General features: G+C 42.9%; 96 protein-coding genes and 3 pseudogenes. 68 read left to right on the top strand and 31 right to left on the bottom strand.

Annotated features, from left to right (window positions below; translation table 11 throughout):
* Nucleotides 1-11: 11 nt before the first annotated feature.
* The 3 genes from MHN79_RS12710 to nagA all read right to left on the bottom strand — a co-directional run bounded on the left by MHN79_RS12710 (nt 12) and on the right by nagA (nt 4,033).
* Nucleotides 12-1,598 (bottom strand): cation:proton antiporter family protein, encoded by a 1,587-nt coding sequence (locus MHN79_RS12710; RefSeq protein ID WP_239173186.1) that lies wholly within the window; start codon nt 1,596-1,598, stop codon nt 12-14.
* Between the two features lie 81 nt (nt 1,599-1,679).
* Nucleotides 1,680-2,894: an ROK family protein gene (locus MHN79_RS12705; protein WP_239173185.1), complete on the bottom strand. Its 1,215-nt coding sequence runs from the start codon at nt 2,892-2,894 to the stop codon at nt 1,680-1,682.
* Nucleotides 2,895-2,896: 2 nt separating this feature from the next.
* Nucleotides 2,897-4,033: an N-acetylglucosamine-6-phosphate deacetylase gene (gene nagA, locus MHN79_RS12700; protein WP_239173184.1), complete on the bottom strand. Its 1,137-nt coding sequence runs from the start codon at nt 4,031-4,033 to the stop codon at nt 2,897-2,899.
* A gap of 488 nt (nt 4,034-4,521) precedes the next feature.
* Here nagA and nagE point away from each other — a divergent pair, with 488 nt between their 5' ends.
* Complete coding sequence (nagE, locus tag MHN79_RS12695; protein WP_239173183.1) at nt 4,522-6,009, top strand: N-acetylglucosamine-specific PTS transporter subunit IIBC; 1,488 nt, start codon at nt 4,522-4,524, stop codon at nt 6,007-6,009.
* 255 nt (nt 6,010-6,264) lie between these two features.
* Entirely contained in the window at nt 6,265-7,935 is a 1,671-nt protein-coding gene (gene glnS, locus MHN79_RS12690; protein ID WP_239173182.1) for a glutamine--tRNA ligase, read from the top strand.
* A 92-nt stretch (nt 7,936-8,027) separates the two neighbouring features.
* Here glnS and fcrX read toward each other — a convergent pair whose 3' ends face one another.
* Entirely contained in the window at nt 8,028-8,474 is a 447-nt protein-coding gene (gene fcrX / locus MHN79_RS12685; protein WP_114786624.1) for a ferric iron uptake transcriptional regulator FcrX, read from the bottom strand.
* A 206-nt stretch (nt 8,475-8,680) separates the two neighbouring features.
* Between fcrX and MHN79_RS12680 the strand changes: the two genes are divergently transcribed.
* Nucleotides 8,681-9,187, top strand: coding sequence for a DUF4442 domain-containing protein (locus MHN79_RS12680; protein ID WP_239173181.1), 507 nt, complete (start codon nt 8,681-8,683; stop codon nt 9,185-9,187).
* A 38-nt stretch (nt 9,188-9,225) separates the two neighbouring features.
* On the opposite strand, the gene fldA is transcribed toward MHN79_RS12680, so the two are convergent.
* The 3 genes from fldA to MHN79_RS12665 form a co-directional block, all read right to left on the bottom strand.
* Complete coding sequence (fldA, locus tag MHN79_RS12675) at nt 9,226-9,759, bottom strand: flavodoxin FldA (protein WP_114786626.1); 534 nt, start codon at nt 9,757-9,759, stop codon at nt 9,226-9,228.
* 48 nt (nt 9,760-9,807) lie between these two features.
* Nucleotides 9,808-10,029 carry a DUF2788 domain-containing protein gene (locus MHN79_RS12670; RefSeq protein WP_114786627.1) on the bottom strand — a complete coding sequence of 74 codons (222 nt, stop codon included), beginning with the start codon at nt 10,027-10,029 and terminating at the stop codon, nt 9,808-9,810.
* 92 nt (nt 10,030-10,121) lie between these two features.
* Nucleotides 10,122-10,886: an alpha/beta fold hydrolase gene (locus MHN79_RS12665; protein WP_239173180.1), complete on the bottom strand. Its 765-nt coding sequence runs from the start codon at nt 10,884-10,886 to the stop codon at nt 10,122-10,124.
* Between the two features lie 141 nt (nt 10,887-11,027).
* Between MHN79_RS12665 and seqA the strand changes: the two genes are divergently transcribed.
* Together seqA and pgm are read left to right on the top strand one after the other, a co-directional pair.
* The gene (seqA, locus tag MHN79_RS12660) at nt 11,028-11,570 is read left to right on the top strand and encodes a replication initiation negative regulator SeqA (RefSeq protein WP_239173179.1); all 543 of its coding nucleotides are present in this window, start codon (nt 11,028-11,030) and stop codon (nt 11,568-11,570) included.
* A gap of 89 nt (nt 11,571-11,659) precedes the next feature.
* Entirely contained in the window at nt 11,660-13,306 is a 1,647-nt protein-coding gene (gene pgm / locus MHN79_RS12655) for a phosphoglucomutase (alpha-D-glucose-1,6-bisphosphate-dependent) (protein ID WP_239173178.1), read from the top strand.
* 59 nt (nt 13,307-13,365) lie between these two features.
* Here the strand turns inward: pgm and MHN79_RS12650 are convergent, their stop codons facing one another.
* Nucleotides 13,366-14,130 carry a DUF1853 family protein gene (locus MHN79_RS12650; protein ID WP_239173177.1) on the bottom strand — a complete coding sequence of 255 codons (765 nt, stop codon included), beginning with the start codon at nt 14,128-14,130 and terminating at the stop codon, nt 13,366-13,368.
* 123 nt (nt 14,131-14,253) lie between these two features.
* Between MHN79_RS12650 and MHN79_RS12645 the strand changes: the two genes are divergently transcribed.
* The gene (locus tag MHN79_RS12645) at nt 14,254-15,012 is read left to right on the top strand and encodes a Nif3-like dinuclear metal center hexameric protein (RefSeq protein ID WP_239173176.1); all 759 of its coding nucleotides are present in this window, start codon (nt 14,254-14,256) and stop codon (nt 15,010-15,012) included.
* Nucleotides 15,013-15,091: 79 nt separating this feature from the next.
* On the opposite strand, the gene MHN79_RS12640 is transcribed toward MHN79_RS12645, so the two are convergent.
* Nucleotides 15,092-16,381, bottom strand: a complete 1,290-nt coding sequence (locus tag MHN79_RS12640) for a citrate synthase (protein WP_152431010.1) — start codon at nt 16,379-16,381, stop codon at nt 15,092-15,094.
* Between the two features lie 395 nt (nt 16,382-16,776).
* Here MHN79_RS12640 and sdhC point away from each other — a divergent pair, with 395 nt between their 5' ends.
* The 8 genes from sdhC (at nt 16,777) to sucD (ending at nt 26,395) form a co-directional block, all read left to right on the top strand.
* On the top strand, nt 16,777-17,169 hold the full coding sequence (gene sdhC / locus MHN79_RS12635; RefSeq protein WP_152431009.1) for a succinate dehydrogenase cytochrome b556 subunit: 393 nt from the start codon (nt 16,777-16,779) through the stop codon (nt 17,167-17,169).
* Nucleotides 17,163-17,507 carry a succinate dehydrogenase, hydrophobic membrane anchor protein gene (gene sdhD, locus MHN79_RS12630; protein WP_114786635.1) on the top strand — a complete coding sequence of 115 codons (345 nt, stop codon included), beginning with the start codon at nt 17,163-17,165 and terminating at the stop codon, nt 17,505-17,507. The genes sdhC and sdhD overlap by 7 nt, the downstream gene beginning before the upstream one ends.
* On the top strand, nt 17,508-19,274 hold the full coding sequence (gene sdhA, locus MHN79_RS12625) for a succinate dehydrogenase flavoprotein subunit (RefSeq protein ID WP_114786636.1): 1,767 nt from the start codon (nt 17,508-17,510) through the stop codon (nt 19,272-19,274).
* 14 nt (nt 19,275-19,288) lie between these two features.
* Entirely contained in the window at nt 19,289-19,999 is a 711-nt protein-coding gene (locus MHN79_RS12620) for a succinate dehydrogenase iron-sulfur subunit (protein WP_160929717.1), read from the top strand.
* A 93-nt stretch (nt 20,000-20,092) separates the two neighbouring features.
* Nucleotides 20,093-22,918, top strand: coding sequence for a 2-oxoglutarate dehydrogenase E1 component (gene sucA / locus MHN79_RS12615; RefSeq protein WP_239173175.1), 2,826 nt, complete (start codon nt 20,093-20,095; stop codon nt 22,916-22,918).
* Between the two features lie 28 nt (nt 22,919-22,946).
* Nucleotides 22,947-24,155, top strand: a complete 1,209-nt coding sequence (gene odhB, locus MHN79_RS12610; protein WP_160929721.1) for a 2-oxoglutarate dehydrogenase complex dihydrolipoyllysine-residue succinyltransferase — start codon at nt 22,947-22,949, stop codon at nt 24,153-24,155.
* A gap of 201 nt (nt 24,156-24,356) precedes the next feature.
* The gene (gene sucC / locus MHN79_RS12605) at nt 24,357-25,523 is read left to right on the top strand and encodes an ADP-forming succinate--CoA ligase subunit beta (protein WP_114786640.1); all 1,167 of its coding nucleotides are present in this window, start codon (nt 24,357-24,359) and stop codon (nt 25,521-25,523) included.
* A complete protein-coding gene (gene sucD, locus MHN79_RS12600; protein ID WP_239173174.1) occupies nt 25,523-26,395 on the top strand; it encodes a succinate--CoA ligase subunit alpha in 873 nt (290 codons plus the stop codon). Before sucC ends, sucD begins: the two co-directional genes overlap by 1 nt.
* A 74-nt stretch (nt 26,396-26,469) precedes the next feature.
* Here sucD and MHN79_RS12595 read toward each other — a convergent pair whose 3' ends face one another.
* The gene (locus MHN79_RS12595) at nt 26,470-26,757 is read right to left on the bottom strand and encodes a hypothetical protein (RefSeq protein ID WP_239173173.1); all 288 of its coding nucleotides are present in this window, start codon (nt 26,755-26,757) and stop codon (nt 26,470-26,472) included.
* A gap of 532 nt (nt 26,758-27,289) precedes the next feature.
* On the opposite strand from MHN79_RS12595, the gene MHN79_RS12590 reads away from it, so the two are divergent.
* On the top strand, nt 27,290-27,793 hold the full coding sequence (locus MHN79_RS12590; protein ID WP_239173172.1) for a GNAT family N-acetyltransferase: 504 nt from the start codon (nt 27,290-27,292) through the stop codon (nt 27,791-27,793).
* On the opposite strand, the gene MHN79_RS12585 is transcribed toward MHN79_RS12590, so the two are convergent.
* Nucleotides 27,753-28,052 (bottom strand): DUF3301 domain-containing protein, encoded by a 300-nt coding sequence (locus MHN79_RS12585; protein WP_239173171.1) that lies wholly within the window; start codon nt 28,050-28,052, stop codon nt 27,753-27,755. The genes MHN79_RS12590 and MHN79_RS12585 overlap by 41 nt on opposite strands.
* Nucleotides 28,053-28,055: 3 nt before the next feature.
* Entirely contained in the window at nt 28,056-29,093 is a 1,038-nt protein-coding gene (locus tag MHN79_RS12580; protein WP_239173170.1) for a DUF3549 family protein, read from the bottom strand.
* 76 nt (nt 29,094-29,169) lie between these two features.
* Here MHN79_RS12580 and MHN79_RS12575 point away from each other — a divergent pair, with 76 nt between their 5' ends.
* Together MHN79_RS12575 and truC are read left to right on the top strand one after the other, a co-directional pair.
* Entirely contained in the window at nt 29,170-29,484 is a 315-nt protein-coding gene (locus MHN79_RS12575) for a YqcC family protein (protein WP_239173169.1), read from the top strand.
* A complete protein-coding gene (truC, locus tag MHN79_RS12570; RefSeq protein WP_239173168.1) occupies nt 29,484-30,200 on the top strand; it encodes a tRNA pseudouridine(65) synthase TruC in 717 nt (238 codons plus the stop codon). Before MHN79_RS12575 ends, truC begins: the two co-directional genes overlap by 1 nt.
* A gap of 50 nt (nt 30,201-30,250) precedes the next feature.
* Here the strand turns inward: truC and dxs are convergent, their stop codons facing one another.
* The 3 genes from dxs to xseB are packed head-to-tail and all read right to left on the bottom strand — an operon-like array spanning nt 30,251 to nt 33,287.
* Nucleotides 30,251-32,116, bottom strand: coding sequence for a 1-deoxy-D-xylulose-5-phosphate synthase (gene dxs / locus MHN79_RS12565; RefSeq protein WP_239173167.1), 1,866 nt, complete (start codon nt 32,114-32,116; stop codon nt 30,251-30,253).
* Nucleotides 32,117-32,133: 17 nt separating this feature from the next.
* Nucleotides 32,134-33,018, bottom strand: a complete 885-nt coding sequence (gene ispA / locus MHN79_RS12560; protein WP_239173166.1) for a (2E,6E)-farnesyl diphosphate synthase — start codon at nt 33,016-33,018, stop codon at nt 32,134-32,136.
* 23 nt (nt 33,019-33,041) lie between these two features.
* Nucleotides 33,042-33,287, bottom strand: a complete 246-nt coding sequence (gene xseB, locus MHN79_RS12555) for an exodeoxyribonuclease VII small subunit (RefSeq protein ID WP_114786650.1) — start codon at nt 33,285-33,287, stop codon at nt 33,042-33,044.
* A 266-nt stretch (nt 33,288-33,553) separates the two neighbouring features.
* Here xseB and pomA point away from each other — a divergent pair, with 266 nt between their 5' ends.
* From pomA to rlmM, 7 genes are all read left to right on the top strand, one after another.
* Nucleotides 33,554-34,318 carry a flagellar motor protein PomA gene (gene pomA / locus MHN79_RS12550; protein WP_152430997.1) on the top strand — a complete coding sequence of 255 codons (765 nt, stop codon included), beginning with the start codon at nt 33,554-33,556 and terminating at the stop codon, nt 34,316-34,318.
* Between the two features lie 10 nt (nt 34,319-34,328).
* The gene (locus tag MHN79_RS12545) at nt 34,329-35,282 is read left to right on the top strand and encodes a flagellar motor protein MotB (protein ID WP_114786653.1); all 954 of its coding nucleotides are present in this window, start codon (nt 34,329-34,331) and stop codon (nt 35,280-35,282) included.
* Between the two features lie 149 nt (nt 35,283-35,431).
* Entirely contained in the window at nt 35,432-36,880 is a 1,449-nt protein-coding gene (thiI, locus tag MHN79_RS12540; RefSeq protein ID WP_239173165.1) for a tRNA uracil 4-sulfurtransferase ThiI, read from the top strand.
* Between the two features lie 385 nt (nt 36,881-37,265).
* Nucleotides 37,266-38,174: a transcriptional regulator GcvA gene (locus MHN79_RS12535; protein ID WP_160929739.1), complete on the top strand. Its 909-nt coding sequence runs from the start codon at nt 37,266-37,268 to the stop codon at nt 38,172-38,174.
* Nucleotides 38,167-38,790 carry an alpha/beta fold hydrolase gene (locus MHN79_RS12530; RefSeq protein WP_239173164.1) on the top strand — a complete coding sequence of 208 codons (624 nt, stop codon included), beginning with the start codon at nt 38,167-38,169 and terminating at the stop codon, nt 38,788-38,790. Before MHN79_RS12535 ends, MHN79_RS12530 begins: the two co-directional genes overlap by 8 nt.
* Nucleotides 38,780-39,178, top strand: coding sequence for a DUF423 domain-containing protein (locus MHN79_RS12525; protein ID WP_239173163.1), 399 nt, complete (start codon nt 38,780-38,782; stop codon nt 39,176-39,178). The genes MHN79_RS12530 and MHN79_RS12525 overlap by 11 nt, the downstream gene beginning before the upstream one ends.
* Nucleotides 39,175-40,266 carry a 23S rRNA (cytidine(2498)-2'-O)-methyltransferase RlmM gene (gene rlmM, locus MHN79_RS12520; protein ID WP_239173162.1) on the top strand — a complete coding sequence of 364 codons (1,092 nt, stop codon included), beginning with the start codon at nt 39,175-39,177 and terminating at the stop codon, nt 40,264-40,266. The genes MHN79_RS12525 and rlmM overlap by 4 nt, the downstream gene beginning before the upstream one ends.
* A 41-nt stretch (nt 40,267-40,307) precedes the next feature.
* Here rlmM and xni read toward each other — a convergent pair whose 3' ends face one another.
* The 3 genes from xni to MHN79_RS12505 form a co-directional block, all read right to left on the bottom strand.
* On the bottom strand, nt 40,308-41,087 hold the full coding sequence (gene xni / locus MHN79_RS12515) for a flap endonuclease Xni (protein ID WP_239173161.1): 780 nt from the start codon (nt 41,085-41,087) through the stop codon (nt 40,308-40,310).
* 98 nt (nt 41,088-41,185) lie between these two features.
* Nucleotides 41,186-42,550, bottom strand: coding sequence for a nucleotide 5'-monophosphate nucleosidase PpnN (gene ppnN, locus MHN79_RS12510; RefSeq protein WP_239173160.1), 1,365 nt, complete (start codon nt 42,548-42,550; stop codon nt 41,186-41,188).
* 387 nt (nt 42,551-42,937) lie between these two features.
* Complete coding sequence (locus tag MHN79_RS12505; protein WP_239173159.1) at nt 42,938-45,208, bottom strand: tetratricopeptide repeat protein; 2,271 nt, start codon at nt 45,206-45,208, stop codon at nt 42,938-42,940.
* Between the two features lie 355 nt (nt 45,209-45,563).
* On the opposite strand from MHN79_RS12505, the gene syd reads away from it, so the two are divergent.
* Nucleotides 45,564-46,109: a SecY-interacting protein gene (syd, locus tag MHN79_RS12500; protein ID WP_239173158.1), complete on the top strand. Its 546-nt coding sequence runs from the start codon at nt 45,564-45,566 to the stop codon at nt 46,107-46,109.
* Between the two features lie 2 nt (nt 46,110-46,111).
* Nucleotides 46,112-46,888 (top strand): Zn-ribbon-containing protein, encoded by a 777-nt coding sequence (locus tag MHN79_RS12495; protein ID WP_239173157.1) that lies wholly within the window; start codon nt 46,112-46,114, stop codon nt 46,886-46,888.
* A gap of 9 nt (nt 46,889-46,897) precedes the next feature.
* On the opposite strand, the gene MHN79_RS12490 is transcribed toward MHN79_RS12495, so the two are convergent.
* From MHN79_RS12490 to MHN79_RS12475, 4 genes are read right to left on the bottom strand one after another with little or no spacing between them, the layout of a single operon-like run.
* Nucleotides 46,898-47,077, bottom strand: a complete 180-nt coding sequence (locus tag MHN79_RS12490) for a DUF2897 family protein (protein ID WP_152430987.1) — start codon at nt 47,075-47,077, stop codon at nt 46,898-46,900.
* On the bottom strand, nt 47,077-47,760 hold the full coding sequence (locus tag MHN79_RS12485) for a M15 family metallopeptidase (RefSeq protein ID WP_239173202.1): 684 nt from the start codon (nt 47,758-47,760) through the stop codon (nt 47,077-47,079). The genes MHN79_RS12490 and MHN79_RS12485 overlap by 1 nt, the downstream gene beginning before the upstream one ends.
* 2 nt (nt 47,761-47,762) lie before the next feature.
* Nucleotides 47,763-48,896, bottom strand: coding sequence for a succinyl-diaminopimelate desuccinylase (gene dapE, locus MHN79_RS12480; protein WP_239173156.1), 1,134 nt, complete (start codon nt 48,894-48,896; stop codon nt 47,763-47,765).
* A gap of 11 nt (nt 48,897-48,907) precedes the next feature.
* Entirely contained in the window at nt 48,908-49,261 is a 354-nt protein-coding gene (locus tag MHN79_RS12475) for an ArsC family reductase (RefSeq protein ID WP_160929759.1), read from the bottom strand.
* Between the two features lie 200 nt (nt 49,262-49,461).
* On the opposite strand from MHN79_RS12475, the gene MHN79_RS12470 reads away from it, so the two are divergent.
* Nucleotides 49,462-49,749: a helix-turn-helix domain-containing protein gene (locus MHN79_RS12470; protein WP_239173155.1), complete on the top strand. Its 288-nt coding sequence runs from the start codon at nt 49,462-49,464 to the stop codon at nt 49,747-49,749.
* A 37-nt stretch (nt 49,750-49,786) separates the two neighbouring features.
* Here MHN79_RS12470 and MHN79_RS12465 read toward each other — a convergent pair whose 3' ends face one another.
* From MHN79_RS12465 to MHN79_RS12455, 3 genes and pseudogenes are all read right to left on the bottom strand, one after another.
* Nucleotides 49,787-50,053 (bottom strand): DUF2956 family protein, encoded by a 267-nt coding sequence (locus MHN79_RS12465; protein WP_343283930.1) that lies wholly within the window; start codon nt 50,051-50,053, stop codon nt 49,787-49,789.
* A gap of 371 nt (nt 50,054-50,424) precedes the next feature.
* A complete protein-coding gene (locus MHN79_RS12460; RefSeq protein WP_239173154.1) occupies nt 50,425-50,739 on the bottom strand; it encodes a helix-turn-helix transcriptional regulator in 315 nt (104 codons plus the stop codon).
* Between the two features lie 84 nt (nt 50,740-50,823).
* A pseudogene (locus MHN79_RS12455) lies at nt 50,824-51,958 on the bottom strand (IS3 family transposase).
* A gap of 204 nt (nt 51,959-52,162) precedes the next feature.
* Between MHN79_RS12455 and MHN79_RS12450 the strand changes: the two are divergent.
* From MHN79_RS12450 to MHN79_RS12435, 4 genes are read left to right on the top strand one after another with little or no spacing between them, the layout of a single operon-like run.
* Nucleotides 52,163-63,232, top strand: coding sequence for a non-ribosomal peptide synthetase/type I polyketide synthase (locus tag MHN79_RS12450; RefSeq protein WP_239173153.1), 11,070 nt, complete (start codon nt 52,163-52,165; stop codon nt 63,230-63,232).
* A 33-nt stretch (nt 63,233-63,265) separates the two neighbouring features.
* Nucleotides 63,266-64,588: an MATE family efflux transporter gene (locus MHN79_RS12445; protein ID WP_239173152.1), complete on the top strand. Its 1,323-nt coding sequence runs from the start codon at nt 63,266-63,268 to the stop codon at nt 64,586-64,588.
* A gap of 23 nt (nt 64,589-64,611) precedes the next feature.
* Nucleotides 64,612-69,267: a non-ribosomal peptide synthetase gene (locus MHN79_RS12440; protein WP_239173151.1), complete on the top strand. Its 4,656-nt coding sequence runs from the start codon at nt 64,612-64,614 to the stop codon at nt 69,265-69,267.
* Between the two features lie 46 nt (nt 69,268-69,313).
* The gene (locus MHN79_RS12435; protein ID WP_239173150.1) at nt 69,314-70,681 is read left to right on the top strand and encodes a radical SAM protein; all 1,368 of its coding nucleotides are present in this window, start codon (nt 69,314-69,316) and stop codon (nt 70,679-70,681) included.
* 618 nt (nt 70,682-71,299) lie between these two features.
* On the opposite strand, the pseudogene MHN79_RS12430 reads toward MHN79_RS12435, so the two are convergent.
* Nucleotides 71,300-72,425 (bottom strand): annotated as a pseudogene (locus MHN79_RS12430) (IS3 family transposase).
* A gap of 181 nt (nt 72,426-72,606) precedes the next feature.
* Here MHN79_RS12430 and MHN79_RS12425 point away from each other — a divergent pair.
* The 28 genes from MHN79_RS12425 to flhB all read left to right on the top strand — a co-directional run bounded on the left by MHN79_RS12425 (nt 72,607) and on the right by flhB (nt 99,899).
* Nucleotides 72,607-73,083 (top strand): DUF2919 domain-containing protein, encoded by a 477-nt coding sequence (locus MHN79_RS12425; protein WP_239173200.1) that lies wholly within the window; start codon nt 72,607-72,609, stop codon nt 73,081-73,083.
* Between the two features lie 67 nt (nt 73,084-73,150).
* The gene (locus MHN79_RS12420; RefSeq protein ID WP_239173149.1) at nt 73,151-74,053 is read left to right on the top strand and encodes a Dyp-type peroxidase; all 903 of its coding nucleotides are present in this window, start codon (nt 73,151-73,153) and stop codon (nt 74,051-74,053) included.
* Nucleotides 74,054-74,206: 153 nt separating this feature from the next.
* Nucleotides 74,207-74,959 (top strand): SDR family oxidoreductase, encoded by a 753-nt coding sequence (locus MHN79_RS12415; protein ID WP_239173148.1) that lies wholly within the window; start codon nt 74,207-74,209, stop codon nt 74,957-74,959.
* 74 nt (nt 74,960-75,033) lie between these two features.
* The gene (locus tag MHN79_RS12410; RefSeq protein WP_239173147.1) at nt 75,034-76,167 is read left to right on the top strand and encodes a flagellin; all 1,134 of its coding nucleotides are present in this window, start codon (nt 75,034-75,036) and stop codon (nt 76,165-76,167) included.
* Nucleotides 76,168-76,405: 238 nt separating this feature from the next.
* The gene (locus MHN79_RS12405) at nt 76,406-77,539 is read left to right on the top strand and encodes a flagellin (protein WP_239173146.1); all 1,134 of its coding nucleotides are present in this window, start codon (nt 76,406-76,408) and stop codon (nt 77,537-77,539) included.
* A gap of 227 nt (nt 77,540-77,766) precedes the next feature.
* Nucleotides 77,767-78,900 (top strand): flagellin, encoded by a 1,134-nt coding sequence (locus MHN79_RS12400; RefSeq protein ID WP_160929773.1) that lies wholly within the window; start codon nt 77,767-77,769, stop codon nt 78,898-78,900.
* Nucleotides 78,901-78,970: 70 nt separating this feature from the next.
* On the top strand, nt 78,971-79,399 hold the full coding sequence (gene flaG, locus MHN79_RS12395) for a flagellar protein FlaG (RefSeq protein ID WP_152430976.1): 429 nt from the start codon (nt 78,971-78,973) through the stop codon (nt 79,397-79,399).
* A 20-nt stretch (nt 79,400-79,419) separates the two neighbouring features.
* Nucleotides 79,420-81,444, top strand: coding sequence for a flagellar filament capping protein FliD (fliD, locus tag MHN79_RS12390; RefSeq protein ID WP_239173145.1), 2,025 nt, complete (start codon nt 79,420-79,422; stop codon nt 81,442-81,444).
* Complete coding sequence (locus tag MHN79_RS12385; protein WP_239173144.1) at nt 81,428-81,751, top strand: flagellar protein FliT; 324 nt, start codon at nt 81,428-81,430, stop codon at nt 81,749-81,751. The genes fliD and MHN79_RS12385 overlap by 17 nt, the downstream gene beginning before the upstream one ends.
* 11 nt (nt 81,752-81,762) lie before the next feature.
* Complete coding sequence (gene fliS / locus MHN79_RS12380; protein ID WP_114786687.1) at nt 81,763-82,173, top strand: flagellar export chaperone FliS; 411 nt, start codon at nt 81,763-81,765, stop codon at nt 82,171-82,173.
* 256 nt (nt 82,174-82,429) lie between these two features.
* Nucleotides 82,430-83,896: a sigma-54 dependent transcriptional regulator gene (locus MHN79_RS12375; protein ID WP_239173143.1), complete on the top strand. Its 1,467-nt coding sequence runs from the start codon at nt 82,430-82,432 to the stop codon at nt 83,894-83,896.
* A gap of 124 nt (nt 83,897-84,020) precedes the next feature.
* The gene (locus tag MHN79_RS12370; RefSeq protein WP_239173142.1) at nt 84,021-85,085 is read left to right on the top strand and encodes an ATP-binding protein; all 1,065 of its coding nucleotides are present in this window, start codon (nt 84,021-84,023) and stop codon (nt 85,083-85,085) included.
* Nucleotides 85,082-86,482, top strand: a complete 1,401-nt coding sequence (locus MHN79_RS12365) for a sigma-54 dependent transcriptional regulator (protein ID WP_239173141.1) — start codon at nt 85,082-85,084, stop codon at nt 86,480-86,482. Before MHN79_RS12370 ends, MHN79_RS12365 begins: the two co-directional genes overlap by 4 nt.
* A 96-nt stretch (nt 86,483-86,578) precedes the next feature.
* On the top strand, nt 86,579-86,890 hold the full coding sequence (fliE, locus tag MHN79_RS12360; protein ID WP_114786691.1) for a flagellar hook-basal body complex protein FliE: 312 nt from the start codon (nt 86,579-86,581) through the stop codon (nt 86,888-86,890).
* A gap of 79 nt (nt 86,891-86,969) precedes the next feature.
* Nucleotides 86,970-88,655: a flagellar basal-body MS-ring/collar protein FliF gene (gene fliF / locus MHN79_RS12355; RefSeq protein ID WP_239173199.1), complete on the top strand. Its 1,686-nt coding sequence runs from the start codon at nt 86,970-86,972 to the stop codon at nt 88,653-88,655.
* Nucleotides 88,648-89,694: a flagellar motor switch protein FliG gene (gene fliG, locus MHN79_RS12350; RefSeq protein WP_114786692.1), complete on the top strand. Its 1,047-nt coding sequence runs from the start codon at nt 88,648-88,650 to the stop codon at nt 89,692-89,694. The genes fliF and fliG overlap by 8 nt, the downstream gene beginning before the upstream one ends.
* 24 nt (nt 89,695-89,718) lie before the next feature.
* Nucleotides 89,719-90,519, top strand: a complete 801-nt coding sequence (fliH, locus tag MHN79_RS12345) for a flagellar assembly protein FliH (RefSeq protein WP_160929789.1) — start codon at nt 89,719-89,721, stop codon at nt 90,517-90,519.
* Complete coding sequence (fliI, locus tag MHN79_RS12340; protein WP_239173140.1) at nt 90,519-91,850, top strand: flagellar protein export ATPase FliI; 1,332 nt, start codon at nt 90,519-90,521, stop codon at nt 91,848-91,850. Before fliH ends, fliI begins: the two co-directional genes overlap by 1 nt.
* Before the next feature lie 3 nt (nt 91,851-91,853).
* Nucleotides 91,854-92,294, top strand: coding sequence for a flagellar export protein FliJ (fliJ, locus tag MHN79_RS12335; RefSeq protein ID WP_239173139.1), 441 nt, complete (start codon nt 91,854-91,856; stop codon nt 92,292-92,294).
* Nucleotides 92,295-92,441: 147 nt separating this feature from the next.
* On the top strand, nt 92,442-94,382 hold the full coding sequence (locus MHN79_RS12330) for a flagellar hook-length control protein FliK (protein WP_239173138.1): 1,941 nt from the start codon (nt 92,442-92,444) through the stop codon (nt 94,380-94,382).
* Nucleotides 94,383-94,418: 36 nt separating this feature from the next.
* A complete protein-coding gene (gene fliL, locus MHN79_RS12325; RefSeq protein ID WP_160929797.1) occupies nt 94,419-94,919 on the top strand; it encodes a flagellar basal body-associated protein FliL in 501 nt (166 codons plus the stop codon).
* A gap of 7 nt (nt 94,920-94,926) precedes the next feature.
* A complete protein-coding gene (gene fliM / locus MHN79_RS12320; protein WP_160929799.1) occupies nt 94,927-95,973 on the top strand; it encodes a flagellar motor switch protein FliM in 1,047 nt (348 codons plus the stop codon).
* 17 nt (nt 95,974-95,990) lie between these two features.
* Nucleotides 95,991-96,395, top strand: coding sequence for a flagellar motor switch protein FliN (fliN, locus tag MHN79_RS12315; RefSeq protein WP_152430963.1), 405 nt, complete (start codon nt 95,991-95,993; stop codon nt 96,393-96,395).
* Between the two features lie 3 nt (nt 96,396-96,398).
* The gene (fliO, locus tag MHN79_RS12310) at nt 96,399-96,818 is read left to right on the top strand and encodes a flagellar biosynthetic protein FliO (protein WP_239173137.1); all 420 of its coding nucleotides are present in this window, start codon (nt 96,399-96,401) and stop codon (nt 96,816-96,818) included.
* Nucleotides 96,805-97,683: a flagellar type III secretion system pore protein FliP gene (gene fliP / locus MHN79_RS12305; protein WP_239173136.1), complete on the top strand. Its 879-nt coding sequence runs from the start codon at nt 96,805-96,807 to the stop codon at nt 97,681-97,683. The genes fliO and fliP overlap by 14 nt, the downstream gene beginning before the upstream one ends.
* A 12-nt stretch (nt 97,684-97,695) precedes the next feature.
* Nucleotides 97,696-97,965, top strand: a complete 270-nt coding sequence (fliQ, locus tag MHN79_RS12300; RefSeq protein WP_114786702.1) for a flagellar biosynthesis protein FliQ — start codon at nt 97,696-97,698, stop codon at nt 97,963-97,965.
* Nucleotides 97,966-97,976: 11 nt separating this feature from the next.
* Entirely contained in the window at nt 97,977-98,759 is a 783-nt protein-coding gene (gene fliR / locus MHN79_RS12295) for a flagellar biosynthetic protein FliR (RefSeq protein ID WP_152430960.1), read from the top strand.
* Between the two features lie 9 nt (nt 98,760-98,768).
* On the top strand, nt 98,769-99,899 hold the full coding sequence (gene flhB, locus MHN79_RS12290) for a flagellar biosynthesis protein FlhB (protein WP_152430959.1): 1,131 nt from the start codon (nt 98,769-98,771) through the stop codon (nt 99,897-99,899).
* 19 nt (nt 99,900-99,918) lie between these two features.
* Here flhB and smrB read toward each other — a convergent pair whose 3' ends face one another.
* Nucleotides 99,919-100,449 carry an endonuclease SmrB gene (gene smrB, locus MHN79_RS12285; RefSeq protein WP_160929809.1) on the bottom strand — a complete coding sequence of 177 codons (531 nt, stop codon included), beginning with the start codon at nt 100,447-100,449 and terminating at the stop codon, nt 99,919-99,921.
* A 62-nt stretch (nt 100,450-100,511) separates the two neighbouring features.
* Between smrB and prmB the strand changes: the two genes are divergently transcribed.
* A complete protein-coding gene (gene prmB / locus MHN79_RS12280) occupies nt 100,512-101,444 on the top strand; it encodes a 50S ribosomal protein L3 N(5)-glutamine methyltransferase (protein ID WP_160929811.1) in 933 nt (310 codons plus the stop codon).
* A gap of 174 nt (nt 101,445-101,618) precedes the next feature.
* Nucleotides 101,619-102,704 (top strand): chorismate synthase, encoded by a 1,086-nt coding sequence (gene aroC, locus MHN79_RS12275; protein ID WP_239173135.1) that lies wholly within the window; start codon nt 101,619-101,621, stop codon nt 102,702-102,704.
* 52 nt (nt 102,705-102,756) lie between these two features.
* Here the strand turns inward: aroC and MHN79_RS12270 are convergent, their stop codons facing one another.
* Nucleotides 102,757-103,380, bottom strand: a complete 624-nt coding sequence (locus MHN79_RS12270) for a trimeric intracellular cation channel family protein (RefSeq protein ID WP_160929813.1) — start codon at nt 103,378-103,380, stop codon at nt 102,757-102,759.
* Nucleotides 103,381-103,595: 215 nt separating this feature from the next.
* Between MHN79_RS12270 and MHN79_RS12265 the strand changes: the two genes are divergently transcribed.
* On the top strand, nt 103,596-104,126 hold the full coding sequence (locus MHN79_RS12265; protein WP_239173134.1) for an elongation factor P hydroxylase: 531 nt from the start codon (nt 103,596-103,598) through the stop codon (nt 104,124-104,126).
* 42 nt (nt 104,127-104,168) lie between these two features.
* Here MHN79_RS12265 and MHN79_RS12260 read toward each other — a convergent pair whose 3' ends face one another.
* Together MHN79_RS12260 and MHN79_RS12255 are read right to left on the bottom strand one after the other, a co-directional pair.
* Nucleotides 104,169-104,630, bottom strand: a complete 462-nt coding sequence (locus tag MHN79_RS12260; RefSeq protein ID WP_239173133.1) for a hypothetical protein — start codon at nt 104,628-104,630, stop codon at nt 104,169-104,171.
* Between the two features lie 136 nt (nt 104,631-104,766).
* A pseudogene (locus tag MHN79_RS12255) lies at nt 104,767-104,943 on the bottom strand (LruC domain-containing protein); the annotation flags it as partial.
* Between the two features lie 107 nt (nt 104,944-105,050).
* Here MHN79_RS12255 and MHN79_RS12250 point away from each other — a divergent pair.
* Nucleotides 105,051-105,314 carry a YfcL family protein gene (locus MHN79_RS12250; RefSeq protein ID WP_160929820.1) on the top strand — a complete coding sequence of 88 codons (264 nt, stop codon included), beginning with the start codon at nt 105,051-105,053 and terminating at the stop codon, nt 105,312-105,314.
* 131 nt (nt 105,315-105,445) lie between these two features.
* A complete protein-coding gene (locus MHN79_RS12245; protein WP_239173132.1) occupies nt 105,446-105,976 on the top strand; it encodes an NAD(P)H-dependent oxidoreductase in 531 nt (176 codons plus the stop codon).
* Between the two features lie 97 nt (nt 105,977-106,073).
* Here the strand turns inward: MHN79_RS12245 and mnmC are convergent, their stop codons facing one another.
* Nucleotides 106,074-108,092, bottom strand: coding sequence for a bifunctional tRNA (5-methylaminomethyl-2-thiouridine)(34)-methyltransferase MnmD/FAD-dependent 5-carboxymethylaminomethyl-2-thiouridine(34) oxidoreductase MnmC (gene mnmC / locus MHN79_RS12240; RefSeq protein WP_239173131.1), 2,019 nt, complete (start codon nt 108,090-108,092; stop codon nt 106,074-106,076).
* Between the two features lie 128 nt (nt 108,093-108,220).
* On the opposite strand from mnmC, the gene fabB reads away from it, so the two are divergent.
* From fabB to MHN79_RS12220, 4 genes are all read left to right on the top strand, one after another.
* Nucleotides 108,221-109,432 (top strand): beta-ketoacyl-ACP synthase I, encoded by a 1,212-nt coding sequence (gene fabB / locus MHN79_RS12235; protein WP_239173130.1) that lies wholly within the window; start codon nt 108,221-108,223, stop codon nt 109,430-109,432.
* Between the two features lie 163 nt (nt 109,433-109,595).
* Nucleotides 109,596-110,732: a 4-phosphoerythronate dehydrogenase gene (locus MHN79_RS12230; protein ID WP_239173129.1), complete on the top strand. Its 1,137-nt coding sequence runs from the start codon at nt 109,596-109,598 to the stop codon at nt 110,730-110,732.
* Nucleotides 110,729-111,742, top strand: a complete 1,014-nt coding sequence (locus MHN79_RS12225; protein WP_239173128.1) for an aspartate-semialdehyde dehydrogenase — start codon at nt 110,729-110,731, stop codon at nt 111,740-111,742. Before MHN79_RS12230 ends, MHN79_RS12225 begins: the two co-directional genes overlap by 4 nt.
* 226 nt (nt 111,743-111,968) lie before the next feature.
* The coding region (locus MHN79_RS12220; RefSeq protein WP_275436265.1) for a FimV/HubP family polar landmark protein at nt 111,969-115,343 on the top strand (3,375 nt) is incomplete at its 3' end.

The following is a 115,343-nucleotide window of genomic DNA, read 5'->3' as shown; positions in this document are numbered from 1 at the left end:
AATGAGGAAGGTTATTTTTCAGTTATCTGAGGGTTAAGCTGGTCACAAACATGGCGAGCAAAACCAGTACCCGCTTCTCTATATACATTGAAGGCTGCGTCTACTCCCTCTTCGAGTAGGCTCTCTATTTGATCTGAATAGGCGGCAATGGCTGCTGTTTGACCACTAAACCCTCTTTGTTTTAATTGCTCTAAGGCAATTTGATTTCCTTGGTGATGAGGCATAGCAAGTAGTACTAATTTAACGTTCGCTGTATCCAAAATTCGCTCCCAGAAATCAGGGTCTGTTGCGTCGCCGGCAATGACATTTCGCCCTTCTTGCTGATGCTCCTCTGCTGTATCTTCTCTTACTTCAATTCCGAGGCTTACTTTGCCATAACGGCTGACTATTTCGTCATATGCACCTGTACCAATTCGTCCCATACCGAGAATTAACACTTGTGCATTGCCAGGATTAATCAATTTATCTCGGTTGTTTAGGCTTTCTGCTGCATGTTCTTTTAGCCAGTGTCCTGAACGACGATAGAGTTCATGTCCTTTGCGGTTAAGTGGTGAGGCGATAATAAAAGAAATCGATACCGCAAGTGCTAATGCAACCAGCAGATCGCTGCTCAGCCAGCCGAGTTTAAATGCGAGCCCCCCAACAATAAGGCCAAACTCACTAAAGTTAAACAAGCTAAGTGAAGCGAGCAGAGAGGTTCTTACTCTGAATTTAAAGGCATTAAGCACAGCAAAGTACAGAACCCCTTTTATGGGTAAAAGGAGCAAAAATAGTAGCGCTAATGCTAACCCTGTCATGGTTGGTTGGACAGACAGACCGATATTGAGGAAAAAGCATACCAACAAGAGTTCTTTGAGGTTAAACAGGGCTTTGGATAACTCCGATGCTTTACTGTGGCCTGCGAGCAACATACCCAAAATTAGAGCACCAAGATCTGGCTTCATACCAACGAATTTGAATAGCCCAGCTCCCACAACCAAGGCAAAGAAAATACCAAATAGAACCAGCATTTCCCCGTGGCCCACCCAGTCGAGTATTTTGTAAAATAATGGGCGAAGAAGCGGTAGGGCAAACAAAATAATGGCGTACCAGTGGGGGATTTTTCCGGTTGATGCGGTCAGGAATATCACTGCGAAAATATCCTGCATGACAAGAATACCAATCGCAATGGTGCCATAGGTAGCGTTCATCTCCCCCTTTTCTTGCAGGGTTTTGACGGCAAAAACAGTACTTGAAAAAGATAGGGCAAAACTTAACAACAAAAGTTGCTCAGGTGACATACTGGCTAAGGAGCTTATTCCGAGAAACTTTAAGCCAAATAGCGCCGCGCAGAATAGTGCGGTAGAAAACAAGTTATGGAGAGTCGCACCTGCCCAAATCTCTTTGGATAAAAGTGTTTTTACATCTAACTTCAACCCTATGGAAAACAGCAGTATGGTTACCCCAAGATCGGCAAGTGTTACTATGGTCTCATTACTTTCAAAGCCGAACCCATGGAGAGCAAAGCCTGCTAGGAGGAAACCAACCAGTGGCGGTAAGTGACATTTAAGGCTAACAAAGCCAGCGAGAAAAGCAGCAGAGAGTAAGACGAGTTCCATATAAATTTGAGTCTTCTTATGAATTAAAAACGGGCTACCTATGTAACCCGTAAGTCTAACGTATGAAACAACATATCGCGCTCAATCTTCTAGTAATTTTTGCAGTAACTCACCATTGAGCATGGCACGTTTGATCATTGAAAATGCGCCTAATGTCGGCTTTTTATCAATTTCAGACGCCACTATGGGCAGATTATTGTGGAAAGTGGTCAATGATTGATTTTCCACATTACGCTGAATGGCAGGGAAGACAATATCTTTACATTGGGTGATATCACCCGCTATGACAATTTTCTGAGGATTGAAAAGGTTAATCGTGATAGCAATCGCTTTGCCAAGTTGGTTGCCTACTCGGATTAAGCTTTGTTTGGCAAGCTCATCGCCAATATTGGCATGCTCGCATACATCTTGGATAGTCAAACCTTCTTTACCGCTCAAGCTGGATTCATACCCTTGCTTGATTAGCTTTTTAATCCGCTCAAGAATCGCGGGGTTCGCTGCGACGGTTTCCAAGCAACCAAAGTTGCCGCACTGGCACTGTTCTCCTAATGGATCAATTTGAATGTGACCAATCTCGCCCACATTACGGTTGAATCCGAGAAAAACTTGCCCATTCACGATAATGCCAGCACCAGTCCCACGGTGAACGCTCACCAGTATAGAATCTTGACAATCCTGACTTGCTCCAAAATAGTGCTCGGCTAAAGCCATGCCCCTAACATCGTTGCCCACGAAACATTGTACGTGAAACTTATGCTCTATGATGTCTGCCAGTGCAAGGTTATCTACTGTGATGTTGGGCATATATTCAACAACACCATTCTCGGGGTTTACAAGCCCAGGTAATATAATACCTATCGCAATAAGTTGGTTTATGATGGTTTGGTGGGAGTCGATAAATTGCCTGAGGTAGGCGGTCAAACCGTCGACTAAGTCGTCCTGTGTTGTATAAAAGAACTCTTGGGACTCTGATAATAGCTCTTCACCACCGAGGTTGAAGAGGCTAAATTGTATGTAATCCCTTCCAAGGCGGATTGCGACTGAATGGAAAGGGGCTATCTCTGTGGTCAATGAAATCGCTCTCCTGCCACCTGTAGAAGCTTGCTGAGCGACCTCTTTTATTAATCCACGCTCGAGTAACTGACGGGTTATTTTGGTCACACTAGCAGGTGCTAGCTGACTTACATCGGCAACTTGGATTCTCGATATTGGGCCTTGTTGATCAATTAATCGATAAACGGCTGCGCTGTTTAGTTGTTTTACTAAGTCTACATTACCTATTTGTCCGCCATTCATTCTCAACTTTGCTCATATTGTCCGTTAACAACTGTCGCTTGAACATTGAAGTCACGATCAAAAATGGCGAGGTTTGCAATCATGCCTTGACGTATTAGGCCTAATTTATTGTCAACGCCTATTGCCCGTGCAGGATATAATGTTGCCATTCGTAGTGCTTCGTCCAAAGCGATACCGACATGCTCTACTGTATTTTGAACCGCTTCAATCATGGTCAGCGCAGAGCCGCCCAGTGTGCCATTTTCATCAACACACTTGCCATTGCGGTAATATACTTTCTTACCGACAAAAATAAAGTAATCCATGTTTGCACCTGCAGGAGCTGTGGCATCAGTCACTAATACAAGCTTTTCCCCCTTGATTTTGTGAGCAATTCTAATATTCGCATAATCAACATGGAGCCCATCAGCAATAATACCGGCATACACACTAGGTGTATCGTAAATAGCCCCGACGACACCAGGCTCGCGACCTTCCATTGGCGACATAGCATTGAATAAATGAGTGGCAAAGGTAATGCCTGATTCGAAGCCTTTACGAGCTTGAGGATAGGTCGCATTTGAATGGCCGATTGATACTGTAATGCCAGCTTGCTTAAGACGTTGAATATGCTCGGGTGCATTATGCTCAGGTGCAAGCGTCACTTTAGTAATGACATCTGAATTATCGCAAATTAACTGGATCATCTCATTATCGGACGGGCGAATATAGTCGATATTATGAATGCCGTTTTTTGCTTTATTTAGATAAGGCCCTTCGAGGTGTAACCCTAGAGACTGGTTCTGGTATTTAGCCTGATACTCTCTCGTTGCCTTGATTGCTTGGATCATATCTTGGTCAGATGACGTGATTAGCGTTGGTAAGTAGCTAGTACATCCTGATTTTAGATTTGCTCTATGCATGATTTCGAGTGTTTCAGAGTTTATCGCATCATTGAACATGACTCCGCCACAGCCATTGAGTTGCAGATCGATAAAACCAGGGCTTAGGTTCGCGCCATTTAAATCAATGATCTTGATATCATGAGCGAGTTCCGCTCTCGGGCATACAGCACTAATCAGCTGATCCTTAATCACGACGGCATGATCAATGAGAATATCGTTACTGGTGAAAATTTTACAATTAGTTAGCGCATACATGTTTAGCGAATCCTCATTAATTAAATTTATGCATCGGCCATTATTTTTGTGATCGTATATGCATAAGGTTTTTTTAACTTTATTTGTGAACTGCAATTAGAGGTAAATTATCCCAATCAATGAGTGGTAATCAATAGATTATGCAGGTCATATGCTTAAACAAACTTATCTAAGTCAATGTCATTGAAGACGTTATTGAGATCTATATTCATCCTTCGTTTTTATTTTTGCGCTTACGACAAGTAAACTTAAAACGTCACTCAAAACGGCTAAAATTACCATTTTTTGAATTGTAAAATAAGTTTTATGATCTTGCTAGCAAAAACCTCTTTCTAGCCTTAAATCTGGTGATAATAGTCACAATTGATAAGGTTTAAATTTGCAGGGCGAAATTAAAAGCATACACTGGAAGAACTAAATTGGGTGGCTAAAAAAAGTTACCGAATACCATAAAAGAAAAATATTAAATCCTATAGGGGGAACTGATAGTGAATGTTCTTGGGTATTTCCAAAAAGTAGGTAAGGCGTTGATGGTACCCGTCGCAACGCTTCCTGCTGCTGCAATATTGATGGGTATCGGGTACTGGATAGATCCAACCGGTTGGGGAGCAAACAGTGCGGTTGCAGCGTTCTGTATTACGGCCGGCAATGCGATTATTGGTAACATGTCCGTACTTTTCGCTGTAGGTGTTGCCTATGGTATGTCTAAAGATAAGGATGGTGCTGCTGCCTTATCTGGTTTTGTTGGTTTCCTCGTGGTTACCACTTTGCTGTCTCCCAGCGCGGTGTCACAAATCCAAGGCATTGATATTAGTGCAGTGCCTGCTGCATTTGGCAAGGTTAATAACCAATTTGTCGGTATTTTAGTGGGTATTGTCTCAGCTGAGATCTATAATCGCTTTTCACATGTTGAGCTTCACAAAGCGCTGGCATTTTTCTCCGGTAAACGTTTGATTCCGATTTTAACCTCGTTTGCAGGTATCTTTATCGCCTTTGTTTTGATGTATATTTGGCCTTCGGTTTACGGTGGGCTGGTGAGCTTTGGTGAGTCGATTCAAGGAATGGGTGAGCTAGGTGCTGGTATATATGCGTTTTTTAACAGACTTTTGATTCCAGTTGGTCTTCATCATGCACTCAATTCAGTTTTCTGGTTTGATGTTGCAGGCATAAACGATATACCTAATTTCCTTGGCGGAGCAAAATCTATTGCTGAGGGTACAGGTATTGTAGGTGTGACTGGTATGTATCAGGCAGGATTCTTCCCCATTATGATGTTTGGTTTACCAGGTGCTGCGCTGGCGATTTACCATACATCGAAATCTAAGAACAAAGAAAAAGTTGCATCTATCATGCTTGCTGCAGCCTTTGCCTCTTTCTTTACTGGCGTGACTGAACCGCTTGAGTTTTCGTTCATGTTCCTTGCACCTATGCTATATGGACTTCATGCCTTATTAACCGGTATATCAGTCTACATCGCAGCCTCAATGCAATGGATAGCAGGTTTTGGCTTCTCTGCTGGCCTTGTTGATATGGTTCTTTCTTCACGAAATCCACTTGCTGTAAATTGGTATATGTTGATAGCCCAAGGCTTAGTCTTCTTCTGTATCTACTATGCGGTTTTTCGCACCGTGATTGTGAAATTCAACCTTAAAACACCAGGTCGTGAAGAGGAAGACTCCTCTGAGCTTGTCGCTTCAGGTAGTTCATCGGAGCTTGCTAAGCAATACCTCAAGGCCCTTGGCGGACATGAAAATCTTACTGCAATTGATGCTTGTATCACGCGCTTGCGTTTAACGATTAAAGATACCAGTGTGATTAATGAATCGACCCTTAAGAACCTTGGAGCTATGGGGGTAGTGAAACTGGGCGCTAATAACGTTCAAGTTATTCTTGGTCCACTTGCTGAGATAGTGGCGGGTGAAATGAAGAAAATTCCTAAAGATGAAGACCTGTCCTCGGTTGTGATCCCAACTTAAGATAGATTACTCATTCTAGAGCCTCCTGCGGGAGGCTTTGTTGTTTTAGGCTCGGAGTAGAGTATGACGGTCGATCAATTAGGTTATTTTGCGCTTAATTGGTAAAAATGAATCAATATTTGCCAATTTACACTAGGTTGTAGTTGTGTAATGGCGAAGAATTGTGGATTATTAGGCATTAAATGCTTGGAGCATGTGTATTGCTTCTTGCTAACTACTTTTCTGAACAATACTACAACCATTGAGGTGATATAGATGAGTGAAGCTGAGGCTCGTCCATCGAACTTTATCCGCCAAATCATAGATAAGGATTTAGCGGATGGTAAACATGCTAGCGTACATACTCGTTTTCCGCCGGAACCGAATGGTTACCTGCATATAGGTCATGCTAAGTCAATTTGCTTAAATTTTGGTATTGCTCAGGACTACCAGGGTAAATGTAATCTTCGTTTTGATGATACTAACCCAGAAAAAGAAGACGCAGAGTACGTTGAGTCTATTAAGGATGATGTGAGCTGGTTGGGCTTTGAATGGGATGGTGAAGTTTGTTATTCATCTAACTACTTCGACAAGCTCTATGGGTTCGCAATTGAATTAATTGAAAAAGGCTTGGCATACGTTGAAGAGTTGAGCCCTGATGAAATTCGAGAGTACAGAGGTACCTTGACTCAGCCAGGTAAGCACAGCCCTTACCGTGATCGTAGTGTGGAAGAAAACCTAGCTCTGTTTGAGAAAATGCGTGCAGGTGAGTTTGAAGAGGGTTCTGCGTGTTTGCGCGCCAAAATTGATATGGCTTCATCATTTATGGTGATGAGAGATCCTGTTTTATATCGTGTTCGTTTCGCTGAGCATCACCAGACGGGTGATAAGTGGTGTATATACCCGATGTACGATTTTACACATTGTATTTCTGATGCTCTGGAAGGTATCACACACTCTTTGTGTACATTGGAATTTCAAGACAACCGCCGCTTGTATGATTGGGTTTTAGACAATATTACAATTGATTGTCAGCCGCATCAGTACGAATTTAGCCGCTTAAACTTAGAATATACGGTAATGTCTAAGCGTAAACTCAATCAGCTGGTCACTGAAAATCTAGTTGATGGGTGGAACGACCCACGGATGCCAACCATTTCAGGTTTGCGTCGTCGTGGTTTTACCCCTGGCTCTATCCGTGAGTTTTGTAAGCGCATCGGTGTCACCAAGCAAGACAACATGATCGAAATGGGATCGCTTGAGTCATGCATTCGAGACGATTTAAACGAAAATGCGCCGCGAGCGATGGCGGTACTCGACCCAGTCAAAGTTGTTATTGAGAACTTTGAACAAGGAAAGGTAGAGTCACTGACAGTCGTAAACCATCCCAATAAACCAGAGATGGGAGAACGTGAGGTTCCATTTTCTCGTGAACTGTGGATTGAACGCGAAGATTTTCGTGAAGAAGCGAATAAGAAGTACAAACGTCTCGTTTTAGGTAAAGAAGTTCGCCTACGTGGTTCTTATGTCATTAAAGCTGAACGTATTGAAAAAGACGAGCAAGGTAACATCACGACAATCTTTTGCTCATATGATGCTGACACATTAGGTAAGAACCCTGAAGATGGTCGTAAAGTTAAAGGTGTTATCCATTGGGTTTCAGCAGATAAGGCTGTGCCAGCTGAAATTCGCTTGTACGATCGCTTGTTTACTGTGCCTAACCCTGCTGCTGCAGATGATTTTACTCAGTCTGTTAATCCTGAGTCGCTTATTGTGATGAATGGGTTTGTCGAACCAAGTCTAGTTGATGCTGAAGCGGAAAAAGGGATTCAGTTTGAGCGAATGGGCTACTTCTGTGCCGATGCTGTCGATTCAAAACCCGAAGCTTTAGTGTTTAACCGCACTGTTGGGTTGAGAGATACTTGGGCTAAAATTGAGGCTAAGTAATTAATATCTAATGAATTATAAAAAAACCCACACTAAACAGGTGTGGGTTTTTTTATATTTCTTGTACGCGTTCTAACAGGAAATGGCGGTCATTATTTCTTGTTATGGGCATTAGGGTTATCTTTACAGTTACCTGTATTGCATTTGCCGTATAGATATAAGCTGTGGTTTGTAAGAGTGACATTATATTCGGCAGCGATTTGCTTCTGTCTTTCTTCGATAATGTCATCTGCAAACTCGATTACTTCACCACAGTCTAGACAAACTAGATGATCGTGATGGTGCTGAGTTGAAAGTTCAAATACCGACTTTCCACCTTCGAAATGGTGTCGAGTGACAATTCCTGCATCATCAAACTGGTTCAGAACACGATACACTGTTGCCAAGCCGATTTCTTCACCAAGATCTATCAGCTTTTTGTACAGGTCTTCTGCACTGATATGTTGGCACTCAGGTTGTTGTAGTACTTCCAAGATCTTTAACCTTGGTAAGGTAACTTTTAGACCAGCATCCTTTAGAGCTTGGTTGTTGTCCGACATAAATTTTCCCATCAATTAACCTCTGCAATGAGCAGAGTTCACTATTGCTACCATTATAGGGTAGTAGACGGTAACAATAAACCACGAACTTCAAAGGGTTACTATTATTAATCTCATAAACGAGTTTAACATCACTGTAGGATCTCATCAGACCAGTTACAATCCTTTAACATTGTGACTCAAGAGCGTAAGTTTGGAAGATAAGTATGGGTAAATTAGTCAGCAGTTTATACAGACCTAAGGTAGTTAAATTTGCTTTGAACATATGGCCACCCTTTTGGGGAGCAGGTATCAGAATTGTTTCAATTAGTGAGGATTTCCGTGAGGTAAAAGTAAGGCTTAAGTTGCGCTGGTGGAATAAAAATGCCAATCGTACTCAATATGGAGGCAGTATTTTCTCTTTAACTGACCCTATTTACTGTTTGATGTTGATGGGTATCTTAGGTGATGGATATTTTGTTTGGGATAAGCAGGCGAGCATTAATTTTATCAAGCCAGGACAAAGCGATCTTTGTGCTGAGTTTATTGTTACACAGGAAATGCTGGATAGTATATTGCAACAAACTGTCAATGGAGATAAATCATTTCCAGAGTTTGTGATTTTTGTAAAGGACAATGATGGGAATGTGGTTTCAGAAGTAAAGCGTCAGCTGTATGTACGTAAAAAGCCAGATTATAGAAATCAGACTGCCGAAGAGAAGCAAGCTGCATAATAAGGCCTTCCAACCTGAAGACCTTATTCACTTGAGGGTTAGCCCTCAAGTTCTGCTAAGCACATTTCTTCATGAATTTGCTTACACCAATTTGTCACACGTTCGTTAGTCAGTTCTGGCTGACGGTCTTCGTCAACACATAGACCTACAAACAAACTGTCATCACCTTCAACAAGACCTTTGGATGCTTCAAACTCGTAGCCTTCAGTTGATGTATGACCTAAGATTGTGCCGCCTTTAGATTCAACAATATCACGGACAGTGCCCATAGCATCGCAGAAGTACTCTGCATAATCTTCTTGATCACCGCAGCCAAAGATAGCAACGAGTTTGGTAGAGAAGTCAATTTGTTCAAGCTCAGGGAAAAAGTCATCCCAGTCGCATTGAGCTTCACCGTAGTACCATGTTGGAATGCCTAGCAGTAGTAAGTCGAAGTTATCTATGTCTTCCTTACTGCTTTTTGCGATGTCTTGAACATGAATCAGTTGCTTACCGAGTTGTTTTTGAATCATCTTTGCAATTGCTTCAGTGTTACCTGTATCGCTACCAAAGAAGATGCCTACACTTGCCATAAATTCGTTACCTTTACCAATATGTGTTGTGGCTTAAATCAGGGGAAATTAACCTAGCCCTGTGCCTTCCCAGCTTAATTGAATCAGGCCTTTAGCGATAAAGCCAGCACAGCCAAGGAAGAGCACGAGCCAAACAATACGACGACCGAACGGGGGTACATTCCCAGCTTTGAGAACATCTTTTATTGCCATACCGATTAAGAAAAAGATAGACGCAAAAAGCAAATCGAGCCCAATTGACTCTAAAATGTTCATATAGTCGTATAGCATGGAATCCCTTTATGCCAAATTACTTGCGCTGAACTATACCATTGTTAAAAGGTAAAGTTAACGGGTATGGGTAAACGAGACCCATTCTATCATTATTGAATAAACTTCCCGATTGCGCGTAATACTTCTTGAGGTTTCTCAGCATGAAGCCAATGGCCAGTGTTTGCGATTATGTGCGCCTTGGCATTGGAAAATTGTTGCTGTATGTCAGTTTGATACTCTGTGGCTAGGTAGTCGGAGTTTCCCCCTTTGACAAATAAAGTCGGCGTGCTGATGGTGTTAATATTCTCCCAGCCTAGGATTTCCCAGTAGTTCTGCCAAAGGCTAGGGACATTAAAGCGCCATTCAAAGTGTTGTCCGTTGTTATATAGTGATTTACCTAAAAATTGTCTCACCCCTGGCAATTCGATATGGTGCTCAAGAATTTGCATCGCTTGTTGGCGAGAGGTAGGTTTTTGTTCGAGTACAGCCTTGAGCCCATTAAATACGTTGTCATGGCGACTTATAGAATAGCTGACTGGCGCCATATCCAATACGATTAGTTTCTCAACCTCTAACTGGGCAAGCTCTGCAAGCTTCATTGCTACTTTTCCGCCCATGGAATGACCAATTAAGATGTAGTTTTTGACTCCTATATGATCGAGCGTAGTCATCACGTCTTGAGCCATAACTTGATAGTTATGCTCTAACGACTGAAAAGAAAGACCATGATTTCGCAGATCTAAACAGATAACTTGATAGTTTTGGCGTAGCTCTCGGCTAAGCAAACCAAGATTGTCAAGATTCCCAAATAGGCCATGGAGTAACACAATGGGCTGGCCTTCACCTTCTATTTTATAGTTAAGCAGTTGTGACATTTTTCTATATTCGTGACTGATTTAACGTAGTACCTCATTAGGCCATGAATCTGATCGGTATAACAGAACTGAAACTCGCATATTGAGGGTAGTTAGGTATATAATCCCACAGAGTTTAAACATAGAGATTGTGAAAAGCGAATGAAAACAATTGAGGTTGATGAGGATCTATACCGTTACATCGCAGGTCAAACCCAACACATTGGTGAAAGTGCTTCCGATATCTTACGACGCCTTTTGGATGTTAATGCAGAAGAGCAGCAAACGACACCAATGAAAGCAGCGATGCAGGCGAAAGGAATTGTGGTGAGCAGAGATGCTGCAAAAGATGAAAGAGTCGATAGCGTAAAAGCCATGCGTTCTTTACTTATTTCAGATGAATTTGCAGGTCTTAAAAAGGCAATTGATCGTTTTATGTTGGTGTTATCAACACTTAATCGTCTTGATCCTCAAGGCTTTTCTGAAGCAACTCTAGTCAAAGGGCGCAAGCGTGTTTATTTTGCCAACAACGAAAAAACCTTACTAGAAAATGGCAACACGACGAAACCTAAAGCAATCCCTGGCTCGCCTTTTTGGGTAATTACCAACAATAACACCAGTCGTAAACGTCAAATGGTTGACCAATTAATGGCAAGGATGCACTTTCCTGCTGACTTAATTGAAAAAGTAACCAATTCAATCTGATCATTCTTGGATTTAACCTCATAATACTCAGTACTCATTGAGTGTTGTGGGGTTTTTGATTTTTTAGATTTAAAGAGAGGAAGCCGATAATGGCGATACACCCTCGCGCAGGAACAAGAGCGCAACAACAAGATCTGCATAACCTACCTGAGCTTGTTTCCAACTATTACCTTTTTCAGCCCGATCCTTTAAATACTGATCACAAAGTTAAATTTGGTACTTCTGGTCACCGTGGTACTTCAAGTAAGTGCACCTTCAATGAAGCCCATATTTTGGCTATTGCACAAGCTATCGTGCAAGTTCGCACTGAGAAAGGTATTACAGGTCCTATGTTTATCGGCAAGGATACCCATGCGCTTTCTGAGCCTGCATTTTATAGTGTTCTCGAAGTTCTGATCGCGAATGATATTCAAGTGATAGTGCAGCAGGGTAATGGTTATGTACCTACCCCAGGAATTTCACATGCCATTTTGACTCATAACCTTTTAAGTACGTCGAAAGCTGATGGCATTGTTATAACTCCGTCTCATAACCCGCCCCAGGATGGAGGTATTAAGTACAATCCACCACACGGCGGGCCAGCAGAAGGTGAGTTAACCAAAACAATTGAAAACTACGCTAATGCATTAATTGCTGAGAAGCTTGTCGGTGTTAACAGAGCCCCCATTACAAATGCTAAGTCGTCTGAGCGTTTTGTTGAACGTGATTTAATTACCCCATATGTAGAAGATCTAAAGAATGTCATTAATATGGAGGCAATTCAAAACGCAAACCTCAAAATAGGTGTTGATCCTCTTGGAGGAAGCGGTATTGAATATTGGCGTCAAATTGCGACAAGCTATGAGTTAGATTTAACTCTAGTTAATGACGCGATTGATCCTTCTTTTCAGTTTATGTGCTTGGATAAAGATGGTGTGATTCGTATGGATTGCTCATCTCCTTATGCTATGGCTGGTTTACTGGCGCATAAAGATAATTTTGACTTAGCCTTCGGTAACGACCCTGATTATGATCGTCATGGAATTGTGACGCCAAGTGGGTTAATGAATCCTAATCATTTTCTCGCTGTATGTATTGATTATCTGTATCGTCACCGTCAAGGCTGGAGTGAATCAGTGGCTGTCGGTAAGACATTAGTATCAAGCGCATTGATCGATCGTGTAGTCAGTGATTTAGGGCGTGAGCTTTGTGAAGTGCCTGTTGGTTTTAAATGGTTTGTCGACGGTTTGTATCAAGGAAAACTTGGTTTTGGTGGTGAAGAGAGCGCTGGCGCTTCATTCCTGCGCATAGATGGTACACCTTGGTCTACAGATAAAGACGGGATTATTCTTTGCTTACTTGCAGCCGAAATTACAGCAGTAACGGGTATGAATCCTCAAGAGTATTATCAAAATCTTACTGCCAAGCATGGGGCTTCACACTATAGCCGTCTTCAGGCCACGGCAAACGGTCCTCAAAAGCAAGTGTTAGAAAAGCTTTCGGCTGACATGGTTACGGCAGAAAACCTTGCTGGAGAAAAGATCACTGCTCGTCTGACTCATGCCCCGGGCAATGGCGCTGCTATTGGTGGCCTTAAAGTCACCACTGAAAATGGCTGGTTTGCAGCTCGCCCTTCCGGTACTGAAGATATTTATAAAATATATTGTGAGAGCTTTAAGGGTAAGGAACACTTACAACAAATAGAGTTAGAAGCCCAAGATATCGTTAATCAGGTGTTCAAAAACGCAGGTTTATGATGGTTGATGGTTGTGATAACAAGGGTTGGCAGCAATAGCCAACCTTTTTATATTGAGGGCTATAAGGGTTTTTGTCTCCTCGGCCAATCGTCAGGGACGATAAACCAAAATACGTTCTGCTGAGTTTGTGCGTGAACAAAACGCCCATTTGGTTTTTCCAGTGGTTGTTCAAACTTTTCTATGCCAGTAGCCCAATACTGTTTATCTAGCTCGTAAAGTGGCTCAGCAATTTTTTCCCATTGCTTCTCGAAACACCAAAATCCTGAAATCTGAGAAGGGTTTATTTCATATCCTAAACAGTGGGTGGGAATCACTTCCGATGAAAAAGGGTTAACGTAGAGTCGGCCTTGTAAAAGCAGATGTTCAGATAAACTATTCATTTCAGGATGCTCGGCTAAAAATGCTGTGGAACTGCTCATTTTTAACTGATGTGACAGCATTCTATCTAATTTTTTATCTAATTGATCGTGCGAATTAGGTCCATACCAAATGCCTTGGTGAAGGAGATAAAACTTAATCGCGACTTCCCAGTGTTCTTGCATATTGGTTTGGTGATTTTTAAGGATGAGATCAATAGCACCTAATGTTTGACCATTAGTTTCATTGATTTGAAGCTCTTCTAATTCTACGGTGTAACGGCCACTACTTATTAGCAGTTGAGTCGATAAGTGTTGATAAATGAAACCCAGTCTGGGGTTACCTCGATAGTCAGTATTCAAAGGATGCTTAACAGGTAGTGACTGTAGAGATTCAAAAGGGGGAGTTAGCTTAAACAAAGGAGGTGTATTCGAAATCCAATGGTAAAAGCGCAACATGTCACTCATATCTAATACCTAGTATCTGTAAAATCAAAAGTCTATTAGCATTTTAACCAGATTAGATTGAAACTAGCATCCTAAATATTGTTGCAATACACTGTGTGCAAAGATTGATTTTTGGAAGCTAAGATGAAAAATACACAATTAGAGCAAATTATAAACGAAAAACTCTCTCCTCAATTGGTAAAAGATTATGCTCCCAATGGGCTTCAAGTAGAAGGGAAGCTGGAGGTTCAATCTATCGTAACAGGAGTGACCGCTTCTCAAGCTTTGATTGAAAAAGCGATAGAGAAGAAAGCGGATGCATTACTTGTTCATCATGGCTATTTCTGGAAAGGTGAGCCCGAGCCAATTCGGGGAATGAAAGGCAATCGAATTCGCGCTCTGATAAAAAATGATATCAATTTATTTGGATACCACTTGCCACTGGACATACACCCAGAATTAGGCAATAACGCCGAATTGGCACGACTTCTCGATATTCAAGTTGAAGGGGGGCTGGAAGGGCACCCTCAGTCGGTTGCTATGTTTGGCCAATTAAAACATCCTGTCACAGGGAAAGAGTTCGCCCAAAGAATTAATCAGGCCTTAAATCGTTCTCCACTACATATTGCACCCGAAAATAGTGAAAAGTTAATCGAAACAGTGGGCTGGTGTACAGGTGGTGGGCAGGACTATATTGAGCTTGCGGCTAAGCATGGCCTAGATGCATTTATTTCCGGTGAAATATCCGAGAGAACCACTTACTCCGCAAGGGAAATGAATATTCATTACTTTGCTGCAGGACATCATGCTACAGAGCGGTATGGAGTAAAAGCGTTAGGTGAATGGCTGGCAAAAGAGCATGGTTTAGACGTCGAGTTTGTCGACATAGACAACCCAGTGTAAATGCTTAATAGAGTTATCGAATTTAATAAAGGCCGACGTTATGTCGGCCTTTGTTTTCATATGAACTTATAGGTGTTAATTAGTCTCTGTCATGCAAAGGCTTGAAATTACGCTGCTTCTTACCTGTATAGAGCTGTCTTGGACGGCCAATGCGGTTAAGAGGATCGCTATGCATTTCGTTCCAATGTGCGATCCAACCTATTGTTCTTGATAACGCGAAGATTACGGTGAACATAGACACGGGGATACCGATGGCTTTAAGAATAATACCTGAGTAGAAGTCAACATTTGGATACAGTTTCTTCGAAACAAAGTATTCGTCAGATAAAGCAATACGCTCCAGCTCCATAGCAACATCAAGTAGCGGGTCACTAATGTTCAACTCTTCAAGAACATCATGACAGGTTTCACGCATAACCGTCGCTCGTGGATCGTAATTTTTGTAGACACGGTGACCAAAGCCCATTAGACGGAATGGGTCATCCTTGTCTTTCGCACGTTCGATGTACTCAGGGATCTTATCAACACTGCCTATCTCTTCAAGCATCTTGAGACATGCTTCATTCGCGCCGCCATGAGCAGGTCCCCACAATGATGCGATACCTGCGGCAATACATGCGAATGGGTTAGCACCAGAAGAACCAGCTAGACGAACAGTAGAAGTCGATGCGTTTTGCTCATGATCCGCATGCAAAGTGAATATCTTATCCATTGCTCTCGCGACAACGGGGTTGACTTCATAGTCCTCACAAGGGTTAGCAAACATCATATGCAGGAAGTTTTCAGCATAGGTCAAGTCATTACGTGGATAAATGAAAGGCTGACCAATCGAGTACTTGTAACACATTGCGGCAAGTGTCGGCATTTTCGACAACAAACGATATGCTGTGATTTCACGGTGAGTATCGTTGTTGATATCCATGGAGTCATGATAGAAGGCAGATAATGCTCCAACTACGCCGCACATAACGGCCATGGGGTGAGCGTCACGTCGGAATCCGTGAAAAAAGCTCGCGATCTGTTCATGTACCATAGTGTGTCGTGTAACTGTGAGCTTAAACTGCTCGTATTGTTCACGTGTGGGGGCTTCACCATAAAGAAGAATGTAACATACCTCTAAATAATCAGCGTTATTAGCAAGCTGATCAATAGGGTAACCACGGTGTAAAAGGATACCTTTTCCGCCGTCAATGTAGGTGATTTGAGATTCACAGGATGCAGTGGCAAGAAAACCTGGGTCAAACGTGAAATAGCCGTTTGCTCCAAGTGTTCGAACATCAATTACGGGAGTGCCAAGAGCACCTTCCATAATTGGCAGTTCGATAGGCGCTTTCCCTTCGACATGAAGGGTCGCTTTCTTATCCGCCATAACAGTCTCCTTTGTTTATTATTAAATCCGTCCAGGATGTTTGTGTAACATTTTTGTACGTGTGTTCGTTATCAAAGTCAATTATTCTGCTCCGACTTGTGCACTTGTTATGATTTTTTATACGTATAAGGTTAAAAATCTGTTCTATGTAGCAAAAATTGTTACATCAATTGTGCTAAAATATGGTCAGCCGTATATTGGCGCCGTAAATTTTGACTGAAACCTTATAAAATGAAGGTTTGGAGCATATGTGAGGTGATGTTTCAACCCTTGGTGTTAAAATTTTATGCAACTTCATTACGTTTTTTTGACGTGTTAGCTGTTGAATAAATGTTAACTTTTATAGGTTTGCTGTCAGATTTCGTTCATAACTATAAATGCTTCAGTGGAGCTGAGTGAGCAAGCCCGTGAAAGAAAGAAAGTCAAGACCTGTTAATTTAGATTTACAGACGATAAACTTTCCGATCACTGCAATCGCATCCATTTTACACCGAGTTTCGGGAGTAATTACGTTTGTCGCGATCGGGATACTTCTTTGGTTACTATCCATTTCCCTGTCTTCCCCAATAGGTTATGCACAAGCTGTCGATATTGTCGACGGTTTCATTGTGAAATTTATTTTATGGGGTATTTTGACAGCTTTGTCCTACCATATAGCAGGTGGTATTCGTCATTTGCTAATGGATTTAGGTCATTTTGAAGAGCTGGAATCTGGTGCGATGAGTGCAAAGGTTGCATTTGCAGCAACAGTCGTTCTGTCAGTACTGGCGGGGATTTTAGTATGGTAAAACACATTTCATCTTTTGGTCGCAACGGTGTGCATGACTTTTTGCTAATCCGTGCATCGGCGATCATTATGACCCTTTACACGATATATTTAGTAAGCTTCTGTGCTTTCGCGGATATTTCTTACGTATCATGGACACAGTTCTTTGGTGGCACTTTCACAAAAGTATTTACTATGCTTGCTTTGGTATCAGTGCTTATCCACGCATGGATAGGTCTATGGCAAGTTCTTACAGACTACATTAAGTGCACCAAATTACGCGGTTTCCTTCAGTTGGGTGTAATCGCAGTGTTGTTTGGCTACTTTTTTTCTGGTCTCTTTATTTTGTGGGGTGCGTAAGTGTCTATTCCAGTTCGTGAATTTGATGCCGTAGTAATCGGCGCTGGTGGTGCAGGCATGCGTGCAGCACTACAAATCTCAGAGCAAGGCCTAACCTGTGCTTTGCTGTCAAAAGTTTTTCCGACTCGTTCACATACTGTTTCTGCTCAAGGTGGTATCACAGTAGCCCTTGGTAACTCGCACAAGGACGATTGGCAGTGGCACATGTACGATACTGTCAAAGGTTCAGATTATATCGGCGACCAAGATGCTATCGAATACATGTGTAAAAATGGGCCTGATTCTGTTATTGAACTAGAAAAAATGGGTCTGCCATTTTCTCGCTTTGATAATGGAACCATTTATCAGCGTCCTTTTGGCGGCCAGTCGAAAGAATTCGGCGGAGAGCAAGCTGCTAGAACAGCAGCAGCTGCTGACCGAACAGGTCATGCTCTTCTCCATACCCTTTATCAGCAGAATGTTAAGTACAAAACCACCATATTTTCTGAGTGGTACGCGTTAGATTTGGTGAAAAACCAAGATGGCGCTGTAATGGGTTGTACTGCTATCTGTATGGAAAGCGGTGAAATATGCTACTTCAAGTCTAAAGCAACGGTATTAGCGACAGGTGGAGCGGGTCGAATTTATTCATCGACAACGAATGCTCACATCAACACTGGTGATGGTGTAGGCATGGCATTACGCGCTGGCGTTCCTATGCAAGACATGGAAATGTGGCAGTTCCACCCAACTGGTATAGCTGGAGCGGGCGTACTCGTGACAGAAGGCTGTCGTGGAGAAGGTGGTTATCTTCTAAACAAAGATGGCGAGCGATTCATGGAACGCTATGCTCCTAATGCTAAGGATCTTGCTGGTCGAGACGTTGTTGCTCGTTCAATGATGATAGAAATTCGCGAAGGTCGCGGATGCGATGGTCCTTGGGGACCGCATATCAAGCTTAAGCTTGACCATCTCGGTAAAGATGTCCTTGAGTCTCGTCTACCGGGTATTTGTGAACTTTCAAGAACTTTTGCTCACGTCGATCCAGTTAAAGAGCCAATTCCAGTAATCCCAACCTGTCACTACATGATGGGTGGCGTTCCAACTCAGGTTTCTGGACAGGCAATTAAACAAACCGCTGATGGCAGTGATGTTGAAGTTCAAGGCTTGTATGCTTGTGGTGAAATTGCCTCTGTTTCTGTGCACGGTGCTAACCGCTTAGGTGGTAACTCTCTGCTTGACTTAGTCGTATTTGGCCGAGCAACGGGCCTTCACTTAGGTGAGACTTTGGCTGCGCAGGCAGAAGCTCGTCCTGCTACTGAATCTGATATTGAAGCATCACTTGCTCGAACTATGCGATGGGAAAATAGCACCGGCGGGGAAGACCCTGTTCAGATTCGTAAAGATCTACAAACGTGTATGCAAAATAGCTTCTCAGTGTTCCGTGAAGGTGACGCAATGGCGACAGGTTTGGAAGAACTTAAAGTTATTCGTGAACGTCTCAAAGATGCCCATCTTGCCGACAAGTCATCAGAATTCAACACTCAACGTATTGAATGTTTGGAATTAGATAACTTGATGGAAACGGCATTTTCAACCGCGGTTGCTGCAAATTACCGCACTGAGAGTCGTGGAGCGCATGCGCGTTTCGACTATCCTGAGCGCGATGATGAAAACTGGTTGTGTCATTCAATTTACAATCCGGAAACGGAAGCAATGGCAAAACGCGATGTTAATATGACACCAGTTCATCGTGACGCATTTCCGCCTAAAGTTCGTACATACTAGGGGAGGATTGAATTATGAAACTGAACTTCTCTTTGTATCGCTACAATCCAGATGTAGACAAAAAGCCTTACATGAAGGATTACGTTCTTGAGGTCGATGAAGGCTCTGACATGATGGTGTTAGACGCGTTAATACTGCTGAAAGAGCAAGATCCGACTATCGCTTTTCGACGCTCATGTCGAGAAGGGGTTTGTGGCTCCGATGGTTTGAATATGAACGGCAAAAATGGTCTTGCATGTATCACCCCTTTGTCCGCTTTAAAAGGACGAAAATTAGTGATTCGTCCATTGCCTGGACTGCCTGTGGTACGTGACTTAATCGTTGATATGACCCAGTTCTATGATAATTACGCTAAGGTAAAACCTTTCTTGATTGACGATGATGCTCTGCCACCGTCTCGTGAAAACCTGCAGTCTCCGGACGACAGGGCTCATTTAGACGGCTTGTACGAGTGTATCATGTGTGCGTGCTGTACCACGTCATGCCCGTCATTCTGGTGGAACCCGGACAAATTCATTGGACCTGCTGGGCTATTAGCCGCTTACCGTTGGTTAATTGATAGCCGTGATACTGCAACTGATGAACGCTTGTCAAATCTTGACGATGCATTTAGCGTTTTCCGTTGTCATAGCATTATGAATTGTGTAAGTGTTTGTCCTAAAGGACTCAACCCGACGAAAGCCATTGGTCATATTAAGACCATGCTGGTAAACCGCTCGGTGTAAATTGATAAAAAATTGCCAGCTACTTTGGTAGCTGGCTTTCTATAGCTCGGCATAGACCGAAGCAAACGTGAAAACTACTGGTTAAGGGAAAATATGCACAACGGCGTGATGAAGGCATGGCTCGAGTCTTCACACTTGGCTGGCGCCAATGCAACTTATGTAGAAGATCTCTACGAACTGTATCTAAGTGATCCCGACCTGGTAAGTGAGGAGTGGAAACGTGTATTTGAAGGTTTGCCCAAGCCTTCAGAAGAGGTGAAAGAACAGCCTCATTCACGTATCCGTGATTACTTCCGGCGTCTCGCTCAAGAAACAAAGCATTACAATGTCCAAGTTAGTGACCCAGATGTCGACGCAAAACAAGTAAAAGTTCTCCAGCTGATTAATGCCTACCGCTTTCGCGGTCATGAAGCAGCGAAACTTGATCCTCTCGGTTTATGGCAACGCCCTACGGTGGTGGAGCTAGACCCCACATTCCACAATCTCACCGAAGAAGACTTTGAAGAGTCGTTCAATGTTGGCTCCTTTGCAATTGGTCAAGAAACTATGTTGCTTAAGGATATCCACTCAGCCTTGAACAAAATTTATTGTGGTTCTGTTGGTGCAGAATATATGCACATGACAAACACTGAGCAAAAGCGCTGGATTCAACAGCGACTCGAGTCAGTCGTTGGTCAACCGTCATTCTCGAAACAAGAGAAGCAGGAGTTCTTAGAAGAGCTGACTGCAGCGGAAGGACTGGAACGCTATCTGGGGGCCAAGTTCCCAGGAGCTAAACGCTTTTCTCTCGAAGGTGGTGACGCCCTCATCCCTATGATGAAGGAACTCATTAGGCATGCTGGTAAAAATGGCATGCGTGAGGTTGTCGTGGGGATGGCGCACCGTGGCCGATTGAATATGTTGGTCAATGTGCTCGGTAAAAAGCCTCAAGATCTGTTCGACGAGTTTGCTGGCAAGCATGATGAAACTTGGGGCACGGGTGACGTTAAATATCACCAAGGTTTTTCCGCTGATTTCTCAACGCCAGGTGGCGATGTTCACCTAGTACTAGCATTCAACCCTTCCCACTTAGAAATTGTTAACCCAGTGGTTATAGGGTCTGTTCGTGCGCGTCAGGATCGTTTAGGTGACACTGAGGGAAGCACAGTACTTCCGATTACTATTCATGGTGATTCGGCGATTGCGGGACAGGGTGTTGTTGCTGAGACTTTCAACATGTCTCAGTCTCGAGGTTACCGTGTTGGTGGTACTGTACGTATTGTTGTGAACAATCAAGTCGGCTTCACAACGTCCAATCCAAATGATACCCGTTCGACAATGTACTGTACGGATATCGCCAAGATGGTTCAGGCGCCGATTTTCCATGTTAATGCAGATGACCCCGAAGCGGTCGCGTTTGTCACACGTATTGCCTTAGATTATCGAAACGAGTTTAAACGAGATGTTGTAATTGATTTGGTATGTTATCGCCGACATGGTCACAATGAAGCCGATGAGCCAAATGCAACTCAGCCTTTGATGTACCAAAAGATCAAAAAGCACCCTACACCCCGTAAGTTGTATGCTGATGTTTTGATTGAACGCGGTGAGTTCGGTATTGATACTGCAACTCAGCTGGTTAATGAGTACCGTGATGCGCTTGACCGTGGTGAAGTCGTTGTAAAAGAATGGCGACCTATGGCACTGCATTCTGTCGATTGGTCCCCATATATTGGGCACGATTGGGATGTTGCGTGGGATAGTACCTACAGCAAGGAGCGTCTTGTTGAATTAGGGCAACGCATTTGCCAGTACCCAGATAGCCACAGGCTACAAAGCCGAGTCAATAAGCTCTACAACGACCGTATGTCAATGATGAGCGGCGAAAAAGCACTAGATTGGGGGATGGCAGAAACCTTAGCATATGCAACCTTGGTTGACGATGGTAAGCGTATCCGTATTTCTGGTCAGGACTCTGGGCGTGGTACCTTCTTCCACCGCCACTCAGTGCTCCACAATCAGACCGATGCAAGTACTTTCATACCTCTCGCAAATGTACATGATAAGCAAGGTCCGTTCGAAGTCTACGACTCTGTTTTATCAGAAGAAGCTGTTCTCGCATTTGAGTATGGTTACGCTACGGCAGAGCCGGGTGGTCTTACTATTTGGGAAGCTCAATTTGGTGACTTTGCTAATGGAGCCCAAGTCGTTATAGACCAATTCATTTCGTCAGGTGAGCAGAAGTGGGCACGTTTATGTGGCTTAACTATGTTGCTTCCTCATGGTTATGAAGGGCAAGGTCCTGAGCACTCATCAGCTCGCTTAGAACGTTACTTGCAGTTGTGCGCAGAACAAAACATGCAGGTTGTTGTTCCCTCAACGCCAGCTCAGGTTTATCACATGATTAGACGTCAAGTGGTAAGGCCAATGCGCAGACCTCTTATAGTTATGTCACCTAAATCACTGTTGAGACACCCTCTGTGTACATCGACTCTCGACGAGTTAGCCGAAGGCACTTTCCAACCCGCCATTGCTGAAATTGACAAGTTAGATCCTAGCAAAGTAGAGCGAGTGGTCTTTTGTTCAGGCAAAGTTTACTTTGACTTGCTAGAACAGCGTCGCAGCAATGAGCAGGAAGATGTTGCCATCGTGCGTATTGAGCAGCTTTACCCCTTCCCACTGGAAGAAGTCAAAGCGGCGATCGAACAGTACACAAATGTGAAAGATTACGTTTGGTGTCAGGAAGAGCCTCAAAACCAGGGCGCTTGGTATAGTAGTCAGCATAACTTCCGCATGGCAATTCCTGCCGGAGCGGATCTCAAGTACGCAGGTAGAGCAGCGTCTGCTTCGCCAGCAGTTGGCTACATGTCGGTACATTTAAAACAGCAGAAAGCGCTAGTTGAAGATGCGCTTACCGTTAATACAACAACTTCGAACTAAGAACTAGAAGTGAAAGGAAGAAACAGATATGACAATTGAAATTCTGGTTCCAGATTTACCTGAATCTGTTGCAGATGCGACAGTCGCAACATGGCACAAAAAACCAGGTGACGCAGTGGAGCGTGACGAAGTACTGGTTGATATTGAAACCGACAAAGTAGTCTTGGAAGTACCAGCACCTGAAGCAGGTGTTCTTGAAGCGATAATTGAAGAAGAGGGAGCGACGGTTCTTTCCAAGCAACTTATTGCTAAGCTCAACCCAGGTGCCGTTGCTGGCGAGCCAACACCAGATAAAACGGAGGCTGCTGAAGCCTCTCCTGATAAGCGTCACACTGCCTCCCTTACTGAAGAGACGAGCGACGCTCTAAGCCCAGCAGTGCGCCGTCTATTAGCTGAGCACAGCTTAGACGCAGGCCAAGTAAAGGGCACAGGTGTGGGTGGTCGTATTACTCGTGAAGACATTGAGGCTCATCTAGCCAATGCTAAATCTGCCCCTGCAACAGCTGCATCACCAAGTGTTGATGCTCCAGCGGCAGCTCGTAGTCAGAAGCGCGTGCCTATGACACGTTTGCGTAAGACAGTGGCTAATCGTCTGCTTGAAGCGAAAAACAGCACTGCTATGTTGACGACGTTTAATGAAGTCAACATGAAGCCGATTATGGATCTTCGTAAGCAATACAAAGATCAGTTCGAAGAGCGTCATGGTATTCGTCTCGGTTTCATGTCTTTCTATGTTAAAGCGGTTACTGAAGCCCTAAAACGTTTCCCAGAGGTTAATGCGTCGATAGATGGTGACGATATTGTTTATCATAACTATTTCGACATCAGCATGGCAGTTTCTACACCGCGCGGTTTGGTGACTCCTGTGCTTAAAGACTGTGACACGTTAGGTTTTGCTGAGATTGAAAAAGGCATAAAAGAGCTAGCTATCAAAGGTCGAGACGGAAAACTTACTGTTGATGAATTAATGGGCGGTAACTTCACAATCACGAACGGTGGTGTGTTTGGTTCATTAATGTCTACCCCTATCATCAATCCACCTCAGTCTGCAATTCTTGGTATGCACAAAATCCAAGATCGTCCTATGGCTGTGGATGGAAAGGTTGAAATCTTGCCTATGATGTACCTTGCCCTTTCTTACGATCACCGTCTAATTGATGGTCGAGAGTCAGTGGGTTTCTTGGTAACGATCAAAGAGCTCCTTGAAGATCCTGCACGTCTACTTCTTGACGTATAGTTAACTCTTACCGCTGATTGAATGTTTTAATTCAGTGGTAATGGTTTTTAAAAGGCGGAACAGGTTCAGCGTTCCGCCTTCATTTGAATCGTTACATTGTTAGCGGTTTACTTGATAAGACCCTACAGACGTTTGTGTCAACAGATGTAAACGTCATGGACATAATAAACCCCTCCAAGGGAAAACAAGCGGAATAACAAAATGAATTTGCATGAATATCAAGCCAAACAGCTGTTTGCAGAATTCGGTTTGCCTGTGCCTGAAGGCTATGCGTGTGACACTCCTCAGCAAGCTTTCGAAGCGGCGGGAAGAATAAACACAGAGAAGAAAGTCGTTAAATGTCAGGTACACGCAGGTGGACGTGGTAAAGCTGGTGGTGTTGAATTACATGACACAAAAGATGGCGTTAAGGAGTTTGCGCAGAAGTGGTTAGGCCAAAACTTAGTCACTTATCAAACAGATGCTAACGGTCAGCCAGTGACCAAGATACTTGTTGAAGAAGCGTCAAATATTGCTAATGAGCTGTACTTAGGCGCAGTTGTTGACCGTGCAACTCGTAAGATTGTATTTATGGCTTCAACGGAAGGTGGTGTCGAGATCGAAAAAGTAGCGGAAGAAACGCCAGAGCTTATTCATAAAGCAGCCATCGACCCACTTGTTGGCCCTCAGGCATACCAAGGCCGCGAACTAGCATTCAAACTAGGTCTATCAGGTGATCAGATCAAGCAGTTTGTTAAGATCTTTATGGGACTGGGCACTATGTTTGCACAGTACGATCTTGCTTTGCTTGAGATAAACCCTTTAGTTGTAACAGGCGAAGGTAACCTACTTTGTCTAGACGGCAAGATCAACATCGATTCTAATGCTCTTTACCGTCAGCCTAAATTGCGTGAAATGCACGATCCTTCACAAGAGGATGAGCGCGAAGCACACGCTGCTCAGTGGGAACTGAATTACGTAGCACTAGACGGTAATGTTGGTTGTATGGTGAATGGTGCTGGTCTTGCTATGGGTACCATGGATATTGTAAATCTACACGGCGGTAAACCAGCCAACTTCCTTGACGTAGGTGGCGGCGCAACCAAAGAGCGCGTAGCAGAAGCATTCAAGATCATCCTTTCTGATGACAATGTAAAAGCAGTACTAGTTAACATCTTTGGTGGCATCGTTCGTTGTGACATGATCGCTGAAGGTATTATCGGTGCAGTTAAAGAGGTAGGCGTAAGCGTACCTGTCGTTGTTCGTCTAGAAGGTACTAACGCTGACCTAGGTCGCGAAGTTCTTGCTAATTCTGATGTTGATATCATTGCAGCTGAGTCGCTAACTGACGCAGCTAAGAAAGTTGTTGCTGCTGCGGAGGGCAAATAATGTCTGTACTAATTAATAAAGACACCAAAGTAATCTGTCAGGGTTTCACTGGTGGCCAAGGTACTTTCCACTCTGAGCAAGCTATCGCATACGGTACACAGATGGTTGGTGGTGTTTCTCCGGGTAAAGGTGGTCAAACTCACCTAGGTCTCCCCGTATTCAACACAGTACGTGAAGCCGTAGAAGCGACTGGCGCAACAGCGACAGTTATCTACGTACCAGCACCTTTCTGTAAAGATGCAATCCTGGAAGCGATTGATGCGGGTATCGAGCTTATCGTAACCATCACCGAAGGTATCCCTACTACAGATATGATCGAGGTGAAAGTAAAGTTAGAAGAAACTGGCGTTCGCATGATCGGTCCTAACTGTCCAGGTCTAATCACTCCAGATGAATGTAAGATTGGTATTATGCCTGGTCATATCCATAAAAAAGGTAAAGTAGGTATCGTGTCTCGCTCTGGTACACTTACATACGAAGCCGTTAAGCAGACAACAGATGAAGGTTTCGGTCAGTCGACTTGTGTTGGTATTGGTGGAGACCCAATTCCAGGTTCAAACTTCATTGATATCCTTAAGCTGTTCCAAGAAGACCCTGAAACTGAAGCGATCGTAATGATTGGTGAAATTGGTGGTACTGCTGAGGAAGAAGCAGCTGCATTTATCAAAGAGAACGTCACTAAGCCAGTTGTTTCTTACATTGCTGGTGTTACGGCTCCTCCAGGTAAGCGCATGGGCCACGCTGGTGCGATCATCTCTGGTGGTAAAGGTACAGCGGAAGATAAGTTTGCAGCTCTAGAAGCAGCAGGCGTTAAGACGGTTAAGTCTCTAGCTGATATCGGTAAAGGTCTACGTGAAGTAACTGGCTGGTAATCTACTTTCTTAAAGTACCGTGTAAGGCTTGGCATATTGCTGAGCCTTTTTTATATCGATATTGAACCTAAAAGCTAACCTTGAGAAAGTTTCTTTTCTAGTTTATCGAGTCTCATCGTTAGGTCTGTGATTTGTTTTTCTAACTTAGCGATTTTTTCATCGCTGTTAACCTCTTTCGCTGAAACTTCCACCTTTGGGACATGCTTTGAATGCTTCCAGTCTTTTATCACTTTTATTAAAGCAGGGATAGGAACAGATGTATTCAAACGAGCTCTGACAAGTGCCACCGTCGGATCTTTTCCTTCTGACTGGATTTGCTGTATAACTTCAGTTAACTCATGGCTAACATCCTGAGTAAGCATAGGTTCTCCTCGCTCTTGGTGTGTCTTAATAATACTTAAACTCATCCCCTAATGCGAATAGAAAACACTTACCTCTCTTGTAAGAGATCTCTTATAGTCCTCGTGAGATAAAATTTAGTTTTATCAGTAGTAGGGGGTGTTGTTGTTTTTAAGTGTATGATTATTAGTGGTTTTTGTTTTTTATTTGCTGGGGGCTTTTCGTAGTAAAGTGATTTCTTACATTGTTTATATTACGGAATCTTATATAGTGTGTCTGTCGCTAGGGCACTGATACTAAAATAAAAAATGAAAGCTCACCAGCATTCAGCACAGTGTATCTTGGTGACTAGGCAGTAAAACTAGGCAAACAGCCAATTAGATGTAATGCATCAAGGATGTATTGGCTTAGTCATGATTTAAACTAACAACGTCAAAAAGTAATAACTTACAACAATAAATATCTTAGTTGGTATGACTTTCGGCCTTATTTCTCTTCTCGAGAAATTAAAGTGCCCCCTGCAATGCAGGGGGCACGCTGTCAATAGGTGGGGCCATGATTATTGCAACTCGTCGAACTTTACTTATTCCCTATACTGAATCTCTACAATCAGAGTTTTTAATGCTGAGTTACTGTGTCAGGCATTCTAATAAACGAGAAGCTTTACATACTGTATCTTCTGCTAAACGCCTATTCCAACGTATTCTTTATGACCCGAGTATATACTCCCTTGCTGTTCTTGATAACCACTCACGAGACTATATCGGTCATGTATTTATTCATGATTTAGATAGACAGCCAGAATTAGGCTTTATGTTTGATAAAGCCTATTGGGGAAAAGGGGTAGCAAGTGAAGTGATCGGAGCTTTCTTACCCAAAGCCTTAACGGATTTAAAACTGCCGCAAGTGAGCGCCAAAGTAGATAGTTGTCATATCCCCTCAATCCGAGTTTTGGAGAAGCTAGGCTTTGAACAACAAGGCAATATTTATTCTGACGTATTGCACTTCCGTTATGTATTCACATTCGATGAGGAGGAACTTTCACTTGTATCAAGCTAAAGCCACGCATTATCAATTGTCCTTGATAGCAGTCATCACCAAGTGAAGAAAATTCAAATTGATAAATAGAATGCCAATACCAGCGGCCATCAGGCATTCTAGCACTGTGTTTCTTTAGCGCGATATTCAGTAGCTGCAAATCAAGTTGCTTACATTTCTTAGCTGCAATTACTTTAGCTAATTCAGCTTGCCGCCTCTGTTGCCAGAAAACAAAAGCGATAACAAATAGGGCCAATATGGCAAATAGATTCCCTATCATTAACTAGCCTTTTGTTGCTTGTTGGAGCTGAGCTAGCGCATTTGCCAGCTCTGGAGATGGTGTTGAGTGCAGCAGGGGCAGTAATACCATTCTCAGCTCAGGTAACATAACTAGGTCAGCAAATAACTGATTAAATAATGCTTGATTACCCGTTTGTGCCAACCTGAGTAAAAATTGTTCCGCCAAGTCATGGCTTGTCAATATGTGCCAGCAACGTCCCGCGATTCCAATGAGCACTTCTTGGTGACTTAAACGCGCCGATGAAAGGACTTCCTGAACCACTGGGTATAAATACTGGTCATCTGCACCTGAGAGTGCACGGGTCAACGCACCAATCAGGAAAATGTCTGGGCACTGTTGATTGATTTTCTCGAAGGCAAATTCTTTTAGCCGATCTGCTAGTTTATTTGGTAGGTAGGAGTGCTCAAGAGCGCCAAGTAGAGCGTATAAAGGTTCGTTTGGTACTTGCTTGATTGCTTTGCGTACATGCACACCGTTCTGTTCTTCGCTTAGGCGCGCACAAATATCAGTGACACCTTGTAACCCAACAGTTTGCCACTTGTCCCATCCAAGTTCTCCTGAGAAGTAGCACTGTGCATGTTCATAATATTGACTGCAAGGCAAAGATAGCAAAGCTCGAATCTGGCTATGGAATACAGCCATTTTGTCTTCTGCAGGCTTGAAGGTATAGGGATTATTGGCCAACTTTTGCTGTTGTTCTTGCGTCATCTCTTTATTGATACGAGTACCCATGGCTTCGATGACGTATTTAAGAAAATTTCCCACATCTGCTTGCTTGAGGAGTCCTCGCTCATCTAATTCAAACTTTAAGAACCAGATCCATGGTTGTTTGCTTTCATTCCAGTAACAAATTGCGAGATGAGCTTTGCGTTGTAACGGGTAAGGGTAGGGCTGAAGGCCATGCTCGACATCTGAAAAAGTCTTATTATCAATGTGTTTTATACGACGCCCAAGGTCGTATACCTGATATTGGCAATCGCTTTGGATCAGAAGTTGGCTGAGTGTATGAATCGTGGCCATTGATTAATAATCCTAACTAAATTTCTTATATAGATGGTATTCTTGAGCTTAATTTCAAGGTTTACACATATGTTTTATGGCAAATAATCAGCAAATGAAGGTGTTTTTGGAGCAACTTACCGAACAAATGAGGGTCTTGCAGTTATGGCAGTCTATAAGACCGGATGAACACCTGTTAGAGAGCAATCAGCCATTTGCGGTCGATACGTTACAGCCACATGAATGGCTGCAGTGGATCTTTATACCCAAGATGGCCGATTTAATAGAAAGAGAAATGCCCTTACCTACAGGCTTTTGCTTAACACCCTATTTTGAAGAGAGCTGGAAGAGTAACCATGAGTACCATGAGTTAATTGATTTAATTAGAGCCATTGATGAGGAGTGTGCTTGATGTTAGAGGTTGTCTTTCACGATGAGTATTTTGTTGCAGTTAACAAGCCAGCGGGGATGCTTGTTCACCGTAGTTGGCTTGATAAGCATGAAACTCAGTTTGTTATGCAAACTTTGCGTGACCAAATCGGGCAGCATGTTTTTCCGCTCCATCGTCTCGACAGGCCAACATCAGGGGTATTAATTTTTGCATTATCGAGTGAGGTTGCCTCCCAAGTTATGCCTATGTTTGCTAACCATGAAATGAATAAAACTTATCATGCGATTGTTCGCGGTTGGATAGAAGAGTCTGGGCGTTTAGATTACGACTTGAAGGTTGAATTGGATAAGATAGCGGATAAACATGCTGAACAAGAAAAAGAACCCCAGCAAGCGATTACCGACTATCGACCTATTGAAAAAATAGAGATTCCTTTTTCTACAGGTAAGTTTCCAACCACTCGATACTGTTTGATGGAATTACACCCCCTAACAGGGAGAAAACATCAACTCAGAAGGCATATGGCCCATCTCCGTCACCCTATTGTGGGAGACACTACTCACGGGGATGGTAAACACAACAAACTATTTAGAGAGGTATACGACTCTCATCGATTGCTTCTTCATGCATCACAATTAGAATTCATTCACCCATATTCCAAGGAATACATTTCTATTCATGCAAAAGTCGATCAAACTTGGCTGAGAATATATGAAGAGTTTGGCTGGAAGATTTAAAAAGTAGGCTGAAAGCCCTCCTTCTTGAGGGCTTCAAGATTGTTCGAACCTTATTTGGCCAAATAGGCTTGTATTGATTCTTCAATGCCTTTTGCGTCTAACCCTAGCTCGGCATGTAGCTCCTGTTGAGTTCCCTGTGCTATAAACTTATCTGGCAAACCTAAATTCAGAACTGGTTTTATAAGCTTTTCTTGCATCATAAACTCGACAATACCAGCACCAGCGCCGCCTGCAATGGCATTTTCTTCTATTGTGACAATCACATCATGTTCATCAACCAGCTTTCTTACCAGAACGTCATCTAAAGGTTTAACGAAGCGCATATCAGCTAGCGTAGCGCCAAGGTTTTCAGCGGCATGTCGAGCGTTATCCAAGAAAGTACCGAAGTTGAGGATAGCAACTTTTTTACCCTCGTGAATTACGCGACCTTTACCTAGCGGTATAGCAGTGAATTCTTGATCAATTTCTGCTCCAACACCTGCTCCTCTAGGGTATCGCACAGCACTTGGGCCTTGGTGTTTATGCCCCGTATAGAGCATTTGGCGGCATTCATTTTCGTCACTTGGTGTCATGATGACCATGTTGGGGATACAGCGCATAAAGCTTAAATCGAAAGCCCCTTGGTGTGTTTGACCATCAGCACCGACTAAGCCAGCTCTATCAATAGCGAACATGACAGGTAGGTTCATAATAGCAACGTCATGTATGAGTTGATCATAGCCACGTTGTAAGAATGTTGAATATATCGCGACTATCGGATGGTTGCCACCAATCGCCATACCGGCGGCTAGAGTAACGGCATGCTGCTCTGCAATCGCAACATCAAAGTATTGCTCTGGAAACTCTTTTGAAAAACGCACCATCCCCGAACCTTCTCTCATCGCAGGGGTAATCGCCATTAATTTGGGATCTTGAGCTGCCATATCACACAAGAAGTCGCCGAAAATGTTTGAAAAAGTTGGCTGACTTCCTTTAGCCTTGGGCAGAGAAGTATGGTTTGGGTCAAACTTAGGGACAGCATGATATCCAATTGGATCTTTTTCAGCTTGCTCGTAGCCTTTTCCTTTCTTGGTCATGATATGCAAGAATTGTGGTCCTTTCAGCTCGCGCATATTGCTTAGTGTTTTGACCAACTCGCAGACATCATGTCCATCGACAGGACCAATGTAGTTAAAGCCGAGCTCTTCAAATAGAGTGCCAGGTACCACCATGCCTTTAAGATGCTCTTCCGTTCTTCGAACTAGCTCTTTGATAGGCGGGACACCCGAAAGGACTTTTTTTCCTCCTTCGCGTATGGAGGTGTATAAGCTACCAGATAATACTTGAGCCAAATGGTTATTGAGCGCACCAACATTTTCTGATATCGACATTTCATTATCGTTGAGAACGACCAGCATATCTGAATGTACGTCACCAGCATGATTCATGGCTTCAAAAGCCATGCCTGCTGTAATAGCACCATCACCAATCACACTGACAACCTTGCGGTTTTTATCCTCTTTTTCGGCGCAAATTGCCATGCCTAATGCGGCGCTAATCGAGGTAGAAGAGTGACCAACAGACAAGGTGTCGTATTCACTTTCTTCTCGCCAAGGGAAGGGGTGTAATCCTCCTTTTTGGCGAATGCTTGGCAGTTTATCTCTGCGGCCAGTGAGAATTTTATGTGGGTAGGCTTGATGCCCGACATCCCATACTAGTTGGTCAAATGGGGTATTATAGACATAATGCAGTGCTACGGTTAGCTCTACGGTTCCTAGACCAGATGCAAGGTGGCCGCTTGATTGGCTAACAGAATTTAGTAAGTAGGTACGCAATTCATCACATAGCTTAGGCAGCGCTTCTTTTGGAAGGCTACGTAATTCATCCGGTGTGTTGGCTAATGCCAGTGTTGGATATTTAGAAATATCAAGAGTCATATATAGGCGCTTATTGTTTAGTTCTTGCGCTCGATGACATATCGGGCGAACTCTTCGAGTAACCTAGTATTGTATGGTATTGTTTCCAATGCTTGAAGGGCTTCTTTTAAAAGAGTGTGAGCTTTGTTAACTGCACCATCTAAACCCAGAAGTGCAGGGTAGGTACTCTTTTCCAACGCTTGGTCAGAACCTTGAGGTTTGCCGAGCGTTTTGGTGTCACTGGTGATGTCTAAAATATCGTCTTGAACCTGAAAGGCAAGGCCAATGGAATTCGCGTATTTATCTAACTGAGGTAAAACCGCCTCGCCTTTAGAGCCAGCTGACAGAGCGCCCAAACGTACCGCACATTTTAATAGTGCACCCGTCTTATTGCGGTGAATGGTCTCCAGCTCTTCCAATGAAATATGGCGCCCTTCAGCAGCCAAATCCAGTGCTTGACCTAAACACATGCCATTTGCACCTGAAGCTTCGGCTAACGCTTTGATCATTTTGATGCGGTTTGGTTCTGCTTGTTCGCTTAAATGTCCATCGGCAAGAATGGTGAATGCCAAAGTTTGTAGAGCATCGCCCGTTAAAATTGCAGTCGATTCATCAAACTTGATGTGGCAGGTTGGTTGTCCTCGCCTCAGTTCGTCGTTATCCATAGCGGGTAAGTCATCATGGATCAGTGAATAGGCGTGTATGCATTCAACGGCACACGCAGGAGCATCGAGTTCATCAAGTTGGCATCCAAGCATTTGGCCAGTAATGTAAACCAAAAATGGCCGAGCACGTTTACCACCGAGCAGTAAACCATAATGCATGGCTTCTATCAGCGGTTGCCCTGAATGAGGACATTGACCAAGCCAATGTTCTAATTGTTGATTGTTTCTTTTTTGTAAAGAGGTTAACGCCTCATGCATAAGAGCAACTCTTCTTCTGGTGATTATTCTGACTGGGGTGATTTGAACTCCGTAAGAGGAGCACTATCATCATTATTTAGTAAAATACTCACTCTTTGTTCAGCGTCATTCAACTTGGCTTGCCCTTCACGAGCAAGAGTCACGCCGCGTTCAAACTTTTTCAGAGCATCTTCAAGGGCTAGGTCGCCTTTTTCAAGGTGTTCGACAATCAAATCTAACTCCTCAATTGCCGCTTCAAAGGACATGTTTTCTGGTTTCTTGCTCGCCATAGCATTATCTACATTTTGGAAGATGCACGAAAGTTACATTAGGAGGTGGTCATGGTCAAATTTAACCACGGAAAATTGATCGAAAAAGCGAATGTGGGTGTCTATTATTGTGGTTATAAGACTGCATCCTGAGAGATGTGCTGTTTACTATGCGGTGATAAGATCTATAGTTGTGTGAGAGCAGTACCAATAAAAGACTAAAGATCTGAAGGTGTTGCCGATATAATTTATCAGAGGCTTATAAAAGATAGCATGAGGAGTGCTTTGTGGATTTAGCAACACTGCTAGGACTCATTGGAGGCTTTGCCTTTGTCATCATGGCGATGATATTAGGTGGAAGCATCATGATGTTCGTTGATGTTACCTCGATTCTTATCGTAGTGGGTGGTTCGACATTCGTTGTGCTAATGAAATTTACTATGGGGCAGTTTTTTGGAGCAGGCAAAATTGCTGGTAAGGCTTTCATGTTCAAGGCCGATGAGCCTGAAGACCTAATCGCTAAAGTGGTCGAAATGGCTGATGCGGCGCGTAAAGGCGGTTTTCTGGCACTAGAAGAGATGGAAATTACCAACAACTTCATGCAAAAAGGAATAGACCTGCTAGTTGATGGCCATGACGCTGATGTGGTGCGCGCTGCCTTGCAAAAAGATATTGTCCTGACTGATGAGCGACATGAATTCGGTACCAGCGTATTTAGAGCCTTTGGAGACGTAGCTCCAGCGATGGGCATGATTGGTACTTTGGTTGGTTTGGTTGCCATGCTCTCAAACATGGATGATCCTAAAGCGATCGGTCCCGCAATGGCTGTAGCACTATTGACGACGCTCTATGGAGCGATACTCTCCAACATGGTCTTTTTCCCAATTGCCGATAAACTCTCACTGCGTAGGGAACAAGAAAAGCTTAACCGCCGCTTGATTATGGATGGCGTGCTAGCGATTCAAGATGGACAAAACCCTCGAGTTATTGATGGGTATCTAAAAAATTACCTGAACGAAGGTAAGCGTGTTCTCGATGTAGATTCAGAGTAAGGAAACCGCTATGGATGATGAAGAAGGTTGTAAATGTCCTCCTCCCGGATTGCCGCTTTGGATGGGAACGTTTGCTGACTTAATGTCACTTTTGATGTGTTTCTTTGTACTTCTGCTTTCGTTCTCAGAAATGGATGTGTTGAAGTTTAAACAGATCGCGGGCTCTATGAAGTTTGCTTTTGGTGTTCAAAACCGACTGGAAGTCAAAGATATTCCCAAAGGCACGAGTATCATTGCCCAAGAATTTCGCCCAGGGCGTCCTGAGCCCACGCCCATCGATGTCATCATGCAGCAGACAATAGACATAACCCAACAAACTTTGGAGTTTCAAGAAGGAGAGTCCGACAGAGCGGGTGGTACCCAAAAAGACGAGGGTAAGCAGACGGGGGGGAAATCGCCAGATACCTCGACTCAAGACAGTCAAAACGCTGAGTCTGAAAGTCAGCAACAGCAGTCAGCAGAAATGTCACAAGAGCTTGAAACATTGATGGAAAGCATCAAAAAAGCTTTGGAGCGTGAGATTGATGAAGGGGCGATTGAGATAGAAAATCTTGGCCAACAGATCGATATTCGTATTAGGGAAAAAGGCGCCTTTCCCCAAGGTTCGGCATTTCTTCAGCCTAAATTCAGACCACTAGTGCGCCAAATCGCAGATTTAGTTAAGGATGTTCCGGGTATTATTCGAGTGTCAGGCCATACGGATAATCAGCCTTTAGACTCTGAACTATATCGCTCTAATTGGGATCTCTCTTCGCAGAGAGCTGTGTCCGTTGCTCAAGAAATGGAAAAGGTGCGAGGCTTCTCACATCAACGTCTTCAAGTTCGAGGTATGGCAGATACTCAACCACTCGGGCCGAATGATACCGAAGCTCAGCGCTCGCGAAATCGGCGTGTAGAAATCAGTATTATGCAAGGAGAGGCGCTATTGAGTGATGAGGTTCCTACATTACCTAACTCCAACTAAATCACAAGGCGAGCTTAGTGCTCGCCTTTTTTATAGCCTATGGTTCATGTATAATCTTGCGCCTTTGGAGTATAGCTTCCGTAAACTACTATAAGAAGCTAGTAGTAAAGTCTCCAATTTGCCGTATCTGTTGAGTTGTGAAGTGAACTATGAAATTTATCGTTAAGCCCCATCCTGAAATTTTTGTTAAAAGTGAATCGGTGCGAAAGCGCTTCACAAAGATTCTTGAATGCAATATTCGCAATATCATCAAGAGTCGTACAGAATCTGTTGCAGTATTTAATCGTCGTGATCATATCGAAGTTACCTCTGAATCAGATCGTTATCACAAAGAAACCGTAGAGATCCTTACTCATACACCCGGCATCCATCATGTCCTAGAGGTAAAACAGTCAGACTTTACCGACTTGCATGACATCTTCGAGCAAGTATTAGAACTTAACCGGTCGAAAATAGAGGGTAAAACTTTTGTTGTCCGAGCTAAGCGTCGAGGAAAACATGATTTTACGTCTATTGAGTTAGAGCGTTACGTTGGTGGCGGTCTAAATCAAGCCGTTGAAAGTGCGAGTGTTAAACTTCACAAACCCGATGTCACGATAAAAGTTGAGGTTGCGGGGGATAAACTTAATCATGTCATTGCTCGCTATAAAGGCTTGGGTGGTTTTCCACTTGGAACTCAAGAAGATGTTTTGAGTTTGATTTCTGGTGGTTTTGACTCAGGTGTATCGAGCTACCTTCATATTAAACGTGGTTCTAAAGTACATTACTGTTTCTTTAATCTCGGTGGGCCAGCCCATGAGATAGGTGTTAAGCAGGTGTCTCATTTCCTTTGGAATAAGTACGGCTCTTCAGCCAAAGTGCGTTTTATTTCTGTAGATTTTGAACCCGTTGTGGCTGAAATCCTTGAGAAAGTAGATGATGGTCAAATGGGTGTGATCCTTAAACGTATGTTTATGCGAGCAGCAGGCATGATAGCCGATAAATTTGGTATCCAAGCTTTGGTTACTGGAGAAGCTATTGGTCAAGTATCGAGCCAAACGCTGACCAATCTTCGTCATATTGACACAGTCACCGATACTTTAATTTTACGTCCGTTAATTAACTGGGATAAAGAAGATATCATTGATTTAGCACGTGAAATTGGCAGTGAAGACTTTGCTAAGACGATGCCTGAATATTGTGGTGTGATTTCTAAGAAACCGACAGTTAAAGCGATCAAAGCGAAGTTAGAAGCGGAAGAAGAGAAATTTGATTTTGAAATCCTAGAGCAAGTCGTGAGAGATGCTCGTCAAATGGACATTCGTGATATAGCCAAAGAAGCCGAGGAGGCCGCGCCTGAAATCGAGTTGGTTCAAGCCGTGGAACAACACGCGACAGTTCTTGATATCCGTAGTCCTGAGGAAGAAGAGGATAGCCCGCTAGAGATAGATGGAGTAGAAGTAATACATCTACCTTTCTACAAATTAGGTACTCAATTTGGTGATTTGGACCAAAGTAAAATTTACCTGCTTTATTGCGATCGTGGTGTTATGAGTCGCTTACAAGCTCTGTACCTTCAAGACCAAGGTTTTACTAATATCAAAGTTTATCGTCCTTAATTTAGGATCCTTCCAAAGCGCTGCTATCCAAGCATGTCAGCGCTTTTTCTAACTGCTTGTACTTCCTTATTTTTTTGTTGTTTAGCAGATAAAAAAACACCGCCATAAGGCGGTGTTAAATAATTTGACAGACAGGTCAAAAAATAAATACAGGAAGTATCGCTTCGTCTCTGGTTAGAGATGAAACTCGGTAGAAATCTACCTAACTCGAAATACGAGTTTGCAAACACAACATCGCAACAATATGTCAATTCACTCCCAGAGGGAATAAAGCCGTTCTGACTCTTGCTGCAGGGGGAAATATAGAATTTCTCTGGCCGATAGGCAATGGACATTTTATAATGTTTCAGATAAGAAAAACTAATCCAACTTGGAGACAAATGCTATGTCGAGAAGATTGCCCCCTCTAAACTCCCTTAAAGTTTTTGAGGCCGCGGCTCGTCATTTGAGCTTTACTAGAGCAGCAGAGGAGTTATTTGTGACTCAGGCAGCGGTAAGCCATCAAATTAAGGCTTTGGAGGAGTTCTTAGGCCTAAAATTATTTAGGCGACGCAACCGTTCTTTGTTGCTTACCGAGGAAGGGCAAAGTTACTTTCTCGACATTAAAGATATTTTTACGCTACTCGCTGAGGCTACCGATAAAGTGCTCGAACGCAGTGAAAAAGGGGCTTTGACGATTAGTTTACCTCCTAGCTTCGCTATTCAATGGTTGGTTCCGCGTTTGGCTGACTTTAATCAGCAAGAACCAGACATAGATGTTCGTATTAAAGCTGTTGATATGGATGAAGGGTCCCTGACCGACGATGTCGACGTTGCAATTTATTATGGACGAGGAAATTGGCCCGGACTGCGTGCTGATAAACTTTATCAAGAGTTTCTGATCCCTCTTTGTTCACCTTCTCTATTAATGGGAAACAAAGCATTAGACAAGCTCACTGATCTTAAGCAGCACACCTTGTTACATGATACATCGCGTAAAGATTGGAAGCAGTTTGCAAAAGAACACGAGATAGAAGGTGTAAATGTCAATCATGGCCCAATTTTTAGTCATTCTACTATGGTGCTTCAAGCTGCTGCTCATGGGCAGGGCATCGCGTTAGGAAATAATGTTCTTGCACAACCAGAAATGGAAGCGGGTCGTTTGATTGCACCTTTTGATCAGGTGTTAGTTTCGAAGAATGCATTTTACGTTGTATGTCATGAAAAGCAGGCAGACATGGGAAGAATAGCCACGTTTAGAGATTGGATGCTAGCGAAAGCTCAGAGTGAGCAAGAGGAACTGTTGGATGAGTGATTTTTTGATAGATGGTAAAAGCGATCAGCCAATATTTGTTTTTGCTCATGGTGCAGGGGCCGGAATGGATCATGATTTTATGGATGCGATTGCAAAGGGTTTGTCGCAACGAGGAATCCAAGTAGTTCGTTTTAATTTTCCTTATATGATCAAGCGCTCTCTTGATGGTAAGCGGCGTCCTCCAGATCGTGCTCCTAAGCTATTAGAAGCATATAGAGAGGTGATAAACCAATTTGCCAAACAACCTATTGTGATTGGAGGAAAATCAATGGGCGGGAGAATGGCAAGTTTGCTCGCTGAAGAAAGTCTCGTCGCTGGGGTTGCTTGCTTGGGTTTTCCATTTCACCCACCGGGTAAGCCAGAAAACTACAAAGGTGGACACTTAGCCAAGCTTGATAAACCTTGTCTTATTCTACAAGGAGAGAGAGATGCATTTGGAAAACGCGATGAATTTGATGATTTTGAATTCTCAGATAGAGTTTGTATCGAGTTCATTCCTGATGGCGATCATAGTTTTAAGCCTCGTAAAAGCTCTGGATACAGTGAGTCAGAAAATATTGCGCTAGCGACACAGTATCTCGCTGATTTTATCTTAGGAACATACGATGAAGATTAGGTCCATATTGGGGTTCGGCGGTGTATTTGCTGGACTAGGCGTTATATTAGGTGCATTTGCTGCTCATGGGCTTAAAAATATGTTACCAGCCCAGATGCTCGATGTATTTTACACTGGCGTGCAATATCAGCTGATTCACGCACTTGCCATCATACTTTGTGGAGTATTACTGACTACCGGGTTTGCTGATAAATCACAAAAATATTTCGCCCTTGCTGCAAATTGCTTTATTATCGGCATCTTTTGCTTTAGTGGCAGTCTCTACGCCTTGGCGTTAAGCGGAGTGAAATGGTTTGGGCCAATCACGCCATTCGGCGGTCTCGCTTTTATTCTTGGGTGGGGACTGTTTGTGTTTGCGGCGCTACAAATTAAAGAGGTAAATCAGTGAAACACTTAATGCTCTACTGTCGCTCGGGTTTTGAGAAAGAGTGTGCTGGAGAAATTCAGGATCGTGCAACACAACTTGAAGTGTTTGGCTTCCCTCGTTTAAAAAATAATACAGGTTACGTCCTGTTTGAATGCTATCAGCAGGGTGATGCTGAGCGCTTAGTGAAGGAGCTTGACTTTAAAGCGTTGATTTTCGCTCGTCAGATTTTTGCTGTTGCGGCTGAAGTTCAAGAACTTCCTCGTGAAGACCGTATTTCTCCTATTTTAGCGAGCTTATCTGATATAACGGGTTTTCCCAAGTGCGGTGATATACGCATCGAAACCCCCGATACTAATGAAGCAAAAGAACTGCTAAAGTTTTGCCGAAAATTCACTGTGCCTATGCGCCAAGCAATGCGTGGTAAAGGGATTCTGTTGGCCAAAGACAACCCTAAAAAACCAGTGCTACACATCTGTTTTGTTGCTCCTGGTCATTGTTTTGTGGGTTATTCATTGCCGAGTAATAATTCGCCCTTTTTTATGGGGATCCCGCGACTTAAATTTCCTACGGATGCGCCGAGCCGATCAACCTTAAAACTTGAAGAAGCTTTTCATGTTTTCATTCCGCGAGAAGAGTGGGATGAAAGATTGGCTTCGGGGATGTGGGGCGTTGATCTAGGGGCTTGTCCTGGTGGCTGGACATATCAATTGGTTAAGCGATCCATGTTTGTTCACGCTGTTGATAACGGCATGATGGCTGATAGCCTGATGGAAACAGGTCAAGTAAAGCATCATCAAGAAGATGGATTCAAGTTTGAGCCTGCACGTAAAAACGTAACTTGGCTTATCTGTGATATGGTTGAGAAACCTTCTCGTGTGGCTCAGCTCATGGGAGAGTGGTTAATTTCTGGTTGGGCTAAAGAAGCCATTTTTAACCTAAAATTGCCGATGAAAGGTCGCTATGATGAAGTATTAGAGGATATTGAGAACCTCAAACTCTTTCTTATCGAGAATAAAGTTAAGTTTAAACTTCAAGCGAAGCATCTCTACCACGATCGAGAAGAAATCACTGTCCATATACAGTGTTTGTCAAACATATCTCCTCGCTAATAAGCGCTACTATTCATTGTCCTAAGGTTGATTGAAAATATTCAATCAGCCTTAGCGCCTTGATAGCGAACGTCTTGCAAATTAAATCCAAGATCGATATCGGTTTTTAGAGCTGACACTGTTTTACACCGTCGGGCAGTATCAATATGTTCGTTGAGCTTTTTCTTATATTTAGCTTCAAGCTCCTCAGAGGTGTAGGCGTGCTCTATATCACGGTATTTGGTTAGGATTTCCTTAGCTGCTTTTGGCCCAATTCCCGGTACCCCTGTGATTTGGCTTGAGCTTATCCCAGCTAAGCCCCAGTAATCAGGGAGCTGTGATGGTTGAACGCCAAACTCTTTTTCTATAAAAGGAGCATCGAGCCAGCGATGTTGGAAATAATCGCGTATTTGGAGTCTTGGCGATAATAGTTGGCAGTAGCCTTTGTCCGTTGAGATAATAGTGACAGTTTGATTCCTATTAGCGACTTTGACTGCAAGTGTTGCGATAAGATCGTCTGCTTCATCACCTGATGAAAGCAAAGAATCTACCCCAAGTTCCCACCAAGCCTCCTGTATGGCATCTAAGCCTGCATATAGCGCTTCGGGCATAGGTTTTCTGTTGCTTTTATAGTCACTCAGGATATCTGCTCGCCATCCTCTCTCCTGAAGATGATGATCAAAAACTGCAACAATATGAGTAGGATGAGACTCATCAATAATCTTATTTAGAGTTCGCGTGGTTGTGGTTATCGTTCTCGCTATATCATCAGAGTTGGGTTGTGCTGAGTGGACGCGTCGTATCAGATTAAGAGCATCGATGATAACAAGGTGGATAGACATAATAACCAGAAAAAGGGCTTAGAAAGCCCTTATTGTATAGCAAGATACACAGATTACTAGGACCTGTTTGTAATAGGCTCACCGCTGTGAGTTAGTAACTACTCAGAGGTTTTGATCTTATAACATGGCTCGTAGGCACTGCCCCCTGGAAGCTTCATACGATCTTGTTCGACAAAGTCTCTTAGCAGTTTGTCCATCTTCTTCATTAAGATCGCGTCACCATCTAAACTGAACGGGCCATGGAGTTCAATTTCACGTATCCCCTCGGCTTTGACGTTACCTGCTACTATGCCAGAAAAGGCTTGGCGTAGGGCGGCCGCAAGGTTCTCTGGTGGCTGGTTTAGGTGTAAATCTAAGCTTGCCATGTTGTCGTGAGTTGGATCAAAAGGTAACTGGAATTCAGGCTCGATTTTGAGTGACCAGTTGAAGCTATACGCATCGCCAATATCTTTGCGATGCTGACGGACGTCTACCATTTTACTTTTCATGATTTTTGCCACTCTTTCAGGGTCGTCGACCACAATTTCGTAGTGGCGCTGGGCATCTTTACCTAAAGTATCACCAATAAATTTATCGATTGATTGGAAGTAGGCTTCACTTTCTTTTGGTCCTGTGAGGACAATAGGAAGTGGCTGCTCAGAGTTATCGGGGTGCATCATTATACCCAGTATGTAGAGAAGCTCTTCTGCGGTTCCTGCACCGCCTGGGAAAATAACAATACCATGGGCCATACGAACGAATGCTTCTAGCCTTTTTTCAATGTCGGGCATAATCACCAGTTCATTGACAATGGGGTTCGGTGGCTCAGCCGCAATAATAGAGGGCTCGGTTAGTCCTAGATAACGTTGATCGTAATAACGCTGTTTGGCATGACCAATTGCTGCTCCTTTCATTGGCCCTTCCATAGCGCCTGGTCCACAGCCCGTACATATATTGAGCTCTCTAAGACCTAGTTCGTTGCCTACTTCTCGAGTGTATTGATATTCAGTTGCATTGATAGAGTGTCCCCCCCAACACACAATAAGGTTTGGTTCGATTCCCGGAGTCAGGGCGCCAGCATTGCGTAAAATACCAAATACTAGGTTAGTGATGTGACTGGCATTGGTTAAGTTCAACCTTTGATTATCTGCAAGATGCATATTGACGTAGACAATATCCCTTAGCACCGAGAATAGGTGTTCTTGTATTCCTTTTATTATGTTGCCATCCACAAAGGCATGCTCAGGTGCATTGCTTAGCTCCAGTTTGATACCACGTTCACGACGGACAACGTTGACGTCGAATGATTTGTACTTGTCGAGTAGCTCTTTTGAGTTATCTGTGTGGCTGCCTGAGTTAAGCACTGCGAGGGTGCAGTTTCGGTAGAGCTGGTACAGATCACTAGCGGCAGTTTTTTTAAGACGCTCAACCTCAAGTTGAGAAAGCAGATCCATACTACCCGCAGGACTAATATGAGTGATCATGGTGACCTCCTTGATAAGAGAAGTTTCCTTGTAATACTTCTTATTATGAGTTTGTCTCGTAATGAAAGCGGTTTAATCTCGTATATGAAATCCAAGAGACTGTACTAAGCTTAGCATGCTTTGGTGATAAATAAAGCTAACTGATTGATATATATACACCAATAATAGGTGACATGGATGGTTTAAGTCTTTGTTCATTGATGATTAATGCTCAGAGGCTGTATATCTGTATTTTTATCAGGTCCAGCCCAAACAAAGGTATATTGTAAAGAGGTTATTTTGTTGGTGATAATGTTAATATCTGATCATCTATAGTGTTGATTTAAAACACCTTTTGGATTTTAAATCAGTTTTTATCATCTTTTACACCTAAATCAACATGATAGTTTATTCTTCTTTTAAAAGCTTTTTGATGTTTTCTTCATTGGGATAAGAAGAATGTACTTTGATAAGGCCTTGGTTAATGGAATGCTTGCAGGCCTTGCGAATGTTGCCCGTCGCTAAGCTGGCAGCAGGCGCATTTTTTATTGCTTTTAGGTAAACCCACTGGCTCGTATTTTCCTCCATGCTCAAAGAACGAGCCGCATTTGTTGACATAAGCAGAATATCCAGTAGCTCTTTATCATTTATCGCGGTATATGCACGAGGTAAAAATGGGTAATCGGCCATTCCAATGCGCACTATGTTATTGAGTCCATATTTTTGCGTAAATTCGTTAACCCAAGCTTGGATTTTTTCGAAAACTTGTTCAGGTCTAGTGGTGTTGCCATTGTCAGGTTCAATATAGAGCAAATTGGCGTCGGAGAAATGATATACACGGGCTGGGTGTTCAATTTTTTCTTTGAGAAATAGACCAAAAGCCTTCTCAACTTTTAAGCCTTCAGTGTAGCCTTGCTGGAGGGAAAGGTTACGCAGAAAAGGTAAGTCTATCATAACAAAATGTAACCTATCGCTCAGTGGCTCATGGATAAGATCACCAGCGTGCCATTTTTCAAATTTGTGGCTACTTGCTTCCAATGAGGCTGGCAATTTTACACTCAGCATGCGAAGGTTTTTGAGGCCAGAACGTGAGTGAGCATAAAGCTCATCATTTAGCTCATCAATTTCTTCTTTTTGAACGCTGATAATATGCCCACGACGCAGTAAGAAGACAAAAAGCAAGGCGCAAGTGACAAACAAAGTTAAAGAGATCTTTTGAAATTTATGGTACTCATTTTGCGTTTTTTTTAGCTGCTCTTTTTGACCAACTAAGTGCAGTGTTTGCTCAACAACATCTTTCTGTTGTCTAAAATCATCTTCATTAATCAGGTTGAGTTCTTTCTGTTCGATAGCAGCCAATGCATTATATTGTTGCAGGTAGCGTAGTGCTTGTTTGTAGTTTCCAAGTAGCTCATTGCCGAGGTTAAGCATGTTATAGGCATTTTTTTCTAAACTGAGATCATTAAGTTCAAGGGCAATACCCAGTGCTTGGTTGGCTTTATCTAATACTTCTTTAGGCTGCCCTTGGTGTGACGCTAATCCTGCTTCTAGCAGTAAATATTTAGCTTGTAGTTTTGGTATCTCAATGTAGTTCAATAATTCTTTGGCTCGGGTTAAATATTGCTCCGCGAGTGGGAAATTGACTAATTTTAAATAGGTAGAAGCGAGTGCAAGTCGAATGTCGACGACATTTTCGATGTTGTTTTGCAGGCGCTCGTGGTCGATAGCATTGAAGTAGTGAACCAGCGCAAGATTATATTTACCTTGATGGTAATAAATATCTCCCATGCGTTTTAGAATAGGGGGAAGCATAGGTGAACTTTCATAATTATCATAAAAGTCAGCGGCTTGAGAAAAATGGTCGGCTGCTTTATCAAGAACTCGTCGTTCATAAAATAGCTGGCCAATTAAACGATTTGCTTCTGCTAATTGTAATCCAGACGTATTTTCAATCGCACTCCAGTAACTAATCAGCAACTCAGATAGCGCTTTGTTGTAGATTTTGTGATTTAAAAAATGTTTACCAAGTGCAATGTGGTAGTCGGTAATACTCTGTCTGTTTTTTGATTGCTCGATGAAAGGGATAGCTTGTTTATACAGTGTTTCTGCCAGTTTGATTCGATCTTGGCTTGAAGCTATATCGGCTTTTAACATCACAAGTTGGTAGGTGAGTCCTTTTGCTACCTGCTCTGGGTTGTGTATTGAGTTCAATTCTTGCTCTATCTCATCGAGCTTGGTTTCGATTGAAGTAGACATGCCATTAGCCTTCCAATAGAGGCGTAGTTCAAGCAAGCTCAGTTCCAAGCTAAGGTAGGGTAGGTTATATTTATCAGTGAGTGTCTTAGCTTGCTCAATGTAGCGCTGTGCTTCCTTAGGGTTACCAAGGTTAAACTCTGCGCGTGCTAATATTTTTAAGGCATCAATGGTACTGCTTGGTGTCCTAAATCGCGTGTCTGAATCATCACGAGACATAGTTGAAGGCCCTTTTTCCGACTGAGCCATAAGCTTTCTTTGCGTTAGATAATTAGAGGCCAATATTTTTGATTGTTTGGGAACAATATTGACTAAAGAGTCTGCTTCATTGAGCATGGCTGATGAATAAACAGTGGAAGCTGACACCAAAGCTGGTAGTAAAAAAATAAGTAGTGCCAGCAATCGATTCAAGCGAAAAACCTCCATAATATTATCTCAATCCTTATATATGCCCATGGGTTTAGCTATCTAAAGTGGTATCGACGAATGATATCAGTAAAATCATCTTCACCCCACTATTGATGTAATTGATTTTGTAGAATCAATTGCACAGGTTGCTTGTTGTTTGATACTGACCTCTAGTTTCATTAAACTTGAACTAAGTTGGAACTGTTTGAAATACAGAAAGCTTCAAAGCATAGTAAATTCAGATTGTGTAATAGCCAAGCAAGGGTTAGAACGCTTGAATACATGCTCATGCTAGCTATTTCTTTTAGATTAGAACAGCCAGATTAATAGACAATGTCGTATATAGAAAAGGCGACTCATATTGGAGAACTTCATGGCTGGACAAGCCCTTCCTGCATTAGTTTCATTCAGTGAAAAGTACCGCAACACATATTTTGAATGCCATGGTCACCAGCCAGTAAGTGATCAGTTATCCGATTTTATTTCTCCTTGTGTAACAGCTAAAAAAGGTGATTCGGTCGAATGGCAGGTTTGTTCTCGCGAGCAAGAAGTGGATTTCTCAAACCTAGAACATGGCATTGATTTAACCCTTCATCAAGATATTAAGGCGTTTTATGGTTGCCAGTATAGTGCTGATATGGACGCAGCTTGGAATGACAATGAGCTAACGTTACTTCAAGTATGGAATGATGAGGATTTCATTCGTCTGCAGGAAAATATATTGGGCCACTTAGTTACTCAGCGTCGTTTAAAGCTAAAGCCTACCGTCTTTATTGCCACAACGGATGCAGAACTTGATGTCATTTCTATCTGTAATCTTTCAGGGAATGTCATTCTAGAACGACTGGGAACTGATAAACGAGACGTGTTAGCCAAGAACATTTCTGAGTTTCTTCAGCAGCTAACCCCGGTGGTTTAGTTATGTATGTAATAGAGCTTCAATTTGAATGTTTTGATAACACCACAATCACCGCGGTCGATAAAGCGATAAACGGCTTGATGGATGCACTACGCTACAATGGCCAGATTTTGGGAAGAGAGTTTCCTATTGTTATGGGTGACGGAGAGTTCTTTGTTCGTGTCGTTTGCCCAGAGCAAGATAGTTTGCATCCCGATTATCATTCTGATTTTGTCAAAGTTTGCTTAGATAGATTATCAGAAGCCAGCCTGCTGACACCTAAAGCGCGTCTTCTTGGACGTGATCTTAACTCCGAACAAGCTGCGGAAGATACTATGCCGAGTTGGCAAGTGCTGTATACTACTTACGTGCATACCTGCTCGCCATTGAGAAGTGGTGATACTTTGCTGCCAATTCCGCTCTATCGTAATTCACCCACCTTGAATGGCGATCACAAGGCGCTAATTAAGTGGCAGACCGAGTGGCAAGCTTGTGACGAGATTCAAATGGCTGGCGCTTGTCGAGCTGAGCATGCAGCGCTGCATGAGATATGTGATGTGGATAGTGTGTTGTTTAAGCGCGGCTGGGACTTACGAGGTCGTATAGAGCATCTGACCAAAATACCAACATATTATTATCAATATCGTGTGGGTGGCAAAAACCTAGAGACTGAAAAACAGCGCAAATGCCCAAAATGCGGTGGGGATTGGTTACTTGCCGAGCCTGAGCTCGATATTTTCCACTTCAAATGCGATGAGTGCAGAATAGTCTCGAATATTTCATGGGATCATATTAAGTAAAAGAACCCGCTATTGAGGCGGGTCCTGTTCGTTATTTTCGGAGGGCTTGTTAGAGTCTTCTTGTGGCGATTCTTTTTTTTCCATCTGACCAAATTTCATTTTGGCTGTGTATTTAAGTGCTGCGATGTTTCCAATCACGACACTTAAAACAATAACAATGATAACCCAAGGATTAGTCAGTAAATCCATTAACTTGCCTCAGTGCTGATGTTGATAATGTATTGATTGTATATAGTATCTAACTCTGCGAGCACTGAGTCTACTCCCTTTAAACCGCAGTTTGAAACTTGGTCATTTAAAGTACCAAGTTCAAAAAGGGATAAACATAATGATGCCGTCGCCTTATGACTGATATGCCAGGGCTCGACAGCCACACCACCTCTATCCTCTGCATAAGGAAAGAAAAAGCCAAATTTCCTGAGATTGCTTTGCAGCCACTGATAAAACTGAGCCTGATGACCAGTGAGGTATTCCCAAGGCTCCAATTGCAAGTTAATGCCTTCAGGTAAGCTTGCTTTATCAAACACATCGAAGTCAGTTCCCCAGTGATGTCTACTTGCGCCCGGCAGCGCAGACCAGCGTAAGATGGCATAGATCTTTTCGCGCTCTGAAAGGTTACTGATATCAAGAGGCTGGCCATCTTGGTCCAGAGTTGGGAGTTGCCCTGTAATCTTGCGGTCCCAGATGGATTTCTGTCGTTCAAAATCGCGAAATCCGCTCGCTATATGGAAATCAAATCCGGCCTGAACAGCTGCGTCTCTCAGCGACTGAAGGTCGTCTGTGACCATGGTATGTACAAGTAAAGACTGCTCGCCAATGTGAGTGTTGATGAGATGTGTGTTTACTTTACCTACCAGCTGCTCAGGCGTCATTGTCATGCCAATAAATTCTCCAGTGTCTTTTGATACATATTGGTCAGTTTCTCAAGATCGTCAATTTTTACACACTCGTTAATTTTGTGAATAGTGGCATTAACGGGGCCCAGTTCAACAACTTGACCTCCCATACGAGCAATAAAACGACCGTCTGAGGTGCCACCTGTAGTCAGCAACTCAGGTTTAGTTTGATTGACGTCTCCAACAGCGTTAACAACAGCATCAAGTAAGTCGCCGGTATCGGTTAGGAATGGGTCTCCGTTGAAGGTCCAATCCAATTGATAATCTAGGTTGTGTTTACTTAGTGTGTCATTTACCCGCTTAACGATCATGTCGTTATTCAGTTCAGTACTATAGCGCAGGTTGAACTGAACCTTGAGTTCGCCTGGGATCACGTTGGAAGCGCCAGTGCCTGCCTGAATATTTGGTATTTGAAAGCTGGTGGGTGGAAAATAGTCGTTACCTTGATCCCACTCTGTTTCGGCTAATTCATTCAGAGCCATTAGAGACTGATGTACTGGATTTTTTGCAAGGTGAGGGTAAGCTACGTGTCCCTGAATACCTTTGACTGTTAAGTCGCCAGTGATAGAGCCTCTGCGACCATTTTTTACTACATCGCCAACGATTTCTGTACTAGAGGGCTCGCCAACGATACACATGTCAATGTTTTCACCACGTTCCATCAGAGCCTCTACGACTCGAACAGTACCATTGATAAATGGTCCTTCCTCATCGGAAGTAATGAGAAAGCCAATCGAGCCTTTGTGATTTGGGTTCTGGGCAATAAATTGCTCAACAGCAACAACCATTGAAGCGAGCGAACCCTTCATGTCTGCTGCACCGCGACCATAGAGGAACCCATCCTTAATGGTTGGCTCAAAAGGTGGTGTATCCCAGAGTTCTAGATTACCTGCTGGGACAACATCTGTATGTCCAGCAAAAGCAAACAGCGGAGCTTCAGTTCCACGACGTGCCCAGAAGTTAGTGGTATCTTCAAAAACCATCACTTCTATTTTGAACCCAAGTGCTTGTAAGCGTCCTATCATTACATTTTGACAACCTGCATCTACAGGGGTTACCGACTGGCGACTAATCAGGTCTTTTGCGAGTGCCAAAGTAGGTGTGTCAGTCATTCTCTAATTCCTTATACAGCAGAGAAGATAGCGGAGTATTGTTCGGCTTTAAAGCCAAGGTGGTAATGGTTATCTGTAACCAGAATAGGCCTTTTTATCATAGCTGGTTGTTCACTTAGCAGCGCTATTGCCAGTTCTTCATTTAGGCTATCCTTTTGCTCTTGGCTTAATTGGCGATAGGTTGTTCCACGCTTGTTAACGACATTTTCCCAACCAAGCTGCTGGCAAAATATTGCAATCATATCCTTGTTAATTCCTTGCTTTCTATAGTCGTGGAATTGAAATTCTATTCCTTCCTTTTCTAACCATTTCTTAGCTTTTTTGATGGTATCGCAATTGGGAATGCCATACATGGTGATTGTCATAACTCAACCTTTAAATAAACACTATTGACGCTTTGGGCATCCTAGCAGGAAGTATCAATATAGACAAAAGTGTGAGCAAACTATTTTGTCTACGCAAAACATGCATTCAATCTTTGGTGATGGAGTGGTTATTGATCGAACGCAACGCATGAGTCTTCAAAACAGAAATAATGATCTTGTTTATTTGTTAGGAGGTGTCAATGGAGTTGAGTCCTATTTTCGCAAGGCGCTTATATTTAGCATTATTGGTGCAAAATCTTGATAGGCCTAATGTCCCAAAACTTATTGAAAGTACGGGCTGGCCACGTCGCACGATTCAAGATGTTCTTAAAGCATTACCCGGAATTGGTATCGAGCTGAAATTTGTTCAAGATGGACGCCGCCACAATGACGGCTATTATCAACTTTCTAACTGGGGCCCTTTTGATTACCAGTGGGTGTCAGATAGACGAACAGATATAGAAACAAGCTTGGGGTTCAATGCGTAGTTTGCAAAAGGGTGATAAGCACATTGCCTTTTTAAGATTAGAGCTTTACTGCATAAAAAATGAAGCCTAGCCAGCTCACAACAAGTAGGGTCCAAGGGATAAAAGGAAACCTTGTGTGGTTAGTAGCCGAGAGAGGACTCTCGGGCCGCATATCGGGCTCTACTTCAAGTTGAGTTTGTTGGGCTTTCCTTGCTTTCTTTTTGGCTTTGTCTGCTTGGCGTGCTTTTTCTTTTTGTTGTTTTTTGTATTGAGCAATACCCTTCTCTATCCCTTGAGCTATTAACTTCGTTTGTTCTTTCGGTATTAAATACGGGAATTGAAGGGTAAGTGGTAAGTGTTTTTGTTAAATTTAAATATAAAACAGTATCTTATATTAATATTGTCGCACTTACGCTTTACAAAAAAGAACCAATTTGTAAGTAATATATAAAAAACGGTTATTTTTGATGATTGTTGTCGATAAATCCTTTACAAAAATGACGCTTTTCCTCGTTACGCTGCACCAACCACTAATCTAACGAAAAGATTCGTTAAGCTCAAAAAGCCTCATTAGTGTTTTGTTAATTGTCAGAAGAAAAATTCTACTCCAGACAGTATAGATTGCTCATCTTCTACTTGAAATGAACAGTGGTCAACTTACAACACTATGTCATGACTCTCATCTTAAAATTTTATCTATCCTTCTTTTGAAAGATTATGAATAAAATTAAGCACGTGATTTCTCTGTTCTTCGGATAGTTTTGAAATTGCCGTCGCTAACTCAGCAGATGCCTCATCTTCACAAAAAAAGTAATTCAACGGAACGCCAAGAGCATCAGCCATTTTTCTTAATGTGCTGATATCCGGTGTATGCCGCCCTTTTTCGTAATGGTTCATTCGGCCGCTTGCAGAGCTCTCATCCATACCGATCATTATCCCCAAGTTTTTCTGGGTAATTTTGGCATGTTTCCGAGCTTGTTTAAGCCGTATAGGTATCGGGTTGTCTTCCACAGACGATTCATTTCTCTTAAATCCTTCGATAACTTAGATTGTCTAAGTTTTACTTATTTTTGTATACTGTTCTGCGCAACTTTTTCAGGACACTTTTCTAAAGGACTTTTCATAGTCGATCGGTGACATATCGCCGTTAGTCGTATGTAACCTATCTAAATTGTAATATCGCATATAAGCTGAAACATCATTTTTCATGTTCTCTCGCGTTGGTTGCGGTACTTTTAACAACCAGTCATGCTTCAGACTACCAAAGAACCGTTCAACTACCGCATTGTCCCACACGCTCCAACATCACCCATGCTGGCTCTTATTCCATAGTTAGCCAGTAAACTGCGATATCGTTTACTGGTATATTGTGACCCTCGGTCTGAATGAAACACCAAGCCTTTACGTGGTTGGCGTAGGTTATAGGCTTTCATCATCGCTTTGCTCACCAAATCCGTGGTCATACGTTTATCAAGATGCCATCCCACAATGCGCCGTGAATATAAATCCATAACGATGGCTAGATACATCCAACCTTAAATACGTCACATCACCAGCCCAAACTTGGTTTGGTGCTACTGGATTAAAGTTTTGGTTAAGCAAATTATCGGCGACCGTATCACTATGCTTGCGTTTTGTGGTCACTTTGTACGTCATACGTTGTGTGACGACAAGGCCCAGTTGGTTCATCAGCTTTTGTGTGCCATAGTCACTGACTTTAAAGCCCTCATTGCACAACCGTTTTCGCAGCTCTCGATAACCTAAACTACGTCGACTTTCTTTGAATATCGCCTTTGCTCTATGATATAGATATAACTGCTCTTGTGTTATTCGCTGAGGTGGCCTTTTCAACCACGCATAATAGGCTGAGCGACTCACATTCAAGCTGTTACATAAACGAGTAACAGGATAATCAGAAGTCAGTTGTTTAATCGTCTCAAAGGCTACTTGGTTTCCTTTAGCAACAGGGCACTGGCTTTTTTAGGATGTCCTTTTCCATCCTTAACTCTTTGTTTTCCTTGCGTAGTCGTATTAACTCTGCTCGTTCGTCAGCAGAGAGCACTGAACCAGATTTTTCAGCTTCAAATTTCGCTTTCCAGTTGTAAAGAAGCTTGTCTGTTACACCCAAAGAGGCTGCTGCCTTTGAAACGTTGTAGCCTTGTTCAGTGATCAACGCCACCGCTTCTCGCCGAAATTCATCGGTATAACTTCTGTTTTTTCGTTTTGTCATAGTCACCTCAATAGTAGGATTATATTCCTTTATTAAAGTGTCCTGTTGGATTAAAGCAGATCAACCGTACCCGAATATCTTTGACCTAAATCAAGGGTAATATCTTGAAACTGTCAAGCCTATTGAAATACACCTTGGTTTGATGCATTTTAGTTCTACTTTCTAAGTTGCATATCGTGTTAGTGCGAATAGTTGGGTGGTTAAATGGAATTAATTGACTTTATAAATAAACAAGTAGAGATAAACCCAGAAAATATTGCGGTAATATGTAACGGAGAAAAACTGACCTACCGCGAGTTGGATAAATACAGTGCGAGCTTAGCCGCCAAAATCAACAAAAAGCATCAATCGAATAACAATCAACCAGTTCAAGGTGGAACTTTTGTTTCGCTGTTAATGGAAAGAAGTGTCGAAATGATCGTCGCTATGATTGGCGTATTAAGAGCAGGCTCTGCTTATGTGCCAATTGATAAATCTTTACCTAAAGATAGAGTGAAATATATTCTAGATAATACTGGTTCGGATTTGATTATTTGTAACATCAATGATGCAGATAGGATTAATAAATTATTAAATAAATATAATGTTATTGAATGTTCATTGGATGAACTCAGCAAACAAGATTATAAAAATGTTGAAGGTTGCGTCAATAACCACCTCGCCTATGTGATTTACACGTCAGGAACGACAGGAACCCCAAAAGGTGTGATGATTAACAGAGATGTATATAAAAATTTTTGTCAAAATTTTCATGCTTTTCTGTCTCCTGAAAGATCACCTATTTCTTTTTTGTCAATTACCCAATACTCATTCGATATGTTTTGTCCCGAGTATATGATCCCCCTTTTGACTGGCGGCACTATTGTATTATCTACGGTAGAAAACATTACAGATGATTTGCTGAACTATGGCGACATGATTGATTTCATTCAGCAAACGCCTTCAATGTGGAAAATGTTGCTTGATGGGAGGTATCTTAATGATAACTGCATGTCTGATATCACGACCATTGTCGGAGGTGAGAAAGGTACTGAGTCAACATTTGAGCGATTAATTCAAATTAGTAAGAAAGTAATACAGATGTACGGCCCAACAGAGACGTGTGTCTGGAGCACGGGAACTGAGTACCAGCCGGGTCACTCAACGTACATAGGTAAGCCGCTCTTAGGTGAACATTGCTACGTTCTAAACTCTGATGGTGAACAAGTCGGTATGGACGAAGTTGGAGAGCTATTTATTGGCGGTTACTCAATTTCTGATGGTTATATCAATAACCCGGAACTGACTCATGAGGTTTTTCTAGACGATCCATTTGTCAGTAAGAAAACTCAATCCAATGGAAGAATGTATAAAACTGGCGATATTGTTAAAAAACTCAAAGATGGTGGTCTTGAGTATATTAGTCGCAATGATAGTCAAGTGAAAATAAGAGGGTTTAGGGTTGAGCTGGAAGAAATAGAGAAACATCTTTACAAAATCCCAGAAATTCAATCCTGTGTCGTAACTGAGTATGAACACCTCGGTACAAAAAACCTAATTGCGTATGCAGTAGTATCGGGAAAACAAGAACTCTTGCTTGATGAGGTAAATAATTACTTAGCTCGTACTTTGCCTGACTATATGCTGTTATCTAGCTTTAATACAGTCGAGAATATACCTTTGAATCAAAATGGTAAACTTGATTATCGAGCATTACCAATGCCAAAGTTTTCTAAAAAGGAATATGTAGCGCCGAAAACTGTAGAAGAGTGCGCTTTAGTTGAGTTGTGGGAAGAACTATTAGAATTAGAAGGCATAGGTGTTAATGATGATTTCTTTAACTTGGGTGGAAACTCACTTATTGCTTCAATATTTATAAGAGAATATCATGCTCGGTTTAATTTTGAGATTAGTTTGCAAGAGATATTTAGTCGTCGAACTGTTCATGAAATAGCAAAGACGATTGATGTTCAAGAACACACTGTAATTGAAAAGAGTCACCTGGATGTCTATCCTACCGTACCGCAGCAAAATCAAATCCTTTTTCTTGATGAGTTTGATATAGCAAATGGTGCTTACAATATTTCTTTACTCGCTGAGATAAAGATTCCGCTTGACTTTGAGAACTTTGAGAAAGCTATTGAACTGTTAATTGAACGTCACATCGTTTTAGACTTCGTCTTTAAAAAGTCTAATTCTGGATGGACGCAATCAAGAAAAAATGAAGCTTTTTCACTGAAAACGAAGACACTAAATAGTCAGTCTGAGCTTCAACAATTTATTGATTGTGAGAATAAAAGACAGTTTGTTTTGGACTCCGAAGTACCATATCGAGCAATACACATTAAAGTGGGCAAGGTTGAGTACCTACATTTTTGTTTCCACCATGTCGCATTTGATGGTCGATCTATTGATATATTTATCAAAGACTTAACAGAGATCTACGTTAGCTTGGTCGAAGGCAAAAGCTGTGAACTGCCAATACAAGACATAAGTTATGGGGACTACGCTTGTTGGCTTAATCAGGTTGATGATAAGGAGCTAAGTAAGAGCTTTTGGCAGACTCAGTTTGAAAATTTCAAAACATCGGAGTTGCCCTCTGATTTTGCACGGCCTAGCGATTTTGACTATTGTGGCGCAAACATCAACTTTGAGCTGACGGAGAAACTGTCTAACCAACTTCGTGAGTTAGCGCGTACTAACTCTACTACTCTGCATACTGTACTCCTATCAGCATTTTACGTGATGATCTGGAGGTTGACTGATGAGTCTGATGTTTCTGTTGGCATACCTTCGGAGCAGAGAAACTCATACCAACTCCAACCACTCGTTGGACATTTCGTTAACTCGTTACCCCTGAGGGTAGCTATATGTCCTACATCGCAATTGTGTGATTTCTTCGATCAGGTTGAAAAAGCCGTTGTACAGGGAAAAACACACCAAGATCTCTCGTTCGACGAAATTGTAAAGTGTATTAATCCTCCGCGTGATAACTCTAAGCACCCTCTATTTCAGAATATGTTTAGCTTGCAGACTAATGGTATGAAAGAGAACAAAATGTTCTCTGGGTTCGATACAGCATTAGCAAGCGGTGGGGCTAAGTTCGATTTAACCGTATTTATGGATGATAGTAGCGAAGCCTTAGTCTGTACTTTTAATTATGCGACTTCAATCTTTAGCCAAGCTATGGTGGAGCATTGGTGCGAAACATTTCGTACCGTCCTTGATTCGTTCGTTTTGAGTTCTGATGTTACGCTTTCGGACGTCGCGGTGAATAGTGATGAGCGAAGAGCAACTCTCCTGTCTAATTGCAACAATGTTGACGTGTTATGCGTGGCAGATATTTCTTTTGTTGACGCATTTAAAGAGGCAGTAAACACCTTCTCCGATAGACCGGCGGTTTCTCTAAAGGGGACCGTTACGACGTACAAAGATCTCGATTCTTTATCGGATGAACTTGCCCAAATAATAGCAGACAAAATCGGTAGTCAGGATAGGAGTAGCCGTGCTGCAATTTTGCTAGATAGGAGCACAGATACACTGGTATCAATACTTGCAGTCATGAAGCTTGGGATGGCTTATGTACCTATTAATCCAGATTATGATGATAGCCGGATAGATTACATCCTGAAGGACTCAAGTAGTGCAATTTTGATTACTCAAAACAAGCATTTGGAAAAAGTTGAGGGGTCGTACTCCCTAAACAATGTGCTTCAATTGGATGATATTGCGCTCGGTTCGCGGGGTAATGAACATATTCAGCTTGCTGAGGTGAAGTCTTGCTCGCCTGCATATGTACTTTATACCTCTGGAACTTCTGGGCGTCCAAAGGGTGTTGTTGTTCAACACAAAGCACTACTTGATTATGCCAATAGCTGCAATCACCTCGCTGGCTCCAACGTTGAGAACGTCGACTTTTCAGGCAACTACTGCTTTGATTTATCCATCACAACCTTACTAGCCCCCCTTATTGCTGGAAAATGTGTTTTTGTTTACCCAGGGGATGTACTGGATATTCCCTCTTATCATAAGCATCTTGTTGATAACGATATTCACTTTGTCAAAACGACACCAAGCGTGGCTAGTGTCGTATTCTCTGACTTCGATGGTTATCTACCACTACTAATGCTTGGTGGAGAGAAGCTGACGGATGGAACATTGCGAAGTATTAGTTCAGGGGTGAAAAAAATCGTTGACGAATATGGCCCTACCGAGGCAGTTGTCGGTTCTATGTTTTCGACTGTAAGGCCGCCAGTCGATGTAGGGATAGGCAAACCTTATCCAAACGTAAAACTGTATGTCATTTCAGGAGATGGCCAATTGAGCCCAATTGGTGCAGTTGGAGAGCTATATATTTCTGGACCAGGTCTAGCTAGCGGTTACTTAAACCTGTCAGATGAAACAGACAGTAGGTTTATCGTCAACCCTTTTGCACAGCCTAATGACATTAAAGAAGGGTATGGTCGCCTATATAAGACCGGCGACCTAGTGAGGTGGCTGGCCGACGGAAACATGGAATATTTGGGTAGGCGAGATAAACAAGTCAAGATCCGAGGCTTCCGCGTTGAGTTAGGCGAGATAGAAGTTGTAATCAGAAACTTAGAGAATGTGGAAAAAGTGGTAGTGACGGTGGCAGGTCAGCTAAACGACTACCTGATTGCTTACATTGTATTAAAGGACGGCTATCAACACACCCTGGCTAAGTCGATAAGTGAGTTGCTTATTAACAAGCTCCCGGCTTACATGCTCCCTGCAAGAATTGAAATAGTAGAAGATATCCCGTTGACGTTGAACGGGAAGGTTGATTTTGAGGCCTTGCCAAAGCCAGTAAGATCTGAGGCTGAAGTGTGTTTACCTGAATCACGCACCGAACAGATACTAAGCCAAATATGGCATGATCTATTGGCAATTGACGATACATTATCAATCTCACTTTCTGATAGCTTTTTTGATCTGGGAGGGCATTCAATTGTTGCTGCCCAGATGGTTGGTCGAGTCCGAAACGAACTATCCGTAGAACTTCAATTGAGAGATATTTTTCAATTCAGTTCTCTTGGGGAGCTAGCTAACCATATCGACAAGCACTCCCAGCTTGGTGTGACGAAACTAAAACGAGTTAAGCATAGCGGTGACATTCGAAGGCCAACCAGTTCGCAGAAACGGTTGTGGTTTCATGATCACATTGAACCTGAAAATAAGCAGCTTTACACAGTCCCCTCTGCTTTTAAGGTTAGTGGTGTAGTAGACGCGGATTTGCTGAAAATCAGCATAGATTGGTTGATGCGTAAACATGAGAGCCTTCGTAGTGTCTTTTTCTATGAAGGTGGGGAATGCTGTTCACGAGTATTGGAGTTTACAGCTAAAGATGTCCTACGTGTACAAGACTGCTCTTCGAATAGTGATGAAACGTTTGTCGATCAGTTGATCTTTGAAAATACGGAGACGACATTTGATTTAACGAATGGGCCATTATGTATGTGGCGATTAATTAAGTTATCTGAAGACACGAGCCTGGTGATGTTTAACATTCACCATATCATCAGTGACGCACTATCTATTGATATCATTACTCAAGAACTTAGCTCTGCATATAATCGACTCAAAAAAGGCCGTGAGCTGCCTTCCGATACGATATCGATCACAATGAGTGACTATGCGCACTGGGAAAGTGAGTATCTGATAGGCGATCAGTTTGAGGAACAATTGAACTTTTGGAAAGAAGAGTTGAAAGATGCACCACAGCTGTTGAATTTGCCGATAAAGTCGGCTCGTTTACCGAAGCAAAGCTATAAAGGTGCACATTACATATCGGTTATCGAGTCATCGCAGCTAAATGCTCTGCAAACGATGAGTAACAGCCAGCGGGTCACTCTACATATGACTATGCTTAGCTGTTTCAACATCCTGCTATCACATTACTCAGGGGACAGAGACATCTGTGTTGGTGTGCCTGCTTCTTCGCGTCATTTTAGCGAGCTTGAAAACACTATTGGCTTCCTTACTAACACGCTAGTGATACGTTCTGTCGTAGATAAAGCGTCGTCTTTTGATTGTTACTTGGAAGACATTAAGCAGAAATGTCTGTCTGTATTTTCGAACCAAAACATTCCCTTCGAAGACATTGTAAATGAGTTGGGGTGCGAGCGTAACTTGAGTTACAACCCCCTATTTCAGGTGATGTTTAACTTTCATGGACAAGATGCGTCGCTACTAAGTTTTGAAGGGACATCTGTTGAACGCAGTAACTCTGACACGGGTGTTTCTAAGTTTGATTTAACGCTCAACCTCTCACTCCAAGAAGGAAACCTACTATGTGATTGGGAGTACGCGACGGATTTGTTTGATAGGTCGATGATCGAACAAATTGATGCCTCTTTCCAAAAGATGCTTTCGGCAGTAATCGCTAATGACAGTGTTTGTATTGGTGAGCTCGACATTCTGCCTGATAGCACTTTGCAGCTTATCGACAAGTGGAATGACACGAGCGCTAACTACAGTCATTTGAGCTGCATAATTGACCAGTTTGAAGAGAGTGTGTTAACCAGCCCAACTAGTACAGCATTAGTATTTGAAGGAGAAGAAATCTGCTACTCCGAGCTGAGTGATCGGGTCAACCGCTTGGCATATTTGCTATGTAGTGAAGGCAAAGTACGTAAAAGTCAACCAGTCACTATTATGGTTGACCGCTCTTTTGAGATGGTTGTGGGTTTGCTAGCGATAATGAAGGCCGGAGGTGCTTATGTGCCCGTCGACCCGGAATACCCATTAGATAGGATCCAATACATACTGTCTGACTGTGGCTCAGAATTGCTATTGACAACGACAGAGGTGAAGGAAAGGTTAGACCTTGATCTGGGGTGTGAAAAGATTTATCTCGATCAGATTAACTATGCTGAGCTACCACCCTTAACCACTGCTGAACTTGATAAGAATGACTTAGCGTATGTGATATACACTTCAGGCTCTACAGGAAATCCAAAAGGCGTCATGATCAATCATGGCAACCTCATCAATCGAATTGCTTGGATGCAGGAAGAGTTTGCTATGGAGCCGTATGATAGTGTTTTACAAAAAACACCATTTAGCTTCGATGTTTCTGTTTGGGAGTTTTTCTGGCCACTGACAGTAGGAGCACGACTAGTGCTCGCTAAACCGCAGGGGCACAAAGATCCTCAATATCTTTCTGATGTCATTCAATCGTTCTGCATTAGCCACATTCATTTTGTACCTTCTATGCTGAGTGAATTCTTGAAGTTCGCAAACTTAGGTAAATGTCGGGAACTAAAAACGGTTATCTGTAGTGGTGAGGAGTTGCCGTGCTCTCTAATCAATGACTTCAACGATAAGTTCAGCGCATTTTCTTCACAGGCTGTATTGCATAATTTGTATGGACCTACCGAAGCGACGGTGGATGTAACGCATTGGCCAACGCAGCGCATATCTACCTATAGTGAATCTCGTATTGGATGGCCTATTGCGAATACCAGAATGTACATTCTAAATACTGACGGTGGGCAGCAACCAATAGGTGTGCCAGGTGAGCTATGTATAGCTGGCGATGGCGTTGGTGTCGGTTATCTAAATAAGCCCGAACTTACAAAGAAAGCATTCACTGAACTTGAAGTTAATGATCAGGTTGAGAGAGTGTATCGTACCGGTGACATGGCCTGCTGGCACAACGACGGAACTATCGAATATTTGGGTCGGTTTGACAGTCAGATAAAGCTTCGAGGTTTCCGTATTGAATTAGGGGAAATTGAAGCTGTTCTCTCTCAGCATGATGAGGTCACTGATACTGTCGTTGTCCTAAAAAATAAAGGGAAAAAGAATGCTTACCTAGTAGCATTTGTTGTGGGGCAAGCTTCATCAACTGACAACCTAATTAGAGATCTCAAACAGTATTTGCAGCATAAGCTACCAGCTCACATGGTGCCAACGAGAATCTGTGCCTTGGATACACTTCCGTTGACTCCAAATGGGAAGGCAGACAGAAAAGCGTTGCTTGCATTAAACATAGATAAGCCCGAATCGATGAGGCCTTGTCTGACTGGTACAAATCAGGCGCTTGAGCAGCAGATCACTGAGGTCTGGAAAAAAGTACTCGATACCAAAATCGTCAACCTAACGACTAACTTCTTTGATCATGGTGGAAACTCACTTTTACTTGTGGCGCTACACCATGAGTTGCAAGAGCTTCTGGGTTTGTCATTTCCTATGACTAAGTTGTTTGAATTCACGACAATAGCTAGCCAGGCTAGTGAGTTCACCGTAAAAGACGAGTCTAACGAGTTGAAAAAGGTTCACAACGAAAGCAGTGATTGTGATGATATTGCAATTATTGGTTTGGCTGGCCGTTTTCCGGGGGCAGAGACACCAAATCAACTTTGGCAAAATGTTTATCAAAAACGCAGCAGCATTGCTTTCTACTCTGATGAAGAATTGCTGGCTAATGGTGTGAGCAAAAATCAACTGCTGGATCCAGACTATGTCAGAGCTAATGGTCATTTAAATGGTATTGAGATGTTCGATGCTGATTTCTTTGGGATGTCTGCTAGAGAAGCAGAGATCACAGATCCTCAACGCCGACTGCTCATGGAGAGTGCTTGGGCCGCCTTTGAAGATGCTGGCTACAATATAGATGACATAGGCTCAGAGGTTGGGGTATATGCAGGTACAGGTAAAAGCTCATACTTGTTCAATAACCTTAATCGCAATGAAACTGTACTAAATCAATTTGATAGTTTTCAGCTTGGGCTAGCCAATGATAAAGACTTCCTTACCACTCAGATATCGTATCGACTCAATCTAAGTGGCCCTAGTGTTAACGTGCAAAGCGCTTGCTCTACTTCACTTGTTGCTATCCATCACGGGTGCAGAGCGATACTTGCTAACGAATGTAATTATGCACTAGCTGGCGGTGTCCATATTAACGTCCCCCAGGTATGTGGTTATAAATACAGACCAAATATGATCAGCTCACCTGATGGACTATGTCGTGCGTTTGATGCGAATGCTGCTGGGACAGTGTCAGGAAATGGTGTAGGCGTTGTACTTCTAAAGCGTTTAGATAAAGCGATAGAAGACCGTGATCACATCTATGCGGTGATAAAAGGTTCAGCCATCAACAACGATGGTTCTAACAAAGTCAGCTTTACGGCTCCGAGTGTCAAAGGCCAAGCTCAAGCTATTGTATCTGCGATGGCATCTGTTGAACCGGAAACGATTGAATATATTGAAGCTCACGGCACAGGTACAACTTTAGGTGATCCGATTGAGGTTAGAGCCCTGTCAATGGCTTATCAGGAGAGAACAGACAAAAAGAACTATTGTGCAATCAGCTCATTAAAAACAAATGTGGGCCATTTAGATGTAGCGGCAGGTGTATCTGGCCTTATTAAAGCAAGCCTTGCTTTAAAACATAAAATCATCCCTGCTTCTTTGAACTTTAGCCGTCCCAACCCAGAGATCGAGTTTGAGAATTCTCAGTTCTATGTCAATACAGAAAACAAGGATTGGCTCAAGAAGGATCACCCAAGAAGAGCTGGAGTAAGCTCATTTGGTATGGGAGGAACCAATGCTCATGTTGTATTAGAAGAGGCACCGGAGTGGTTCTCATCTTCTTGTGATAACACGAGCATATTAACCCTATCTGCTGCCACGGAAGGGGCTGTAGATAGAATGTCGAGTGAGCTTGCTCAGTATTTGAGTCAATCATCCTCTGCTGCATTAGAAGATGTTGCATATACGCTCAATCAAGGAAGGAAAGCCTTTAATTGTCGACGAGGAATAGTGGCAAAAAATAAGCTTGATGCAATTGAGCAACTCACCGAACGCACTAAACAAGTAGAAGTGTCGAGGTCACCTCAGGTGGCCGTGTTTATGTTCCCTGGTCAAGGTTGCCAATTTGTCGGAATGGGACAGGAGCTGTATCACTCGAATACCCACTTTAGAGCTGAGTTCGACCAATGTGCAGACATTGTTGCTATGACGGCAGGCTTGAACATAAAGTCATTGATCTTCTCGGAAGGTAACCAAGCTCAACAGCAGATTCGCTTGAATGAAACAAGCATCACTCAAATCTCACTTTTTGTCGTCGAATATTGCTTGGCTAAAGTGCTTATTCGTCTTGGTATACAGCCCGGAGTAATGATTGGTCATAGCCTCGGTGAGTATGTCGCTGCTTGTATTTCTGGAGTATTTTCACTTGAAGATGCCATCAAGATTGTCATACAGCGAGGAAAGCTGATGAGCGAGGCTCCTGATGGGGCGATGCTTAGCCTTAAAATGGGTGAGGAAGAGCTAACTCCACTGTTGAGTGACGGTCTTACCATAGCGGCAGTCAATGCTGATAAAGCGATAGTCGTTTCGGGTGAAGAAAAACTGATTGAGTCCCTTATGGAAACGACAATCAGGTTAGGAATTCAGAGCAAGAAACTACCATCAAACAAAGCTTTTCACTCCGCTTCTATGACAGTTGTCGTTGAAGAGTTAGTTAAAACGCTTAATGAGGTGACTTTTAACGAGCCTAGGATCCCGTTTGTTTCAAACCTTACTGGAAAGCTCATTAATGGTGATGCTGCCACAGATCCTGACTATTGGTGTCAGCATGCTATTGATACAGTTAGCTTTAGTGCAGGCATAAAGTCTCTACTAGAAAGCAGTGATCCCCTTGTCTTTTTAGAGGTTGGCCCCGGAAGGACATTAACGAGCTTTATAAAACAGCATGGGCATAAGCAAGTGGTTAGTTTAATGATGCAATCCACTGACCATGAACTAGAAGTCCTATATCAAGGAGTCTCAGATGCGTGGCAACAAGGGCTTAAGATCAACTGGACTGAATTCTATAAAGGACAGGAGAAACGGAGAGTTCCACTGCCAACTTACTCATTTGAAAGAAAAAAACATTGGGTTTATCCAAATCAAAAGGAGCAAGCGAGTCGTCCCACCACGAAGCAGATCACAGCTGATGAAGTGTCGTGGAATGAGGGCACATATTTAAACGATTCAAATAATAAAGACGTAGTCCGTATATTAACCGATATATGGAGAAGTGTACTCGGTGTCGAAGAAATCATGCCAGAAGATGATTTCTTCGTACTCGGTGGCGACTCATTGCTTGGCATTATGGTTATTGAGCAACTGAAGTCTCAATTAGGCGTAAGTATCAACCTACAAGATATTTTTGACCATAGTACGTTGGATGCAATTACCAACTGTGTAATTGAGCATCTCACTTTATATGCAAGTAACAATGAACTTGATCAAGAAATTGTATTAGAAGAAGGAACTTTATAATGAAAAAGGTTTTAGTTATCGATGGTAGTAATAATGGATAGTGCAGCATTGTATAAAAAGGTATTAATCATTGCGCTTCCCGCATCTGCCAAGTTTTTCTTAGATGTTTTGATGGTACTTATTGACTTGGCCATGATAGGAAGCATTGGCGTGAATGAATTAGCCGCCGTTGGTATGGGGTTACTACTTATCTCAGCGCTACTGGGTACGGTCGACAACCTATTTGCTTCGGGAGGAATGATCATCATATCTCGCTTAAAAGGAGCAGGAAGAGAAGCAGAGGCAAACCAAGCCTTTTTTAATTTACTATTTATCGTTGTGCCTTTGTCGATCGCAATAATGTTAATAGCACCGTTTGTGGAGGAACTATACCTCATTCTTCAAGCGACACCTGAAGTTGCTGTGCTTGGTCAGGATTACTTTGGTGTGATTTTATATGGTTGTATCTTTATATTTTTAGATGCCATGTTTTTTACTTACTTTTCTTCAGTAGGAAATAGTAAGTTACCAATGAATATTAAAATACTCACCATAGTATTTAACGTAGTGTTCAACTATATATTCATATTCGGAAAGTTTGGGTTTCCAGCATTAGGTGTTACGGGTGCAGCATTTGGGACAATTTTGTCCACAGCTCTAGGTTGTTTGATTTATCTATATTATGTAGTAGTTAAGCAACAATATAGATTTAACTGTAAGCTGTCGACAAAGATGATTAAGGAAGTATTTACTCTAGGGATCCCATCAGTCTTTGAAAATGGTATCTTTCAGGCGACTTGGTTATTTATTATTTCCATGATCACGGCCTACTCTACGAGTGTTGCAGCGGGCTTTCATATTGGCTACCGAGTCGAGAGTATCGCTTTTCTTCCTGGACTTGGCGCTGCCGTTGCTTCTACCACATTAGTTAGCCAGTTCTTAGGCGCTCAAAACCATAACGATGCCAAGCAGGCCGCTTACATTACAGGCGTCGTCACTTCGGCATTTATGGGAAGCATAGGCTTGGGAATGGTCCTGTTTCCGGAACTATTTGCTCGTATTTTTACCAATAACCCTCAGGTTATTGAGGATGCAGCACTGTACATTCGAATTATAGGCCTGACTCAGATCCCACTAGGACTACAGTTTATTTACACAGCAGCTTTGCGAGGTGCAGGCGCAGTTAAAAGCACAGCTCTTATCAAGATAATGTTGTTATGGGTCAATATTACTTTACCAGCAATGTTGATTGTTCATATGGATTTAGGTGTTGTTTGGATATTTGTAGTTATTAGTTTTGCAAACATTATAGATGCAGCCGTTTTTATTTATCTGTTTAAAAGAGAAAAGTGGCGACACTTATCTCTTGCCATTTAGCTTGGAATAAAAAGGTACATTCAATGAAGTATAAAAATACTGACAAATATCTTTTATCGTTGGCAAAGAGAGGTATAAGCCTGAAGAAAGCAGGGGAGAGTATCAAATTCTCCTCTAGGCCAGGGGCTATGACTGAAACCATTAAAGCTGAGATTAAGCAAAGGAAGGAAGAGATACTTGCTTATTTTGTAAAAAACGAGGTGAAATCATCTAAGATAGAGCCTTGCTTATCTCCAAAAAATACAGTGACTTCCCATACCCAACAACGGTTTTATTTTCTCGATCGGCTGGATGAAACGCATTCTACTTACAATATCCATTCGGCATTGATGCTGGAAGGTGAATTATGCATAGCATCAGTTAAGAGGGCTGTAAGCTCACTAATTAAACAGCATCCAATACTAGAAACGGTTTACGAGTATAAAGATGACTCGATTCACGTAGGAAAATGCAATAGAACTGATTTCCATGAGCACACTTCTATAGCCCCAACAGCTGTTATTGATATTCCAACAGTCGTTGATGAGTGGGTAGAGAAAAAATCAAACATTAGGTTTGATTTAGCGTCTGGTCCTCTCTTTAAAGTTTATACACTAAGCCTGGGATCAGATAGAGCAGCAATCGTATTTTCAATGCATCACATAATTAGTGATGGCTGGTCTTTAGGGGTTATTACGCGAGACTTTTTTGATGCCTATAAGGGACTTAACCTTGCTAAACCTGAGATTAATTTTTTCGACTATGTAGAGTGGTATAATAATTGGTTGGATGGTGCTGTCTACAACTCTCAGCTGAAATTTTGGAAAAATTGCTATAGGGTTTTGCCAGAACCACTTCAGTTACCAACTGATTTTGCCAGATCTACCGCGAAATCGTTCGAAGGGGGAACCATTACTTCTCGCTTATCTTCGGAACTATCATTGAAGGTTAAACAGCGTTCATCGGATACGAGTGCTTCTCCATTTATGTTGTTCCTTGCAACATTCAAAACATTTTTGCATCGGTATACAGGTGCTCTTGACTTAGTAGTTGGCTCTCCAATCACCAATCGAAGTCATAATCAACTCAAAGATATGGTTGGTGTGTTTATCAATACATTAGCGATTCGTACACAGATAGAGAAAGAAGATACGTTCTCGAAGGTCTTAGACAAAGTGAAGGCTTCTTCACTTGAGTCTTTTGAGAATCAGGATGTGCCATTCCATCATGTGATAGGTGCTCTTAATCTACCGCGAACATTGAGCTATACCCCCTTGTTTCAGGTGATGTTCATCCATCAAAATTCGCCTGTGCCTGATATTTCTAATGATTCTCTTCGGGTCAGGCAGCTGCAATCTAGCCATAATACATCGCAGTTTGATTTAACATTGAGCATTTTTGAGGATGGTGAAGGCTTTTATTGTGAGTGGGAATACTCTACTGATCTGTTCAAAAGAGAAACTATTGAAGAGATGATAGCGAGTTATGAGCACCTTGTGTCTGCTTTGATGTCAGATGTTGAGACATCAATTAGTAGTGATGTACTACTGAAACCAGCAGATCGCTTAAAGCTTTCATGTTTCAATGATACATATGTGGACTTTCCCAAAAATCTAACAGTTTTAGATCTTATACATACCTATGTGATGACAACGCCAGACGCCAAAGCTGTTGTCATTGGGGAGCAATGCCTAACTTATAAGCAGCTTGATGAGAGAGCAAATCAACTTGCGCATAAAATAAAGGCTTTTCCGGAATTCGATGAGAATGAAAGGGCACCGATTGCAATCTCCGTTGAACGTTCACTAGAGATGGTTGTTGGTATCTTAGCAGTCTTAAAAGCTGGATGTGCTTATGTACCTATCGATCCCACATACCCAATAGATCGAATTGAATATTTAATTGCCGACTCCAACGCTAGTATTCTACTAACGAACCGCAAAGTCTTGGCGTCTACTTTTGAGGGGTTAGATCTTTCAAATGTAGATGTGAAGGTTTTTCTTGAAGATGATTGTTCTGAGTTTTCGTCAAAGGCAACTGTCTCAAGCCCGACCCCGGGTGACTTGGCTTACATTATTTACACCTCTGGCTCAACAGGTAAACCAAAGGGAGTAATGGTCACTCATAGCAACCTATATCACTCTACGGTAACAAGACATAAGTTCTATGGCCACCTTGGGTTCACTAGTTATCTGCTTCTTTCATCATTTAGCTTCGATAGTTCGGTTACTGGAATTTTCTGGCCGCTATCACTTGGTGCAGCGCTTGTGCTACCAAGTTCGAAACCTGATCTTGAAGAGATCATCGATTTGGTATATCGACATGAAGTCACCCACTTTGCGTGTGTACCTAGTCTCTATTCGGCATTGCTGTCTTCACCTAACGTAGACAAACTCACTAGTTTAAATCTGGTGATTGTGGCAGGAGAATCAAGTTCTAAAGAGTTACTGGGAAGGCATTTTGCTGTGTTAGGAGGCACGTCTCTTTATAACGAATATGGCCCGACAGAAAATAGTGTTTGGTCTACTGCAAAGCACTTTGACGCACCAACGGTCAACGTAAACTGCATTGGCAAACCGATACCCAATGTCCAGGTGCATGTCCTTGATGAAGATAACAAAGTAGTGTTCATCAATGCAGAAGGGGAACTCTGTGTTTCAGGCGATGGTATAGCTGCCGGGTACCTCAATCAGGACGCGCTAACGAGAAGCAGGTTTGTCGACATTGAGATTGATGGCTGTGTTAAACGGGTTTATAAAACTGGTGATCTTGCAAGATGGCTACCTGAAGGAGAACTTGAGTTTCTTGGAAGGGTTGATAGTCAAGTTAAGCTGCGAGGCTTCAGGATCGAGCTTGGTGAAATCGAGTCATTACTGCGAAGAAATGAGAGCGTAGATGATGCGGTGGTTTCTGTCAGTGGCTCAGGGGAATTAGCGCAGATTGTTGCTTATGTTGTGCTATGTGAAGGCCATCAGCTAGATGAAACAAAACTGATTAATACTGCCAGAAAATTTCTTCCAGAATACATGGTGCCAAGCTCAGTATTAGAGTTGCAAAAACTCCCAATATCACCGAATGGTAAAGTTGATAGAAGTAAACTCCCATCACCAACGAGCCCAATTAGCGTTGGCACTGCTGCGAGAACGGCAACCGAAGAAAAACTTTCTGTTATATGGTGTGATGTGCTGGCTGTTGAAGCTGTATATAGAGAGGGGAATTACTTTCAGTACGGTGGTAATTCAATCTCAGCAATGAAGTTGGCCAGTGAGATAAAAGCTGAGTTTGAGATTGAATGTCCGGTCTCAGCTGTATTCAATAATCCAACGCTTTCGATGTTAGCAGAATGGATTGACGTTCAGGCGATGAGTGAGAAAAAGGATCTTTCTGTAGAGCTGCACGATGAAGAGACGAAATTTCTTACACCTGCTCAGCGGCGCTTGTGGGTACAAACTCATATCCCTAGTCTAGAGCTGCTTTATAATACTTCATTTTCTCTATTCATTGAGGGCAAACTAAGTATTCCTTGTGTCAGGCAAGCGGTAGATACTCTTTGTTTAAAGCATCAGGGCCTTATGCTGTCTTTCCCAATAGAAAATGGGGAGATAGTTAAAAAGGTAGGTGATTATAAGGTAGATGATATATTGTCTATTAGAGTCATATCTGTTGATACAGATCTCCATGCTGAAGTAAAGAAAATACACAATGCTACTTTCGATCTATCGAGTGGCCCACTATTTAGGTTAAATATACTGAAGGCATCTGAACATAACTTTGTATTGGTGTTTAGTATGCATCATATTATTGGAGATTGTATTTCAGAAAAGATAATTGTACGTGACTTTATAAATATTTATGAGGGTATCCAATCTGGTGCTTTAAATAACAATTTAAACGAAATTAATTCCTATAGCTACTATGTTTCAAATTATAAACGATATATATTAAGTGAAAGGTATAAATCGGATTTAGAAAAGTTAATACCATCATATAAGTCTCTTCCTCACTATAATAAGCTTTTCTTTAAAAACCAAAGACCAAAGAAAATGTCATATCGTGGTGGGCGCTTTAGATATGAATTAGCGTTAGACATAGCTTACTCAGTTGAAGAATTTTCGTTAAGGAAAGGCACAACGCCATCTATTTTTTTGCTCGCAATATATCAAAAACTTATAGCTAGCTTGACTGAACAGGGAGATATTATAGTTGGCGTGTCTCTTACCCATCGCGATCAGTTCGATTTAGGAGATACTGTAGGAAGTTTTGTAAATATGATTCCTATTCGAGTACATATAGGAGAGCTTGATTCATTTGATACTGTTCTTATGAAGGCTAAAGAAGCGTCATTACATTCATTGGATCTCTCTTTAGTACCAATTGAGTATGTTGTCAAAGCTAATGGAGATTATCAGTCAGATAGATATCCAGATTTATTTCAAACGGTTTTCCAGTATGAGGCTATTTCTGATGAAACTTTTGAAGGAGATATTTCAGATAAGATTAAAATAATAAGTCAACAAAAGTATATAGATAGTTATATAAAATATGACCTAGTTCTTGATATAGATAAGCTGCCCAATGGAAAACTAATTTTAAATTGGATTTATAATAAGGACATATGTTGTCAGGAAAATATTTTTGAGATTAATAATCAATTCTTGAATTTATTGAGAAGTTCTGTTTGTGAACCTGCTCTAATTTAGAAGTATTAAAAACGAAAAACACTAAATTTCAACAATGGAGATGTTAATGGAAAATAATGAAGTAAACTTATTGCCAGAAGGTTATTTAAATGGAAAAACTGCTTTGAATTATGATTTTTATACTCAGGCAGAGGTTGTCACTAGTGGAAGTAATCCTCCGATTGAATATTCTGAATCGAGTCATAGAAAAGAGGTGGAAAAGTTTTATACTAACCAGCCAAACTCTACCATTTATATTCATACCCCATGGTGCGAAACAAAATGTACGTACTGTTACTACTATAAAACTAGAATGGATTCTGATGAAACGATAACTGCGTTGATTGATGCAGAGCAAAAGCACTCAGACATGTTAGATAGTGCTATTGGGTTAAAAGAGAAAAACATCAGATCAATCTATTTTGGTGGCGGTACACCGACGATTTTGACGGCGGAGCAGCTAGAGCAAAATCTTAGTTTCTATGTTGACAAGTACGGAAACAAAGATACCGAGGTAACCTGTGAAGCCTCAATGTCTACCTTGACACCAGAGAAAGTAGATATCGCAGCGAAATATGCAACACGTTTAAGTGTTGGGCTACAAACCTTCGATAAGGCATTGTTGAAAAAAATTGCTCGTGTAGTTCCTGATGATCAGGAAACTCAGTTAAAAACGATTCTTGATAAGATTGAGTATGTCAATCTGGATCTTATCTATGGTCTCCAATCTCAGTCTATGCAAGTGTGGTTGGATACCGTTAAAAAAGCGGTGGAACTCAAGGTACCTTCTTTAACTGTCTATCGGTTAGTTATTCGTGCGAATGTTCCAATGTCAGGAGCATACAAGAGAAACCCTCATGAGTTTCCAACAGAAGAACAATCGTTGCGAATGTACTACGCTGCAAAAGAGCTATTATTGGCTGCTGGGTATCGTGAAAATCTAGTTGGTTGGTTTTTATTGCCTCAGATTGATAATACTGTTGTATACGATGAAAGGTGGGCGAAACAGACCTCTTGCGTTGGGATTGGTCCAGGAGTTCATAATTATGGAGATAATCACTTTTATAATACTGTTGATGGTATAGATGAATATATTGACCAAGTTTCTCAAGGGAGTATGCCTATCGAAACTCTTTATCAATATGACGATTCGAGGAAAATACTTTGGTATATGTTCTCGCACTGGAAATCTAACAAAGCTGTAAGTAAAGCAGAATTATTTTCGCAATTTGGTGCTTCACGGTACAAATGGGTGAGACCAATGCTTGCTCAGTATATTAAACAAGGCCTCATTAGTGAAACAGAAAATCATATTAGAGTAGTAGAAAATGCTCTGCCAATTATAGAGTGGATAATTGCTGATATCTTAGACAGTGCATTTAATGCGAAAAATAAAATCGATAAAGAATTGGAAATTAATACGACCACTTGCTAATAGCAGGTCACAGATGTTGGCACAAGCATCTGTGACCTCCATGATTGACATCTGACTTGGTAAACGATGAACTTTATTAAGAGTAGCGAACAACTGTTTGTTTGGAAAGATGAAAATATAGTTACAATGCTATGTAATTATAATGTTGACTTGTATGATGATACCCTATTTTCTCAGGGCAAGATCATGAACGTTTTGCAATCAATTTTTGTCCAGGAAATAAGCCAAGAATGATGAAGAATCAATCAGAGACATCAATCTTGTTCTACTAATTGGTGGCTTATTTAATTAATCGCTCAAAAGTTAAACGTTCATGCGGACGCCCTGCCTATTTTCTTACTATGGGATAGCCTCCCCAGCTCAGATCTCCAACTCTGTAACAAAGCGTAAATCAGAGTTTCTGGCTGGCAGGTATGCTTGTAAACTATGCTTAAGTAAAATAGGTAGCCTAACTAATAGCGTTTCAGTCGGCTCAAATAGGGAACCAAAGTGGCCTACAGGCTATGTTGGTTCGATAACGCATAGCGACCAAGTTGCAGTTGCAGCGGTAGTTGAGAGTTCAGAAGTGGACCCCAATGGTTGGACACATAAGCTAATTTCTTAAGTGGTTGATCTAGCTTATGTAGCGTATCTTTGCCTGCCGAAGTAGGCTTCATCAGGAGTGAGGTCATTGAGTCCTTGATGGTTACGCTCTTCATTATAAAACACCATGTAGTTACCGATTTCAAGCTCGGCTTCACGCGGTGTCGTGTAAGCTTTTAAGTAAACCTCCTCATATTTCACAGGCTACGCCATAATCGTTCGATAAAAACGTTGTCGACCCAGCGACCTTTTCCATCCATGCTAATCCGTACACCATGATCAGTTAATTTCTGTGTGAACTCAGAGCTAGTAAACTGACTGCCTTGATCTGAGTTGAAGATATCTGGCGGTCCATAATGCTTAAGCGCTTCCTCAAGAGCTTCGATACAAAAACTCGTATCCATAGTGTTAGATAGCCGCCAGGACAATACTTTACGGCTATACCAGTCAATAATGGCAACTAAGTACAGGAACCCTTTAGCCATTGGGATGTAGGTGATATCAATCGCCCACGCTTGGTTCGGGTAAGTGACTTCAATATTACGCAACAGATAGGGGTAAACCTTGTGTGCTTTGTTTGCCAGTGTCGTTTTTGGTTTGGGGTAAATCGCTCCAATGCCCATATCGCGCATGAGCCGAATGACGCGTTTACGATTAACGTTATGCCCCTTTTTTGCCAACTCAGTTCGAACGCGTCTACTCCCCATGAAGGGATACTGAAGGTGAATTTCGTCGATGATACGGCGTAATTCAATTTCCTCAACGGAGAGTCCGATAGGCTGATAGTAAGCCGTTGAACGAGCAATATTGAGCAGTTCACATTGGCGTTTAATTGGCAATGGTGTGGATTTAACCAGCGAAAGTTTTCGCTGGGCTCGGTCTAACGACCGAGCACTCTGGCCAAAAAATCATTTTCCATGGTCAACTGACCGATCTTGGCATGAAGCTTGTCCACTTCTTCGATGTTATCTTTGCTCAACTGACTTTCAGAAGCAAAAATCATAGCTGCATTTTCTAGCAGCTCCTTTTTCCATGTAGAGATTTGGTTCGCGTGAAGGTTGTATTTTTGAGCCAACTCAGCGACCGTTTTATCACCTTTAGCAGCCGCTAATGCCACCTTAGCTTTAAATTCAGGAGAGTGGTTTCTACGTTTTCTAGTCATAATCTATTCCAATGTTTCTGGGTACTATCACGACAGATCAATCACTTAAAGTCATGTCCGAAAATTGGGGGGCCACTTCTCCTTAATAAGGGTATTCTAACACGGTTTAATTTTATCAAGAGATAGCAATATAGAATGAATAGTATAAAGTAGGATGATTATTAATAGTTATGAAGTTATCGTGCGCTACAGTTTAGAACAATATGATAAACATGGCTTTCTCAAAGCTCCCTTGTGGCTTTGGCTAGGTTGGCTATTTCTCGCTAAAGCTTGGGTGATCTTTATTCTGGCTGGTGCAAGCAGGGAAAATGGCGCTCAAATTCTTGATATTATTTACCCTGACCATGCTTTGTTTTATTTAGACCTTGGTATGGGGCTGCCAAGTTTAGCTTTGATGTGGGCAATTGGTTTACGAAGCCCAGATAGAGGGTGGGTGAGCAAAATCCTCAGCGTCGCTAAACCTATTACTCTTTTGATTATAGCCGGACAGTTTTCTCAAACTGTTTACCATGTCTATCTTGAACACGGTGTATTTCAGTGGTCCAGTGCGATTACCCTTGTCATCCTGTTATGGTTTATGCTTTATACCTACAACAGTCGTCACGTAAGAGAGAGCTTGAGGCATCAGCCCAAGATAACAGACCAAATAACCTATTGATAACCTAGTTATTAAAATTACAATAAGCATAATACACTGAGAAATTATTAAATGTGAGGACACAACCATGTCGACCCCTCAAAGTGCCATTCTTCCTGAAGCGAGTCCTTTTGCTCAGTACACTTTGTTGAAAGTGAAGCAAAATCAAGCAGAAGTTTTAAAACAGTTACAATCACTACCAGCTTTGGTTGAAGAGCTTAATAGCCAGCAAACCGGTGCTGATTTAGTGCTTTCGATTGCTTTTACCCGATCTTTTTGGAGCCAGCTTGATGCCCCTGTTCCAGAAGAGTTGATAGATTTTCCGCAGCTAGGAGAAGGGGATATGTTGGCACCTAGCACAGATGTTGATGTGTTAATACATTGCCATTCAAAGCGTCATGATTTACATGTTCATCTTCTATGTAAGTTATTTGAGAACCTAGCTGAATACGTTTCGGTTGTTGATGAAACTTATGGCTATCGCTATCTAGATGCTCGTGATATGACAGGATTTATTGATGGTACAGAAAACCCACATGGCGACCAGCGTCAAGAAGTCGCTATAATCCCGCAAGGTGAGTTTGCAGGGGGTAGCTATGTAATGTTGCAACGTTTTGTACATAACTTACCAGCTTGGAATCGCCTCAACATATCAGCTCAAGAAAAAGTGATTGGACGCACCAAAGCTGATTCTATTGAGTTAGACAATGTACCAGCCGCTTCTCATGTCGGACGAGTTGATATAAAAGAAGAAGGTAAAGGGCTTAAGATCGTTCGCCACAGCTTGCCTTATGGCAGTGTGTCAGGTGATCATGGCTTATTATTTATTGCTTATTGTCATACTCTGCACAATTTCAAGGCTATGCTAGAAAGCATGTATGCGGTCACAGATGGCAAATATGATCAGTTACTACGTTTTTCAAAAGCGGTGACAGGCGCTTACTTTTTTGCCCCGTCAGCCCAAATGCTAAAAACGCTGACCATAAAATAAGTTCAGCGACCAATTTAATAAAAAGCCGAACCTCAGTGTTCGGCTTTTTACCAACCTGTGTTGGCTATATCACATTCCCCTCAATGGTTTTGTAATTTAAGATTTTGTTATTTATAGTATTTTAAATTATTTTTAGCGTGTAGATACAAATTTATGAACCATTCTAAAGTCGTTATTGTTACCGGAGGTGGGCGCGGTATCGGAGCTGCAACCGCCAAGCTTTTTTCTCATCACGGTTATGCCGTGTGCATTAACTACAAGTCCAACTCGGCAGCGGCAACTGCGCTAGCAGAAGAGATTAACTCCAACGGTGGACATTGTATTGCTGTGCAAGCAGATGTGTCTCAAGAAGTCGAAGTTTGCCGTTTGTTTGATACGGTAGATACAGAGCTCGGCCAATTAACGGTTCTTGTTAATAATGCTGGGATTTTGCAAACACAGATGCGCTTAGATGAGATGAATGCCGAGCGTATCAATACTATTTTGACCAATAATGTGACGAGTTACTTTTTATGTTGCCGAGAGGCGGTTAAGCGAATGTCGACTTGTCATGGAGGTTTAGGAGGTGTAATCGTTAACGTATCGTCAACGGCGGCCAGAACAGGTTCCCCTAATGAATATATTGATTACGCTGCATCGAAAGGCGCAATCGATACCTTGACCAAGGGTTTGTCCCTTGAAGTGGCAAAAGAAGGAATAAGAGTTAACTGCGTTCGCCCAGGGTTGATTCATACCCAAATGCACGCCGATGGTGGAGAGCCCGCGCGCGTCGATAGACTAAAGAGTCACATTCCAATGCAGCGAGGCGGTTTGCCTGAGGAGGTTGCCGAAGCTATCTATTGGCTTGCCTGTGAAAAATCATCGTTTTCTACCGGCAACTACTTGGATTTAGCGGGCGGCTTATAGGCGATAAAAAGCTAAAGAAAATCTTTTTTTGCCGATATAAGTATTAGTCCTCATGAGTAATACAACTAAGCGTTATGGCCATCACTGTTAATACCAATGTCTCAGCAATGACGGCGCAAAGGTATTTAACCAATGCAACAGACATGTTGAACCAGTCTTTGGAAAGGTTATCTTCAGGCTATCGTATTAACAGTGCAAAAGATGATGCTGCTGGTTTACAAATTTCTAATCGTCTGGAATCGCAAATGAGAGGTTTGAGCGTTGCGATGCGTAACGCCAATGATGGAATATCCATTATGCAAACCGCCGAAGGAGCGATGAACGAGTCTACTAACATTTTGCAACGAATGCGCGACCTGTCTTTACAATCTGCAAATGGTTCAAATAGCCGCTCGGAGAGACTGGCATTACAAGAAGAAATGGCGGCTTTGAATGATGAATTGAATAGAATCGCTGAAACCACCTCTTTTGGTGGTCGAAAATTGCTCAATGGATCATTTTCTAGTTCTGCTTTCCAAATTGGTGCCAGTTCGGGAGAAGCGGTTCAAATATCGTTGAACAACATGCGTTCTGATACTTTAGGCATGGGTGGGTTTAGTTATATTGCTGCTGGTAAAGCGGATAAAAATTGGCAAGTGAAACAAAATTCTGACATCTTGATTATGGAGTATACCGATGCTTTTGGGCTGCAGGAGTCGATTCAGATTGAAGCTAAAGTTGGCGATGATATTGAAGAACTGGCTACTTATATTAATGGCCAAACGAGTAAGGTTTCAGCCTCGGTCAATCAAGATGGACAGTTGCAGATTTTTATGGCGGGCAAAGAAACATCGGGCACCATTTCTTTCTCAGGCAGCTTAGCTAGTGAACTTCAAATAGGATTATCTGGTTACGAAGCGGTTGATAACTTGGATATTTCTGACGTTGGAGGGGCACAGCGATCCGTCGCTATAATAGATACGGCTTTGCAGTACGTTGATAGCCATCGAGCTGAGTTGGGAGCGATGCAAAATCGCTTCGGGCACGCGATAAGCAACCTTGGCAATATTAACGAAAACTTGGCGGCATCAAAGAGTCGTATTAAAGATACGGACTATGCAAAAGAAACCACTCAAATGGTCAAGCAGCAAATTCTACAGCAAGTCAGTGCCTCTATTCTTGCACAGGCAAAACAACAGCCAAATCTAGCTCTAACTTTGCTTGGTTAAGCTCATCGCCCGTTCGACAATCTTCATTAAAGCTTTAGAAAAAAATTACATCTTTTTAATGTTTTTTCAGCCTTGATCGAATTTACCTCTCCCAGCATATTTTTTTCAAAAATAACGTAAAAAAATTCTCAAGGTTTTAGAAATAGAGCCGTTAATAAAAGTAACTTTGAGAGAACTACTTTTGATTTTCCGAGACGTCGGGAATCGCAACACAGGAAAATCAAACGGAGAAATCACCATGGCAGTGAATGTAAACACCAACGTAGCAGCAATGACAGCACAACGTTACCTAAACAGCGCTAACAACGCACAGCAAACATCAATGGAACGTTTATCTTCAGGTTTTAAGATTAACAGTGCAAAAGATGATGCAGCGGGTCTCCAAATCTCAAACAGATTAACATCTCAGAGTAGAGGTCTTCATGTAGCGGTACGTAATGCAAATGATGGTATTTCAATTGCTCAGACTGCAGAAGGTGCTATGAACGAAAGTACCAACATCTTACAACGTATCAGAGACTTGTCTCTTCAATCAGCGAACGGTTCGAACTCACGTTCAGAGCGAATTGCATTGCAAGAAGAAGTGACGGCTCTTAACGATGAACTTAACCGAATCGCGGAAACCACATCATTTGGTGGCAATAGATTGCTCAACGGTACTTATTCAACCCGCGCTTTCCAGATCGGTTCTAACGGCGGTGAAGCAGTGATGTTAACCCTCAATAACATGCGTTCTGACAATGTTGGCATGGGCGGTGGTATGTATCACGCAGCTAACGGTAAAGATAAAGACTGGGTTGTTGAAGCAGGTACTAATGATATCACGATGGACCTTGTTGATAATGAAGGCAACGCACAAACCATTACTATCAATACAAAAGTCGGTGATGATATTGAAGAAGTGGCTACTTACATTAATGGTCAAACAGAGTTAGTCAGTGCTTCAGTAGACGGTGAAGGTAAACTGCAAATCTTTGCTGGCACAGATAAAGTCCAGGGTGATGTGACCTTTAGTGGTGGTCTAGCGGGAGACTTAAGTATGGGACCAAGAGAGGCGGTCACTGTTGATACTATCGATGTTACAACAGTAGGTGGAGCTCAGCAATCAGTCGCGATTGTCGACTCAGCACTAAAATATGTCGACAGTCATCGCGCAGAACTTGGTGCTTTCCAAAACCGATTCACTCATGCAATTACTAACTTGGATAACATCAATGAGAATGTAAATGCATCTAAGAGCCGAATCAAAGATACCGATTTTGCCAAAGAGACAACTGCACTGACCAAGTCGCAGATTCTATCTCAAGCGTCCAGTTCAATCTTGGCCCAGGCAAAAGAAACACCCAATACGGCTCTAAACCTGCTTGGTTAAGTCTAAATAATAGAAAAAAATCCAGCTTAGGCTGGATTTTTTTTGCATTTTAATTATCTGATTTAAAATGACTTTGTTGCATATTTGCTCTATTTGAAAATTTTTTTCAAACTTTTCTCTAAAGGATATATTTGCTCAGCCGTTAACAAGACTGAGAGAAATGAGATGTGCTAAAGCGAGGTGAGAGACGCTAAGGTACATCACCCTTAATGCCTAAGGAGATCAGTATGGCAATTAACGTAAACACGAATGTGTCTGCGATGACTGCTCAGCGATACCTCAATGGGTCGGCTGACGGCATGCAGAGATCAATGGAGCGTTTATCATCGGGGTACAAGATTAATAGTTCCCGGGATGATGCAGCAGGGCTTCAAATATCCAACCGTTTAACATCGCAAAGTCGTGGTTTAGACATGGCGGTGAAAAACGCCAACGATGGTATCTCAATTGCACAAACCGCAGAAGGTGCAATGAACGAGACGACAAACATCCTTCAACGTATGCGGGATCTATCACTTCAATCGGCGAATGGTTCGAACTCACGTTCGGAACGTCTTGCGATTCAAGAAGAGGTCACTGCACTCAATAATGAGCTTAACCGTATTGCCGAGACAACTTCTTTCGGTGGTAACAAACTCTTGAACGGTACTTATGGTAGCCAATCCTTCCAGATAGGCGCTGGCTCAGGTGAGGCAGTCATGCTCACCATGGGTAATCTGCGCTCTGATAATGAAGGTATGGGAGGCAAAGCTTATGTTGCTCAGACAGGGCAAGCTACGGATTGGAGGGTTTCTCAAGGCTCAACCGACCTTACACTCGACTATACTGATGTATATGGTGAAGCGCAGACGCTAACCATTAATGCCAAAGAGGGCGATGATATTGAACAGCTCGCTACTTACATTAATGGTCAGAGTCCAGATATTAAGGCGTCTGTTGGCGAAGAAGGTAAATTGCAACTGTTTGCTGCCAATAACCGAGTCGCATCTGATGTCACTATTGGTGGTGCCTTGGGTGGCGAAATTGGTTTTGGAGCAGCAGAAGATAGGACGGTTGCTGATGTTGATGTCTCTACTGTTGCTGGCTCGCAAATGGCAGTCTCCATCATAGATGGCGCTTTAACGACTGTAGATAGTCAGCGTGCGGAGTTAGGGGCATTCCAGAACCGTTTTGGCCATGCGATCAGTAACTTGGATAACATAAACGAGAATGTTAACTCATCTCGTAGTCGTATTCGAGATACAGACTATGCAAAAGAAACGACTGAAATGACTAAGTCGCAGATTTTGCAGCAGGCGAGTACGTCTGTTTTGGCGCAGGCCAAACAGTCACCATCAGCAGCTCTTAGCTTATTAGGTTAACCGGTAGGTTCGAACGAGCTTATTGGTAGGTAACCAAGTTACCAACCTATAAGGTGGAAGGGAGATTGTTATGGAAATACCATCCAACACATCGAACATCCAGCCTTACGGCTCAGAAAGTGGCACTAAAGTTGCTTCAAAGTATGGTGGTGCACAACAAGTTTCCTCGCGGAAAGAACAGGTTTCTACGACCGAGGTGAGAGAGCAAGCTGCTCAAGCTGTTGAACAAGCAATTGAAGCGTCTCAACAACGTGAAAAGCTCAACAGGGCAGAGCGGCAACGTATGGTACAGCAAATGAATGATTTCATTTCGTCCATCAACACTGGCCTATCTTTCCGGGTCGATGAAGAGTCGGGAAGAGATGTAGTAACCATTTATGAAGCGGATACTGGTGATATTATTCGCCAGATACCCGATGAGGAAATGTTAGAAATACTGCGACGCCTAAGGGATCAGACAGCTCGATATTCGTCGGGACTTCTGAACCAAACGGTTTGATCGTATTTTGAGGTGATTGAATGAGCTTTGGCCCCGTAGGGATGAATTCTGGCATGGATATCAATGCCATGGTCAGCAAAGTTGTTGATTCGGAGCGTGTTCCTAAACAGCAACGAATTGACAGTGAGCGTGACAAAATTGATTCCAGTATCAGTGCTTACGGTCGGCTCAGAGAGTCGTTGGATACGATGAAAAACTTGATGGTGAGTTTTCGCCAAGAGAAAGCTTTTGCCGCAAGAAAGGTTGAATCGACAGATGAAACCGTCGTTTCTGCGACAGCAACCACTGAAGCTATCGCTGGTAGATACGCTATTGATGTGTTGCAGCTTGCCCAGAGTCATAAAATTGCATCTGATGTAATGCCGCAAGATGCAAAGTATGGCCCTGGCAAGCTGCAGATTTCTTTAGGTAATAAGGAATTTACAGTACAGGTAAAAAACAATTCAAAGCTTACTGATATTGTTCGCGGCATCAATGAAAGTAAAGCAAACCCAGGTGTTCGCGCCTCAGTTATTAATGATGTTGAAGGTCCGCGCCTTATTGTTGCTTCAAGTAACTCAGGTGAAAAGAATGCACTGAGCTTAAGTGCCGAAGCAGAGCCTGGTAATCTCCTTAAACAACTCGAATATAAAACATTAGAGCAGCGCGTCAAAGACCTAGAAGAAGCGCGAGCGACTGCGCAGGATTTAATAAAGCCATTGACTGACGAAGAGCAGGCTGTGGCGGACAGAATAGCAGAAAACAATATTAAAGCGGCAAAAGTTGTCGATCAAGAAATTGCCGATGCTTCCAAACAAGCGGCAATCGCTGCTGATCCAAATGCAGCTAAAGATGCAAGTGCGGGTAATGAATTATCAGATGCAGCTGCTGTTGCAGCCGCAACCGCTGGTACGCAAGCAAGTCAATACCTTAGACCTGAAGAGAGGATTCCAGGTTGGACAGATACGGCATCTGGGACTTTGTTGGACTCCTATTGGGAACCAGAGCCTCAACTTGACGAAAAAGCACTAGAAAAAGCGCCCGACGTCCCGGGCTGGAGCCCGTCTGCATCAGGGACTTTGACAGACTCTTATGTTACCCCCAAAGAAGCGCAAGAGGTTCTTGAAGCTAAGAAAGCCGCTCTTGAAGAGAAATTAGCGCAAGAGAAAGCCGCTCTCGATGCAAAAGTACTGTCTGGCGAATTGACACCAGAAGAAGCAAAGCAGATTGAACTTTCAAAACTACCTCAAGAAGAAAGAGAGTACCTAGAACGCATTGACAAAGCTCAAGCTGACTTACAATCGGCACAAGAGTCTTTTGATGCCTACCGAGGTATGACTCAGGTTCAGGCTGCTCAAGATTCGAAAGTGCTGCTTGATGGCGTGGCTCAACTTTCTAGCGATAATAATATTATTGAAGATGCGATTGAAGGCGTCGATTTGACGTTAAAGGGACGCTCGGACAGGAACAAAGCGCCCTCCGAGATTGACATAGAATATGACCGCTTGCGAGTTCGCGCTGATATTGAACAGTTTGTTGCTGCTTATAACCAGTTTTATCAAGTATCCAAAGAGCTAGCAGGCGTTGATCCAAGAACTGGTCAAGCCGGCCCGCTAGCTGGAGAAAGTGTTGTACGAAATGCAGACTCCAGACTGAAATCAGTCTTTTCAGCGCCAATTGAGCCTGCCTCTGATGACCTTAAAACACTGACAGAGTTTGGTATAGCAACGACTCGTCAAGGTACGTTAGAAATCAATTATGATATGTTAGATCGCCAAATTAATAATAACTTTAACAAGTTAGAGGACTTCTTTGGTGGTAATCAGGGTTTTGCAAAGAAAGTAGAAGAGGCTATTCAAGGAATAACTGGCGTTACTGGGACGCTTAGGACTCGCGAACAAACTATGATTGACCGAAACTACAGCCTTAATGATGATCAAGCCGTTTTGGATAGACGCATGGAAAGTCTTGAAAAACGCACACACGCCAAATTTTCGGCAATGCAGGATGCTACAAGCAATATGCAGTCTCAGTTAGCGAGTATGATGAATGCACTTGGCGGATGATTTTTTGAAAACCCTGTCACAACTTAGTGATGTAGATCGCAAAATCACCCTTAAACTTGCAGAGGTTGAGATTAATTCTGCAGAAATTCTTGATCAGGTCGATACAAGGGAACAGATATTGCTAACCTTGATTAGTATAATAAATGAGAATGATGAGTTAGCGCAGTTACCAGAATGGCATGATGCCATAAAGCGCACTCAGTTGACTGTTGAGTTAATGCAAAAGAAAACCGCAGAACTTGGCAGTGATTTAAAAAAGTATCGCTACGGCAATAAGTCGGTTCAGCAGTACAAAAAATTTTTATAAAGAGGGTTGTTATGCGTGGTTCATTACAGGCTTACAAGAAGGTATCAGTAGATAGCCAGCTCAGTGCTGCCTCCCCGCATAAGATTGTTCAAATGCTTATGGCAGGTGCTATTGAACGTTTGATTCAGGGTAAAGCGGCAATGGAACAAGGCAATATTCCGATAAAGGGAGAAAGGCTGGGCAAGGCGCTGGACATTATTATTAGTTTGCGTAGCTGTTTGTCGATGGATGACGGTGGTGATATTGCGCAAAACCTTGATCAACTCTATGAATTTATGATTTCTCAAATCACCGAAGCTAATCATAAAAATGATCCTCAGCCAATTGATGATGTTATTGATATAATCCGTGAAATTAAGTCTGCTTGGGAACAAATACCCGCTGAGTATCACAATTTAACTGCAAGCGATGCGGGAAATTAAATTGAAATGTTGATTTAATTTGTGTTTTAAACAGATATTTCACTCAAAGCTTTTGGTATAAGCATCACATCACCTAAATGCTTGGTTGCCTTTATTTTTTTATCAAATAGAATATAAGCCACTAACTCGTTTAGTGGCTAAGTCTGTGGCTTAATTTTATAAATTGTCTATCACTAATCCTGTTCTATAGTTAGATTAGTCGCCAGAACAAAATATCAGCCATAACGTTTGAAAATAAAGGCAATAAATCTCACCTATGCAAGGTTTAGCAAAGCTACTCGTAATTGAAGACGATGCGCAGGCGCGCGTCGGTTTGCGTAACATACTAGAGTTCGTTGGAGAACCGTGTGAGGCGATAAGCTCTGCACAGTTAAGCGACGTAGACTGGTCTAGTGTTTGGACTGGTTGTATTCTTGGTTCTATGAATAACCAAGGTTTTTCCACCCAATTAAATGGCCAACTACTGAAATCCAGTCACGTTCCGTTACTTATGTTGGGGCCTCATACTTATCCAGTTGAAGAGATGACCAATTATGTCGGTGAACTGGAGTACCCTTTAAATTATCCTCAATTAAGCGAAGCCCTGCGCCATTGTAAAGAGTTTCTCGGGCGCCAAGGGATAAACCATACTGCTTCTTCTCGTGATAACACCTTATTTCGCAGTTTGGTTGGTCAGAGCATTGGAATACAGGAAGTTAGGCACCTTATAGAGCAAGTCTCTTCGACAGAAGCTAATGTGCTTATACTGGGAGAGTCTGGAACAGGCAAAGAAGTTGTCGCTCGCAATATTCACTACCATTCTGCACGCAAGACTGGACCATTTGTGCCAATAAACTGTGGTGCTATCCCCCCTGACTTATTAGAAAGCGAGCTATTTGGCCATGAAAAAGGAGCTTTTACAGGAGCGATTACTTCGCGTAAAGGGCGTTTTGAATTAGCTGAAGGCGGTACTTTGTTTTTGGACGAGATTGGTGATATGCCAATGCCAATGCAAGTTAAACTCCTTAGAGTATTACAGGAAAGATGCTTTGAACGTGTTGGTGGTAATACAACCATAAGAGTTAATGTTAGGGTTATCGCTGCTACTCATCGAAACCTCGACAATATGATAAAAGAGGAGTCTTTTCGAGAAGACTTGTATTATCGGCTAAACGTTTTCCCTATTGAAATGCCTCCTTTACGTGATCGTATTAATGATGTGCCTCTTTTACTCCAAGAATTAATGGCTCGTATGGAGTCTGAAGGTACTCGGCCAATTTGTTTTACTCCAAGATCTATTAACTCACTCATGGAGCATAATTGGCCAGGTAACGTTAGGGAACTGGCCAATTTGGTCGAAAGGATGGTAATTCTTTATCCAAATAGCTTAGTTGATGTTAATCATTTGCCGACCAAGTATCGCTACAGTGATATTCCTGAATTTCACCCTGAGTATAATGCGCTTGCTTCCGTTGAGGAGCAAGAACGGGATGCCTTACAAGACATATTCTCTGAAGGCTTTAGTCTCGATAAGTCAGAGGGAATGCAAGAACATGTCCATGCTCCCCAAGAGCTTCCTCCTGAGGGGGTTAACCTCAAGGAAATGATTGCAGAGATAGAAGTGAATATGATTAACCAAGCTTTAGAGGCACAAGATGGCGTGGTTGCTCGTGCTGCAGATATGTTAGGTATGAGACGCACAACGTTGGTAGAGAAGATGAGAAAGTACAATGTCCAACGTTAGCTGTGTCAATTCTTAGTGTTGTCAAAATTCTGACTTTGATTTAAGTTGTTGAATATAAAGAATAATAGTCTGGCTTGCTTCTTGCATTTCAGACTGTTGTTGTTTTTAAAGGCAGAAATACGACATGCAAGCAGCTCAAGCTACTACGAATAAAACACCACTTGGTACTATTGAAGAGCAAGTTGAGAGATACAAACAAGTATTAGATGTCATGCCAGCAGGAGTGATCTTGTTAGACACACAGGGTGTTGTGCATGAAGCCAACCCAGAAGCTCAGCGACTACTGGAAATGCCGCTGGTTGGACAAAAGTGGTTTGAAGTTATCCAAGGGGCATTTGCTCCTAGAGAGGATGATGGGCATGAAGTCTCTTTACGAAATGGGCGTAAAGTGAGGCTTGCTATCTCTGCTTCACATACAGGACAACTAATACTTATCACTGATTTGACCGAAACACGGCTGTTACAGTCGCGCATCAGTGATCTTCAACGCTTGTCTTCGCTTGGACGAATGGTTGCCTCACTGGCACATCAAGTACGTACTCCCTTGTCCAGCGCTATGCTTTACGCGTCAAATTTAAGTGCGCCTAGCTTACCTTCTTCAACTAAACAACGTTTCCAAGCCAAGTTGATGGACCGTTTACACGATTTAGAAAAGCAAGTGAATGATATGTTGCTGTTTGCTAAAGGCGGTGACAACAAAGTGGTTAAATCTTTTACTGTGTCCGAATTAGTCTCTGAATTTTCTCCAATGGTTGAGACGGCTCTAAAAAACAATCAGATTGATTACCATCTAGAAGTTGAACAAGAAGAAGCTCAACTTCTAGGTAACGCTAACGCCATAGCATCGGCTCTAAGTAACTTGGTGCTGAACGCGATACAGATTTCTGGCAAGGACTCTCAAGTCGACGTTTTTTTTAGACCTGTGCGCAATGAGCTTAAAATTTCGGTTCAGGACAACGGCCCAGGTGTGCCGAAAGAGCTACAAGATCAAATTATGGAGCCGTTTTTTACAACTCGCTCTCAAGGAACAGGGCTTGGACTTGCTGTTGTACAGATGGTATGCCGTGCTCATGATGGGAGGCTCGAGCTTATTTCTGAGCAAGGAGAAGGAGCATGTTTTACTATCTGCATCCCTCTTGAAAGCAGCTCGCAGGATAATCCCGAGATAATCAAAGGAGAAGGACAATGACGCAAAGTAAAGTACTGATCGTGGAAGACGATGAAGGCTTGCGTGAAGCCTTGGTTGATACTCTTGCCCTTGCAGGATATGAATGGTTAGAAGCAGACAGCGCAGAAGATGCTCTGCTCAAGCTCAAATCACATTCTGTAGATATAGTGGTATCTGATGTGCAAATGGCAGGGATGGGAGGACTAGCCCTACTGCGCAACATTAAGCTGCATTGGCCAAACATTCCAGTTCTACTGATGACGGCATATGCGAATATTGAAGATGCTGTTTCTGCGATGAAAGACGGAGCCATCGATTATATGGCCAAGCCATTTGCGCCTGAAGTTTTGCTCAATATGGTCAGTCGATACGCTCCCAGTAAATCTGACGATAATGGTGATGCTGTCGTTGCGGACGATAAAAGTCTTAAGTTATTGGCCATGGCCGATAAAGTAGCCAAAACAGACGCGAATGTTATGGTGCTTGGCCCCAGTGGTTCGGGTAAAGAAGTCATGTCACGTTACATTCACAATGCATCAAATCGTAAAGATGGCCCTTTTGTCGCAATTAACTGTGCTGCTATTCCAGATAACATGTTAGAAGCGACTCTATTTGGTTATGAAAAAGGGGCGTTCACTGGTGCTGTACAAGCGTGTCCAGGGAAATTTGAACAAGCCCAAGGGGGAACAATTCTTCTCGATGAAATCAGCGAGATGGATTTGAATCTTCAAGCTAAGTTACTACGTGTTCTGCAAGAGCGAGAAGTTGAGCGTTTGGGAAGTCGCAAAAGCATTAGACTTGATGTGCGTGTTTTAGCAACGAGTAACCGAGACCTAAAACTTTATGTCCAAGAAGGAAATTTTCGAGAAGACTTATATTATCGGTTAAATGTATTTCCTCTTGCTTGGCCAGCTCTTTGCGAGCGTAAAAATGATATCGAGCCTCTTGCTAGGCATCTTGTTGAACGTCATTGCAAAAAATTAGGTCTTCCTGTTCCTAACTTAGCTGTTGATGCCTTAAACAAACTCCATGCTTATCATTGGCCCGGTAACGTTCGTGAGTTGGATAATGTGGTCCAGCGAGCGCTTATTTTAAGTGAAAATGAGCAGATTAACGCCGAACATATCCTTCTTGAAGGACTTGATTGGCAAGACGCGTGCAGCTTGCAGCACATAGTGGAAACCGGTCAGATTAGCGCGCCTAATATAAAGCCTTTGGCTGAAGTAGAAGGCGAGTTCCCAGTGTCCTCTGGTTTAGGAGGCGAATTACGAGAGCAGGAGTTTGCCATTATTCTTGACACGTTAGCAGAGTGTAATGGTCGGCGTAAAGACATGGCTGAGAAACTGGGTATTAGCCCTAGAACACTGCGCTACAAGCTTGCAAAAATGAGAGATGCAGGCATTGAAATCCCCAACTAAAGTGTGGGTGGTAATGCCAAATCTTTATGGCATGTAGATTGCAGATTATTCTAACAACAAGGATTATGGTCAAAGAGTTGACGGTTGAGGTGCTCAATGAAAGTGGATAGTTTTCAAGGCGAATTACAAGCCATGATGTTTGAGGCTGCCAATACAAAGCCTGCAGCAACGGGACAGAAAGTTGGTGCTGACTTTAAGGATATGCTCAACAGCGCAATTAATAATGTCAACGGATTAGCTAAGTCATCAAGCAACTTACAAATGCGTTTCGACAGAGGTGACGACGATATTTCGTTGTCTGACGTTATGATTGCGAGAAACAAGTCGAGCGTTGCGTTTGAAGCAACAATTCAGGTGCGCAATAAGCTTGTCGAAGCGTACAAAGAATTGATGAATATGCCAGTTTAAGCGATAGGTACTGTCTGTGTCAGAAGAAGAAACCCCATCAACAGAGCTAGCTGTAGCGGAAGATGCGCCGGATACAGGTATGGTAGCCGCATCCGATTTGGATACTGATATTCAAAATCCAGATTTGGACGAACAGAGCTCGAAGAAATTTGATATGGCTGTTGGAGATCTTGACCTTCTTCGTCAGGTTGTACTTGTCTTCTCTATCTCCATTTGTGTTGCCTTAATTGTGATGCTGTTTTTCTGGGTTCGAGAGCCTGAAATGCGTCCATTAGGGGCGTATGAGACGGAAGAACTGATCCCTGTACTCGACTACCTTGATCAAGAAAAAATAGATTATAACCTTGATGGTAATACGATTTTTGTGCCTGCCAGCGAGTATAACTCAATTAAGCTGAATATGGTTCGTGCTGGCTTGAATAGCGAAAAGCAAGCCGGAAATGACATATTAATGCAGGATATGGGTTTTGGCGTTTCGCAGCGTTTGGAGCAAGAACGCTTAAAACTCAGTCGAGAGCTTCAACTTGCTAAAGCGATCGAGGAAATGAAACATGTACGTAAAGCTCGTGTCCTACTTGCTTTACCAAAGAGAAGCGTGTTTGTTCGGCATAATCAGGAAGCGTCTGCTTCTGTATTCCTCACCCTTCGTATGGGAGCTTCTCTAAAACAAGAAGAGGTCGATTCGATCGTTGATATAGTTGCAAGTGCGGTCCCCGGTATGAAGCCAAACCGCATCACTGTTACAGATCAACATGGTCGTCTTTTGAGTTCTGGTTCTCAAGACCCTGCTTCAGCAGCTCGGCGCAAAGAGCATGAGCTCGAGAGAAAACAAGAAGAAGCATTGCGTGAGAAAATTGACTCTGTGCTTATTCCTATTCTAGGTTTTGGTAACTACACCGCACAGGTCGATATCCAGTTAGATTTCAGCGCAGTGGAGCAAACCCGAAAGCGCTTTGACCCCAACACACCTTCTACTCGAAGCGAGTACACCTTGGAAGACTATAATAATGGTAATGTCGTCGCTGGTGTTCCGGGTGCCCTTAGTAACCAACCTCCTGCAGATGCGTCAATACCGCAAGACGTTGCTCAAATGAAGGACGGGTCTTTGCTTGGGCAAGGCTCTGTGCATAAGGAAGCCACGCGTAACTTTGAACTGGATACTACGATCAGTCATGAGCGGCGTCAGACTGGTGTTGTTAATCGTCAAACGGTTGCTGTTGCGATAAAAAATCGTCCTACGACCAACCCTGATACGGGTGAAACGACTTATCAACCGATTTCTGACGCTGAATTGAAGTCCATTCGCGAGGTGTTGATTGGTACTGTGGGCTTTAATGAAGATCGTGGTGATTTACTCAACGTCCTTAGTATGCAGTTTGCAGAACCAGAAGCGGAAGTCATAGGTGAAGTGCCGATTTGGGAGCACGAAAACTTTAATGATTGGATGAGATGGTTAGCCAGTGCGCTTGTCATTATCGTGATAGTTCTTGTTTTGGTCCGCCCAGCAATGACCAAACTACTGAACCCTGCTTCGGACGATGATGAGGACATGTATGGGCCTGATGGTTTACCTATTGGTGCCGATGGTGAGACAAGCCTTATTGGCGGCGACATGGACGGTGGAGAATTGTTTGAGTTTGGCTCTAGCATAGACTTACCAAACCTCCATAAAGATGAAGACGTGTTGAAAGCGGTTCGAGCTCTGGTAGCGAATGAGCCTGAACTTGCGGCACAAGTAGTGAAGAACTGGATGGAAGATGGCTAATGACGTTGCCCCTCAAGGTGAGGGCGAAGAAAACACCTTAGATATTGAAAGTGTACCCGGTGAAGAGCGTGCGGCGATCCTTTTGCTGAGTCTTAATGAAGAAGACGCAGCTGGCATCATTCGCCATCTAGAGCCAAAGCAAGTACAGCGCGTAGGTAGTGCAATGGCTCAGGCTGCTAGCTTCAACCAAGAGAAGGTGAGTGTTGTTCATCGCGCCTTTTTGGAAGATATCCAGAAATACACCAATATAGGTATGGGCAGTGAAGACTTTATGCGTAATGCTTTAGTTGCCGCCCTAGGTGAAGACAAAGCTAATAACCTTGTTGACCAGATATTACTTGGCACAGGGTCGAAAGGTTTAGATTCCCTAAAATGGATGGATCCTCGTCAGGTAGCCAGTATCATCATCAACGAGCACCCTCAGATTCAAACCATAGTACTTTCTTATCTAGAGCCCGACCAGTCAGCCGAGATTTTGACACAGTTTGCTGAACGTGATGCCCTTGACTTAGTAATGAGAATTGCCACGTTAGAGGAAGTACAGCCATCAGCCCTTGCTGAGTTGAATGAAATCATGGAGAAACAGTTTGCCGGTCAGGCAGGTGCTCAAGCCGCGAAAATTGGTGGTACTAAAGCTGCGGCCGAAATCATGAACTTTATGGATAACCAGATGGAAAGCATCATGATGGAACAAATCCGTGAGCAAGATGAAGATATGGCAACACAGATTCAAGATCTTATGTTTGTATTTGAAAACCTTATCGAAGTCGACGATTCAGGTATCCAAAAACTGCTGCGTGATGTTCCGCAAGAGTCTCTTCAGAGAGCACTCAAAGGTGCAGATGATGCTCTGCGTGAAAAAATCTTTAAGAATATGTCTAAACGAGCGGCAGAACTTATGGCTGATGACCTTGAAGCCATGGCGCCAATTAAAGTTTCTGACGTTGAAGCTGCGCAGAAAGAGGTATTGGCCGTTGCACGTAAAATGGCTGACTCCGGTGAAATTGTGCTTGGCGGTGGTGCCGATGAATTCTTATAGTCTTGAACATTAGGTGATTTGGTCATGTCAGATGAAAGAAAGCGCGGATACCTGCGTATAGAAGAAGGGGACCTTGCTCATAAAACTGAGGTGTGGGGTATGCCAGATTACTCTTCGGAAACTCGTTCTCAGGCTAAAGAGACCGCCTTGAATTATGACCCCAGTTGGATGCCAACGCTTCCAGAGCCTGAGCCAGAACCACCGAAAGAGCTCACTGAAGAAGAAATAGAACAAATTAAGCAGCAAGCTTATGAAGAAGGACTGTTGCAAGGGCAAGAAGCGGGTTTTACGCAAGGGTACGAAAAAGGAAAAGAGCAAGGAAGCGCTGAAGGCCACAAGGAAGGCTTTGAAGCGGGTAAAGCCGAAGGCGTAGAAGCTGGACAAGAGCTTATTCAAGCACAAATTAGTACCTTCGTGGATTTAGCAAACCAGTTTGCTCAGCCTCTTGAACTGCTTAATGTACAAGTCGAAAAACAGATCGTTGATATGGTGCTAACTTTGGTCAAAGAAGTTGTCCATGTTGAAGCTAAAATCAATCCTAAAGTGGTGTTAGATACGGTTAAGCAATCTGTCGAATCCCTGCCAGTATCTGGACACTCGATTACGGTCAAATTGCACCCTGATGATGTTGAGATCGTGCGTTCTGCATATGGTGAGGGAGAGCTGGAGTTTCGTAATTGGCTGCTGGTATCTGAACCCGCACTCAATCCAGGTGACTTACAAATTGAAGCTGGTGAGTCGAGTGTTAATTATCGATTAGAGGACAGAATCCGTAGTGTTCTCGATAACTTCTGTGGCGCAAATCATCATCAAGGTGGTGACTAATGTTAGCGCTTGCTGAACGTCTGTCGCATTATCAAACGGATGGCCTGACATGTCGCCCTGTCGCTTCGGGTAAGTTGGTTCGTGTCGTTGGGCTTACATTAGAAGCGACTGGGTGTCGAGCGCCGATCGGTAGTTTATGTCAGGTTGAAACGATACACGGCCATATGGATGCTGAAGTCGTCGGCTTCTCGGGCGATAATTTGTTTCTCATGCCTAGTGAGCAAATAACAGGAGTTCTACCAGGCGCCAAAGTGACGCCCTTAGCGACGGATTCTGGTTTGCCTGTCGGGATGGAATTGCTTGGTCGTGTTATCGATGGTGTTGGTAATCCGCTCGATGGGCTTGGGCCTCTGTACACGGATAAGCGCGCCAAGTTTAATTCTGATCCTATCAATCCTCTTTCTCGAAAGCCTATCTCTGAGCCCTTAGACGTTGGGATAAAAGCAATTAACAGTTTACTTACCGTGGGTAAAGGCCAACGTATTGGCTTATTTGCTGGTTCTGGTGTGGGTAAATCAGTCACCTTAGGCATGATGACCAGAGGAACCACTGCGCAAGTCGTAGTGGTGGGTCTTATTGGTGAGCGTGGGCGCGAGGTGAAAGAATTTATTGATGACATACTTGGCGTTGACGGACGTCAGCGCTCTGTTGTTGTTGCAGCACCTGCAGATTCCTCTCCACTCATGCGTCTAAAGGGATGTCAAACAGCACTGACTATAGCCGAATATTTTCGCGATCAAGGCCTTGATGTCTTACTTTTATTGGATTCTCTCACCCGTTTTGCACAAGCTCAGCGTGAAATCGCCTTATCTGTTGGTGAGCCGCCTGCGACTAAAGGCTATCCACCTTCTGTCTTTGCCAAGCTTCCCTCTCTGGTAGAGCGGGCAGGCAATGGCAATCAAGAACATGGTTCAATCACGGCTTTTTTCACTGTTCTTACTGAGGGAGATGACTTACAAGACCCGATTGCTGATGCTTCAAGGGCGATACTTGATGGCCATATTGTATTGTCGCGTGAAATGGCAGATGCTGGCCACTACCCAGCGATTGATGTTGAAAAATCAGTCAGCCGAGTGATGCCACAGGTGACAGGCGAAGAACAAATTCTGATGTCCAAAGCTGTGCGACAGGTTCTATCGGTTTGTAGAAAAAACCAAGACTTAGTCTCTATTGGTGCATACAAGCCTGGTTCAGACCCTGCGATAGACAGTGCGTTTACACTCAAACCTAGGTTGGATGCTTACTTACAGCAAGGAATGAAAGAAACTGTCCCCTTCGATATGAGCATCAGTATGTTGCGTAACTTGCTGCAAGTTCAAGCGGAGGAGTAATGTATGGATAATGCGATGGTATTTCTCCTTGAACAATCTAAAGAACGTGAAAATCAAGCGGTGCTTGCGCTCAGCCAAGCTAGAGCGGAGCTGGATGACTATTATCAACAGTTGAAACAAATAGAGAATTACCGCTTGGACTATTGTGATCAGCTTGTCGAAAAAGGTAAGCAGGGTTTGACGGCTAGCCAATATATGCATTTAAACCGATTTCTAACAACACTGGATGAGACTCTTTCTAAACAGAAGCAGGCAGAGCAACATTTCATATCTCAAGTAGAAAGTTGTGAGCATAATTGGACGGAATGCCGCAAGCAGCGCCGATCTTATGAATGGCTTATCGATAAAAAACAAGAAGAAAAGCAGCGACTACAGCATATCCGCGAACAAAAGCAAATGGATGAGTTTGCGACGGTCCAGTATGCCCGCCGATCTGCAAACTAATACTAGGTAGAATCAATAATCTTGTATGACTAAACGACTTGGCTCGCTTTTTGCTCAATCAACATTGTTAAATATTGCTGCGTCGCTGATGATTGTTCTACTGATTGTCTGTGGCTGTTCTCTCAATCGTATGTGAGTGCTCTGTTTATGAATGTGAATATAACCCAAGTTTCCGACTCTTCTAAAGCAACCTCGACGACATCCCAGTCCGCAGAGACTGAGCAATCAGAAGGTTTTTTTGCTAAGTTAGCTGCGTTTATAAAAGGTGAACCTAGTGAAAAGCAATCAGCAGAAACAGTGACAGTGGATTCTCCTGCTGAAGGAGATGAAAGCACTAAGTTGATGCTAGAACAAGAGGTTAGCCTTGATGGTGACGTCGGTAATGAGGACGCTCCCCTTCTCGTTAAAAATAACGTATCCGATTCAGAAAAGCACATTGATGCGGACAGCCTTAAAGAACAATCACAAGTTTTAGCCGAAGGGGCGGCGCAAAAGAGCGGACCAGCAATACCTAGCAATTTACTCGAATCTGATGCGGAGAAGATAGTATCCGAAAATGGTGAATTACTCGGAAGGTTGGACGATGCGAACAAAGCATTACAAGACCAACCCGGCAAGGAGTTGCCACTAAAGGGTAACGATAATCAGATCCTCGTTAGTGACGACCTAAACACTCAGCATAATCAAACCATTTTACGGCAAGCCATTGGTAAAGAGGCGGCAACAACCGACTTGTCTAGTGGCATTAATAGCATAGAGTCGGCATCGTTGGTTCAGGCTATTTCTCAAGAGCAATATGCAGACATCCCTGAAATAGCTAAGCAGTTTATTGAATCTGAACAGATATCGTCAGACGCCGTTCTTCCCACCGAATTAATGGCACACAAGCTTTCAAGTGTGAATAAAGCGGACAAACTAGATGTGCTTGATGTAGACCAGGTGAAGCTTGCGATTGAAGGAGATATAGAGCGCTTGAAGCATCAGCTTAAGGAGCAAGGTCTCTCAGGTAATGAAATAGAGCAAATTGTTGAATCTGCGAAGGCGCAGGCTATGTCTGAGCAATTGCAACCTCATATTACTCCAGTAGCAAAAGCAGTACATACTGAGTTGCGAAGCGCTGACCTTAATCCGCACAGCGCAAATATAGCTGAGAGTGCTAATGTTCAGGCTAACCCTATAGAAGCAGTAGAAGCAATACCTGCAATGGCAACGTCGGCTATCCCTTGGTCAGCATCACCTGAAGAAGTGGTAGGTAATGAGATGTTGCAAAAACTTGATGGAAAACATAAGACGCCCCAAACTCCTGTTGTCCAGTCAATTCCCCAAATGCTGAATCAAGCTTCTCAATCATCCAACTTAGCGAATAGTCAGCATATTATTGCGCCCACACCAAACGTCCCGCTTGCGAATGATGTGTCTATTAATCAGCTTCAGCAGGTTGCCGCTACCCCTGTTGCTAGTGAGCAGGCTGTGTTAAAGGCCGCAGTGGGGGCTAAAACTTTGGGGGCATTAGGGAAGCTTTCTCAATCAGGGGCTAAGCAAGGAGCGGCAGCAGGCCAAGAGTTTGGTTTAGCTCAGCAATTATCTCAGGCTGCTGGGCAACAGGTTGGTGCTGGACAAACACAATTGCGTGCCGAGCAAGCTTCGGCTCAAGCACCTTTGCCGTTAAATAGGGAGCTTGCCGGTGACCAAGTTGCTGAGCGTGTTCAGATGATGATGTCTAAAAACCTTAAGAATGTAGATATTCGTCTTGACCCTCCAGAGCTTGGGCGATTGCAAATTCGCTTAAATGTAGGGGGAGATGGTGCAACGGTACATTTTACAGTTGCAAACCAGCAAGCTAGAGATGTGATTGAACAATCTATGCCTCGCTTAAGAGAAATGTTAGCTCAGCAAGGGGTACAGCTGGGTGATTCATCGGTTCAGCAGCAGTCTTCCGGGCAGCAGAATCGCTATGCTGGAAATAACTCGGGTAATGGCCAAGGTGACAGCAATCAAGCCTTTTCTAATGAAGAAAACCTTGAACCAGGCGTCAATCTTGATTTGAATGTGACAACAAAGCGTGATGGAATCAGTTATTACGCTTAAACTATAGAAAAGTAAGCAAAATAGAGAACCACGGATATGGCCGACGAAGAAATAGAAACAGAAGCTCCCCAAGGTAAAAGTAAGCTGTTAATTATTATCATCGCTGTTGTTGTATTACTAGTGGGCGGCGGCGGAGCTGCATTTTTTATGATGGGGTCTGGGGGTGAAGAAGAGGCAGGAGGAGAAGTTGCTCAACAGGAAGTCGAGGTTTCGTCAGAACCTGTTTCCTATGTCAATATAGCCCAGCCTTTTCTTTTCAACGTGACTGGTGATACCAAAGAACGTTTGGTGCAGATTAAAGTGCAATTAATGGTGAGAGGGTTCGAAAATGAGAACTTAGCTCGTTACCATTCTCCTTTAATTGAAAGCTCGTTGTTGGGCACCTTTGCTTCGGCTACGGTTGAGCAACTAAGAAGTGTGAACGGCAGGGTGGAACTTAGAGACAAAGCAACAAACGATATCAAGGCGAGTTTAAATCGAGCCGTAGGGCAGCCAGTAATTGAACGTGTGTTGTTTACTGATTTTGTAATACAGTAGGTGATGAGTGACCGATTTATTAAGCCAAGATGAGATTGATGCGCTTCTCCATGGTGTGGATGATGTCGATGATGGTGGCGATGGTGGTGGCGATGGTGGTTCGTCAGTAGACTTTGACTTCTCGTCGCAAGACCGGATTGTTCGTGGTCGAATGCCGACACTTGAGCTCATTAACGAACGTTTTGCCCGCCATATGCGGATAAGTTTGTTTAACATGCTCAGAAAAGCGGCTGAAGTGTCCATTAACGGCGTTCAAATGATGAAGTTTGGTGAGTACCAAAACACACTTTACGTACCAACAAGTTTAAACATGGTACGTTTTAGGCCACTTAAAGGTACCGCATTGATCACAATGGAAGCGCGTTTAGTTTTCATACTGGTGGAAAACTTTTTTGGTGGTGATGGACGTTATCATGCTCGAATTGAGGGCCGTGAGTTTACGCCAACCGAGCGCCGAATTGTCCAGTTGCTACTAAAAATCGTCTTTGAGGACTACAAAGAAGCATGGTCGCCTGTAATGGGTGTTGAGTTTGAGTATCTTGACTCGGAAGTGAACCCGAGTATGGCGAACATAGTTAGTCCAACTGAAGTGATTGTTGTTAGCTCATTCCATATTGAAGTTGATGGCGGTGGCGGCGATTTTCACGTAGTTATGCCTTATTCCATGGTGGAGCCTATCCGAGAGCTGCTTGATGCTGGTGTTCAGTCTGACAAAATGGAGGCTGATGTCCGCTGGAGTAGTGCTTTGCGAGAGGAAATGATGGATGTCCCGATTAATTTTAGGGTCAACTTGCTCGAGCATGATATTTCTTTGAGGGATCTGATGGAACTTCAACCTGGCGATATTATCCCCGTTGCTATGCCAGAAAATGCCACTATGTTCGTCGAGGAGCTTCCCACATATCGCGTCAAAATGGGACGCTCAGGTGAAATGCTGGCAGTACAAGTGTCTGAGAAAATTAAACGTCCTGATGTAGTGAAAACAGACATCGCATTTTTGGGTAAAGACGTCATCTCTGAACTAGAAGAAGATGACGGAGAAATAGAAGATTAGAAAATAGGTAATTAAGTATGGATGAAGATCAAAAACTGGCTGATGAATGGGCTGCTGCGCTTGGTGAGGATCCAGATGCTCCTGAGGTAGACGTCGATGAAGTAATGTCTGCGCAGCTGGATGAGCTCGAAGATACTTCATCTCCGATTTCAGACGATGAGCGCCGTAAGCTGGACACCATTTTAGATATACCAGTGACTATCTCTATGGAAGTAGGGCGTGCAAAAATTAGCATTCGTAACCTGTTACAACTTAACCAAGGCTCAGTTGTTGAACTGGAGCGCTTAGCCGGTGAGTCCTTGGATGTATTGGTTAATGGAACCTTGATCGCCCACGGTGAAGTTGTCGTCGTCAATGATAAGTTTGGTATACGTTTAACAGATGTCATTAGCCAGACTGAACGAATTAAGAAACTAAGGTAGGTTATGACAAGTTGTAAAAACAGGCTCAACCTTTTGGCTCTGTTACCTATCTCACCATTAGCTCTGGCTGAAACAGCCAGTAATGAACAACTGGACTGGGCAACAACCTTTGGCTCTTTGATATTTGTTGTGGCGTTTATCTTGTTTCTCGCATGGTTATTAAAACGTATGCGAGTGCCATCAATGATGAATCAAGGCGGGTTAAGTATTGTTCGTCAGTTACCAGTTGGTACTCGTGAGCGCGTAGTGATTGTGCAAGCTGGAGAAGAGCAGTTCTTAGTTGGTGTGACGTCACAGTCGGTACAACTGATTTCCAAATTGGAGACACCTCTGAACCAAGAAGAGCTTAGTAAATCAGCTCTAGCGAATACGCCTTTTGCAACTCAACTGACTCAGATATTGAAAAAAAATGATAAACACTAGTAAGTTTTTACCATTCATTCTGGCTTTTTTTTTGACAGCGTATTCGACGCTGTCGTTATCTGAAGAATCCCTTCCTACTCCCATTCCATCTAATGCAGCGCCATCGCAAGCGGTCACTGTTTCTGCAATGGAGAAGGATCAGGGAGCAGCAAGAACCATTTCCACTAGCAGCTTTTCCAGTGGCGGTGGTGGTGGCATCCCCGCGTTTACCATGACTACCAATCCAGATGGTAGTGAAGATTATTCGATTAACCTACAAATATTGGCGCTAATGACCATGTTGGGCTTTCTGCCTGCCATGGTTATTTTAATGACTTCTTTTACTCGAATTGTTGTGGTGATGTCGATTCTTCGTCAGGCTATGGGACTGCAGCAAACACCGTCTAATCAAGTGATTATTGGTATCGCTATTTTCCTGACGTTTTTTATCATGTCTCCTGTCCTTGATAAGATAAATACAGATGCAATTCAGCCCTATATCAATGAACAAATCACGGCACGTAAAGCGTTTGACTTAGCTCAAATACCGATGAAAGACTTTATGCTCAAGCAAACTCGAGTCAAAGATTTGGAAACCTTTGTCAATATATCCGGTTCTGACGTTCGCAGACCAGAAGATGTCTCTATGGCGGTATTAATACCTGCGTTTATTACTTCTGAATTGAAAACAGCGTTCCAAATAGGTTTTATGCTATTTCTGCCATTTTTGATTATCGACTTAGTGGTTGCTTCTGTTCTTATGGCTATGGGTATGATGATGCTATCGCCAATGATTGTCTCTTTGCCCTTCAAATTGATGTTATTCGTGCTGGTTGATGGTTGGAATCTGATCCTGTCAACATTGGCAGGTAGCTTTGCCTTATAAAGGGAGAAGAGCATGACGCCTGAGCTATTTGTCGAATTATTTAGAGATGCGTTATGGATGGTGCTCCTTATGGTATGTGCCATTATTATTCCCAGTCTATTAATTGGATTGATTGTGGCAATCTTTCAGGCGGCGACGTCAATCAACGAGCAAACATTAAGTTTTCTACCACGTCTGGTAGTGACGCTACTTGCTATGATGCTTTTCGCTCACTGGATGACACAAATGCTCATGGAGTACTTTTTCTCGATCGTTGAACGCTTACCTCAGGTTTTATATTAGGGTGGTAGAGAATGGAGTATCCGACTAGCGTAATACTGGATTGGATTGCCAATTACTTTTGGCCTTACACCCGGATTGCGGCCATGTTGATGGTGATGTCGGTGACTGGTGCAAGATTTGTGTCGACGCGGGTTCGCCTTTATTTGGGGTTAGCGATCACTTTTGCAGCCATGCCAGCAGTACCTGTTGTTCCCGATAATATTGAGCTTCTTTCTTTTCAAGGCTTTATGACGGTTCTTGAGCAGATTATCATTGGTGTTGCTATGGGAACAATCACCCAGTTTATGATTCAAACCTTCGTTATTCTCGGTCAAATACTGGGTATGCAGTCAAGTTTAGGTTTCGCGTCTATGGTCGATCCTGCCAACGGCCAAAATACACCGCTACTTGGTCAATTGTTTATGTTTTTGGCGACTATGTTTTTTTTGGCGACAGATGGTCACCTTAAAATGATCATGTTGGTTGTGATGAGTTTTAAGTCATTACCTATTGGTAGCGGATCGCTCAATACTGTGGATTTTAGAGAACTGGCTCTTTGGCTCGGTATTATGTTTCAGGTAGCGCTGAGCATGTCTTTGTCTGGCATTATTGCTTTGCTAACTATTAATTTGTCTTTTGGTGTTATGACCCGTGCTGCACCTCAACTGAATATATTCTCTCTTGGTTTTGCTTTTGCGTTGATCGTAGGCTTGTTGCTTTGTTGGTACATTATCTCGGGTTTGTACAGCCACTATGAGCTATTCTGGTTACAAGGAGAGCAGCAAGTATGTCGCTTTATTCGCTTGGATTGCTAGGGGGCTAAGTTGGCAGAATCAGACGGTCAAGAACGTACCGAAGAGGCCACGCCCAGGCGATTGCAACAGGCGCGTGAAAAAGGCCAAGTTGCACGCTCAAAAGAACTAGCATCGGTTTCAGTATTAGTTGTTGGAGCCATAGCTCTTATGTGGTTTGGGGAATGGCTTTCTCGCTCTCTCTACACTTTGATGGGAAGATTATTCAGCCTCTCCCGAGAAGAGATCTTTGACCTGACCAAGCTTTTTGATATCGCTTTCGGTGCTATGGGAGCACTATTTTGGCCGCTCATTATCATTCTTTTTGTTCTTTTTGTCGCTGCATTTGCTGGTGCCGCTGGTATAGGTGGGATTAGTTTTTCTGTTGAAGCCGCCATGCCGAAGTGGTCTAAAATGAACCCCTTAAGTGGCTTGAAGCGAATGGTCGGGGTACAAAGTTGGGTAGAGCTGCTTAAGTCAATTCTAAAAGTTATTTTAGTATCGGGCGCCGCGTTTTATTTGATCGATGCAGCCCAGGAAGATCTCTTTCAGCTCAGTCTAGATGTGTACCCACAAAATATTTTCCATGCCTTAGATATACTGCTTAATTTTGTGCTCTTGATTAGTTGTTCATTGCTGATTGTGGTCGCGATTGATATTCCATTTCAGATTTGGCAGCACGCTAATCAGCTTAAGATGACAAAACAGGAAATCAAAGACGAATACAAAGACACTGAGGGCAAGCCAGAGGTTAAAGGTCGTATTCGTATGCTCCAGAGGGAAGCGGCTCAGAGGCGAATGATGGCAGAAGTGCCTCAAGCTGACGTCATAGTGACCAACCCAGAGCACTTTTCCGTTGCATTGAGGTATAAGCAAGATATTGATAAAGCGCCTATTGTTGTCGCCAAAGGTAGCGATCATATGGCATTAAAAATTCGAGAAGTAGCTCGAGAGCATGATATCTATGTGATCCCAGCCCCTCCTCTAGCGAGAGCTTTGTATCATTCCACTGAGTTAGAGCAAGCCATTCCAGATGGCTTGTTTACGGCAGTCGCTCAAGTGCTTGCTTACGTTTTCCAACTTAAACAATATCGCAAGCGCGGCGGTCAAAGGCCAAACTTCAAAGCATCTGATTTACCCATTCCTCCGCAATACCGAAAGTAGCATAATCTCATAGTGATTTTTATTTTTCTGGGATAGAGAGTAACACCAGTAGTGCACCATCACCACCAAACTCGAGAGGTGCTTGGTGAAATGCCATGACATCAGGATGTTGTGCCAGCCAAAGAGGTGCTTTTTGCTTTAGGATATGTTTGCCAATGCCATGCTGAACACAGGCACAACTGATTTCATTTTTTATGCAGTAAGCGATCATAGCGCCAAGTTCGCGTTTAGCTTCATTTTGCGTCATGCCGTGCATATCTAGGAATACATCGGGGACATAGACACCGCGTCTAAGACGTTTGACTTCATAACTAGAAACATCATCTCGGGCATAACGCGTTGGGCCCTCTTCGCTGAGTAATGGTACAAATTCGTCAGAAAAGTAAAACTCTGTATCACTCGCTTCACGGGCTTGGCGTGTGATTTCTTTTTGCTTAGTGTTTCTTTTTGGTTGCTGGACTATGGTATCCTGACGTAACTTTTTAACGCCTTGTACTGCATCCTTAAAAAGGGCGAAATCGTCATTAATTTCGGTGTCTTTCTTACTCATTCGGTTATAGATACTTAAATAAAATGCTATTGGCAGTATTGTAGCGCTTTTCGGAGGTAAATTTGGATAAGATTTTTGTAGAAGAGGCTGTGTCAGAGTTACACACGCTTCAGGACATGATTCGTTGGACGGTAAGCCGGTTCAACGCCGCTAACCTATTTTATGGACAAGGCACTGATAACGCATGGGATGAGGCGTTACAGCTTATTCTTCCTACATTGTACTTGCCTATCGATGTTCCTCCACATGCTCTAAACTCCCGATTAACCAGCAGTGAACGTCTACGCGTTGTTGAAAGAGTGGTAAAGCGTATCAATGAGCGAACGCCCACCGCTTATTTAACCAATCGAGCTTGGTTCTGTGGTCTAGAGTTCTTTGTTGATGAGAGAGTGCTTATTCCTCGTTCCCCAATCGGAGAGCTTATTCAAGCAGAGTTTCAGCCATGGCTTATTGAAGAGCCAGTTCGTATCATGGACCTATGTACGGGAAGTGGCTGTATTGCTATTGCGTGTGCCCATGCCTTTCCAGAAGCTGAAGTGGATGCGATCGATATTTCTACTGATGCATTGCAGGTGGCTGAGCAAAATGTTCAGGACCATGGTATGGAGCAGCAAGTGTTCCCAATCCGCTCTGACTTATTTAGAGATCTTGCCAAAGAGAAATACAACTTAATTGTCTCTAATCCACCTTATGTGGATGAGGAAGACATGAACAGTCTACCGGATGAGTTTACTCACGAACCTGAGCTTGGCTTAGCTGCTGGCACTGACGGTTTGAAATTAGTAAGGCGTATCATTGCGAACGCACCTGACTACCTTACAGAAAAGGGCATTCTTATCTGTGAGGTTGGTAACTCTATGGTGCATATGATAGAGCAATATCCACATATACCATTTACTTGGATAGAGTTTGAAAATGGAGGCCATGGTGTGTTTATGCTGACCCAAGCACAGCTGCTCGAACATGCTCAAGAATTTTCCATCTATAAAGATTGATGGAAATGGCTTGTCCTAAAAGTCGCGCCAAGCTAGTTATAGCTTGGCGTTTTTGTATTGTTAAAAGCAAAATAGATCGGTTTAGGGGTTTACATCGATCTCTAATAAAGCGACTATGAAATTATTAACATTTAAAGTGTAAGTTATTATTTACAGTCTGAGGTAAAGGAAGGAATGGCAGGAAACAGTATCGGACAACATTTCCGAGTAACCACATTTGGAGAAAGTCACGGTATCGCATTAGGTTGTATTATCGACGGGTGCCCACCGGGATTAGAAATTACAGAATCAGATATACAGATCGATCTTGACCGCCGTCGTCCTGGTACCTCTCGCTATACGACTCAGCGTCGAGAGCCTGATGAAGTGAAAATTCTCTCCGGTGTATTTGAAGGAAAAACGACGGGCACATCAATTGGTTTAGTGATCGAAAATACCGATCAACGCTCGAAAGATTACTCCGAGATAAAAGATAAGTTTCGTCCTGGGCATGCGGATTATACCTACCACCAAAAGTATGGAATTCGTGATTATCGCGGAGGAGGTCGTTCTTCAGCACGAGAGACGGCGATGAGGGTGGCAGCGGGTGCTGTGGCGAAAAAGTATCTCAAACAAGAGTTTGGCATTGAAATTCGTGCTTATCTTGCTCAGATGGGGGATGTATCGATTGATTCAGTTGATTGGGATGAAATTGAAAACAATGCCTTTTTCTGTCCTGATGTCGACAAAGTTGAAGCATTCGATCAATTGATAAGAGATCTAAAAAAACAAGGAGATTCTATTGGTGCAAAGTTACAAGTTGTAGCCACCAATGTTCCTGTTGGTTTAGGAGAGCCTGTTTTTGATCGATTAGATGCTGACGTAGCACACGCGTTAATGAGCATTAATGCCGTTAAAGGCGTCGAAATTGGTGATGGGTTTGATGTGGTTAGCCAAAAAGGCAGTCAGCATCGCGATACGCTTTCACCAGATGGTTTTGGTAGTAATCATGCTGGTGGCATTTTGGGTGGTATTTCAACTGGACAAGATATTGTTGCTAATATCGCACTCAAACCTACGTCAAGTATCACGGTGCCGGGAGATACGATCACTAAACAAGGTGAATCTACTCAACTTATCACCAAGGGACGCCACGATCCATGTGTTGGTATTCGAGCTGTCCCAATCGCTGAAGCTATGCTGGCGATAGTGGTTATGGACCACTTACTGCGCCATCGTGGACAAAATTTCGGGGTTCACACTGATACTCCTAAAATCTAATTGTTAAAAAGGCTCCTGTTGGAGCCTTTTTTGATTTGAACACCATTTAGGCCTAGTGAACAGAGCCTTCACCTTCAAGATGAAAAGAAGGTAAACGCCATTTGAAACGAACTGCGGCCATTCGAAGCAAGTAGCCAATCACTAAAGTAGAGATGGTTGCGGTTACATCATGCACCCCAAATTCAAGGAGTGTTAGATACAAACCAGAAGCAATTATTGCCACTGATGCATAAAGCTCTTCGTGCAATACCAGAGGCGTTTGGCGACAAATCAGATCGCGCAGTAGTCCTCCAAATACACCAGTAACCAATGCTGATACGATACAAATGAGAGCATGGAGACCCATTCCCATCGCGACCTTAGTTCCAATAATACTGAAAACGATCAGTCCAAGCGCATCTAAACGTATAAAAAGCCCTTTAAGCTTAATAATCCATCGAGCTAAACCAGTGGTTATTATCCCTGCAATACAGGTAATGGCTAGAAAGTGAGGGTTTTCAACCCAACCTAAAGGGTAGTGCCCGAGCAAAATGTCACGCACCGTTCCACCACCAATGGCTGTTGCACTGGCGACGAGCATGACTCCGAACCAATCCATTTTTCTTCGACCAGCACTTAATGCTCCAGTCATGGCCTCAGCCGTGATGCCAATGATATATAAAATGCTTAATAACATTGTTTCACCTTTGGTGATGAGTGACAGATAAATTGACTACTCTGAAAATAATCAATAGGATTTTAGTCGGAAATGTGATCTATGACGAATGATATTTTCTCACTAGAAAATAGGCTTTCGCATAACTATTTCTAATGTTATGAATTCAAATGTTGCAACTGAGAGTGGACATGAGACAATAGATCTGAGATCTATCTATAACAACGCTTCAACTAATGCACCATCACTATCAAGATTTAATCAGTATCTTTAATGCTACATTCTTTCTAGAGTACAACACTCGTCTAGAGCTTGGAGAAGATGAACCCATATATCTACCGGCAGATGATGTAAATGCCCATCACCGGATTATTTTTGCTCGTGGATTTTATGCATCAGCCCTTCATGAGGTAGCGCATTGGTGCGTAGCGGGTCCAGAACGTCGTTTAAAAGAAGACTTTGGTTACTGGTATGAGCCTGACGGTCGAAATCAATCTACTCAAGCTAAGTTTGAAAAAGTGGAGGTACGTCCACAAGCTTATGAATGGATTTTATCTGTTAGTGCGGGTTTTCCGTTCACCGTAAGCTGTGACAATCTCAATGGTGAGTTTGAGCCAGATAGATTGGCCTTTATGAGAAGAGTACATAAAGAAGTCGGTGATATCTTGGCTAATGGATTACCTTTACGAGTGGATATGTTGTCAACCGCTTTGAGGTCTTTTTATCAACAACCAGAGCTCGATTACTCTCTATTTGAAGTAAAATAAAAAACGAGCCGCATTTGATGGCTCGTTTTTTTTGCTCGTGATCTATTGAATCAACCAAGTGGTCTCAGCTTGATTGTTATGATTTAGTGTGTAAACCAGAGGGCTAGTGTTTGGCTCCATAACATTGACTACAGCAATTAATGACTCGCAATGATTGGGGACGCGGAGTTGATAACTCCCTGCTCCTGATTGAAGCGCTGCTTTAAGCAGGCAATTATCATAGTTAATTGATTCAATACCACCACCCGAATTGTCACATACCGATATGTATACTTGAGAAGTCGCTAGGTGCGGTAGAGACACATCAATATCAACCTCATATATCGACGTTAAACTGTTGTTAGGGTCGATTTTGATATCTGCTAAGCGAGTCGCACTCTCAACTGTACTGCTGGGTGATAAACTTGAAGTGGAGCCTCCTTCGCCACCACCGCCTCCACCACATGCTGAGATAGTCATTAGCATCGCAAGTCCTAGTAGGGATTTTATGTGTACGTTATGCATAATCCTATCTCCTTTAATCTATGAATATTTTGTTATTTTGAAAGTTTTCGTACCAAGTTGGCTCTGTGCGTCCACTGGCATCTTGAGCATAATCATCAAACTTGTCATACGCTTCGAGTAATAAGGATGCTTCCATATATTCTGTTGGTTCTGCAGGTGCAAGAGCACAACGTGCACCTTCATTTGAGCTGCTCGATGGACCATAAGTAAAAAACTCTGCTGAAGAACTTGTCCCATTGATGCTCACTTTAAAGACATAACCATTACTGTTGTTGCTCGCATAGAAGTTACCATCTACATCAAAGTACACGGCGTGTCATAATATGAGGCCTTGATATTGCTAGGGTTTGCGTTGAAATTCTCAATGTGAGAAGCTTGCCATTCTTTTTGAGAAGCAAACTGATTAGATATGAGAGTACAATGATTATTGAATTTGAAGAGCAGCTACTAGAGTTGATTGATACACGAATTTCCACTGCTTCCGATGATGAATTATTCGCTGGGGGGTACTTGCGAGGGCACATATCTCTATCTGCCGCGGCATGCGAAGAAGAAGGTATTAATGATGTGGAAGAACTCAAACAGCGTATACAGGCGAGTTTGGATGATGCACGATCAGAACTCACCCCAGCGGACAGAACTATTGTTAATGATCTTTGGCTAGAGTTGGCAAATCAAGCATAGTCTAGAGTTAACAACATCTTTTTGATTGTTCGAAATTTTCGAATGTCCTGTTGTGTTTTTTGTTCTTGTTAGACCTAGCATTTACCGATACTCTCTTGTTTGCATAATCAGTTATAACAAGGAGTTTGTTCATGAAAATTGTTGCTTTTGGAGCGTCAACCAGCTCGACATCCATTAATAAGACACTGGCTGGCCATGCTGCTAGCCTAGTTTCAGGTGCTGAAGTTAAGTTATTAAACCTGAACGACTACGATGTACCTTTGTTTAGTGAAGACAAAGAGAGAGAGATTGGCCAAGCAAGCGGCGCGAAAGAGTTTCTATCTGATATTGCTCAAGCTGACGCACTCGTTATTTCTTTTGCCGAGCATAATGGATCCTACGCTGCTGCATACAAAAACTTGTTTGATTGGGCAACGCGCATCGAAAGAAATGTGTTTGCCGATAAGCCTGCATTATATCTCGCTACCTCTCCAGGTCCTGGCGGCGCTGCAAGTGTGTTAGCAGCGGCGACAGCATCAGCACCATATTTTGGAGCAAAAGTTAAAGCATCGCTATCTATTCCAAGCTTTTACGATAACTTTGATATGGAATCAGGCAAGTTGACCAATTTATCGTTGAGCTCTCAATTAGAGTCTGCAATTGATAAGCTAAATTTGGACTAGCAGCCTTACAACGATTTCTCTCGCTGTAACTTAAGGCTTTCCTCGCTGGGGCTGAATCCCCCCAGCTGATTTGCCTCACTTTTATTATTGAGCGCGATTATCCTTCGCTAATCGACTTGCCTTTTCTTAGTTTTCGCACCCACATTCGGCTTGGATGCAGTTCTTCTAATACGTCAATGGGTAAAGGAAGAGGATCGCCACAAATTTGTGATGCGAGTGTTTCTGCCAGCAAAGGAGAAGAAGTTAATCCGCGAGATCCCAAACCTAACATGCAAAATAGGTTAGGATAGTGTGGAACTTCCTTAGCATCCTCTACAGTCTCATGCACTAAATTGACATATTCACGTTTTATTTTTTCTAAATCCCCAACATTGCCAACAAAAGGTAGATGATCTCGGCTTACGCATCGGATGCCTTGGCGAGAAAGGTTTTCTGAAGTATCTACTTGGTTGGGCCAGCTCTGGTTACTCACACATCTGATGAGTTTTTCACCATTGTCTTGTTGAGCGATAGGATCAAATTGGTCGTCAATCTTGTTTCTGTCATAGCTTGCACCAATGCAGTGGTGACCATTGCTTACATTTACAGGGGTTAAATAGCCATCGTAACAAAGAACGGTTTTTAAGCGACTTAACTCATGTGTTGTTGGAATATGACTGACTTGCCCCTTTACTTTGCCCAGAGGAATAGACTTTGTTTGTTTAAGTTCGTCGAATAGATGGCCGTTAGCAACAATAACGGTATCATGAACAAAAGCGTTGTTATGAGTCTTTAACGTCCAGCTATAACCGTTATCATTAAGAATCATATCGGTGATTTTTGTGTTAAAGTGTGCTTCAAATAGCGCTTGCTCTGAGAGCTCATCAATAAGTCCTTGTGTCAGTTGCGCAGGACATAACCAACCTCCGAGAGAGTAGTGGATACTATCCACATCCACATCTAATCCAATTTTTTGATTGCTTTGAACAGCATCGAGCTTTTTAACAAGCTCAGGGCTGAAATTGGCATTCAACATACGCTCTAGTTTGGCCCGTGACTTTTCATCCCACATCAACTGGGTGACACCGCACCAATCGTGATCAAAGGAAACAGAGGTAGCCATTTGCTGAAAAAATTGACGAGCAAATAAAAATGCAGGGGCGAATACTCGTGAAACGCCAATGTGTGATCCATTAAGTAAAGGATATACAGCACCTTGGCGGTTGCCTGAAGCGCCTTGTGCTGGTTCTGAATCTTGGCAATATAAGGTCACTCGTTTCCCTCTACGAATGAGTGCCTTTGCCAATGTGGCACTGGCTATTCCTCCGCCAATAATGGCAATGGACTCAGCAGAGCTGCTTTGGTGGCGCTGAAACCAAGGTTTGTAGTTCGTGTGTAATTTTCTCTGTTCTAGATGGCCTGTTATCATTTCTCGCTTAGTGCCAAAGCCTTTGACTTTTTTCATGGCAAAGCCAGCTTCTATTAATCCTCTCCTTACAAAGCCTGCAGCGGTAAATGTGGCGCATGTGCAATCTATCTTGGCTAACCTTGCCATTCCATCAAAAAGGGCCTGGCTCCACATATCAGGGTTTTTGCTTGGAGCAAAGCCGTCTAAAAACCACGCGTCAATCATTCCTTCTTTTTCAACAGGGACTTTAGGTAAGCAATCTTTTATGTCTCCAAACCATAGATCAAGCGTAATTGCACCATCAGCAAGTACAATACGATGGCACTCAGGGACTGCGGTTGGGTAATGTGATTGAAGCTCCTGTGCATATTGAGCTAATTCTGGCCAAGCTTGGTGTGCTTTGACTAGGTCTTTTAGACTCAATGGGTATTTCTCAAAGCTCACAAAATGCAGCTCTTTTAGTGGCGCATTTGGGTTTTGACTTCTAAATTTTTCAAACCACTGCCAAACCGCAAGGAAGTTAAGACCTGTACCAAAGCCTGTTTCTCCAATAACAAATCGACGTTGGTCATAATCTTGCCATCTTTGAGGTAGATTATTTTGTAGCAGAAATACGTAGCGGGTCTCTTCAAGACCATTAACATTAGAGAAATAGACATCATCAAACGTGTCTGACACAGGGGTACCTGAGTCGTTCCAGTCCAATTTAGCATTGGTAATCGAGGTCATAATCTGTGAATTTTTGTGATGTAGACAATAAACTTGTTGCGATTGTACGGTTTTCAGGGAAAGCTGACCACTTTTAACAGGCAACTTAGTTATCATCTAGCTGATTTTTGAATTATAGGAATGTCATAATGAAACGAGTCGTAATCACCGGTATGGGTATTGTTTCAAGTATCGGTAACAACGTCGAAGAAGTTTTAGCGTCTCTTAAAGCAGGTAAATCTGGTATCACTGCCTCTGAGCAGTTTAAAGAACAAGGTCTACGTTCACAAGTTTGGGGTGATTTAAAAATCAATCCAGCTGAGTACATCGACCGTAAACAGATGCGCTTTATGGGTGATGCGGCTGCATATGCATACCTATCAATGCAGCAAGCGATAGAAGACGCAGGCTTAACTGATGAACAAGTCTCTAACGATCGGACGGGTATCGTAGCCGGTTCTGGTGGTGCTTCTGCATTGAACCAAGCGTTAGCGGTTGACACTATGAGAGCGAAAGGGGTTAAGCGTGTTGGACCTTATATGGTGCCACGTACCATGTCATCTACTGTGTCTGCCTGTCTTGCCACTCCGTTTAAAATTCGCGGTGTTAACTACTCGATGAGTTCTGCTTGTGCGACCTCTGCACATTGTATTGGACATGCGATGGAACTTATCCAGCTTGGTAAGCAAGATATCGTTTTTGCTGGCGGTGGTGAAGAACTAGATTGGTCTCAAACCATGATGTTTGATGCTATGGGCGCTTTGTCGACTAAGTACAACGATACTCCAGAGAAAGCATCACGTACTTATGATGCGGATCGAGATGGCTTCATCATCTCAGGTGGCGGCGGCATGTTGGTTGTCGAAGAGCTAGAACATGCACTGGCTCGTGGAGCGAAAATCTACGGTGAGATTGTCGGTTACGGGGCGACTTCGGATGGTTATGATATGGTTGCGCCTTCTGGTGAAGGAGCGGTACGCTGCATGAAAATGGCGATGCAAGATGTTGAAACCATAGACTATGTCAACACCCATGGTACTTCTACACCTGTAGGTGATGTTAAAGAACTTGGTGCAATTCAAGAGTTGTTTGGTAATGATAGTCCTGCGATTTCTGCAACTAAGGCAATGACAGGTCATGCTTTAGGTGCTGCAGGTGTTCACGAAGCTATTTATTCAACTCTAATGCTAGATAATAACTTTATCTCACCGAGCATTAATATTGAGAACCTTGATGAAGCCGCGCAAGGTCTAGATATCGTGACGGAAACGCGTGAAACAGAGCTTACTACTGTCATGTCAAACAGCTTTGGCTTCGGTGGTACAAACGCTACTTTGGTCATCAAAAAGTACCAAGCTTAAATTATTAGTCAGCTGAGGCTGCATCTATTTTTAGTGCCTAGCATTTGCTAGGCACTTTGCTTTTTCAATACACGGCGTTTATTGTCATGATCAGCTAATGCTCGACACCAGTCGTGCTTTTCTGCACAATCGTATCAGTTTCTAATCGTAAACCTGTCAAGCCATGAAAATCCTCATAGATGAAAATATGCCTTATGCTGAGCAATTGTTCAGTCAATTAGGAGAAGTTGTTTTAAAACCGGGTCGTACATTGACTGCAGATGATCTGATCGATGTTGATGCACTGATGATTCGTTCGGTCACTCAAATTAATCAGTCACTATTATCCAAGGCAAATAAGCTTCGATTTGTTGGCACTGCCACTGCGGGTATGGACCATGTCGACAAAGCCTTACTTGATGAAAAAGGTATTTTCTTTACTGCAGCTCCTGGATGTAACAAAGTTGGAGTCGCAGAGTATGTGGTGAGTGTCATTATGGTGCTTGCCCAGCAGCATGGGTTTTCTATATTCGATAAAACGGTTGGAATTGTTGGGGCCGGTCAAGTGGGTAGCTACTTACAAAAATGCCTCCAAGGTATAGGGGTTAAGGTACTTGTCAATGATCCTCCTAAGGAGAAAGAAGGGGATTCCCGTGCATTTACGCCCTTTGAGCAGTTAATTGAACAAGCTGATATCATTACTATTCATACACCCATAGTGTGCGACGGTGAAAACCCGACTTATCATCTGTTCGATAAGGATGTATTGGATAAACTCCGAGGCAACCAAATTTTAATTAACGCTGCTCGGGGACCTGTGGTTGATAACACCGCGTTGAAAGCACGTTTGAGTAAACAAGACGGCTTTATTGCTGCTCTTGATGTATTTGAGTTTGAACCAGAGGTAGATATGGACCTACTACCTTTACTCGCATTTGCAACTCCTCATATTGCTGGATATGGACTCGAAGGTAAGGCTCGCGGCACAACTATGATTTTTAATCGCTATTGTGAATTTTTGAGTAATGATTTGCGTGCACATGAAAATAAGCTGTTGCCCAAAGCGCCTGTGCCTGAATTAGTTCTCGATCGGGAATGGGATGAAGCAGTTTTACATAATTTAACTCAGCTTGTTTATGATGTGCGTAAGGATGATGCTCTATTTCGTCGTGAGATTGATAACCAAGGGGCCTTTGATAAAATGCGGAAACACTATTGGAACCGCAGAGAATACAGTGCAGTAACGCTACAAGGCAGCATAGAAGCGAACCTTGGGCCACTAGCAGAACTAGGTTTTAAAATTGAGGTAAGAAATCAATGAGCCAAAAATATAACGTTGCCATTCTAGGCGCTACTGGTGCAGTAGGTGAAAACATTTTGGAAGTACTCCAAGAGCGTAAATTTCCTGTTGGCGATATTTTTCTGTTAGCAAGTGAGCGCAGTGAAGGTAAAACTTATCGTTTTAACGGTAAAACAGTACAAGTTGAAAATGTAGAAAACTTCGACTGGTCTCAAGCTCATATTGGCTTATTCTCCGCAGGTGGAGAGCTTTCTGCAAAGTGGGCGCCGATTGCAGCAGATGAAGGTGTGATTGTGATAGATAATACGTCTAATTTTCGCTATGACTATGATGTCCCGCTCGTGGTGCCCGAAGTGAACCCAGAGGCGATTGCGGAGTTTCGTAATCGTAATATTATTGCCAACCCAAATTGTTCTACGATTCAAATGCTCGTTGCTCTGAAACCGATCCAAGATGCGGTTGGTATAGAGCGCATCAACGTGTCTACATACCAATCCGTTTCTGGTGCTGGTAAATCAGGAGTCGACGAACTTGCTGGTCAAACAGCAAAGCTTCTCAATGGTATGCCAGCCGAAAATGAACAATTTTCTCAGCAGATAGCTTTTAACTGCCTTCCTCAAATCGATAAGTTTATGGATAACGGTTACACCAAAGAAGAAATGAAAATGGTGTGGGAAACGCAAAAGATTTTCAACGACTCAACAATCATGGTAAATCCTACTTGTGTTCGTGTTCCCGTATTTTATGGGCATGCGGAAGCGGTCCATATCGAAACTCGATCTCCAATTGACGCCCAAGAAGTTTTTAGCTTACTGGAACAAACAGAAGGTATTGAAGTATTTCACGGTGAAGATTTTCCTACCCAAGTACGAGATGGCGGAGGCAAAGACCATGTCATGGTTGGTCGGATTCGCAATGACATTAGTCATCATAGCGGGATTAATCTTTGGGTGGTTGCTGATAATGTACGTAAAGGTGCAGCGACCAACGCAGTCCAGATTGCCGAAGTATTAATTCGGGATTATTACTAACTAGACTGTCTGTTGGGATTACTTTTACCCTAGACGTTTCCCTTAGCAAAGCCTGACGTTCGCGTGAGGCTTTTTTAATCTAATTTCCAAATTTAGCGCGAGATTAATACGAATATGGCGCCAGCAACACATTTTTTAGCTATGCGTCTATAGTTTTAGCGTGTTTATCCGATATATTTAACAGATCATTACAGTAAAATTTATTGAGCACATAGCTGAGCCTTCTATGCTTCGAATTTTTAAGTGTCTATTGCTGCCTTTATTATTGGCAGTCGTGACTCAGTCATCGACTGTTATTGCCGAGAGCATTCGTCTAACGGGACCAGACAATGAACTTCGGGCTACATCACGATATTCCGACCTTGCTTCAGGGCAAAGACGCAATGTCAACGAGCCTTCACGTTTCTATGGACCTACTACATCACAAGAAACCCTCTGGTCAATTGCCAGCCGTTTGCGACCTTCGTCTAGTGTTACCATTCAGCAAACGCTATTTGCCATATATCAACTTAATCCCCAAGCTTTTGCTAATCAAAATATACACGAATTGATCCCCGGCAGTACGCTTCGTATCCCCTCTCTTGCCCAAGCTCAAGGTGTCTCAACTCAAGAAGCCGTTAATATTATGGCAGCTCACCAAGCTCGTTTGTCGGGCACTGCTGCGCCAACAGTGCGTAGACCAGAAGCTCAGGCGCCAGTTCCCCCTCAAGTGGTGGAAGCTGAAGCTAAAGAACTTCAACAAGAGACCATGGCGAAAGAGCCCATGGTTAAAGACAGTTCAGAGAAACCAACAAGTAGCTTAGAGAAAATTGTCCAAAGAGAGCACAAGCATCAAGTTACATCTCTTGAGAAACAGCTTGAAAATTCAGAAAGCGAACTGTTAGCTCTGGAAGAGAAAAATCACAAGCTGAGGTTAATGCTGGCCGATGTTCAATCTGAAGTTGACGTACTTAAAGATGAGCTCGGCGATGAATCTCGTATTCGCAGTGAAGTTGAAAAGCTTATCGAAGCAGAGCGAGAGAGGCTTGCTGAGGAACAAAGACTTAAGCCTACAGCTTTGGACGATTTACTCTCGAGCACGGCTTTTGTCGCGGCTATGGCTATTATACCAGGTTTGCTGATCGGATTAGTTCTTATGACCCTTCTGGGGCGTCGTAAGAAGGAGGCGCAAGATCAGCCACAAGAGGCCGCATCGGCTGAGCCAGCACCTGAGTCGACGGCGCCAGTTGCTCCTCCACCAATTGATGATGATGTGGAAGATGATCTCCTACTCGATGATGATTTGTTCGGAGAGTCGTCAGATGAAGAACAATTATTCTCTGACGAGCTTGAAGAAGGAGCTTCAGACGAAGAGGATGTCTTTGCCGACCTAGAAGAAAATGATCTCGACTTTAACCTTGAAGGCGAAGACGGTGAAGATCCATTCGCAGGTATCGGAGATGATGGAGAGTTAGATGAATCTCTTGCCGAGTTGGATGAAAGTAGTGATGAATCTGGCGCTGATGAAGCGCCCACGGAAGGCGATGAACCTGAAAGTGCATTTGATTTATCCGACGACAGTGATGAGATAACTGATAATGAACTGGATTCTTTACTTGCTGCGGACGGTGAATCAGAGGATTTAGGCGCCGACGAGTTAGATCAATCTTTGTTGGACGATTTATTTAACGAAAGTGATTCAGATGACGATTTAGATTTTGATACCTTACTTGACGAGCCAGGCAGCGATAACACTGATGAGGATGCGACATCTACATTAGATGAACTTTTAGATGAAGGCTCAGATACTGAGCTGCCAGGTGAGACTGAGCTTTTAGATGAAGCACTAAGTGAAGACTCTATAGATGTTTCAGAAGATAGTACTGATTTGCTTGATGAACTCGTTGACGAAGACGCAGGAACAGAGCCACCCGGTGAGACTGAGCTTCTTGACGAAGCCCTAAGTGAAGACTCTATAGATGTCTCAGAAGATAGTACGGATTTGCTCGATGAACTCGTAGACGAGAATGCAGGCACAGAGCTACCCGGTGAGACTGAGCTTCTTGACGAAGCCCTAAGCGAAGACTCGGTAGATGTTTCAGACGATAGCATTGATTTGCTCGATGAGCTTATTGATGAGGATGCAGGCACAGAGCTACCTGATGAAACTGAACTTCTCGACGAAGCTCTAAGCGAAGACTCGGTAGATGTTTCAGACGATAGCATTGATTTGCTCGATGAGCTTATTGATGAAGATGTAGGCACAGAGCTACCCGGTGAGACGGAACTTCTAGACGAAGCCTTAAGCGAAGACTCGGTAGATGTTTCAGAAGACAGCATTGATTTGCTCGATGAGCTTATTGACGAAGATGGAGATACAGAGTTACCGGGCGAAACTGAGCTTCTCGACGAATCTCTTGGAGATCATGACGACAGCGTCGGTACAATAGATAATATCGGCGATATAGAGGCTGCAAGTGATGACAGTGCATTTGATGAACTAATTACTGCTGATGATGGTGCTCTTGACCTCGATTCGACAGAAACTCTTGACGAATTGTTGGTAGATGAGCAAGAAGAAGGGGCATTAACAGAAGATCTTGGTGATGAGGCTACCAATCTATTCGAAGAATTGGTAGATATCGATAGTCAGACTGACACTCCAGCAGACGATGAACTGGAAAATATCGCAGGTGACAGCATAGCCGATTCTGCAATGGTCGAAGATGACTTTTCTAGTGAAGATTTTATGGATGACATGCTAAGTGCTGCTCCTGAAGGTGATCCTTTACTGGATGAACTTGACCTTGAGACGTCGTCAGAAAGCGAGAACTCTCTAGAAGAGGTTGTTAATCAACCAGAGCCTGAAATAAGCTCTGAAGAGCCAGAGCCAGAGCCAGAGCCAGAGCCAGAGCCAGAGCCAGAGCCAGACGGTGATGAGACGACCTCAACACTCCCTGAAGAAGAACGGCCCGAGGCCAGTTCCCAAGCAGTTAATGATGCCTCGGCCTCTGTGAGCACAGACTCATTACCTTCTTCAGATGGCGATGCCGTAGAAGAAGATATTCTTGCTCAGCAAGAACAGTCACAAGCACCAAAAGAAAGCGAAGATTCATCTGCACTTGATGAAGACCTTGGTCCTGATCCAGAAGCGTCAGAAACCGAGGTCTCTGAAGAATCTGAGCCGCCAGAAATGGAAGCGCCAGCTGAGGAGCCAGAGGCAGCAGAGCCAGCTACGCTTGATGAAGACCTTGGTCTTGACCCAGAAGCGGCAGAAGCCGAAGTCTCTGAAGAGTCCGAACCGCCAGAAATGGAATCGCCTGCCGAGGAGCCAGAGGCAGCAGAGCCAGCTGCGCTTGAAGAAGACCTTAGTCTTGACCCAGAAGCGGCAGAAGCCGAAGTCTCTGAAGAATCTGAGCCACCAGAAATGGAAGCGCCAGCTGAGGGGTTAGAGGCAGCAGAGCCAGCTGCGCTTGAAGAAGACCTTGATCTTGACCCAGAAGCGGCAGAAGCCGAAGTCTCAGAAGAATCTGAGCCGCCAGAAATGGAAGCGCCAGCTGAGGAGCTAGAGGCAGCAGAGCCAGCCGCGCTTGATGAAGATCTCGGTCTTGACTCAGAAGCG

The sequence above is a fragment of the Vibrio sp. Of14-4 genome, from assembly GCF_022347625.1.
In the GTDB taxonomy this organism is placed as follows: domain Bacteria; phylum Pseudomonadota; class Gammaproteobacteria; order Enterobacterales; family Vibrionaceae; genus Vibrio; species Vibrio pristinus.
This window is presented reverse-complemented; position numbering and strand designations above follow the sequence as displayed.

Excerpts from the sequence above, each read along its gene's own strand:
- MHN79_RS12710 (WP_239173186.1), bottom strand. The coding sequence starts at position 1,598 with ATGGAACTCGTCTTACTCTCTGCTGCTTTTCTCGCTGGCTTTGTTAGC.
- MHN79_RS12705 (WP_239173185.1), bottom strand. The coding sequence starts at position 2,894 with ATGAATGGCGGACAAATAGGTAATGTAGACTTAGTAAAACAACTAAAC.
- nagA (WP_239173184.1), bottom strand. The coding sequence starts at position 4,033 with ATGTATGCGCTAACTAATTGTAAAATTTTCACCAGTAACGATATTCTC.
- glnS (WP_239173182.1), top strand. The coding sequence starts at position 6,265 with ATGAGTGAAGCTGAGGCTCGTCCATCGAACTTTATCCGCCAAATCATA.
- fcrX (WP_114786624.1), bottom strand. The coding sequence starts at position 8,474 with ATGTCGGACAACAACCAAGCTCTAAAGGATGCTGGTCTAAAAGTTACC.
- MHN79_RS12680 (WP_239173181.1), top strand. The coding sequence starts at position 8,681 with ATGGGTAAATTAGTCAGCAGTTTATACAGACCTAAGGTAGTTAAATTT.
- fldA (WP_114786626.1), bottom strand. The coding sequence starts at position 9,759 with ATGGCAAGTGTAGGCATCTTCTTTGGTAGCGATACAGGTAACACTGAA.
- MHN79_RS12670 (WP_114786627.1), bottom strand. The coding sequence starts at position 10,029 with ATGCTATACGACTATATGAACATTTTAGAGTCAATTGGGCTCGATTTG.
- MHN79_RS12665 (WP_239173180.1), bottom strand. The coding sequence starts at position 10,886 with ATGTCACAACTGCTTAACTATAAAATAGAAGGTGAAGGCCAGCCCATT.
- seqA (WP_239173179.1), top strand. The coding sequence starts at position 11,028 with ATGAAAACAATTGAGGTTGATGAGGATCTATACCGTTACATCGCAGGT.
- pgm (WP_239173178.1), top strand. The coding sequence starts at position 11,660 with ATGGCGATACACCCTCGCGCAGGAACAAGAGCGCAACAACAAGATCTG.
- MHN79_RS12650 (WP_239173177.1), bottom strand. The coding sequence starts at position 14,130 with ATGAGTGACATGTTGCGCTTTTACCATTGGATTTCGAATACACCTCCT.
- MHN79_RS12645 (WP_239173176.1), top strand. The coding sequence starts at position 14,254 with ATGAAAAATACACAATTAGAGCAAATTATAAACGAAAAACTCTCTCCT.
- MHN79_RS12640 (WP_152431010.1), bottom strand. The coding sequence starts at position 16,381 with ATGGCGGATAAGAAAGCGACCCTTCATGTCGAAGGGAAAGCGCCTATC.
- sdhD (WP_114786635.1), top strand. The coding sequence starts at position 17,163 with ATGGTAAAACACATTTCATCTTTTGGTCGCAACGGTGTGCATGACTTT.
- MHN79_RS12620 (WP_160929717.1), top strand. The coding sequence starts at position 19,289 with ATGAAACTGAACTTCTCTTTGTATCGCTACAATCCAGATGTAGACAAA.
- sucA (WP_239173175.1), top strand. The coding sequence starts at position 20,093 with ATGCACAACGGCGTGATGAAGGCATGGCTCGAGTCTTCACACTTGGCT.
- odhB (WP_160929721.1), top strand. The coding sequence starts at position 22,947 with ATGACAATTGAAATTCTGGTTCCAGATTTACCTGAATCTGTTGCAGAT.
- sucC (WP_114786640.1), top strand. The coding sequence starts at position 24,357 with ATGAATTTGCATGAATATCAAGCCAAACAGCTGTTTGCAGAATTCGGT.
- sucD (WP_239173174.1), top strand. The coding sequence starts at position 25,523 with ATGTCTGTACTAATTAATAAAGACACCAAAGTAATCTGTCAGGGTTTC.
- MHN79_RS12595 (WP_239173173.1), bottom strand. The coding sequence starts at position 26,757 with ATGCTTACTCAGGATGTTAGCCATGAGTTAACTGAAGTTATACAGCAA.
- MHN79_RS12590 (WP_239173172.1), top strand. The coding sequence starts at position 27,290 with ATGATTATTGCAACTCGTCGAACTTTACTTATTCCCTATACTGAATCT.
- MHN79_RS12585 (WP_239173171.1), bottom strand. The coding sequence starts at position 28,052 with ATGATAGGGAATCTATTTGCCATATTGGCCCTATTTGTTATCGCTTTT.
- MHN79_RS12580 (WP_239173170.1), bottom strand. The coding sequence starts at position 29,093 with ATGGCCACGATTCATACACTCAGCCAACTTCTGATCCAAAGCGATTGC.
- MHN79_RS12575 (WP_239173169.1), top strand. The coding sequence starts at position 29,170 with ATGGCAAATAATCAGCAAATGAAGGTGTTTTTGGAGCAACTTACCGAA.
- truC (WP_239173168.1), top strand. The coding sequence starts at position 29,484 with ATGTTAGAGGTTGTCTTTCACGATGAGTATTTTGTTGCAGTTAACAAG.
- dxs (WP_239173167.1), bottom strand. The coding sequence starts at position 32,116 with ATGACTCTTGATATTTCTAAATATCCAACACTGGCATTAGCCAACACA.
- ispA (WP_239173166.1), bottom strand. The coding sequence starts at position 33,018 with ATGCATGAGGCGTTAACCTCTTTACAAAAAAGAAACAATCAACAATTA.
- xseB (WP_114786650.1), bottom strand. The coding sequence starts at position 33,287 with ATGGCGAGCAAGAAACCAGAAAACATGTCCTTTGAAGCGGCAATTGAG.
- MHN79_RS12545 (WP_114786653.1), top strand. The coding sequence starts at position 34,329 with ATGGATGATGAAGAAGGTTGTAAATGTCCTCCTCCCGGATTGCCGCTT.
- thiI (WP_239173165.1), top strand. The coding sequence starts at position 35,432 with ATGAAATTTATCGTTAAGCCCCATCCTGAAATTTTTGTTAAAAGTGAA.
- MHN79_RS12535 (WP_160929739.1), top strand. The coding sequence starts at position 37,266 with ATGTCGAGAAGATTGCCCCCTCTAAACTCCCTTAAAGTTTTTGAGGCC.
- MHN79_RS12530 (WP_239173164.1), top strand. The coding sequence starts at position 38,167 with ATGAGTGATTTTTTGATAGATGGTAAAAGCGATCAGCCAATATTTGTT.
- MHN79_RS12525 (WP_239173163.1), top strand. The coding sequence starts at position 38,780 with ATGAAGATTAGGTCCATATTGGGGTTCGGCGGTGTATTTGCTGGACTA.
- xni (WP_239173161.1), bottom strand. The coding sequence starts at position 41,087 with ATGTCTATCCACCTTGTTATCATCGATGCTCTTAATCTGATACGACGC.
- ppnN (WP_239173160.1), bottom strand. The coding sequence starts at position 42,550 with ATGATCACTCATATTAGTCCTGCGGGTAGTATGGATCTGCTTTCTCAA.
- MHN79_RS12505 (WP_239173159.1), bottom strand. The coding sequence starts at position 45,208 with ATGGAGGTTTTTCGCTTGAATCGATTGCTGGCACTACTTATTTTTTTA.
- syd (WP_239173158.1), top strand. The coding sequence starts at position 45,564 with ATGGCTGGACAAGCCCTTCCTGCATTAGTTTCATTCAGTGAAAAGTAC.
- MHN79_RS12495 (WP_239173157.1), top strand. The coding sequence starts at position 46,112 with ATGTATGTAATAGAGCTTCAATTTGAATGTTTTGATAACACCACAATC.
- MHN79_RS12490 (WP_152430987.1), bottom strand. The coding sequence starts at position 47,077 with ATGGATTTACTGACTAATCCTTGGGTTATCATTGTTATTGTTTTAAGT.
- MHN79_RS12485 (WP_239173202.1), bottom strand. The coding sequence starts at position 47,760 with ATGACGCCTGAGCAGCTGGTAGGTAAAGTAAACACACATCTCATCAAC.
- dapE (WP_239173156.1), bottom strand. The coding sequence starts at position 48,896 with ATGACTGACACACCTACTTTGGCACTCGCAAAAGACCTGATTAGTCGC.
- MHN79_RS12475 (WP_160929759.1), bottom strand. The coding sequence starts at position 49,261 with ATGACAATCACCATGTATGGCATTCCCAATTGCGATACCATCAAAAAA.
- MHN79_RS12470 (WP_239173155.1), top strand. The coding sequence starts at position 49,462 with ATGGAGTTGAGTCCTATTTTCGCAAGGCGCTTATATTTAGCATTATTG.
- MHN79_RS12450 (WP_239173153.1), top strand. The coding sequence starts at position 52,163 with ATGGAATTAATTGACTTTATAAATAAACAAGTAGAGATAAACCCAGAA.
- MHN79_RS12445 (WP_239173152.1), top strand. The coding sequence starts at position 63,266 with ATGGATAGTGCAGCATTGTATAAAAAGGTATTAATCATTGCGCTTCCC.
- MHN79_RS12440 (WP_239173151.1), top strand. The coding sequence starts at position 64,612 with ATGAAGTATAAAAATACTGACAAATATCTTTTATCGTTGGCAAAGAGA.
- MHN79_RS12435 (WP_239173150.1), top strand. The coding sequence starts at position 69,314 with ATGGAAAATAATGAAGTAAACTTATTGCCAGAAGGTTATTTAAATGGA.
- MHN79_RS12420 (WP_239173149.1), top strand. The coding sequence starts at position 73,151 with ATGTCGACCCCTCAAAGTGCCATTCTTCCTGAAGCGAGTCCTTTTGCT.
- MHN79_RS12415 (WP_239173148.1), top strand. The coding sequence starts at position 74,207 with ATGAACCATTCTAAAGTCGTTATTGTTACCGGAGGTGGGCGCGGTATC.
- MHN79_RS12410 (WP_239173147.1), top strand. The coding sequence starts at position 75,034 with ATGGCCATCACTGTTAATACCAATGTCTCAGCAATGACGGCGCAAAGG.
- MHN79_RS12405 (WP_239173146.1), top strand. The coding sequence starts at position 76,406 with ATGGCAGTGAATGTAAACACCAACGTAGCAGCAATGACAGCACAACGT.
- MHN79_RS12400 (WP_160929773.1), top strand. The coding sequence starts at position 77,767 with ATGGCAATTAACGTAAACACGAATGTGTCTGCGATGACTGCTCAGCGA.
- flaG (WP_152430976.1), top strand. The coding sequence starts at position 78,971 with ATGGAAATACCATCCAACACATCGAACATCCAGCCTTACGGCTCAGAA.
- fliD (WP_239173145.1), top strand. The coding sequence starts at position 79,420 with ATGAGCTTTGGCCCCGTAGGGATGAATTCTGGCATGGATATCAATGCC.
- MHN79_RS12385 (WP_239173144.1), top strand. The coding sequence starts at position 81,428 with ATGCACTTGGCGGATGATTTTTTGAAAACCCTGTCACAACTTAGTGAT.
- fliS (WP_114786687.1), top strand. The coding sequence starts at position 81,763 with ATGCGTGGTTCATTACAGGCTTACAAGAAGGTATCAGTAGATAGCCAG.
- MHN79_RS12375 (WP_239173143.1), top strand. The coding sequence starts at position 82,430 with ATGCAAGGTTTAGCAAAGCTACTCGTAATTGAAGACGATGCGCAGGCG.
- MHN79_RS12370 (WP_239173142.1), top strand. The coding sequence starts at position 84,021 with ATGCAAGCAGCTCAAGCTACTACGAATAAAACACCACTTGGTACTATT.
- MHN79_RS12365 (WP_239173141.1), top strand. The coding sequence starts at position 85,082 with ATGACGCAAAGTAAAGTACTGATCGTGGAAGACGATGAAGGCTTGCGT.
- fliE (WP_114786691.1), top strand. The coding sequence starts at position 86,579 with ATGAAAGTGGATAGTTTTCAAGGCGAATTACAAGCCATGATGTTTGAG.
- fliF (WP_239173199.1), top strand. The coding sequence starts at position 86,970 with ATGGTAGCCGCATCCGATTTGGATACTGATATTCAAAATCCAGATTTG.
- fliG (WP_114786692.1), top strand. The coding sequence starts at position 88,648 with ATGGCTAATGACGTTGCCCCTCAAGGTGAGGGCGAAGAAAACACCTTA.
- fliH (WP_160929789.1), top strand. The coding sequence starts at position 89,719 with ATGTCAGATGAAAGAAAGCGCGGATACCTGCGTATAGAAGAAGGGGAC.
- fliI (WP_239173140.1), top strand. The coding sequence starts at position 90,519 with ATGTTAGCGCTTGCTGAACGTCTGTCGCATTATCAAACGGATGGCCTG.
- fliJ (WP_239173139.1), top strand. The coding sequence starts at position 91,854 with ATGGATAATGCGATGGTATTTCTCCTTGAACAATCTAAAGAACGTGAA.
- MHN79_RS12330 (WP_239173138.1), top strand. The coding sequence starts at position 92,442 with ATGAATGTGAATATAACCCAAGTTTCCGACTCTTCTAAAGCAACCTCG.
- fliL (WP_160929797.1), top strand. The coding sequence starts at position 94,419 with ATGGCCGACGAAGAAATAGAAACAGAAGCTCCCCAAGGTAAAAGTAAG.
- fliN (WP_152430963.1), top strand. The coding sequence starts at position 95,991 with ATGGATGAAGATCAAAAACTGGCTGATGAATGGGCTGCTGCGCTTGGT.
- fliO (WP_239173137.1), top strand. The coding sequence starts at position 96,399 with ATGACAAGTTGTAAAAACAGGCTCAACCTTTTGGCTCTGTTACCTATC.
- fliP (WP_239173136.1), top strand. The coding sequence starts at position 96,805 with ATGATAAACACTAGTAAGTTTTTACCATTCATTCTGGCTTTTTTTTTG.
- fliQ (WP_114786702.1), top strand. The coding sequence starts at position 97,696 with ATGACGCCTGAGCTATTTGTCGAATTATTTAGAGATGCGTTATGGATG.
- fliR (WP_152430960.1), top strand. The coding sequence starts at position 97,977 with ATGGAGTATCCGACTAGCGTAATACTGGATTGGATTGCCAATTACTTT.
- smrB (WP_160929809.1), bottom strand. The coding sequence starts at position 100,449 with ATGAGTAAGAAAGACACCGAAATTAATGACGATTTCGCCCTTTTTAAG.
- aroC (WP_239173135.1), top strand. The coding sequence starts at position 101,619 with ATGGCAGGAAACAGTATCGGACAACATTTCCGAGTAACCACATTTGGA.
- MHN79_RS12270 (WP_160929813.1), bottom strand. The coding sequence starts at position 103,380 with ATGTTATTAAGCATTTTATATATCATTGGCATCACGGCTGAGGCCATG.
- MHN79_RS12265 (WP_239173134.1), top strand. The coding sequence starts at position 103,596 with ATGCACCATCACTATCAAGATTTAATCAGTATCTTTAATGCTACATTC.
- MHN79_RS12260 (WP_239173133.1), bottom strand. The coding sequence starts at position 104,630 with ATGCATAACGTACACATAAAATCCCTACTAGGACTTGCGATGCTAATG.
- MHN79_RS12250 (WP_160929820.1), top strand. The coding sequence starts at position 105,051 with ATGATTATTGAATTTGAAGAGCAGCTACTAGAGTTGATTGATACACGA.
- MHN79_RS12245 (WP_239173132.1), top strand. The coding sequence starts at position 105,446 with ATGAAAATTGTTGCTTTTGGAGCGTCAACCAGCTCGACATCCATTAAT.
- mnmC (WP_239173131.1), bottom strand. The coding sequence starts at position 108,092 with ATGACCTCGATTACCAATGCTAAATTGGACTGGAACGACTCAGGTACC.
- fabB (WP_239173130.1), top strand. The coding sequence starts at position 108,221 with ATGAAACGAGTCGTAATCACCGGTATGGGTATTGTTTCAAGTATCGGT.
- MHN79_RS12230 (WP_239173129.1), top strand. The coding sequence starts at position 109,596 with ATGAAAATCCTCATAGATGAAAATATGCCTTATGCTGAGCAATTGTTC.
- MHN79_RS12225 (WP_239173128.1), top strand. The coding sequence starts at position 110,729 with ATGAGCCAAAAATATAACGTTGCCATTCTAGGCGCTACTGGTGCAGTA.